The following is a 113,645-nucleotide window of genomic DNA, read 5'->3' as shown; positions in this document are numbered from 1 at the left end:
CCCTGGGCTGCCTCGTTCGCGGCGATCTCCCGCACCCCGGCGTTGACCGCGGGGACCTTGTCGCCGAGGCCGGTGGTTCCCGGGAGCAGGCCGCTCAGCACGATGGTGACGTCCGGGCGGTCGAGGATGATCCGGTTCACCAGATCGTCCAGCCGGCTCACCACGGTCTCCGCGGTGTTCGTGGTCAGGTCGTTGATCCCGGCGTGCAGCAGCACGACATCCGGGTTCTCGGCGTCCATCCAGGCGTCGATCTTCTCGCGCAGCTGCACGACGGTCCAGCCGCTGTGGCCCTCGTGGTCCATGTCGGCCATCGCGGCGTCGCTGGTCATCGAGCCGACGTAGTCGATCGTGTACTGACTCTGCTGCGCGACGAGGCTCAGCAGCCGGGGCCGGTACCCGAGTCCCCACGGGCTGCTGCCGGAGCCCCGGGTGATGGAGTCACCCAGCGGCATCACCTTCACTCGGGGACCCGCCGCCTGGGCGGACGTGGCAGGCAGAACCAGGGCAGTGGCCGACAGCGCCGCGGCGAGCAGCGCCGCGGCAGGACGGAGGGTCTTCATACGACTCCGATGCGATCAGGGGAATGACCCGGCAATCTACCGTCGGAGATCCGCAGATTTCCACCCGTGAATGGCGTCGGCCTCAGGCGCGGCGCCCGGCCAGCATCCCGCGGGGCGGGACCGAGTAGACCGGCACCTCGCGTACGCCGTGGCGGCGCAGGATCGCGTTGACGGCGGTGGCGGCCGACGCGGCCGAGCGTTCCATCAGCGCGCACGGGAACGGCATCCGGACCCAGTCGCCGGCCAGGAACAGTCCGTCGGCCCCGGTGGTCACGCCCGGCCGGGTGACGTCACTGCCCACCTCGAACGCGGGCGCGTCGTAGCCGATCCGGGTGTCACTGTCGACGGCCCGCAGACCCCTCGCCTCCGGCCAGATCCCGCCGAGCTGCGACCACATCTCACGGTCCGCGGTCGGAGCGTCGAGGCCGGCGTCCGCGGCGTAGGCGTGCAACTCCACGACCGCGCCTCCGGTGCGGCGCGCCCAGCGGGCCGAGCCCCGCTCGACGCGGTGGAACAGGCTCACCGAGTCCAGGAGCGGCTCACGGGCGACGCTGCTGAACATCGCACGGTCCGCGGCGACGTCCCGGTCGGTCCAGATCCGGCTGACGGCGTACGGCGCGGTGGTCCGTACCGTCGCGATCTGCCTGGCCAGCAAGGGTGCCAGGCCGGCCACGGCGGGGGAGGCGGCGACGAGCCGGCGGGCGCTGCCCGGATCGGTGGCCAGGACGACGTGATCGGCCCGGACCGTGGCGCCGCCGGCGAGGGTGACGGTCCAGCCCGGTTCGATCCGGTCGACGGTCGCGCCGGTGCGGATGTCCGCGCCGAGCGCCTGCAACCGTTCGCACAGCGGGGTCCAGATCGACGTCTGGTAGTCGTCGTCGGGCGCGTCGAAGTCCAGCCCCTCGGCGTTGCGCAGGAAGTAGAAGTGGAACTGCATGATCATCTCAGCGGCCGACATCTGCCCCGCCGGGTTGAAGAACGAGTGCGCGAACACGTCGAACAGCAGCGCGCGGGCCCGGTCGGGCATGGCGAGCCGGTCGAGGTACTCCGCCGCCGACATCGTGTCGAACTCCTGGTAGGTCCGCGTCCGCGAGTACCGCAGCAGGGCCGTCGCGGCCGGCCCGTCGACGTCGCGCATCTCGCGCAGCCGCAGACTGGGGGAGCGGGCGATCAGCGCGAGCAGGCTCCACGGGGGCCGGCCCGGCAGACCACCGAAGTCCTCGTCCGGCCAGGCCCGCGACACCACCGGGTACTGCCCGGCCGGGCGCAGGAAGGACAGCGACGGGTCGATCCGGCGCAGGATGTTCCGCCAGTTGTAGTACTGCCGGAAGAAGGCGTGGAAGCCGTGCCCGACCATCTCGGTGGAGCCGTCCGCCAGCCGTTTCGGCCACGCCGACAGCCGGCCGCCGAGCCGGTCGTCGCGCTCCAGCACCGTCACCGCGACGCCGCGCTCCGCCAGCAGCAGCGCCGCGGTCATGCCCGCGATCCCGCCCCCGACCACCACCGTGCGCGCCGGGTGCCCGATCGTCCGCGGCAGTGACCGGTCGACGTGCGTGACGCGGTGGGCGTGACGGCTCCGGGAGCCGTGACCGTGGGAAGGTGTCATGTCCCCGAAGGTTCCCGGACGGCCGGCACCCAACCCTGCCGTGCCCACCGGGACGGGCATGGTTCAGGGCCGGGCCGCCGATGAAGCTCTGGGGGAGCCGTTACGAACAGGTGCCCGGGCCGGCGAAGACCCAGGGCAGGTTGACCTTGCGGAAGACGATCGAGCGGTGGGACGTCGAGCTGTCGTCCGTGTTCTCGTTCACTTCGACCAGGGCGCCGATGGTGAAGTCGGCGGTCTTGGCGATGCTGGAGTAGCCACCCTCCTTGACCGCGAGGCTGCCCAGGCCCGACCAGCCCGGCGCGGTGTGTGACGGCAGCGGCGCGTCGTTGAGGGTGCGGTAGCAGGGCCAGGTCCTGGCCTCGTCGTTGCTGATCTTCACCTCCATCTTGGTCCGGGTGCCGGTGCTCGCGGAGTTGAGGAAGACGATGCGGGCGGGCGAGTTGAGGTTGTAGCGCATCGTGGAACCCTCGGACCGGGGGTCCAGCAGGCGGTTGTCCGGCGCGTACGTGTCGAAGCCGTTCTCGATCGTGCCGCGGGTGACCCAGCGGCGCTGGGTCGAGGCCACGTCGTCGTCCCAGTAGGCGGCGGCCCGATCGTTGCGGTAGAGCTGGCCGTCGGTGAGCTCCAGCACCGTGCCCTCGCTGGTGCCCTGCATCGTGTTCCCGGTGCCCTTCTCGGTGATGAGCTGGGTCTTCCACGTCGCGCCGTGGTCATCGCTGTAGATGTTGCGGCTGACGGCGGGAATCACCAACCGGCCCGCGTGCTCGCCGGTGGTGATCTGGACGCCCACGCCGGGGCCGACCGCGTCCCAGGCCCAGACAGTGCCGACCCCGCGGGTCCTGGGCTTGACCGCCTCGCTGATGTTGACCGGCGTGGCCCAGCTCACCCCGTCATCGTCACTGGAGGTCACATAGACGCGGCGCTGGTCCCACTCGGTGATCTTGGTCGTCCCGGCCGAGCCGTGCTGGCTGTAACCGGCGGGGTTCCACGACATGAACAGCCAGATCCTGTTGTTGCTCTGGTCCACCACCGCGGTCGGGTTGCCCCAGGTGCCGGAGCCCGCCCCGACGACCTCGCTCAGCGCCGACCAACTGGCACCGTCGTCGGTCGAGCGCTTGTAGACCAGGTTGATGTTGCCCCAGTCAGAGTTGTCCGACGCGCGCCCCTCGGCGAAGGCGAGGAGCGTGTGCTTGGTGGTCTGCACCAGCGAGGGAATGCGGAACGAATGGTAGGTGATGCCGTTCAGAACCTCGCTACCACCGCCGTCGAAGAGCAGTTTCTCGGAGTGGCTCGCGGCCGCGGCACCTGCCGGTGCCGGTGGAACGGTGGCGGTGACCGCAACCGCCAGCAGCGATGCGGCCACCGCTGTCGCAGTACTGCGCCGTCCCCGCTTCAGGAATCGACGAAGAGAACCTGCCGTCAGCACTGACAATGCCATCCTTCTTCCCGTTACAGCATCCGATCAGGACACTGGTCGACTTGATCGACTCGGGCAACTGTATGGATGCCGAATGGCCGGTTCAAGTGCCATCCGTGCACCCACCGGTGCGCAGCGTGTGCCCGTGTGGCCCGCTGCCTCAGCCGTGCAGAGCGGTGATCAGGGCGGCGGCGTCGGTGCTGGTGGGACGGTCGCTGACCTGGCCGTCGCCGATCTCGATGAGGCGCCAGCGGCCGTCCTCGTGGCGGGCCAGGTCGGCGGTGACGAACGGCAGGCCCAGCGACCTGATCACCGGGGTCAGGAACTCCGGGTCGAGGCCGGCCGGTGGCAACTCGCCGGGAGTGTCGGGGTGGGCGGTGACCAGCCGGCACTCGCCACCGATCCACCAGGTGCGGACCTCGGCGCCGGTGAGCGGCTCGAAGCGGCGCAGCACGAAACCGCCGGTGAACTCGTCGTCGCGCAGCTCGCGGAAGCGGCTCGCGACCTTCCACGCCGCGTCCGGATCGGCGACCGACGGGAGGTACGCGGCCTCGTGCCAGTGATGCTTCATCGACTTCGTGTAGTCGCGCAGCACCGCGGCCCCATCGCCGAGCGACGCGCACGCCGCCGCGAAGTCCGTTCGGGAGTCCCCGACGGTCCACACCGCCGGCGGCGTGTGCCCGGCCGCCGCCGCATACCACCCCGGCAGCTCGTGGGCGCGCTGGTAGTCGCCGGCGCCGGTCCGCAGCGTGACGCCGCGCCGGGACAGCGCGGCGGCCAGCGACGCGTACTGCGGGCTGCGCAGCATCCAGCCGCGGTAGACGGCGTCCGCGCCGGCGGGCACCCGGGCCACAGCCGCGTCGGCCGGCCCGCCGCGGGTCAGCGCGTCGTGGTCGACGACCGCGACCTCGATCCCCGCCTCCCGCGCCGCGGCCACCTCCCCGGCGAAGTGCTCGTCCGGCCGTCGCGGTCGCAGCACATCCCCGGGCACCAGCAGCAGCATGCCGAGAATGCTAGGGCCCGCTCACCACCCGGTTGCGCCCGGCGCGTTTGGCCGCGTAGAGCGCCTCGTCCGCGAGCTTGATCAACTCCTCGGGGGAGGACGCTCCGGCCGGGTTCGCCGAGGTCACGCCCACGCTCACGGTGACGATGGCGTCGTCGGCGACCGGGTGCGGCTCCCGCAGCCGCGACACCGCCCGGCACGCCCGTTCGGCGACCACCATCGCGTTCTCCTCGTTGGCGCCGGGCATGACGATGCAGAACTCCTCACCGCCGTACCGCGCGACCAGGTCGGTGACCCGGACGCTGTCGCGCAGCGCGTCGGCGACCAGCCGCAGGCAGTTGTCGCCGCCCTGATGGCCGAAGTGGTCGTTGTACTTCTTGAACTGGTCGATGTCGACCATGGCCACCCCGATCGGCTCCTGCGAGCGTTTCGAGCGCAGCCACTCGGCGTCGAGGAACGTGGTCAGCTTGCGCCGGTTCGGCAGCCCGGTCAGCGGGTCGGTGACGGTCAGCAGTTCGAGCCGCCGGTTGGCCTCCGCGAGGGCCTCGGTGCGTTCGGCGACCTTGCGCTCCAGCGACGCGTACACCTGCGCGTTCTCCAGGGAGACGGTGAGCTGCCCGGCGATGAGCTGCACCGCGTCGAGGCGCCCGGCCGAGAACGCGCGCCGGGTGAGCCGGTTCTCCAGGACCAGCATCGCCCGCGGCCGGCCCTGGCCGATCACCGGCACGACCAGCAGCGAGCAGTTGTCGAGGCCGGCCAGGTACGGGTCGCGTGACACCCGCCCGTCGAGGGTCACGTCGTCGACGAGCAGCGGCTCCCGGGTGCGTTCGGCGTGCCGGATCGCGGTCAGCGGCAGCCCGCCCTCGTCGTCGAACACCCACCCGTCGACGGCGGGGTCCCAGAGCACCACCCGCACGGCGGTCGCCCCGGTCATCGCCTTGAGCACGTGCTGCACCCGTGCCCGCAGGCTGTCCAGGTCGGTCTCGGAGCTGAGCACCCGGGCCGCCTCGAGCACCGCCATCAGGTCGATGACCTCGGTGGACAGGCTGTCGAGCGTCGCGGCCCGGGGCGTGGCGGGGCCGGCCAGGCGGGAGCCCAGCGACGGGTAGGCGCGTTTCAGGTCGTGGACCTTGCCGGTCGCGCCCCACCGGGCGTACCCCTGCAGCGCCTCGGCCAGCAGCCGGTCGCCGACGTGTTCCAGGCCGTTGGCCAGGTAGAACCGCGCGGCCCGTTCGGCGATCAGCGGCGCGTGCCAGGACTGTGCGGTGGCCGAGGCGTCCTGCAGCGCGGCGTCGTAGGCGACCGCGGCGGCCTGGAAGTCGCCGAGCACCGCCGCGCGGGTCGCCTCGGCGAACCGGTGCAGGTGCCGGTAGTTGCCCGGCTGGTCGAGCGCGCGGCCGGCCAGGAAGTCCCGGCTCCGGTCCAGATCGTTCAGCGCGGCCTCCCGGCCGGCGTCGCCGGACCGTTGCGCCCGGACCGCCGCGCCGAGCACTGCTAGCAGGTGCGCCGGCGCCTGCAGGTAGACGCCGGGGATCGTCGGCAGCAGCCCGACCGCGGTCGCGCTGTGCCGGGCCAGCGCGTCGTCGTCGCCGGTGATCGCGGCGGCCAGCGCCTTCGACACCACGAAGAACGCGCTGGCCGCGTCGTTGCCGGCGAGCTCGGGATGCTCGCCGAGGGACACCTCCGTGCCGCGCAGGACCCGCACCAGGCGCTGACCGACGACGAACATCGAGGTCTCGTACTCGGCGCCGATCCGCTGCCCGAACGCCTGGCCCGCCTCGGCCTCCCGGGCGAACGCCTCCAGATCCGGCGCGCTGCCCAGCATCTGCGGCACCGACGCGTAGTAGGTGTAGAAGGCGCTGCGCAGGTCCCCGCCGCGCAGCAGCCCGTCGCGCGCCTGGTGGGCCAGCCGCACGCCGTTGTCCAGCGGCTCGAACCACGGCACCCCGGCGAGCGCGTGCAGGAACCTGACCTGCGAGACCTCCGGCTCGTAGCCGTGCTTCTCGCCGGCCGCGATGATCACGCGCAGCGCGTCGTAGGCGGCCCGGTACTCGCCGCCGCTGGAGATCGTGATGATGCCGATGTTGCCGATCGTGCCGACCAGCGCCGCGCTGACCCCGTGCCCGGCCCAGATCCGCGCGGCCTGCGCCACCAGCCACGCCATCAGCCGCTGATCGGCGAAGAACGCCGCCGGGGTCATCCGATTCAGCAGATGCGCGACCGCGAGAAGCCGTTCGTCGCTCAGTTCCGGATGGTTCCCGCCGTCGTCGTGATGGGCCAGCCACGCGTAGAAGGCCGCCAATCCGGTGCCGATCTCCGGCCCCATCCGCTCCGGGTCGGGAACGTCGATGCCGAGCGCGCCGAGAAGGTCGATCCCGAGCGCGAGCGCCTCGGCGAGCAGGCGCCGATTGGTGAGCGCGCCGATCTGCTCGGCGACCGGCCCGGCGAACCAGATCGGATCGTGATCACCCTTGCTGAGCTGGCCGAACTCGCGATCGGCCGCCTCGAATCGGCCCAGGGCGCAGAGCGCCGAATGCCATTCCGCGCGCGTGTCGTCGTACGCCGGATCGTCGGGGGAGAGCAGGCGGAGCGACGCCGCGAGATAAAGCTCGGCCCCCGCATGATTGGCGACGAGCCGCGCGGCATTCGCGGCTCGCCGCATCAGGGCCGTCGCGGTCCGCTCCTCCCCTTCCACAGAGATTCCCGGTACGGCCATGGCCGCGCCCGCCGCCAGATACTGCGGTGCCGCCGCGAGGGCGTGCGCCGGATCCGCCGCGAGCCGCCGCGCCAGCGTGAGGCTCAGCCGCGCCCGCTCGTCCGCGGCCAGGCGCCCGAACGCGGCCTGGTGGATCCGGTCGTGCCGGAACCGCGCGGTCCGCGCGCCGACCGTGACCAGCTCGTCGTCGGCGGCCGGCCGCAGCGCCGCGGTGACCTCGTCGGCGTCCCGCGCGGCCGCCACCCCCAGCTGATCCAGGTCGACCTCTCCGCCGAGCCCGGCCATCATGTCGAGCATCTCGCCGGCCTCGGCCGGCAGCGCGGCGATCCGCGCGCCGAGCAGCGCCGGCACGTCGCCGTGGCCGACGAACCGCCGGACCGCGGCGTCGTCCCACCGCCAACCGGTGCCCTCGGGAACCAGGGTGCCCTCCCGGCGCAGCGCGTTGATCAGCTCGACCGTGTCGAACGGGTTGCCGCCGGTCCGCCCGGCGAGCACCGCGGCCAGCGGCGCGGCTTCGGTGACCGGCAGCCGCAGCATCTCGGCGACCAGCCGCGGCAGGTCGTCCGGCCCGAGGTTCGCCAGGCGGATCTCGCCGGCGTCGCCGCGCTCGTGACGCAGCCGGTCGAGCAGCGCGGCCAGCGGGTGGGCCCGGTCGATCTGCTCCTCCCGGCAGGCGCCGAGCACCAGCAGGCCGGGCACGTCGGGCTGGTCGAGCACGTCGTCGAGGAACTGGAACGCCGCTCCGGCCGCCCACTGCAGGTCGTCGATGAACAGCACCACCGGGCTCGCGCCGCTCGCGACGGTCCGCAGCACCGCGGAGGTGGCCAGCCGGATCCGGGCGAACAGGGCGCGCGGATCGTCGGTCAGCGGCTCCTCGCCCGGCACGCCGAGCAGCGCGCGAAACGGCGGCGACAGGGTCGCGAACAGGGCGGTGTTCGGCCCGAGTGCGTCCCGCAGCCGGGTCCGCAGCTGCGCCACCACCTCCTCGGGCTCGGACAGCAGCTGAGAACCGAGAAGATCGAAGGCCTGCCGTACGGCGTCACCGCCCACGTCGCGCCGGAACTGGTCGAACTTCCCGGCGACGAACCATCCACCGGCGGCCTCGACGGCGGGGCGCAACCGGTCCGCCAGCGACGTCTTGCCGACCCCCGCGGGCCCGGTGATCAGGGCGAGCGCGCTGTGCCCGGCGACCGTCCCGGCGAGCAGCGCGTGCAGTGCCGCGAGGGGCGCGTCCCGCCCGATCAGGGTGGCCGGCGGAGCCAGGCGCAGCGGGAAGTCGCGGCTGCCCAGCACGTCCAGGCCGCCCAGCCGCAGCAGCGTCAGGTCGTGGGCGAGTCCTTCGCCGCTCTGGTAGCGGCGGTCCGGCTCCTTCTCCAGCAGCCGCATGACGATCCGCGACAGCATCGCCGGGAACTGCGGGTTCACCTCGGCGGGCGGCACCGGCACCCGGGCCAGGTGGTCGTGGATCAGGCTCAGCGGGTCCCGATCCCCGTCCCGGCCGAACGGCGGCGCCCCGGTGGCCAGCTCGTAGAGGGTCGCGCCGAGCGCGTACAGGTCGGCGCGGTGGTCGACCGGCCGCCCGGTGCGCCCGGTCTGCTCCGGCGCCAGGTAGGGCAGGGTGCCGGCGAGACCGTCCTCGGGCACCGTGCAGTGGTGGTCCTGCACGGTCAGCGCGGCCAGCTCGAAGTCGATCAGCGTCGGCTCGCCGGTCTCGCCGACCAGGATGTTCGCCGGGCTGACGTCGCGATGGATCACCCCGTGCCGGTGGACGTCGGCGAGCACGAGGGCCAGCCGGTGCGCCAGGTCCACCAGCCGGTCCACCGGCCAGGGCCCGGGAGAATCCGCGACAGTACGGCCGGAGGTGTCCCGCAACCGCAGCACCCCGTCCCCGTCGCCGGCCAGCTGCGGCGTGCCCGGCACCCCGGTGAGGCGGCGCAGCGCGGCGACCTCGGTGCGCAGCCGCTCCGGCGCGCCCGGCCCGAGCGGCTGTTTGCTGACTGTCCCGCTGCCGTCCGCGGCGCGGATCCGGGTCACCCGGGTGCGCTCGCTGTCGTAGAGCAGCTCTTCAAGCCGGTCTGACGTCACGTACTCACCGATCGGCAGCTTCGTGCGATTCGTTACACCGAATCCGAAAACCTCAGATCGCTACCGCGTCCGCCGCGCCCGCGCCCGCCCGGGACAGCGGATCCCAGGCCCGGACCGGGCGGCCCCCGTCGCCCGGGACAGCTGCCGTCGGGCATCGTCCGGGCGGTTGCGCGCGTCCGGTACCCTTCGCCGCGCTGCTGGACGCATTGACGACGGGGGATTCGGGTGGTCGTACGCAGGAATGCCGTTCTGGGGCTGGTGGTGGTGCTCGCCGCCGGTGGCTGCTCGTCGAACGACGAGGCCGCCGCGACACCGGGACTGGCCGACCGCGGCACGGTGCTGACCACCGTGAAGCCGACCCGGCAGGACCTGAGCAACAAGATCAGCCTGACCGGCAAAGTCACGATCAACCCGGTCTTCGGGGTCGCCGCGCCGGCCGACGGTGAGCTGCGCTGGGTGAGCCGCACCCTGCCCAAGGAGCCGGACGACACCCCGGTCTGGGTGGCCAGCGTCTGGCACGACGGGATCCCGCGGCGCGTGGAGATCCCGGCCGGCTCGGTCTTCGCGGGACGGCTCATGGACGACCGCGCGACGGTCACCAAGGGGATGCCGATCGTCTCCGCCACCCGGTCGGGGTACGGCATCGTGGCGGACATCGACAGCGCCCAGGCGTACCGGATCTCCGGGGCCGTGCAGCAGGTGCAGGCGCAGATCAAGAACGGTCCCGGGCCGTTCCGGTGCACCGCCCTCGGGACGATCGCCGCGCTGCCCGCCGGGACGGTTCCCGCGCCGGTCACCACGACGACGGCGCCCGCGCCCAACGCGTCCGGCGGGCTGAACGTGCAGACCGCTCCCGACCCCGCGGTCAACGGCGGCGACACCGGGACGAGCGGCTCCGAGCCGACCGGCATGCGCCTGGTCTGCGTGCCGCCCACCAGCATCAAGCTGATCAACGGCGCCGACGTGACCATCGAACTGATCACGGACAAGGCCAGCAAGGTCCTCGTCCTGCCGGTCGAGGCGGTCGCCGGCGCGCAGGGCAAGGGCAAGGTCGACCTGGTCGTCGGCGAGGGACAGACCCGCAAGACGATCGACGTGACCCTCGGCATCTCCGACGGCAAGGTCATCGAGATCAAGAAGGGCCTGCAGGGCGACGAGACGGTCGCCGTCCCCGGCCCGAACCTGCCGGCCCCGGAAGCGACGCAGTGACCGAACTGATCCGCCTCACCGGGATCACCAAGGTCCTCAAGGGGCAGAAGGAGCCACGCACCATCCTCGACGGGGTCGACCTGACCGTCCGGGCGGGGGAGAGCGTGGCGATCGTCGGGCGCTCCGGCTCCGGCAAGAGCACCCTGCTCAGCGTGCTCGGGCTCTTCGACCGGCCGGACTCCGGGACCTACCTGCTGGACGACCGGGACATCAGCCGGCTCCCCGAGCGGCACGCGGCGAAGCTGCGCAGCTCGCACTTCGGGTTCGTGTTCCAGCGGTTCTTCCTGCTCAAGCACCTGACCGCGGCGCAGAACGTGGCGATGGCGCTGATCAACGGCCAGGGCTGGCAGCCGCGCCGCGAACGCCGGGCCCGGGTCATGCGCGCCCTCGAACAGGTCGGCATCGAGCACCTCGCCAAGAACCGGCCGACGAAGATGTCCGGCGGCGAGCAGCAGCGCGTGGCGATCGCCCGCGCGCTGGTGCGCGACCCGCGGATCCTGCTCGCCGACGAGCCGACTGGCGCCCTCGACACCGAGACCGGCTCGATCGTCATCGACGCGCTGCAGGAGGCCACCACCCGCGGGTGCGCGCTGATCCTGGTCACCCACGACCGGGATCACGCCGCGCGGATGGGCCGGATCCACGACCTGCAGGCCGGGGTGCTCTCCGAGCGTGCGCCGGCCCTGTCCCTGAGCGGGCCCACGGCCCAGCTCCCGCACGTCGGAGGTCCCGCCGCATGATGCGTCTCTCCGGGCGGCTGCGCTCGGCAATGATCATTGGCGGACAGGGCATCCGCGCCCGCAAACTGCGCACCCTGCTCTCCATGGTGAGTCTCTTCCTCGGCGTGCTCGCCGTGGTCGTCGTCCAGGCCGGCGCCGGCATCGCCGAACGCCTGCAGCTCGCCGACCTGGAACTGCAGGCCGGCAAGGACGGCACCAAGGCGCTCTACCTGCCGCCGGTCGCCGGGGCCGGCCAGGCCGTCGCCGACGTGGTCGCGGGCCGCAGCGACGCGGTCGCCATGTTCAGCACCAATGCGACCATCGGCGAGCCCGGGGTGCGCCCGGTCAACGAGGGCGGCTCGCCCTTCGACGAGAACTGGGGCGGCTCCTCGCAGATCTGCGACAACTCCGGCAAGTGCTACGACCCGAACGCCGGCAAGCCGCAGGGGCAGGCGATCGAGCTGCGGATCACCGCGCTGACCGGCGACGTGCGCGACTTCCGGCCGTACCGTCCGCGGTCGGGTCAATGGCTCGACTTCGGCACGACGCCCCTGCTCGCGCCCCGGCTCGTGCTCAACGAGGAGGCGGCGAAAGGCTTCGAGCGCTACCACGTGCCCGCCGAGATGCGCGTCAACGGTGTCACGGCCGGCCTGACGCCCCAGATCATCGGCGTGGTCAAGGACGGAAATTCCCAGCCCCAGGCTTACGTACGTCTCGACGAGCTCACCAACTGGATCCCGCTGAGCAAGCTGACCGACCCCAACGGCGGTTTCTCCGACACGCAGCTGCTGATGGCCGGGTCGACGCCGGTCGAGCAGGTGGTGATCGCCAAGCTCAAGGGCCTCGGGGCGACCGACGTGTCGGTGGAGACGATCAACTCCCGCAAGGAGATGGAGGACGAGCTGAACCTGCTCCGCCTCATCTTCCTGGCGATGGCCGGCCTGGTCCTGGTCATCGGCGCGGCCGGGGTCCTCAACGTCGGCCTGGCCACGGTCGGCGAGCGCGTGGAGGAGTTCGCGCTGCGGCGGGCGGTGGGCACTCCCCGGGCGGTGCTGGCCGGCATCGTCCTGGCCGAGACCCTGCTGACCGGCCTGTTCACGGCGGCGGCGGCGATCGGGGTGAGCGTTGCCGCGCTCAAGGCGGCGACGATCTTCCTGGGGCCGTCGCAGCCGTTCCTGCAAGGGGTGGAGTTCCCCTGGTCGGCAGGGGTCTCCGGGGTGATCGCGGGGCTGGTCGCGGGGGTGCTGGGCGGCTTCGTCCCGGCGATCCGGGCGGCCGGGATCCCGATCGCCACGGTGATGCGCGCCTGATCAGTCCGGCTCCCGAGCCGCGCCAGGTCACCGGATCGTCCGCGGGACGCGCCTGATCAGCCCGACTCCCGGACGCGCTGGATCACCGGATCGTCCGCGGGGGAACCCGTCGCCCGCGGACGATGACGGCGCGCGGCTTGCCGAGCTGGCTCAGGTCGGCCCGCGGGTCCGCGTCGAACACGACCGCGTCCGCCGGGGCGCCGTCGGCCAGGCCGGGCAGCCCCAGGCCGGACCGGGCCGTCCAGGACGCGGTGCCAACCGCCCGGTGCGGTGGGACGCCGGCCGCGACCGTGGCGCCCTCCGGAAGGGCAAGCCCACGAACCCTCAGCGCTGTCGCCAAGTCACCACCGTCGTCTGTGGGTGAGACGAAGACGTGTTGGCCAGGCCGCCCCTCACGATGTGCTCACCCGTGTTCTCCGTCGCAGTGGGTGAGACCGGTCGGTGGGTGGCCTGCGGTCCGAGAGCGGCAGCTCAACAGCCGCCGCCGGAAGTTTACTGAGCCGCTCGGCGGCCAAAAAGGCCCGAGTGATGCCGACCCGCAAGATGTCCGCGTTCGTGCCGCACTTGGTGAAGGTCAACAGGCCGATGTTGACGACCGCGACCACCGAGGCATAGGCGATGACGTCCTTGAGCACATGAAAATTGATCAGCAACGAGAAGCCTAGGCAGATCAGAACGTAGGCCAACATCGACGGCGTCCATGGCCGATACATCTCAAGGCCCACGATACGCTGCGGGATGGTCGAGATCGTGGGCCGCCCGCGCTCGTCCGGGGCCTGCCCGCGACGTACCGCCGTCGTGCAGTAGACGCGGCCGAAGAGGTTGACCAGCAGACTGTCCACAAGAGCGATGGTGGCCGCCGTTGCCCACCAAGACGGGTTGAGGATATTGAGGGGAATGGCGACCAACAGGACGAAGATGGCGTTCAACCGGACGAAGAATTCAGTCGCTCTACGGATTGCACCAAATCTTCCGGGCAAGTCGGCCGCCGAGGCGGTACTCAGGCCGGCGTAGATGTTCTGGTAGTACTTCACTGCTGCCCATGCGATGGAGAAGAGGGCGATCCGGGCCGGAAGGTTATCTTGCAGGTGGCCCGGGGGTAGGTGGTAGCCGGAGGCGCGGATGCGGGCGTGATAGTCCTCCAGCGGTCCGCCGCTGATCAGGTCCAGGTCGCGCAGCAGCAGGTAGCCGGTCACAGCGACGGTGACGTACCAGGCGGCGGTGCTGGCCCATGACCACCACAACAGCGAGGTGACCTCGGCCCGACGAGTCGGCTGATCGAGGGCCTGCGGCCGGCTGATCTCCCGCAGAAGCCGGGCGAGTCGTCGCGGTGTCCCCGAGCTCGGGGCGAAGTCGAGGACGAACCGGCGAGACCTCGATGGAGGGCCGAACAGTCCGTCGGTGCGGTCGGCCGCCCGTTCGGCCGCTACTTCGTCCACAAACGTGGTGCTCAGCTTCGACCAGTCTGTCGGCGACATCACCGGCGCGTCGCCGCGGACCGGCGCGTCGCCGGTCGGCGGATACAGCAGCAGACGCTTGGCCGGATCCTCTTGGAGCAGATCCTCGAGGAAACGAGCCAGGTGGCAAGTTCGGAGGTAGAACGCGTCCGGAACGATGCCGTCGGCGTCGCGCCCAGCGCCGCTCAGGCCGATCAGAAGTTGCCCGAGCGAATAGAGGTCGGCCCGCCAGGACGGTTCGTCATCGCTGCGGACCTCCGGCGCGATGTAGCGGGCGTCGCTTGATTGGCGGCCCAGGCCGGACTGGCCATATAGATAATTACGACCGAAATCAATCATTGTCAGCCGATATTTGGCACCGCCTCCGCCCAGTTCCTCGACGATGATGTTGGACGGGTTGAGGTCGGCGTGCACGAGTTTGTGCTTCCCGATGTCAGCGAGCGCTTCGAACAGCAACGGCGCGATGGTCAGCAGCAGGGTGGCGCGGTCGTCGACGGGCCGTCCACGGCTGGAGGAGTCACTCGGACGGGCCTGGTCGTGGCGGCGGATGAGGGTGCCGAGCGTGTCGCCCCGGACGAAATCCATCGCGATCCAGTTGGTCGAACTGCTCAGGACGGTCACGGCGGAGGTGGCCAGCTCCGCGTTCTCGTAGTCGCGCCGGTAACTGCTGGTCGCCGCCGCGATGACCGGAAGCCGGGCGTAGGGTAGGAGGACGAACTTCAACGCGATTTCGGCGCCGGTCCCCGATCCGGACAGGTGCGCGCGGCAGATGAACGATGTCGTGCCGAACTCGTGGAAGGTCAAACTCCGAAAGTCCAGGCCGTTCCAGAATTGGGCGGCGTCGGCGGCCTCCTTGATCGCGATGATCTCGGCGCGCTCGTCCGGGGTGGCTTTCTCACGCCATTGCTCGGGGCGCTTGGACCATTGATCCAGCCGAGACGCCTGCTCCTCGGTGAGGACGGGCCGGTACAGGTCCCGCAGAGCCGAGGTGACCGCGCGGCTTCGTGACAGGCGCGTCGCAACGCTGGCCTCGTGCGCAGGTCGATCGGTTGCCGGGGCGTCGTCGCCCGGACGGGGCTCCATCGGGTCGGCGATGTCCTCGAACCGGTGGCGGTCTGCGTGTTCGAGGGTGGACACGCTCAGCAGAAGAACACCGAGGCTGCCGAGCTCTGCAATCAGCTCCGGCTTGCCGTTCAGCGCGGCCGGGGAGTCGAGCAAAGAGACACACCACCGGGCGAGGCGTCCTTCGAACTCCTGGCGGGGCATCTTGTAGAGAGCGGCGAAGGTGTCCGCCTCGAACGGCAGGCCAGCCAGGATCTCGCGGCGGCGAACGATGCGTTGCTCCTGGGTGTGGTCGACCGTCTCGTCAGCGAAATGCGTCGCCACCTGCTCGAGACCGGACGTCCCGGGTGCCTCCGTGGCGCCGAGAACACGCACCACCGCCATGATCCAATCGCTGTCCTGGTTCACGTGATCCTCACTGGTACGGTAGGTCGACGGGGAACCGGAAATCCTCTCGTCCATGGCCAGGGGCGATCAACCTCGGCATGGCCCGGCGATACCGGCCCTCCACTGCGTAGTAGGCGACCTCGTAGCCGTCCCGGGCTCCCTCGATCAGCAGCCATTTGTTCATCTCGTGCCGGACGAGTTCGGGCCTGTGTGGCAATGGAGCCAGATCCAGGATGTACGGCTCGGTTCGCGGATTCATCCGCTCTGGCTCGATCGCGCGGCGCGCCGCCTTGTAGGCCGTGATCGACCGCAAATGGCTGGTGCCCAGTCCCGGTCGTACGCGATCGAGGTGCCGCCCGACATACTGGTTGAGCCAGGACACGCCGGGACGCATCGACCCCATGGGGCGGGTGCTCAACGACAGGATGTGAGTAGGAGCCTCGTCACGCAGCCCCCGGGCGACCATGAACGGGTGCGCCGTGAGGACACCGCCATCGATAGCCCGATAGCCGTGGAAACGCGGCGCGCCAGGCACCGCCAGCGGCAGCCACATGCTGGCCCGCAGTGCGTTGAGCAGGTCTTCGTCGGACGGGAAGGGATAGATTAGGCGGGTCTGCAACTGATCGACGTCGGTGACCATGATGTGCAGCGGAATCGACGAGGCGCGGACGCCGGCGAAGTCGAGGGGCTTGGTCAGGGCGACCACCTCGTCCAGGGCGAACGACAGGTCCATGATCGGCTGGCCGCGCAGTGCTCGCCGGAAGTCGAGGAAGCGTTTACTGGCCAGGTCGTCGTAGTAGATGGAGATCGGATACCAGGTGTCCCCGGTAAGGAAGTACGCTGCGTTGACCGCTCCGGACGAGCAACTGTAGACAGCGTCGAAGGCGTTGGTGAGACCGATGTCCTCGAGCGCGCTGAGCATGGCGGCCGAGATGATTCCCCGCAGCCCGCCACCCTCGACGGCGAGCACCACTCGGAAGCCGTCCGACCGGTTACCCGGCACGCTGTTCTTGTCCCGGCGACGACGCAGTACACTCAGAACCGGATGATCATCGGTCCACTCCCGTCGTGGCGCGAACCTGGCGTCAGCACCTCGAGATGCCACTGCGTCCTCCTAGGGCTGACTCAACGCGAACAGGTAGGTGCCGCCATCACCGACCGCCGTAATCCGGTGGGTGTCTTTCAGCCAGGCGCAGCCCATGAGGGCACCGTCGACCCGCACCGCTGCGATCGGTGACAGCTCGGTAGTCGTCCAGATCTTGAGGAAGCCGTCGGATCCGGTGCTGGCCAGCAACGCGCCGTCCGGGCTTACCGCGCACGCCGTGACCGGACCGGTATGGGCCTGCGCCTGGTTCGGCCAGAATCCGTCTTGAAGTCGCAGGACGGCGAGCCGGCCGAGCGTATCCCCGGTGATGAGGCGGGTGCCATCCACGTTCAGGGCCGCGCAGGACGTCTTCCGGGCATCTGTGTTCAGAGGGGCCAACTCACCGCTCGACGGCCAGCGGAGGAGGTCGCCCTGCTCGCTGACAGCGATCACTGTGGCGGTTCCCGGGAGGAATCCGCACCAGCGAATGGCGGAGTCGGCTTTGCCGGACAGTCGACCCGTGGCCGGTTCTGAGCCGACCTCATGCCACCGCAGGATCGTCCCGTCGTCGTAGCCGGCTGCGAATGGCAGTCCGTCTGCCGAGACAGCGCACGAGGTTACCGGACGACCGTCGGCACTTATCCGTGAATGCTCTCCGGACGGGCCGCGCAATTCCAGGCGTCCGTCAGCGTATCCGAGCATGATACGGCCGTCGTTGCTGGTAGCAGCGCAGGTCGGAGGCGGACCGTCGAGTGCGGTCTCGGTCGGTTCGTCGGCATCCCGCCACTGGCGAATCGGATCGGGGCCTCCGGAGATGACAGTGTCCCCCGCCACGCAGCAGAAGGCGGCCGGACGGCTGTGCCGTGGCGGCCGCCAATCGCCGGTGGGGTGATCAGCGTTCCAGAGGCGGACTGTGCCATCCGTACCGCCGGACACGACAGCCCGACCGTCGTTGGCCACCGTCAGGCAGGTCACGCCGCCGCTGTGCCCACGCAGGACCACGGTGACCTCCGATTGCGGCCATCGGAGCCTGATCGCACCGTCCGACCCGCCACTGACCAGCATTGTGGGCTCGCCATGAGGGCTGCCGACGCCCACTGCGCAGGCGCGCACCGCACCGTCGTGCTGCCCGTGCCAGAGCGCGACATGCCCCGTCGTGCGCTCGTGGTACTCCACACTGCCGTCGTCGCGTCCCAGCAACAGGAAGTCGCCGTCGAGTACGCAGCATCCGACCGAGGAGCGATTGGTTGCCGAGAAGACATGTGTGGGTCGCGAGGGATCGGGCACCGTGCCGTCGCTGGTGACGTCCCACAGCATCACGAGGCCGGCGGTGGAACCGGCCGCCGCACTGGTGCCGTCCGGATGCGCGGCGCAGCAGGTGATCGGACGGTAGTGCCCGGCCAGTGCGATGCTGTGGGGTTCCCCCGGCTGAGCGCCATCCCGTCCGTCCGCTGCGTCGAGACGCCACAGCAGCGGCCGACTGTCCATGGTGCCCGTCACGGTCCAACGTCCGTCCGGTGAGACCGCGCAGCAGCGGATGGGCCGCTCGTGCCGCAGTTGCCTCGTCGTCGTAGCCGGGCCATCCCCCAACGCGATGACGTCGGCCACGCCGTCGCGTGATCCGAGGGCCGCGAAGGACGCCTGGTGCGCAAAGGCCGCAGCCCGTAGCACCCGCCTGCCTGTGACCGTGTTTTCTCTTCTTTCCTCGCGTCCCGAGTCGTCCCGGGCCCACCGGATAAGATTGCCGTCCTCGTCGACCGCCCAGACGGTGCGATCTGCGGCCATGCCGCAGCCGCGAACCTCGGCAGTGTGTTTCCCGACAACCCGCAGCTGGTCAGGGTGGGGCAGGTCTGGGAGTGACCATGACGGCGTCAGGAGCGGCCCATCGGACAACGCCCGAAGGCTCGTCACCTGTGGACTCCAGACGTCGACATGTTCGAGCCGGCTCACCAGAGTGCTGGCCAACGCGCCGGGCCAGTGGGATGCCCATCCATTCCAAAGGTGGGCGTGGCGCGCGATGGCGTAAGCTCGCTTCTTCGCGTCGGCGGAGCCGTCGCGGAGAAGATCTTCTTCCGCTGACCTGGAGCCGCCGGTCCATCGGATGGAGGCCTCGACCCAGCGCAGGTCGTTCACCAGCCCGGCGTGTTCCGCGAGCTGTCCGGTGGCGTGGAGGTGACGCGGTACACCGGCGGCAGCCGTGCCGAAGTTGTCGGGAAGCGACCACCACGCGGTCGTGTCGGCATCGAGCAACCGCGTCCGCAGATGATCAATGAAGCCGGCGTGAGCCTCGGGCAACCCGGCCTTGATGGCGGGCGACTCGAGCAGCCGTTCGGCCAGCCCACGCGAACCGGTCACGCGTCCATGCTGGTCCAAGGTCAGATTCGGCCAACCCAGATGCCTGACGAACGCACTTGCGGCATCCTTGTGTCCGGTCTCTGCGGCCCACCATTCGTCGAGCACCGAAACCGGTGGGTCATCCGGAAGTGTCACGGCCAGTCGGCGCAGCAGCGACAGCTCGCCGTTGCCCATACCGGCGAACGGGTCGCCGTGCGGGTAACCGGCCGCCTCGAACGCGCGAGCCCGGTCGAGGGATTTCGCCCACCACCGGCCCGTCCACCGCGGTGCGGCCGAGGGAAAACGCGAAAGCACTATCTCCAGGGTATTGCCCGCCCGGTGCACGGCGTTCGCGTGACGATCGCGTACGTATGACCACACCCGCTCGACAGTGACCTCGTCGTTCTTGACGGTGCCGTCGCCTAGCAGAGCCCTTGCCACGTCGGCGGTGAACGGACTCGGTTGTCCCTTCTGGCCGTCAACGCTGGTGCGTGACCTTCGCGAGCTTGCCAGCAGGAAGGAGTAGTTGGAAAGTTTCCTGTGGAACTCGAACGTGCCGCTGTAGCAGGCGTCGATGACGACCACGATGCGCTGGGCGGGGCACCGGCGCAGCAGCCGGTTGATCGTCTCGCCGGCCACAGCGGTCATTGCCAGACGGCTGGCGTCGGTGTCGGAGCTGGCGAGATAGATGTCGTCGTCGCCCGTCATGCCGTGTCCGCTGTAGTACAACAGCACCGTGTCGTTCGCGGCTGCCGTGACGACGAAATTGTCGATCATGACCTCTATCTCGGCGCGAGTGCGCTGCGCCACTACAGTGACCTCAGTCGTGCCGAAGCAACCGCTACGCTCGTTGGTGAGCGCTTCCGACATCAGTGCGACGTCGAGCGAAGGACCGTGCAACCGGGGCAGTCCGAGGCCGTCACGATCCGCAGGGAAACTCCAGTTGGCGATCAAGAGGGCTCGGTGCAATTTACTGGTCGTTCTGCTCGTTGAGTAGTTCCCAGACGCGCGGATCATTGGCCATTGGACCGGTGATCTCCACCTCCTTACCGGTCGACTCGAAATTGATCTTTATCGACATGTTGGTGCGGGCCTTGATCCATTCCAGCGATATATCACGGAAGGCTGCGATGGCACCCGCAGATCCCAGGGCCACCACTGCCGTCTCCAGTGTTTCAGCCATCCCCTTCGAGCCGGGCTCGGCCGCGACCGGCACGGTGAGCCCCGCCGCCTCAAGCTCGTTGAAGAGCGGCTCTGCCTCAGCCAGCAGGCGTTCGTCATGCGGATCCCAGCCGGCCGCGCGGATGGAGACCGTGCCCGTGCTGCGACCTGCCGCCTCGTTACCGAATTCCACCGTTGCCCCCGCGTCATTTGCTTGCCGCACGTCAACTACGGGGAAGTCTGACCCTTCTGCGACGCCTCTGCAAGGTGACGTTACGGGGTGGATCTCTGCCCGGCCGACGAGACGGACCACCTAAGTGGACGATGAGCGTCCGCCCATCCGAATCGTTGGCCGAACCCATGCAGCGCGGTAGGAAACAGGTGTCAGGGGAATGCTCGGATGGGTGTGCGCCGTCGAATCGGGACGAACAACCTGGTGATGAGCGGAACAGTCCGGATCCGCGTCGATCATTGAGCAATCCGGAGCGATGGGCTGAACATCGCCGGTGATCCCCCGGATGATCAGGCCCTCTGCCCGGGCTACCAATGCGGCAACGGCGATTTGCCGATTTCGCATGAGGCCTGGCGGAACGCTGCGCTGCTGTAGGCCTTGTCGGCCAGCAAGGTGGCGAAGCGGGGGCGGGCGTCCGGTGTGCTGTCGGCCCGCCTTGAGGGGTTGACGGAGCGGACCCTAGGCGATGACCTTCGCCCAGCGTTGGACGGCATGGAAGCCCTCGGCCGGGGTGGCCCAGAAGTAGCCGTAGACCGGCGTGTCGCCCAGGAACGAGCCGACCTCGGTCAGCAGCGTCCGCGCGGCCTCCCGGTCCTGGTCGGACAGGTAGGCGGCCAGCGCCAGCCAGTGCCGGGCGGTCACTCCCCGGCCGGTGAGACGGTGGTCCTGACCGGCGCGCCACTTCGCCGCGCAGCAGGTGATCTCGGCCCGCACGTCCGCCCGGCTGAAGTACGCCTTGGCGGCAGTGAGAGCCGGAACCTCCCGCAGGGCGTACTCGAAGTGCGCCAGCAGCGGCAGCAGCACCGCCGGCGAACCGGGCGGCGCGCCCGCCGCCGCGGAACGGGCGGCGGCGAACATCTCGTCGTGGGTGCCGTACCACCTGGCGCACGCGAAACGCACCGCGGCCAGGTGCGCCTCGAAGTGGTGCGGGTCACGGCGCAGGGCCTCGCGCAGCGAGTCGGCGAAGTCACCGGCCCGGCGATAGCCGTCGGCGAACATGGTGTTCATGCTGATCACCAGGGGGTGGGCGTCGTCCGGGTTGAGCTCGGCCGCACGCCGGACCGCCCGGGCCGCCAGGCCGCTGTCCCGCGCCGCCTCCTGATCCAGCAGGGTGTGCGCGCGCAGGATCGCCACGGCCGGGTCCTCCGGCATTGCGGCCTCCCACGCCAGCAGCCAGCGCGGATCCCGGGCGGCCGTCGCGGCGAGCACCGACAGGCGGCGGGCACGCAGCTCACGGTCGCGGCCGGCGGCCGCGATCAGGCGGTGCACCGCGGTCCAGTCGCCGGCCAGGGCACGGTCCCGGGCGGCGCGTAGCTCCAGGTCCGCCTCGGCGGGGTCGGTGTCCGGGGCGTTCGCCTTGCGGAAGAGTCCGAGCATCGTTGCTCCCAGGTGGTCAGGAACGGGGGCGTCGCCCGGGTCCGGGGTGAGGGGCAGAGCGCTCGTGCCGGCCGGTCCGTCAGCGGCGACGGTGATCCGGTGTCCACCCGGCGGGCGGTCACCACGGCCACGGACGGACCGTGACGGTGGCGATGCGGAGCGTTCATGGCCGGGAGTATCGGCGCGGTTACCGGCGACCTGAGACCGAACGGCAACCGAAGTCGTACCGAAAATCACTGCCGGGGTGTCCCACCAGCGTCTTCAATCATCTGGATACCCCAGTCAACCGGATGATTGGCATTCGCGGGACCGCCGTGGAAGGCGTATCGGCGAGGTCCCGGGCGTATGTCGCATCCTCTACAGTGGCGGCGTGGGCCGGGGCAGACGATTGTGGATGATCACGGCGACCTCGACGGACGTGGACTGGCGGACCGCTGCCGCGGCGATCACGGCGGGCAGTGAGACGCCGGTCGCCGTCGTGATCGTGGGCACCACGACGCCGGATCCTCTGCAGGGCCGGGTCGCGGGCCTCGTGCTCGTGGACGAGCTGTCCCTCGAAGACGCCCGGGATCTCGTCGTGGCGGTGGTCAAGGCGTACCCACTGGTGCTGGTCGCGGCGCCGGCCGGGCCGCTGGTGCCGGTGGGCGGCGACGGCTGGAACCTCGCCGACCTGACCGCCGCGCTGGGCGCCGGGGCGCTGGTGGTGACCGGCCCCGGGCCGGACTCGGTCAACCACACGACGCTGATGCTCGGCGCCCTGGCCGGCCACGGCATCTCCGCGTCGGTCATCACGGTCGGCGCCACCGCCGCCCTGGCGCCCGCTGACGCCGGCGCGGGCCCCGGCGGGCTCGACGAGACGAAGTTGCCGGTCACGCCCATCGGGCGGATCCCCGCCGACCCGCCGGCCGACTTCGCCGGAGCCGCGGCATGGTTCGATCCCACCCTGTTCGCGGCACCGGACCCGCCGCCGGTCCTCGCCACGGACCGGACCGTCAGCGGCAAGAAGTTCGTCTCCCTGCTGATCGCGGTCTTCGCCGTCTTCATCGCGATGGTCATCCTGGCCTGCGGCGCGGCGTGGTGGGGCTGAACCGGCCCGCCGCCCCGGTCGGCTAGGCCATCCCGTGCGCAGTCGGCGTGATCCTGCCGTACGACGTGAGGGTGCGCAGCGCCTGCAACGTCACGATGCCGCGCCACTCCAGCAGCGACGCCTGGCTCGGCGGCTCCCACGGGATCGGCCAGCCGCCGTCCTGCTGTTGCGCGGCGGCGAGCTGGTTCAGGTGCGCGTCGAGCTGGGAGTCGTCGAAGAGTGCCCGCCACGGCGAGTCGGCGAGCGGCGCCACCGCGAGCGGTGTCAGGCCGTACTCACCGGGTTTCGGCATCGCCTGGAACAGCGGGGACGCGGTGAGCCGTGCGACGACGGCCGGGGCGGCGCGGTTCGCGCGGGCGCGGTCCGGGACGTACGCGAGGAAGGTCAGCACCTCGTTGAGCCCGTGCGTCTCGTCGGGAAGGTTCTCCGACTCGATCGTCTCCCACAGGTAGGCGGTGGCCGCGTCCCGCCACGGGTGCTCGAAGCCGAGCCGGTACAGCAGCCCCGCCAGCCCGGCCGTCGGGTTCACCCCGGGCTCGTAGGTCCAGTCGGTCCAGTGCGCCGCCCGCGGATGGTCCTCGATCACCGGGAAGGCCAGCGGCACGGCTCCGTTCTTGCTGACGCTGCTCAGGAAGTCGCAGGCCGGGCCCAGCAGCTCGGGCGAACCGATCGCGGCGAGCGCCTGGAACGCGACCTCGACGTCGACCGGCAGGCTCGCCGGGCAGCGCTTGTCCGGCTCCAGGCCGTGCCCGAAACCGCCGTCGGCGTTCCGATAGCCCCGCAGCACCTCGACCACACCCTGCGGCGCCTCGTCGCGGAACAGCACCCCGAACAGGCGGCGCTCCAGGAGACGGCCTTCGGCCTGCAGGAACTTCTCGGCGGTACGGAAATCAGCGCTCATGCCCCGACGCTATTGGCGCGGTGCCTCGTACGTCTTGTAGAAATCGGTCATGGGATACGTCGAGTGGGCACCGCCGGAGTCGTTGCGCGACGCCGTCGCGTGCCTCTGGCGCAGCACCGTCACGGAGCGGCCCGCCGACGGTGCCATGCCGATCCTGCCGGACGGCTGCGTGGACCTGATCTGGCAGAGCGAGCGAGGCGCGTTCCTGGCCGGCCCGGACACCGGTCCCGTGGCGAACGCCGGCCCGGGCGGGCGGCACGTCGTCGGGGTGCGGCTGCGGCCCGGCGCCGGTGGGACGCTGCTGGGGATGCCGCTGACACCGCTGCGGAACCTGCGCCCGGACCTCACCGACCTCGGCTTGCGGGTGAGTCTGCCGGGTGAGCTCGCGCCCGCGGAGGCGCTGCGCCGGCTCGTAGGGCTGACCGGGCGGCTCGCCGAGGAGCGGCCCGCGGACCCGGTCATGCTGGCCGCGGCCCGGCTGCTGAGAGATCCCGGGCTGCGCGTGCCGGAACTCGGCGACCGGCTCGGCGTCAGTGACCGGCAGCTCCGGCGACGGTTCGGCGCCGCTGTCGGGTACGGGCCGAAGACGCTGCAGCGGGTCTACCGGTTCCGGCGGTTCCTGCGCATGGCGGGCGAGGGGAGTCTGGGCGAGCTGGCGGTGCGCGCCGGGTACACCGATCAGGCGCACCTGACCCGGGAAACCGCAGAGTTCGCCGGGATGACCCCCGGCGAACTCGTCCGGCGCCGGAAACCGTCAGCGGGGCCGGTGCCGGAGTCGCCTCCGGCCGGCCCCGGCCACCGCTGAGCCGAGGCCATGGTCCAGCAGTAAGCCCTGGTTCAGCAGTAAGCCGTGGTTCAGCAGTAACCGGACGGGCACTCGCCGCTGGCGAGCAGTTCATACTGCTTGCAGCGGGGGCAGATCGGCTGGTCCGGCCGCGGCGCGGGCCGGGTCGAGCGGGTCGTCGCCTTGGCCGCCTTGGCCGCCTTCGGAGCGGCGGCCGTGCGGGTCGCGGCGGTGCGCGGCGTCTTCGGCGGGCCGGACTTGCGCAGCTCCACGGCCTGCACGGCGGCGGCCAGGATCGCGTCGTAGTTGGCGTCGATCAGGCTTGCGTCGACCGACACGAACGGCACCGGGTCGTCCGGGTCGATCACCGTCGCGCCGTAGATGGTGCCCGCCACCTCGTCGGCCTGGTTGCGCGCCACCGCGATGTCGACCCCGCCGGGGTGGATGTTCACGGCGATGTTGCGCGCGCCCTGCGGGCGGATCTGGATGCTGCGGCCGGCCGGCTTCACGTCGACGCTGGTGTTGGCGCGCAGCTCCAGGAGCAGCCGCGCCACCGAGGGCGCCGCTCCGACGCCGTCGTCGTCGTAACCGGTGTCGTGCACGTCCATCTGCGATGCCCCTCCGCTGTCCACGGCGACCGGGTGACCAGCACCCCGCCGCCCGTGAGCCGTCGATGCACGAGCCTACCGGGCGACGTGATCGCCCTTTGATCCTCCCGGACCGCGGCCGGAATCGCCGGTGATCGCCGAGCTGAGCTGCCCCGGGACCGTCGCGGGGCAACCAGCCCATCCTCCTAGGACGCTGTAGGCGGTGTGACCCGCTCCGGGTCCGGGGGCGTGTGCGAGGCTCGGCGCCGTGGAACGACTGATCGAGGTGGGGAACGGGTCCGTCTGGGCCGACGACACCGGTGACGACCTGCCGCCCGTCGTGCTGTTGCACCCGGGAACCGGCGACTCGCGAATCTGGGACCCGGTGCGGGAGCGGCTCGCCGGGCAGTACCGGCTGATCCGCTACGACGTCCGGGGCTTCGGCCGATCAGCGCCACCCACCGCGACGTTCTCCCCGCTCGACGACCTGCGGCGAGTGCTCGACGAGCTGGATGCGGGGCCGGCCCTGTTCGCCGGGTGCAGCATGGGCGGGGGAGCGGTGCTCGACCTCGCGCTCGCCGAGCCGGGCCGGGTTCGCGGCATGGTGCTGGCCTGCCCCGGCATCTCCGGCGCTCCCGCGGCCCGGGACCCGGATGACGAGCCGGACAGCTCCGACCCGGACGTCTTCGTCGAGCAGGGCCTCGCCCGCTGGGGCCGGGCCGGGCGTGACCCCCTGGTCGTCGAGCAGTTGCGCTCGTCGGTCCGGTTCTGGCTCAACTGGGGTGGGCTCCTCGCCGGTGACGGCAACGCGTGGGCCCGCCTGGAGGAGGTCGTCACTCCGTCGGTGCTGTTGCTCGGCGATCTCGAACGGCCGTCCTTCGTCCCGGCGTGCGTCGAAGCCGCACGGCGGATCCCCGGCTGCCGCCTGGTCCGGCTTCCCGGAGTCGATCACTTCGTCCCGCTGCGCGCGGCGGACGCCGTGGTGGAGGCGCTGCGCTCGTTGCCGCACTGACCGCAGGCGGTGGGGTGCTCCGGAACGAGCGCCGGCGCTCGGGTCCCGGCACGGAAGTATTGATGAGCATTGTTGCTGGGAGCGCTCCCATGCAACGATGTCGTTAACTGCCTTCCGTCCCCGAAGGAGCGCTCCCATGCACCTCCGTACCTGGCTGGCCGGCGCCGTGTCGCTCGTCGCCGCGGCGGCCACGGCCACCGTCCTCACCGCCCCACCCGCCAGCGCCGCCACCGGCGGCACCGGCACCGGCTATCTGCACACCAGCGGCAGCAAGATCGTCGACAGCACGGGCGCCACCGTCCGGCTGACCGGGATCAACTGGTTCGGCATGGAGACCGACAACAAGACGTTCCACGGCCTGTGGTCCAGCAACCCGTGGAAGGGTCAGCTCGACACGATGGCCTCGCTCGGCTACAACACGCTGCGGGTCCCGTTCTCCGACGACGCGCTCAAGGCCGGGGCGACCGCGTCCGGCGTCAACGACTTCGTCAACCCGGACCTCGTCGGGCTGTCGCCGCTGCAGATCCTGGACAAGGTGGTCGCGTACGCGGGAACCAAGGGCATGCGGATCATCCTCGACCGGCACCGGCCGACGTCAGCGGGTCAGACGGCCCTCTGGTACACCACCGCCGTACCGGAAAGCACCTGGATCTCCGATTGGAAGATGCTCGCGCAGCACTATGCGGGCAACAGCACGGTCATCGGCGCCGACCTGCACAACGAGCCGCACGCCGAGGGCACCAACCCGGCCGCGACCGGGGCGTGCTGGGGCTGCGGCGACACCGCCCGTGACTGGCGTCTCGCCGCGGAGCGCGCCGGCAACGCGATCCTCGCGGTCCAGCCCAACTGGCTGATCTTCGTGGAGGGCGTCAGCTGCCCGAGCGGCGGTCTGTCCAACGTGTGGGACAACGACACCAGCAACGACGAGGACTGCGGCTGGTGGGGTGGCAACCTTTCCAAGGCAGGAGATTTCCCGGTACGCCTCGACGTGGCGAACCGCCTGGTCTACTCGCCCCACGAGTACGCGACGTCGGTCTACCACCAGGCGTGGTTCGACGACCCGGCGTACCCGGCGAACATGCCGGCGATCTGGGATCACTACTGGGGTTACCTGTACAAGCAGAACATCGCGCCGATCATGATGGGCGAGTTCGGCACGACGCTCGCCAGCAACGTCGACAAGGTGTGGCTGCAGGAACTGATGAAGTACACCGGCACGGGCGTCAACGGCATGTCGTTCACCTACTGGTCGTGGAACCCGAACTCCGGTGACACCGGCGGCATCGCCAACGACGACTGGACCACTGTCAACCAGGCCAAGCAGGCGATCCTGCAGCCGTACCTGATCGCGCCGGTCGCCGGTGGCGGCACCACCGGCCCGTCACCGTCGACCTCGTCCAGCGGTCCCGCGCCGACCGGCGGGTGCAAGGTCACCTACACGCAGGACAACGCGTGGCAGGGCGGCTTCCAGGGCCAGGTCAAGGTGCAGAACACCGGCGGCGCCGCGATCAACCCGTGGCAGGTCACCTGGACCTGGCCGTCCGGCGTGACGCTCGTCAACGGCTGGAACGCGACGGTCACCCAGTCCGGCACCACGGTCACCGCGGCGGCGCCGAGTCACGCCACGACGCTGGCGGCAGGAGCCTCGGTCACGGTCGGGTTCACCGCCAACGGCACGGCGTCGACGCCGGCCACGGTGAAACTCGCCGGAGTGGCCTGCTCATGAAACTCGTACCCGTCATCTCTGTTGCCGCAGTGGCCGCCGCGGCGGTGAGCGTCGCCGGCCTGGGCACGGCCGACGCCGCGGCAGCCACGTGCGACGTCACCTGGACGGCGAACAGCTGGTCCAGCGGATTCACTGCCGACGTCAAGGTCACCAATCTCGGTACGGCCGTGACCTCCTGGACCCTGGCCTGGAACTTCTCCGGGAACCAGCAGGTCACGTCCGCCTGGAGCGCCACGGTCACCCAGACGGGCACCGCCGTGACCGCGTCGAACGCCGGCTGGAACGGCGCCCTGGCGACCGGGGCGTCGGCCAGTTTCGGCTTCCAGGGAACGTACTCGGGGACGAACCCGGCACCGACCGCGTTCCGCTTCAACGGCGTGGCCTGCGGCGGCGACGTGACGCCGTCACAGAGCCCGTCGGTCAGCCCGTCCGGCAGCGCGTCGGCAAGTCCGTCGGTCAGTCCATCCACCAGCCCATCCACCAGCCCGTCCACCCCGTCGACCGGCGCGGGCACCGACGGCTTCGAGTCGCAGACCGGCGCCGTCCCCACCGGATCGTGGGCGGTGACCAGCCCGGACTGCTCCGGCGCAGGCACCGCCGCGATCGACCGGATGGTCGCGCACAGCGGCACCACCTCCCTGCGGATCAACGGTGCGGCCGGCTACTGCAACCACGTCTTCGCCCGCAACACCACCCTGCTCAGCGGTCTCTCCTCCACCTGGTACGTCCGCTACTGGGTCCGGCATACCACCGCCCTGCCGGCCGCGCACGTGACAGCGGTCGCCATGGCCGACGCCAAGGACGGCGGAAAGGACCTGCGTTTCGGCGGCCAGAACGGCGCCCTGCAGTTCAACCGTGCCTCCGACGACGCCACCCTGCCCGAACAGAGCCCGGCGGGGGTGGCCCTGTCCCGGCCGCTGCCGGTCGGGACCTGGACCTGCGTCGAGTTCAAGGTCGACGGGTCGAACGGCACCATCGAGACCTGGCTCGACGGCACTTCGGTGCCGGGCCTCCTCGAGGACGGCACCCCGACCCACGACATCGACAGCCAGTGGCTCAACCGCACCTGGCGCCCGGCCCTGACGGACCTGCGCCTGGGCTGGGAGAGCTACGGCGACGGCGCCGACACCCTCTGGTACGACGACGTCGCGGTCAGCGCCACCCGCAACGGCTGCTGATCCCGCACGACGATGCCCGCCATGCTCTCAGCCCGGCGGGCATCGTCACTCCGGTGACCAGCCGCGAGCCTTGCTTTCCGTGCCGGTCCGCGGCGCGGCTCACGCTTACCGGGCTGGTGCTCACGGTCGTCGTTCGTGCCTCATGACGACCGTGAGCACCAGCCCGCAAGCCCGCGGCAGGCCGAGGGGCCGGGCATGAAGGCCCGGCCCCTGGACTTCTGTCAGACGGCGGTGCAGCTCACCGCCGGGACCGCGTTGGTGCCGTTCCACGAGCCGAGGAACCCGAAGGACGTGCTGGCGGCCGCGCCGAGGCTGCCGTTGTAGTTCACGTTCTTCGCGGTGACCGACGTGCCGTTCCTGGTCACGGTGGCGCCCCAGGCGTTGTTGACGACCTGGCCATTGGCGTACGTCCAGGTCACCGTCCAGCCGGAGACGGCCGCGTTGCCGGCGGTCACCTTGACCTCGCCCTGGAAGCCGCCCGGCCACTGACCCGTGATCGTGTAGGCCGCCGAGCATCCCTTGCTGCCCGTCGACGGTGACGACGACGGTGACGAGGACGGCGAGGAGGGCGAGGATGACGGCGACGACGGGGACGAGGATCCCGTACCCCCGAAGATCGTCGCCTGTTTGGCCGTGGCGGTGATGCCGTTCGGGCCGTCGAAGAGCCGGTGGTACCAGGTGGTCTTCTGATTGACGTCGTAGTTGAGCACCAGGTCCAGGATCGGGTCGGTGTTGCCCGACCAGGACCAGCCGAGGTAGCCGATGTCCCGCTTGACCGCCTCGGCGAGCACCGTCTGGTCGTCGACCTGGCTCGAGTCGAACTGCCAGCCGAACTCACCGATGATCAGCGGCCAGCCCTTGGCCTTGAACGCGTCCAGGTACGACGTGATCGTGGACGCCTGCGCGTACACGGCGTACATGTGGATCGAGAGCACGGTGTTCTTCCGGGTGTCCGCGTCGAGCACGGCCTGCCCGTTGTCGCGCATCACGTTCTGCCAGTCCTGGCCCCAGTTCGGGGCGTCGATCACGAGCAGGTGCTGGAAGCCGTTGTCGCGCATCTTCTTGACCGCCGCGACGGTGGCGGCGGTCCACTGGGCGGGGTTGGTGTTGCCGATCGGCTCGTTGCCGATGTTGATGGCGACGTAGTCCTCCTGGCCCTGCAGGACGCTCTTCAGGCTGATCCAGTAGTCGGCGGCCTGGTCCAGCGTGTACGCCGCGCTGTCCTCGCCGTACCCGGTGGTGTCGTGGTCCTCGAGGACGCAGATCAGCTTGTTGGCCTTGCAGAGGGAGATCACGTTGGCGACGTCGCTCGCGCTGTTCGCGGTCCAGCGGCCGCCGCTGAGCACGACCCGGACGGTGTTCGCGCCGGTCGCCTTGATGTTGGCGAAGGAGCTGGTCTGGCTGGTGTACCAGGTGTGCGCGTGGTTGACGCCACGCATGACGAACTTGGTGCCGTTGGCCTCGTAGATGTCGGTGCCGACGACGTGCAACCCGGTGGCGGCGTAGGCCGGGTTGCCGAGCGCGAGGACGGCGCCGGTGGCGGCGAGCAGGGCGGCACAGAGTGCGACGAGAATTCTTCGCATGGTCTGCCTCCCCTTTCTGGGGATCGATGGGGGTGATTCGGGAGCGCTCCCATCAGGGTCCAGATGTTTCTTCATTTGGTCAAGATAGTCACGGCGGCATTTCCGGCAGCGCTGGCCGGGCGCTCCTCCGACTGCCGTGACCTCGGCGCGCCGGGATCGTGAGCCGCGCAGCCGCCTGCGATCATGGGCGGTCATGTGGATCCCCTCCGACGCCGAGATCCGGCAGCTGCACGAACGCGTCGCGCCCACCCCCGAGGCCCTCGACCTGGTCTGGACACACTGCGCGATCGTCTGCCGGATCGCCGAACAGCTCCTGGCCCGGCTCGACCTGGACGTGAACGCGGACCTGGTGCGCGCCGGCTGCCTGCTGCACGACATCGGCGTGTACCGCCTCTACGGCAGCGACGGGACACCCGACTTCTCCGCCTACATCCGGCACGGGTTGCTCGGCCACGAGCTGCTGCGGGCCGAAGGCTTCCCGGAACATCTGGGCCGCTTCTGCTCCTGCCACACCGGGGTCGGCGTGACCCGCTCCGACATCGTGGAACAGGGCCTGCCGCTCCCGCCCGGCGACTACGTGGCCGAGACGGGGGAGGAGCGGCTGGTCATGTACGCCGACAAGTTCCACAGCAAGAAGACCCCGCCGGTCTTCGTCTCCGCCGCTACCTACACGAGCAGCGTGGCCCGCTTCGGGCCGGACAAGGCGGCCCGCTTCGCCGAGATGGTCGCCGAGTACGGCGAGCCCGACCTGCTCTCGCTGGCCGAGGAGTACGGGCATGCCCTGATCTGATCGGCCACTGCCACCGGTCTGGTGGTTTCCGGCCGGGTCACGGTGTCTTGTGCGCGATGGCGAGCCGGTTCCGGTACTGCTTGGTGATCTCTCCGTCGTAGACGTCGTCGATCAGGTGGGCGAGGCACGCGAACAGGCCGGTGCGTGCCCGCGGCGCCAGGGCGCGATGCCCGGAGTAGGTCATGAGCAGGTCCAGGTACTCGTGAGCGGTGTAGGTCTGCTGCCACTCGTACCGCCGGAACTCGACCGGCCCGAACCGGGCCGACCGATCGAACTCCGCTGCCTCCTCGGCGGTCTCGTCATCACTGGTCAGACGCATGCCGGGCGGTGTCGTGGGGTCGAAGCGCTCGTAGCATCGTTGTGCGTCGGCGAAGAAGGCGGTCGTCCCCCCGGCGATGTGGTGGGTCGAGACGATGCCGAGGGCTCCGCCGGGACGCAGCAGGTCAGCTGCCTTGATCATGCGCACGTCGGGATCGAGCCAGTGGAACGCGGTCGCGGAGAGCACCGCGTCGAAGCTTCCGTCCGAGGGCTGCCACTCCTCGAACGCCGCCGCGACGACGCTGACGTTCGGGAATGGTGCGAGGTTGCGCCGGGCGACGGCGGCCAGGTCCGGGCTGAGGTCCATGGCGACGACCTGGCATCCCAGTCGTGCCAGGGGCAGGGTCGCCTGGCCGGTGCCGCATCCGATCTCCAGCACCCGAGCGTGTGGACCGAGACCGGCGAGCGTCGCGAGGTCGGTGAACAGCTGGGCGGGATAGGTGGGACGGCACCGGTCGTAGAGTTCGGCGTCCTGGCCGAACGTGGTGCGCAGCATTTCCCGGTTGGTGTCGGCCATGTTGCTGATCATCCCTTCGCATCGAACGGGCTGGGCTGATCTAGCGGGGCGGAATCACACGGTAGGGCACCGGGGGCGGCACGGGGGAGTGCGGTCAGGAGACGCGGTCGGTGGCGGCGTCGGCGAGGGCGAGCAGCACGGAACGGCCCGGCTCGTCGAGGTCGGCGGTGTCCAGCGCGGACAGGGAGCGTTCCAGCAGCTCGCCGATCAGCCGCTCGACGGCGGTGAGCGCCCCGGTGCCGGCGATGACCTCGCGCAGGGTGCCGACGCCGGTGCCGTCCAGTTCCGGGTCGCCGAGCAAGGCATTCAGGATCTTCTCCTGTACGGCGTCGGCCCGCTCGTACGCCAGCGCGATCAGCACCGTGCGTTTGCCGTCGCGCAGGTCGTCGCCGGCGGGCTTGCCGGTGCGGGCGGGGTCGCCGAAGACCCCGAGCACGTCGTCGCGCAGCTGGAACGCCTCGCCGAGCGGCAGCCCGAACGCGGACAGGCAGGTCAGCAGGTCGTCGCCGGCGCCGGCGAGCAGGCCGCCGAGCAGTAGTGGGTGCTCGACGGTGTACTTGGCGCTCTTGTAGTGCACGACCCGGCGGGCCCGGCGCAGCGCGTCCCGGTGCGGCGGGCCGGCCGTGGCCTGGTCCAGCAGGTCCAGGTACTGCCCGCCCATCAGCTGGGTGCGCATGCGGTCGAAGATCGCGCGGCCGCGGGCCAGTGCGGCCGGGGGCAGGCCGCTGCCGGAGTAGAGCGCGTCGCTCCAGGTCAGGCACAGGTCGCCGGCGAGCACAGCGGCGGAGTTCCCGAAGTGCCCGGCGTCGCCGCCGCCGCGGTGCAGGGCCGCGAACCGCCGGTGCACCGCGGGGGCGCCGCGCCGCGTGTCGGAGCCGTCCATGACGTCGTCGTGGATCAGGGCGGCGGCCTGCAGGAACTCCAGGGCCGCGGCCGCTGTCACGATGCCCGGCCCGTCGGGTGCGCCGGCCGCGCGCCAGGCCCAGTAGCAGAACGCGGCGCGCAGCCGTTTGCCGCCGTCCATCAGGTCCGCGACGTAGCGCACGAGCGGCTCGCAGTCGTCGCTGACCTCGTCCAGGACCTGACGTTGGCGGTCGAGGTGCGCTTCGACGGTGGCGCGGACCCGGTCGCGCAGGTTCTCCGTGTCCAGCGGTCCCGGCCGGCTCATCGCGGGACCGCGCAGGCGCCGGCCCTGACGGCGGTGCCGTCCATGCCGATCGTCGCGACCCGGGGTCTGCCCATCGCCGGGTCCGGTCCGAGGTGCGGGCCCATTATCTCTGCCGTCATGAATCTTGTTATACAAGTAGTTAGATAATCTTGCTACCCGGAGGCCTTATGATCTCGTCGTGACCAGTCGGCGACACCACCAGCCCAGCGACCTGGCCCTGGCCGTCCGGGAGATGCTGCAGGCCAACAGCGAGGCGACGCACAGCCTCGCCGACCGGCTCGGGGTGGGCGTCACCGACGCTGTCGCGCTGGACCACCTGCTCAGCAGTGAGAACGGCCTCGGCCCGACCGAGCTGGGTCAGCGGCTGCGGATCCGCTCGGCGTCGGCGACCACCCTCGTCGACCGGCTGCACGCCTCCGGGCACGCCGAGCGGGTGCCGCACCCCTCCGATCGGCGGCGGCAGACGGTGGTGGCGACCGACAGTGCGTACGAGCAGGTGCTGGTCGCTCTGAAGCCTCTGCTCGACCGCATCGAGCAGGCCGCCGCGCGGCTCAGCCCGGACCAGGCCGAGGTCACCGGGGCCTTCCTGCGCGAGGTCACCGCCGCGATGCACGATTACGCCACCGGCCCGCAAGCAGGCGCACGTCCTGGCCCGCAAGCCTGACCGGAAGGCTCGCGGGCCCGGCCGGAAGGCTCACGTCGCGAACGGCGGGGCCGATGAGGCACGGTATGCGGGTCTCTTCACGGGTGTGGCACCGGGCGCCGGGCGCCGTGCCGCACGTCGGTCCGCGCCGGCGCGGCACGGTGTGGCTGATGGTGGCCGCCGCGCTGATGGTGCCGGCGGGCAGCGCGGCGGCCATCACGCGGCTGCAGCAGAGCGCTGCGCGCCAGGCCGAGGTGCGGGTGTCGCTGGCCGAGCTGGAGATCGCCGCCTGGCGGCAGAACTCGCTGCGCTCGCGGGCGATGCTCGCCAAGGGCATGCCGGCCGCGCTGGCGCGGTCGCGCGACGAGGTCGACCGGGCTGTCGACGCCATCGGCGCCGACTTCGAGCGGCGCGATCCCGGCGAGCGGCACACCCGCGCGGTGCAGGACGCGTTCCGCGCCTACGACACCGCTGTCGACCGTGAGTTCGACCTGCTCACCGCCGGTGACCTGCTGGCCGCCGAACGGGTCGCGGAGTACCAGGCCGATCCCACCTTCCGGGCCCTGCTGACGACGCTGGACGCCGCGTCGGGGCATTACGCGCGGCTGGAGAGGCAGAGCAGCGGGCAGGCCCGGATCGGCACCGTGCTGATCCTGTCGCTGGCGGCGTGCATCATCACCGCGCTCGTCGGGCAGGCGCACCGCATCCGCGGCCGGGCGTTGCGCCGGGCCACGCACCAGGCCACCCACGACGCGCTCACCGGGCTGCCCAACCGGGTCTGGCTGCAGGACGGCCTCGCGGCCGCGAGCGGCGACGCGACCGGCGCCGCGCTGGTGCTGATCGACCTCGACCGGTTCAAGGAGGTCAACGACACGCTCGGGCACCAGTACGGCGACCAGTTGCTGATCGAGGTCGCCCGGCGGATGCGGGACACGCTGCGAGACGGCGAGACGGTGGTCCGCCTCGGCGGCGACGAGTTCGCCGTCCTGCTGCCCGGCGTCACCTGCGCCGACGACGTCGCCGCGGTCGCGACCCGGCTGCACGAGGCGCTGCGGGAGCCGTTCGAGCTCGGCGGGCTGAGCCTGTCGGTGACCGGCAGCATCGGCGCGGCGCTCTATCCGCAGCACGGCACCACCCCGGACCAGCTGCTGCAACGCGCCGACATCGCGATGTACACCGCCAAGGCCAGGCGCACCGGCTACACGATCTTCGACCACAGCCAGGACAGCACCGACCCGCGCCGGCTCACCCTCGCCGGCGACCTGCGCCGCGGCATCGACCAGGGGCAGCTGCTGCTGTACTACCAGCCCAAGGTCGACGCCCGGACCGGTGCGGTGCTCGGCGCCGAGGCGCTGGTCCGCTGGCGCCATCCGGAGTACGGCCTGATCCCGCCCGACGACTTCATCCCGCTCGCCGAGCACACCGGCCTGATCGGCCCGCTGACCCGGTTCGTGCTCGCCGAGGCGCTGCGGCAGGCCCGTGCCTGGCGTGACGCCGGCCACGAGCTGGGCGTCGCGGTCAACGTCTCCGCGCACGGGCTGCTCGACCTGGCCCTGCCCGTCGAGATCGCCGCCCTGCTGGAGCACTGCGGGGTGCCCGCGCGGCTGCTGACCGTCGAGATCACCGAGACCGCGATCATGACCGACCCGGAGCGGGCGTTGCGGGTCGTGCGGGAACTGCACACCCTGGGCGTACGGCTGTCGATCGACGACTTCGGCACCGGGTACTCCTCACTGGCGTACCTGAAGAATCTGCCGGTCCAGGAGTTGAAGATCGATCGCTCCTTCGTCAGCGGCATGACCACGAGCGACCGGGACGCGGTGATCGTGCGATCGACCGTCGATCTGGGCCACAACCTGGGGCTGCGGGTGGTCGCCGAGGGGGTCGAGGACGACGCCACCTGGCGGCAGCTCGACGCCGCCGGCTGCGACGCCCTGCAGGGTTACCACATCTCCCGCCCGGTGGCCGCCGACGAGTTCGGCACGTGGCTCGCCGGCTGGGACCGCACGGCGGCGGCGGGTCCGGTCACCGCGGCGTGACGGCGCGCTCGGCGTCGCGGGCGAACGCCCGGATCGTGGCCCCGAACGCGGCCCGGCCCGCGAGGGCGACCACAGGCCCGGCGTGCCGGGTGATCCGGTGCGGGACGACGGTCACGTCCTCGATCCAGGCGACGCGGCAGTGCCCGCCGGGCAGCGGCGTGACCGTGAACCGGGCCCGGCCGTGCACCACCCGGCCCGACTTCTCCACCTCGCAGTGGCCCGGCGCGGCGCCCGGGTCGTTGCCGGCTGGTGGCTGCCACGCCACCACGGTCATCGGGTCGTCGAACGCCAGCGGGCCGGCACCGGTGCGGGCCACGAAGCGCGCGCCGACGCCGCCCGGGTGCGGGGTGAGGACCCGCACCGAGGTCAGCGGCACCCAGTCGCCGTGCCGTGGCCAGTCCACGAGGACGGCCCAGGCGGTGGTGGCCGGCGCGCGGACATCCCTGGCGACGGTGAAGCGGGCCATCGGTGTACCTCCGGTCAGACGGTCTCGACAGCAAGAGTAGAACGCGGAAGGAAAGTTGCGTCGATTTGCATGTCGATTCGGGTGCGAGGGAACATGAGTCCAGGTGACCCGGCCACATGATCGGCCGGACGAGAGCGGGACGGTGACGTGCTCGATGAGTACCTTGACGGCTCACTTCGATCTGCCGCTGGACGGCGCCGCGCCGGGCTGGGCACGCAGCGCGGTGACGGCGGTGCTCGGCGGCTGGGGGCTGCGCGACCGGGCGTGGCTGGACGACGCCGCGGTCGTGATCAGTGAACTGGTGACCAACGCCGTGCGGCACGGGGGCGGCGAGGTCGTCGTGAGCGTGGAGGCGTACGGCAGCCAGGTCATCATCTCGGTCGCGGACGGCTCCTCCGTGGTGCCACGGCCCCGCGAGCCCGACGGCACCGGCGGCCTCGGCCTGCGGATCATCGAGAAACTCACCGATCGGTGGTACGTCGAGCCGTACGAGGGCGGCAAACGTGTCCGCGCCGAGCTGCCGCTGTGCCCGGGCAGCCCGGTGACCGCGGAGGGGACGAGCAGGACGGAGCCGGCATGAGGATCACGACGAGTCACGACGACAGCGGCGTCACGCGCCTCGTCCTGACCGGGGATCTGGACATGGCGACCACCGGGGTCCTGGACGACTCGGTCGCGGCGGCGCTGGCCGCGACGAGCCCGCGCCGGTTGGTCGTCGACGCGGCGGGGCTCGGGTTCTGCGACTCCTCGGGCATCCACGCGCTGGTCCGCGCCCGGGACAGCGCGCAGCGGCACGGGGCGTCGTTCGTGGTGGACGAGCCGACCGGGATCGCCCGCCGGGCCCTGGAGATCACCGGCCTGCTCGGCGTGCTGACCACCGTCACCACCGTGGACGGCCAGTGACCGCGGAGCCGGACCGGCCGTCGGCGGCACGTCCGGCGCCGCATCGGTGCGGTCGGGCCGTCCCCCGTACGCGGGATGGTTTGAAATAGCCGATCTGGTTTACCTTCTTTCTGACAGGCCGCTCCCAGTGGCGTGAGGATTCTCTTGCGCCGGCCGTGAATGAGAAAAGGCATCCGCTCCGTCGTCCGGAGTGGGTGCCTTTTCGTGTCTGCCGGAAAAGAATGGTGTCGCGGATCCGACCGGTTGATCCGTTCAAGCAGCGCGAAATGGACATTGGTAACGTATCGGCCCCGCTCACTGGATCAGGGGAAAAGGCTCTGATCGACTTGAATTGCACCGGCCGGATAGCGATAAGGTCTCGCCGCAACGCTATTGCTGATGGCGATTCCTCCTTTGCCGAAAGGGCCGTGATCTTGGCTGCCGCCGTCATGATTTCCATTTCTGTCGTGCTCTCCGCGTTCGCCGCGGTGACGCTGTGGTGGACGATGCACGCCTGGCGCACCCCGGAGACCCTTGCGGCCACCCGGTTCGCCGAACCGGACGGCGACCACCGGGTCACGTTCTCCCTGCTGGTGCCGGCCCGGCACGAGCAGGCCGTGCTGGAGCACACGGTGCAGCGGCTGCTGCGCTCCACCCACCAGGGCTACGAGATCATCCTCATCGTCGGCCACGACGACCCGGAGACGGCCGCGGTGGCCCACCGGGTCGCGGCCACAGCACCGGACCGGATCCTGGTCGTCACCGACCACAACGAGGTGAAGAACAAGCCGCGCGCGCTGAACACCGCCCTGCCCTACGTGCGCGGCGACGTCGTGGGCGTCTTCGACGCCGAGGACCAGGTCCACCCCCACCTGCTCGAACACGTCGACCACGCGTTCCGGGCCACCGGCGCCGACGTCGTCCAGGGCGGCGTCCAACTGATCAACTTCCATTCCAGCTGGTTCAGCCTGCACAACTGCCTGGAATACTTCTTCTGGTTCCGCAGCCGGCTGCACCTGCACGCCGACAAGGGGTTCATCCCGCTCGGCGGCAACACCGTCTTCGTCCGCACCGACGTGCTGCGCACCGCCAACGGCTGGGACGGCACCTGCCTCGCCGAGGACTGCGACCTGGGCGTGCGCCTGTCCAGCCGGGGCGCCAAGGTGGTCGTCGCGTACGAGGCCTCGCTGGTCACCCGGGAGGAGACCCCGGACAGCATCGGCAGCCTGCTCAAGCAGCGCACCCGATGGAACCAGGGCTTCCTGCAGGTGCTGCGCAAGGGGGAGTGGCGGCGCCTGCCGTCGTTCCGCCAGCGGCTGCTCGCCCGCTACACGCTGACCGGCCCGTTCCTGCAGGCGTTCTCCGGGCTGGCCATCCCGGTCGGCATCGGCGTGGCACTGTGGGCCGACCTGCCCGTCGGCATCGCCCTGGCCACGTTCGTGCCGGTGGTGCCGATGCTCGCCAACATCGCCTTCCAGACCGTCGGGCTGCGCGACTTCGGCCTGCAGTACGGACTCAGGATCCGGCTCCGGCACTACGCGTGGCTGATCCTCGGGGCGTTCCCGTACGCGCTGATCCTCAGCGGCGCCGCGCTGCGAGCCGTCTGGCGGGAGTACACCGGCCGGCGCAACTGGGAATTGACCGCGCACGTCGGGGCCCACCTGCACACCCCGGCCCCGGCGCCCGAGGCCGGTGTCGCCGCGTGACGCTGCTGCAGCTCGTTCCCCGACGTACCGAAATCCCGGCCGAACCGGAACAACCGGCCACCGCGCGCCGCCGCCGGGGCCGCAACCCGGAGACCTGGCTCGCGCTGTCCCTGACCGCACTGGTGGTGACGGTCATGGCGATCAACGTCACCGGCTTCCCGGGCGCCAGCGACGACGAGGGCACCTACCTCGCGCAGGCCTGGGCGGTCGCGAACGGCAAGGGCCTGGCCCACTACACCTACTGGTACGACCACCCACCGCTGGCCTGGATCCAGCTCGCCGCCCTGTCCTGGCTGCCCGGCCTGTTCGGCGTCGACAGCCCGGCGGTCGCCGCCGGGCGGATCGCGATGCTGCCGGTGATCGCGGCCAGCCTGATGCTGGTCTACACGATCTGCCGCCGGATGGGCATGGCCGTCTGGTCGTCAGCGGCCGCGTTGCTGACCTTCGGCCTGTCACCGCTCGCGGTCACCATGGACCGCGAGATCTACCTGGACAGTTTCGCGGTTGCCTGGATGCTCGGCGCGCTCGCCCTCGTGCTCTCCCCGCGGCGGCACCTGTGGCACGTCACCGCGGCCGGCGCGGCCACCGCGATCGCCGTGCTCAGCAAGGAGACCATGCTGGTCACCGCCCCGGCGGTGGTGGTCGCGCTGTGGCAGAACGCGGCCCGCACCTCGACCCGGCCGTGGGCGATCGGCGGCTACGGCAGCGGGGTCGTGCTGGTCGGCGCGTTCTACCCGCTCTACGCGCTGCTGCGGGGCGAGCTGTTCCCCGGCCCCGGGCACGTGTCGCTGATCGGCGCCTGGCAGTTCCAACTCGCCAGCCGCTCCGGATCGGGCAGCATCTTCAGCCCGGGCTCCGGCGCCAACGAGCTGCTGCATTCCTGGCTGTTCTACGACCCGGTCATTCTCGTCGCCGGAATCGTCGCGACCATTGCCGTTCTTCCCGTACGGCGATTGCGCCCACCGGCCGTGGCCGCCGTGATCCTGACCCTCGTCGCCCTGCGGCCCGGCGGTTATCTGCCGGCCATGTACGTCGTGCAGATCCTCCCGTTCTTCGCGATCACCATTGCCGCCGCCCTCGACCAGGCCGCGGCGCTCGCCCGGAGATGGCGCTGGGCGCACCCCGCCACGCTCGCCGTTCTCGCCGTGCTGGCCGCGACCCTGGTCGCCCCGCGCTGGTGGGCCGGCAACCTGCGCGCCCTGACCGCCGACGACAACGCGGGATACGCCGCGGCCGCCGACTACCTGCGCACCGCCGTGATCGACCGGGCGAACACCACCGTCGTGGTCGACGACGTCCTCTGGCTCGACTGCGTCAAGGCCGGCTACCGGCAGGAGAAGGTCATCTGGTTCTACAAGCTCGACCTGGACCCGGCCGTCCAGGCGACGCTGCGGCACGGCTGGCGCGACGTCGACTACCTCGTCTCCACTCCGGCGCTGCGGCAGGACCCGGCCGCGCTGCCGACCGTGAACACCCTGCTCACGAACTCGACCGTGGTCGCCGCGTTCGGCCCCCAGCAGGGCCGCATCGAGGTCCGCCGGATCAACACATCGGAGAAGAGCTCATGACCCTGGCCCCGGACGACCGCCACACCGCCCGCGCGGTGGTGCACTCGCCGATCCGCGCCACCGTCACGCCCGGCGAGAAGACCGTCCCGCTGCAACAGCGCGGGCCCGGCCGGACCCGAGCCGTCCTGCCCGGGCAGATCGGGGTCCGCGACGCCCCCGGCACGCTGCGGCAGAGCATCATCGTGCCCACCTACAACGAACGTGACAACGTGGTCGCGCTGCTGGAGCGCCTCGCGGCCGCGCTGCCGCACACCGAGACCGAGATCGTCTTCGTCGACGACAGCACCGACGGCACCCCCGAGGTGATCGCCGAGGTCGCCCGCGACTACCCGATGGCGGTCACCGTCCACCACCGCGACGAGGGCGCCGGCGGGCTCGGCGGCGCTGTCGTCGAGGGCATGCGGATCGCCCGCGGCGAGTGGGTCGTGGTGATGGACGCCGACCTGCAGCACCCACCGGAGATCGTTCCCGGCCTGATCGCGGCCGGCCTGCGCGACGGCGCCGACCTGGTCGTCGGCTCCCGCTACGCCGGTGGCGGCAGCACCGGCGGGCTCGCCGACGGCTACCGCAAACTGGTCTCGCGCGGCTCGACGATCCTGGTCAAGACGCTGTTCCGCCATCAGCTGCTGTCGGTCAGCGACCCGATGAGCGGCCTGTTCGCGATCCGGGCCAGCTCGCTCGACGCGGGGCAGCTCCGGCCGCTCGGCTACAAGATCCTCCTCGAGCTGATCGTGCGGAACCGGCCCGGGCGCATCGTCGAGGTGCCGTACACATTCCAGCCCCGGCACGCCGGCGAGTCCAAGTCGACGGTCTCCGAGGGGCTGCGGTTCCTCAAACACGTCGGGCGGCTGCGCCTGGGCAGCGGCCGGGCGCGGATGCTCGGGTTCGGCCTGATCGGGCTCTCCGGGCTGCTGCCCAACCAGGCGATGTTGTGGGCGCTCGTCTCCCTGGCCGGGCTGCACTACGCCCCGGCCGCCATCGCCGCGAACGTCGTCGCGGTGCTGTGGAACTTCGCGCTGACCGACCAGATTCTGTACCGCAATCGCCGGGAACGACGGCTCCCCGCCCGGTTCGGGCGCTTCTTCCTCCTCGGCAACGCCGACCTGCTGCTGCGGATCCCGCTGCTGGCTGTCCTCGTCGACGGCCTGCACACCGGGGTGCTCGCCGGGAACCTGCTGACCCTGGTGGCGTCGTTCCTGCTGCGGTTCCTCATCGCCGAAAAGCTGATCTACGTGGGGCGGACATGACATGACCAGACCAGTGATGAGCCGGCGGGACCGGCTGCGCATCGCCCAGCTGACGGTGCTGGCGCTGGTGCTCTTCCTCGGCCTGCCGCAGCCGCCGGCCGGCGCCAGCGCGAACCTGGTCGGCAACCCCGGCCTGGAATCGCTCGACAGCACCGGCTTCCCGGTCTGCTGGGAGAAATCCGGCTGGGGCTCCAGCGGCTACTCGTTCGCGGTCACCAGCACCGCTCACAGCGGCACGAAGGCGATGGCGGTCACGGTCAGCTCGGCCGGCACCGGCGACCGCAAGGCGATGATGCTCGAGGACACCTCCTGCGCGCCGAACGTCACCCCGGGCCACCAGTACGACCTGTCCGCCTGGTACCGGACGACCACCACGAACACCGTGATGACCGCGTTCCGGCACGACGTCGGGCAGGGCTGGGTCTACTGGACCGACCTGGCGAACCTCGCCCCGGCCGGCGACTGGACGCAGGCGACCGTGCGGACCCCGCAGGTGCCCCCGCACACCGACCAGATCGTCTGGGGCATCACCATCTACGGCGTCGGGACCCTGACGACCGACGACTACGAGATGAACGACGCCACCCAGCCGGCGCCCGAACGGGCCTGCAGTGCCGGGGCGGCCTGCACCAAGGGCGCGTGGGCGGTCATGCCGTTCACCTCCACCGTCCGGGCGATCCACGCGGTCGTGCTCAAGAACGGCGACGTGCTGCTGGTCGCCGGCTCCGGGAACAACCCCGACGACTTCGCGGCCAAGACGTTCAAGTCGGCGATCTACCACCCCGGCACCGGCATGTTCACCACCGTGGCCACCCCGGAGGACCTGTTCTGCTCCGGGCACGTGCAACTGCCCGACGGGCGGGTGCTCGTCATGGGCGGCAACAAGGACTATCCCGCCGCCGACGGCAGCCACGGATACAAGGGGCTCAAGAACTCGTACGTCTTCGACCCGGCCACCAACGCCTACACCAGGGTCAACGACATGACCGCCGGCTCGTGGTACCCGTCGGCGACCGCGATGGGCAACGGTGACGTGATCAGCCTCGGCGGCCTCGGCGAGGACTCCAACGGCACGGTCGCCACCCAGTACTTCTCCAACGCCCAGCAGCGCTGGCTCGGCCTGAACGAGGCACACCAGACCTGGAACTTCTGGGGCCTGTACCCGTCGATGATCCTGATGCAGGACGGGCGGCTCTTCTACACCGGCAGCCACGTCTTCGGCAACGGCCTGCCCGGCACCGGCGCCAGCATCTACGACTACACCGCGAGCACCATCACCGCGGTCGACGGACTCCGCAAGAAGGACGAGCGCGACCAGTCGATGAGCGTGCTGCTGCCCCCGGCCCAGGACCAGAAGGTGCTGACCATGGGCGGCGGCAACATCGAGACCAACCCGGACGCGCACCGGCTCACCGACCTGATCGACCTCAAGCAGGCCAACCCGGCCTACACGGCCGGCCCGCCGCTGCCCGGCGGCACGCTCACCGGTGGCACGCCGCAGACCGCGGCGCAGGGCAAGATGTACGTCTCCGCGGTGCTGCTGCCCGACGGCAAGGTCTTCGAGACCGGCGGCGGCCTGCACAACCGGGCCGACCCCGTCTACGAGGCGTCCATGTACGACCCGGCGGCCAACACGTTCACGCCCGGCATGGCCACCGACCCGGTGCCGCGCACCTACCACTCGTCGGCGTTCCTGCTGCCCGACGGCCGGGTCATGGCGGTCGGCGAGAACCCGGGCAACGGCACGTTCGACATGCGCGTGTCGGTCTACTCCCCGCCGTACCTGTTTCGGGGCGCCCGCCCGCACATCACCGGCATCTCCGGCACGCAATGGGCCTACGGCTCGCAGCAGAGCGTCACCGTCGACGCGCCCGTCCTCAAGGCCGAGCTGATCCGCCCGGCCGCGGTCACCCACTCCAGTGACCCGAACCAGCGGTTCGTCGACCTGCCCCTGACGGTCGACGGCACCACGATCGGCCTGAACCTGACCAGCAACCCCAACCTGGCCCCGCCCGGCTGGTACATGCTGTTCGTGGTCGGCACCAACGGTGTTCCATCGGTAGCGAAGTGGGTGCACGTCGGATGAGCCGTCTCCGTTACACCGGGATCGCCGTCGCGGCGCTGGCCCTCGGCGGCGCGGCCGCCTGGACCGTCGTCACCACGCACGACGCGCCGGCACCGTCGTTCGTGACCGCGCCCGCCGCGGAACAGGGCGCGCTGCCGGCCGCCACGCCCTCGGGCCGGCGCTCCGATCACACCGATCGTGCCGGTCACCGTGCGGTGGCGCCGGTCCCGGCCGCGCCGGCGACCTCCCCGGGCACGGCCGCCGGACGGCCACGCACCCATGGCACTCCGGCGCCGTTCGTGCAGACCTTCGCCGCGCAGCCGGGCCGGGCCCGGATCAAGCCCGGCAAGTCGCCGAAGACGCCGGTCAGGGTGGCGCCGATGGTCGACGGCTGCGACCGCAACTACGGCACGAAGGCGCAGTGCGTCCCGATCAACTACCCGAAAGGCGTCACGGACCGGTGCGCCTGGCTGACGGCGCACGGCTTCACCCGGGTCGCCGTCGTCGGCAAGGACCGGCAGCACCTCGACCCGGACCACGACAAGATCGCCTGCGACTGATCACTTCCGGTCGCCGGAGCCGCTCCCGGCTCCGGCGACCTGCACCACCACGCCGTTCGCTCCCGGCCGCTTCCGGTCCTTCTCCGCCGATTCGCGCGTACGGCCGGAGTCAGCGCTGCGCCTCGAAATGCTCCTTCATCGACGGGTAGTAGTCGTCGAAGCTCGGCAACGCCGTCCCGTCCCGGGAAGCGACCAGCGCGTCCAGGTAGAACTCCCACCCCGGCCCGACCTCCCCGACCCCGTCCGTGCCGGTCAACTGCTGCGTGAACCGCAACTCGGTCACGCCCACCGTCTCGGTCAGCACCATCTCCACCTGCCAGCGCCCGTCGTCCTCACCCGCGGAGACCGCCAGCCTCGACGGCGGCTCACACGCGTCGACGGTCAGGTCGAACCACGGTTTGCCCTCCTCCAGGACCATCTGCACCTTGATCGTCCGCCCCGGCCCCGCATCGCCCTCCCAGGGCCCGAACCAGCGCGCCGTGCGCCCCGGCTCGGTCAGGCTCGCCCAGACGTCGTCGATCGGGGCCCGGAACGTCCGCGTCAGGACCAGGTCGTTGCCGAACAACCGGCCGGTGGGTGTCGGGCTCATGCGCTCTCCCTCTGTTCTGCCTGCGCCCGTTGCCCGGGCTCATGCGGTTTCTCGCTGCGCTCCGGCTGTGCCCGCCGTTCCCGGCGGGTGCGGTGGACCTCGGTCTCCAGCGCGTCCAGGTGGTGCTGCCACCCGGCCGGCGCGGTCAGCCGCCCCAGCCACCCGGCCAGCTCTTCGAGCGGGGCGGTGACCAGCTCGTACACCCGCCGCCGCCCGTCCGCGGTGTCCCGGACCAGCCCGGCCTCCCGCAGCACCCGCAGGTGCCGGCTCACGGCGGGCCGGCTGATCGCGAACCGCTCTGCGACCTGCCCAGCCGTCAGCCGCTCGTCCCGCAGCATCAGCAGGATCTCCCGCCGCACCGGGTCCGCGACCGCCCCCGCCACCTCGTCCACCCCGAAAGCGTAACCAGTAAGTTACGCATCAGGCGATGCCCCGGTGAACCGGCTACCCCAGGTTTCCGCAGATCCGGCGGACGTATGTGGGGTCAGGGCGCGGTGAGGTGGGCGGGCTCCTTCGCGTCGAAACACACCGCGTACCGCTTCAGGGGCATGGTCGCGCCCGATCGGTGAGGATGTCGGGGCATCGGGGGCCCAGCCAGGCCAGCAGGGCTTCGGCCTGGGCCCGCTGGAAGTCCCGGACGGCCGGTGCCGCCGGCGGCGGTGGCAGCAGGGAACGGCTGACGAAGTAGCCGGCCCCGGCGACCAGGATCGTGTCCAGGTTCTCCCGGTTGGCCTCGCGGGTCAGCGGGTGCTCGTCGAGTAGTTGCTCGACGTCGACGCCCTGCATCGCAAGACTTGGGGTCATCAGGACCAGGTCGACCCAACCGGCGCCGGTGCACGCGTTGGGCCAGTCGACGATCCGGATCCCGTCGGCCGCCAGGATCATGTTGTCCAGCCGCAGGTCACCGTGGACCAGGGCGGTTCCGTCTGCGGCGTCCGCCCAGCGTTCCTCCCGGGCGGCGAGTACGTCGATCGAGGCGCCGGCGAGTTCCGGGTAGGCGAGGGTGACCGTCTCCCACGAGGCGGCACCGGCGATGTCGCGCCAGCCGGTGAAGTCCTCGGCGAACTCGTCGACGAGCCGGGGCAGGCCGGGTGGTCCGGGCGTCCTTCCCAACGCGGCCACCGCCGTCATCACCGGGTCGAGGTCGGCGATGTCCGGGGTACGACCGTCGACGTGCTCGAACAACATGACGATCCAGGTTCCGTCGTCGTGCCACCAGAGCAAGCGGGGGCTCGGCGTCTGCGGCGGCAGCGCCTCGGCGATCCGGGCCTCACGCAGATAGGCTGCGGCAACCTCGGACGTGTGCCGGGCGATCGCCTTCGCGAAGAACCGGGTGCCCGACTCGCCGGCCACGGTCGACGCCACCCCGGGGGTGAACCCGCCGGATGCGCTGGTGACCTCGCGCAGCGGGGTGGCCACGGCCTGCTCGGCGCGGTTCCGGAGGGAATCCGGGATGTCGGACCAGCGCAGCCGTGTCAGGTTCATGCCGTGGCACGCTACCGCCGGGCTCTCCCCACGGGCACCGCATTTAGGGGGAGCAAGGGCGTACCGGCACGTCGAGTTCCTCGGTAGCGCGCTCGAGCACGAAGCGTCCGCGCGCCTGCCGGCCCGGGGTGCGGCCGGAGCGATCGGCGGGCGTGCCGCGCCGGCCGGCCACGACGAGCGAGGCCGGCGTCAGTCTTGCGGGTGAGAGCGTTCAGCCGAGGTGGTTCGCGGCGGTGCGGAGCAGTTGCCAGGACACGGCGCTCACCGTCGCGGTGACGACCATCGCGAGGAGCAGGAGGGGCCAGGCACGCCAGAGGCGCCGGTGGGTAGCCAGCCACACGAGCACGGCCAGCGGAAGGATCACCCCGACCGGTTCGGTGACACCGGTTCCGCGTACGAAGGCGGCGTCCAGGCTGCCGATCGCCCACAAGTGCCCGGTCGGTGTCGTGGCGATCTCCTGCCAGCCCTGGCCGGACAGCAACCCGCACGCTGCACCGGCGGCCAGGGCCGCGTCCGGCACCCGCGCCGTGCGCGTCGTCCGGCCCAGCAGTCCCAGAACCGGTCCCGCCACGACTGAGACCAGCAGCCAGGCCGTGGTCATGACCGCCAGCGACCGCAGTCCGTACCGATCGGCCGATGTACCGTCCACCAGCGAACCGCCGCTCCAGCGGCGGCTGACGGTGAGAACCAGTAGGTAGTAGACGAGCGTGGCGGACACCAGCAGCGCGGTCGCACCCGCCGCCGCACCCCGGTGATCCGAGGCCGTCCGCCCGGCCAGCAACGCCGCCAGACCCCAGGCAAGACCACTGCTGACCAGTGTGGTCACGATCTGCCCGGCAAAGCCCTCGACGGTGTCGGCTCCGAACGCGAGCAGGCCGAGCACCACCGCCGCCCCTACGATCATCACGGACCGGCGTGCAGACCGCTGGAAAACGACGTCGACCACGACCGGTCAGCGGGCGGGCAGGCGGACGCCGGACATGCCGCCGTCGACGGCGAGGGACATTCCTGTCGTGGCGCCCGACGCCGGGCTCGCCAGGTATTGCACCGCGGCGGCCACCTCGTCGGCGGTGACGAGGCGGCCGGTGGGCTGGCGGGCGGCGAGCCGGGCCTTCTCCGCCGCCGGGTCGTCGGTGCGGGCGAGCAGGCGGGCGACCCACGGCGTGTCGACGGTGCCGGGCGCCACGCAGCAGACGCGGATGCCCTCGGTGACCAGGTCGGCGGCCATGGCCAGGGTGAGCGCGTGGACGGCACCCTTGGACGCGCAGTAGAGAGCGCGCTCGACCAGGCCCGCGGTCGCGGCGATCGAGGACAGGTTGACGATCACCGGGGTGCGGCTGCGGCGCAGGTAGGGCAGGGCGGCGCGGCTGGCGCGGGCGACGCCGGTGACGTTGACGTCGAGGACGCGGGCCCATTCGGCGTCGTCGCCGGCCTCGACGGTGCCGACCGCGCTGATGCCGGCGCTGTTGACGAGGATGTCGATGCCGCCGTGCGTCTCGGCCAGGGTCGCGAACGCGGCCTCCAGCGACGCCTCGTCCCGCACGTCGGCCCGGAGCGGGAGTCCGGGCGCGCCGGCCGGGTCGAGGTCGAGGATGCCGACCTTCGCGCCGGCGGCGGCCAGGCGGCGGGCGCACGCGGCGCCGATGCCGGAGCCGCCGCCGGTGATCGCGGCGACCAGGCCGTCGAGGTCGTTCACTGCCATGCCGAGCCTTCCGGGTAGGCGTACCGGGTCAGCGCCCCGGCACGCATCGGGGTGGAGGAACCGGGAGTGGCCGGGGCCGGGTAACGGCCACCGGCGACGGTCGCCGGGTCGACGACGTCTTCGATGGCCCGGTCGTCGAGTGAGACCGCCGCGACCCTCACCCGCGGACCACGTTGCGCTGGCGCCCCAGCCCGTCGATCTCGGTCTCGACGACGTCGCCCGCGGCCAGGTACGGGAACCGCCCGCTCAGCGCCACCCCCTCCGGCGTCCCGGTGTTGATCAGGTCGCCCGGTTCCAGGACGGTGAACTGCGACAGGTGCCAGATCAGGTACGCGACGCCGAAGATCATGTCCGCGGTGCTGGAGTCCTGCCGCGGCGTGTCGTTGACCCAGGAGCGCAGCCGCAGCGGGAACGTCAGCTCGTCCGGGGTAACCAGCCACGGCCCGAGCGGGTTGAACGTCTCGCACGACTTGCCCTTGGACCACTGCCCGCCGGAACGGTCGAGCTGGTAATCACGTTCGGACACGTCGTTGGAGAGCACGTACCCGGCGACGTGGTTCAACGCCTCCTCGGGAGAGCTCAGGTACCGCGCCGTGCGCCCGATGACGACGCCCAGCTCGACCTCCCAGTCGGTGCGTTTCGCGCCGGGCGGGATCAGGATGTCATCCTCCGGGCCGACCACGGTGTTCGGCGCCTTGTAGAACAGGATCGGCTCGGTGGGCGGCTGAGCTCCCGATTCGGCGGCGTGCGCGGCGTAGTTCTGCCCGATGCAGAGCACCGCGCCGGGCCGGGCGATCGGCGCGCCGATCCGGTGGTGGTCCAGATCGGCGGGCGGCAGGTCGTGCGGATCGCCGGTGAAGCCGCCGCCGGCCAGGAACGTGCCGTCGATGTCCGCCGTGACCTCGGACAGGTCACGCAGCACGCCGTCGGCGTACAGAATCGGACGTTCTGCCCCCGGCGCTCCGGCGCGCAGGTATCTCATCGGTTCTCCAATCGATAAACGCGGATCGCTGTCGCGCCGAAGACATTCCCGGGACGGCCGCCAAGAATCCCACTGAGCACGGCCATGACGTCCCCGTAGCTCGCGACGACCTCGCACACCGGCCAGTCCGAGCCGAACATCAGCCGGTCTGGACCGAAGAGATCGAGGGCGACCTGCACGTACGGCCGCAGCACCGCCCGGGTCCACCCGGGACCGGCCTCGGTGACCAGCCCGGACAGTTTCGCCACCACGTTCGGGCAGGCGGCGACCGGTGCGATCAGGCGCCGCCAGCCCTCGAGGTCCCCGATCGGCGGTTTGCCGAGGTGGTCCAGCACGAACACCGACTCCGGCAGCGCGGCGACCGCGCGGGCCACCGACGGCAGTTGACCCGCCCGCACGACCAGTTCGTTGACCAGCCCGGACTCGGCGACGGTGGCCAGGCCGGCGCGCACCCCGGGCTGGTCGAGCAGGTCGTCCGGCCCGGCCTGCACCTGGTCGCGGACCCCGACGAGCCGGTCACCGCCGGGGCCGGAGCGGTGGCGGGCCAGCATCGACCGCAGATCAGGATCGGACAGATCGGCCCAGCCGACGACGCCGGCGATCTCCGGGGTGCGTGCCGCCAGGGCCAGGAAACGGCTGGTCTCCGCAGGCCGGCAGAGGCCGGCCTCGACCAGGACGGTGCGCTGCACCCCGGACGCGGCCAGGTGCGGGCGTAGGTCGGCCATCGTGTAGTCGCGGCGGATCGGGGCCAGCCCGTCGGCGGCGAGCCACGGATAGTCGGCGGTCCACAGGTGATGGTGCGCGTCGACGATCACGGGACCGGCACCGCGGCGTCCAGCAGTCCGCTCTTGATCAGGCCGTGCCACAGCGCACCGGGGATCTCGAGGGCGGCCATCGCGGCGGCGTCGGCGGCTTCCGCGGCCGAGCGCATGCCGACCACCACGGCGGCCACAGCGGGATGCGCCAGGGGAAACTGCAGAGCAACTGCCCTCAGCGGTACGTCGTGACGCGCGCACACCGCGGCCATCGCGCGCGCTCTCGCGACGATCTCCGGCGGCGCCGCCCGGTAGTCGTAGGTCGCGTTGTGGCCGGGATCGGCCAGGATCCCGGAGTTGTAGACGCCACCGCAGACGACCGAGATGCCGCGCCGGGCACATTCGGGCAGCAGGTCCCGGAGGCCCGACTGGTCCAGGAGCGTGTACCGGCCGGCCAGCAGGAAGCAGTCGAACTGGCCGGTGCGGGCGAACTCGGTGAGCATCGCGGATTGGTTCATCCCCGCGGAGACGGCCCCGATGCGGCCCTCGCGGCGCAACTCGACGAGGGCGGGCAGGGCGTCGTTCAGCGCCGCGGCGAAATGCTCGTCCGGGTCGTGCAGGTGCAGGACGTCGACCCGGTCCAGGCCCAGGCGGTCGAGGCTCTCGCGGTGCTGACGACGTACGCCGGAAGTGCTGAAATCCCAGACCGGTGACGCGCCCGACGGCTCGGACCACATGCCCGGCGCCGCGGCCGGGCCGGGCACGAGGCGGCGGCCGACCTTGGTGGCCAGCACGACGTCGGTCTTGCCGCGCAGCGCCAGGCCGGCGCGCCGCTCGGAGAGGCCGGCGCCGTAGAGCGGTGCGGTGTCGAAGAACCGCACGCCCAGTGCGTGCGCGGCCTCGATCGCGGCGACGGCGGCCCGGTCCCCGACCGGGGTGTAGAGCCCGCCGATCGGGGCCAGGCCCATGCCGAGGCGGGTGACGGTGACATCGGTGCCGCCCAGCGGCACCCTCGCGAACGGATCCATGACGCGACCCCTTCATGGATCCTATAAGATCCGCGAATCTGTTCAATGCTCATCGATGGGTTTAGTGCGCCTCGATGAGATAGTCAACGTCCGGGCCGGGACGGCCCGCCTGGTCCGGTGTCATGGGCGGGGCGACGTGGACTTGCGCGGGCGGATCGAGGCCGGCTCGCTGCGGTGGACGCTGATCCACTCCTCGATGTCCTCGGCGAGCCAGACCCGGCCCTGGGCGAGATCGGCGGCGGGCTTGGGGAAGTGCGTCTTCAGGGTCAGCTGGTTGACCCGCTGGCGGCTGATCGAGCCGAGGCGGATCCCGATCTCCTGGGTGCCCATCAGCTTGGGGCGCTTGGTGGTCATACGTGCGACTATAGGCACACAGCAACCCCTTCGGGTAGACCGCAGGGGCAACTTATTGCGGAAACTTTGTTCGGGAAAACGGGCCCGGTTCGGGGTATCGGTGCTCGTCAGGCCGCCAGATGCCCTGCGACCAGCGCACGGACTTCCCGGGCGGCAGCCATCGACCGTCACCGCTTCGTTCCGTCGTACCCGATCCGGTGATCCCGGCGCTCGTCCGAGGGTGGGAGCGTTCGGCCTATCTTCCTAGGACGCGCTACGAGAGGTGACCGTGCCGTTCCCGCCCGGGTTCACGGCGACGGCACCCGGGCTGTGGACACGCCGACGCACTCCGGCCGCCGCGCCCACAGCGGGGTCACGGCGGCCGGGATGCGTGGGTTAGCGAGCGGCGACCACGAGGATGCCGAGGCACATCTCGTCGCTGGTGCCCTCGCCCCAGACGACGTACCGCGGAGGCAGTTTCTGCAGTTGCGGCAGCAGTTTGCGCAGCTTCGCGTCGTGGGTGCAGGTGACGCGGACGGTGTCGCCCGCCTTGACCGTGATCGGCTTCGGGAGGGGGACCAGGGCCTGGTTGTCGAAGTTGTACTGCGGGACGTCCAGGATGGTCTGCGCGCCGGGCTTGCCCGGGTTCAGCTCGATCTTGATGGCGCGCCCGAGCAGGTGCATGTGACCGGCGGCCAGGTAGATCGTGGCGTTCTCCCTGACCGGCTGGTCGCAGTGCTGCGTGTCGCCGGGGGTCACCTTGCCGGCGCTGCAGCCCTCGATCAGGTGCGACTCCTGCTCGCCGGCGGCGGTGCCGAAGCGTTTGCCGACGTCGGCCACGGCGGCGTCCCGGTCGCAGAGCGGGCCGGACTCGCCGGCCGCGCAGGGCAGCTCGATCGGGGCGGGGAACAGCGCGGTGTCCAGCTGTTGGAGCGGGGTGGTGCCGGCCGCGACCCGCAGCTTGATGCCGGACTGGTCGGTCTGGCCGGCGCTGCCGGTCTCCAGCAGGTTGTAGTGCACCTGCATGACGAGTTTGCTGCCGGGCGGCATGGAGAAGCCGAAACCGCCGGGCATCAGGGTCTCGCCGGCGCCGGGCGCCCAGTGCGCGACCCACGCGGTCTGCCCCTCGACCCCGGCGTCGCCGAAGCAGGTCCAGCCCTCACCGGGGCTCTCGTCGTCGGCCTTGGTGGCCTGCAGAGCCTGTTGCGGGTCGAGCCGGTAGAAGATCGCGTGGTGCACGATCGCCGCGTTCTGCGGCAGGAACTGGCTGCCGGTCAGGTAGGACGTCGTGGTCAGGCCGGGGTCGACGAGGAAGCAGCGGTAGTCGTCGGTTCCGCCGTTGGGACCCTGCGGAGTGTACGGCTGGGGGAGCGCCAGATCGACGAACCGCTCCCCGGCCCGTAGCGAGGTCGGTGGTGGCGCCGAGGCGGCCGAGTGCCCGGTGTGCGGGCTGGACGGGGCCGGGGCTGCGGTCGGGGTTTCGGTGGATCCGCAGGCCGCGAGCAGCAACAACGCGGCCGCGGGGAGCAGGATTCGCTTCACGGGTGCCCTCCCATCTAGACCTGCGAATCGTCCCGTTTGGGGCGTGCTGATCACATCCGGGATGTCCCGTAGTTCCTCACCCCGATCTGGCTTCTACCGGCCCTGCTCGTGCTTGAGCAGCCAGAACGGCAACGGCTCGGAGGCCGAGGCGATGACCTCCCAACCGGCCCGGCGGTACATGGCGACGTTGCCCTCGGAGGCCGTCTCCAGGATCGCCGGGACGCCGTCGGCGGCGGCCCGCTGAAGGCCCTGCGCCATCAGGGTGTGCCCGAGGCGGCGGCCGAGGTGCTCCGGGTGGGTGCCGAGAACACCGAGATACCAGTACGGCTCGTCGGGCAGCAGCGCGTGGACGGTGTGGTCGTAGGCGTCGACGCGGGCCTTCACGTCGGCCGGGACGTCCAGCTCCAGCTCCGGGACCGGGGTGCCGTCGGCCGGCGGCTCCCAGATGGCGACGCTGTTGCCGCCCTCGGCGATCCAGATCGAGTCACGGCCGACGCGCTTGTCGAAGAGCCGCCCGAAGAACGCCGCGGCGTGCGCCGGGTAGGTGGCGTCGTCCGGGAACAGCCAGCGCAGAACGGGATCGCCGGTGAAGGCAGGGACGAGAGAATCGACGACCCGCGTACGGTCGGACGGGGTGGCCAAGGCGATCGTTGTCACGCGTCCGCATTCTAGATCCAGAGTGATCTCGGGCGGGACCGTCCCGGCACGGCGCTGTCACTCGCAGGTTGTTTCCGCAGCTCACCGGCCTCGGTAATGCCGTCGCGCGCGTGCCTGAGCACATATGGTGGCCGCGGCCATGCCGAGGAGGAAGAAACGACCGATGAGCCACGACGACCACGCCCACAGCCGGCTTCACCGCTTGCTCCCGCACTCCCACGCCGCCGCCGGCAGGGTCGACGACGCGCTCGAATCCTCCCGGGCCGGCATCCGCGCGCTCTGGATCTCCCTGGCCGTCCTCACCGCCACCGCCCTCGCCCAGGCCGCTGTCGCCGGATTCGCCGGCTCGGCCGCCCTGCTCGGCGACACCCTGCGCAACGTCGCCGGCGCGCTCACGGCCGTACCGCCGGGCATCGTGTTCTGGCTCGGGCGCAGGGCCGCCACCAGGGCGTACACCTATGGTTTCGGCCGTGCCGGGGATCTCGCGGGCATCGTCGTCGTGCTGGTCGTCGCGGCCTCGGCGGTCACCTGCGCGATCGTCGCCGTCCAGCGCCTGGCCGAGCCGCGCACGGTGACGCACCTCCCGTGGGTCGCCGCCGCCGGCGTGATCGGCTTCGCCGGCAACGAGCTCGTCGCCCGGTACCGCATCGCCGTCGGCCACCGCATCGGCTCGGCCGCCCTGGTCGCCGACGGTCGGCACGCCCGCACCAACGGTTTCGCGTCGCTGGCCGTCGTCCTCGCCGCCGGCGGGGCCGCGCTCGGCTGGCGGTGGGCGGATCCGGTCATCGGCCTGATCATCACGGCGGCGATCGTCGTCGTTCTCACGGACGCCGCCCGCGAGGTCTACCGCCGCCTGATGGACCGGGTCGACCCCGGGCTCGTCGACCGGGCCGAACGCGAGCTGCGCCTGATCCCCGGCGTGCGCGACGTCGCCGGCCTGCGCATGCGCTGGGTCGGCCACCACCTGCACGCCGAAGCGGCCGTCGTCGTCGACGCCGCGCTGAGTTTGATGGCCGCCCACGAGATCGCCGCGGACGCCGTGCAGCAGCTCACCCACCACGTCCCGCGCCTCACCGAGGCGACCGTGCACGTCACCCCGGCCACCCGGCCCGGTGCCGAGCTGCACCTGCGGGTCTCGCCCGCCCACCTCAGCGTCTGAGCCCGCCCGTCCAACCGCGACTGCCCGGCGCCGCCGCGTGCCGGCCGGTACGTGGGTCAGGCGACGTCGGGGCGGGTCATCAGCGGGGATCGCAGGTGTCGTTCCAGGAGCGGGCCGGTCAGCGGCACGGTGGACCACGTCGCGGTCGCCGTCGCGGTGAGGGCGTCGACGACCAGCCGGACATGGTGCGGCGTGGTGATCACGTAGAGGTCGGCGACGAACGTGTCGCCCTGCCAGGCGGCGGTGGCGACGACCGGGCGGCCGAGCGGTGCGCTCTCCCGCCAGCCGTCGTGCCCGGCCACGACCGTGAGCGACTCGCCGAGCCGCAGCCGCCAGCCGCCGCCGTCGTCGTCGGGCTCGATGGTGATCACGGTCCCGTCCGGCAGCACCTCGGAACCGGCGAGCTTCGCCGTGACGCGAGGGGACGGGTCTGCCTGCCCGGACACGGGCGCGAGCGACAGGGTGCGCAGCCGCTCGGCGAGCAGCGCGTCGTCGCGGGCGGTGTCCGGCGCGCCGAGGCCGGGCAGCAGGCACTCCCACACGGCGCCGGGCATCGTCACCTCCGGCTGCTCGGCGCCGGTCACGACGACGACCAGATCGTGCGACGGTACGACGATGAGCTGCTGACCGTACGCACCGTTACCGCGGAAGCCGTGGCGTGACATCCAGAACTGGTATCCGTACCCGCAAAGGTCGTCGGGGTTCTCGGTCCAGCCGTCGATCAGGTCGGTGTCGACGTGCTTGCTGGTCGCGAGCTCGACCCACGCCCGGGGGATCAGATCGCCGCCGCCGCGCAGCAGCAACTGCCCGACGGTGGCGACCGCCTCCGTCGTCAGGTGCAGGCCGTGGAAGCCGAACACGGCGCCGCTCGCCACCCGGTCCCACTCGGCGTGGTTAATGCCCAGCGGCGCGAACAGGCGCTCGTCGAGGAAGCCCGGCAGGTCACGGCCGGTGACCTTCTCCACCATGCGGGCCAGCACGAAGGTCGTGGCGTTGTCGTAGCTGTGCCGGGTCCCCTCCGGGCTGGTGAACGGCATCCGCAGGAAGCCTTTGACCAGGTCGTCCGGTTCGAGCAGCCAGGCGTCGGCGAGGCTGTCCCCAGGGTATCCGGCCGTCATCGACAGCAGGTGGTGGACGGTGAGCCGCCGCCCCTGCGCCGAGATGTCCGGCGGGACGTGCCCGGGCAGCACGTCGACGATCCGGTCGTCCAGCGACAGCAGGCCGTCGGCGATCGCCAGACCGGCGGCGATCGAGGTGAACGACTTGGTCAGGGAGTAGAGCAGCTGCGGGCGCTCCGCGGTGTACGGCGCCCACCAGCCCTCGGCGACGACCTGACCGCGGTGAACGATCATGATCGAGTGCGGCTCCAGGCTCTCCTCGAGCCGGTCCAGCAGGGCGCTGATCGCCCGGGACGAGACGCCCGCGGCGGCCGGAGTCGCACGTGGCAGAGGCATCCGCGCAATCTATGTGACCGGCGAGGCGGGGCGCGACCGCTTTCCGATCGCTCCCCGCGCCTGCTGCCGGAGGTGACTACGCCGCCGCTGCCCACGCGGCGCGGACGGTGCCGTGGCTCAGCCGACGGCTGTCAGGAAGTCCGAGTAGAACACGCCCAGGCCGATCGCCACGCAGACGCCGGCCACGGTCCAGAACCGGACCACGATGTTGACCTCGCTCCACCCGGCCAGCTCGAAGTGGTGGTGCAGCGGCACCATCCGGAAGACGCGTTTGCCGGTGGTCTTGTACGAGACGATCTGGATCACCCAGGTGATCGTGATGATGAAGAAGAGCCCGCCGATCAGGATCGACAGCAGCGTGGTGCGGGTCGCCACCGCGAGGCCGCCGATCAGGGCGCCGAGCCCGAGCGCGCCCACGTCACCCATGAAGATCCGCGCCGGGGACGTGTTCCACCACAGGAAGCCCACGCAGGCCGCGGCGGCCGCCGCCGCGATCATGGCAACCTCGAGGGGATCCCGGGTCTGGTAGCAGTACTCGTTCGCCCGGGCGAACGTCTCGTCGGCACACCAGTGCCGGTACTGCCAGTACCCGATCAGCGCGTACGCGCCGAGCACCAGCGTCGACGCGCCGGTGGCCAGGCCGTCGAGGCCGTCGGTGAGGTTCACGCCGTTCGACATCGCCGTGATCACGAAGACGAACACCATCACCGAGCCGACCTTGCCGACGTTCAGCCAGCTGATGTCCCGGATGAACGAGATGTGCTCGCTGGCCACGGTCTGGCCGTTCGTGCTCGCCACGTAGAGCGCGGCGATGCCGAACCCGATGCCGATGATCACCTGGCCGAGCAGTTTGCCCTTGGCGGACAGGCCGTCGGAGTTGCGCCGGCGCACCTTGAGCAGGTCGTCGACGAAGCCGACCGCGCCGCAGAAGACGAGCAGGCCGAGCAGGACGAGAGCCGTCATGGTCGGCTTCTCCTGCGCGATCTGCCGCTCGGGCAGCGTGGTCAGCGCCAGGTGCCCCGCCACGTACGCGATCAGGGTCGCCACGATGAACACCACGCCGCCCATCGGCGGGGTGCCCTTCTTGCCCTCGTTCGAGGCGAGGCCGAGCGAACGGATCGGCTGCCCGGCCTTGAGCGCGGTGAACGCGCGGATCGCCACCGGCGTGGTGAGCAGGGAGATGATGAACGCGACCGCGGCCGCGACGATGACCGCCCTCACCGGCGGGCCTCCATGAGATCTGGATCAGTCACGGGGTCCCCACCGCGCAATGCATGTCGGACAAGTCGGCATCATCGATCACGGGGCATGATCTTGCCATCCGCCGGTCACCGGACCAGCCGGACCCCACAGCTCCGCGGTTCGCGCCCCGGGAAGGCCCGGGCCTCGGGTCCTCGCGGGGCGGTCGTCTCACGGACGGGGGGAGCGTGCCGCGTTGCTCACCGCGATGCAGAGGTCAGGCCGGTCGAGGACGTCGTTGCTGTCGGTGATCTGGTCGATCGAGCCGATCGCGGGCTCGCCGCCGAGGAGCGCGGCGGCGAAACGGCCGGCGTCGATCACCGGATAGCCGCGGTCGAAGTACGGCCGGCGCCGCGTCTCCTGCGGGGCGCACAGGCCGAGGGCGTTCTGGCGGCGGGCGGCTTCCTCGTAGGCGTCGCACAGCGCCGCGGACCGCTGATCCGCATCGTCCGACGACAATGCGGCAACCAGGTGTTTCGCCGCCGGGTCGCCGGCGATCGCGGTTCCGAGCCATTTCCCGTACGGCGGCCAGCGGCGCTGTTGCAACAGGAACAACCGTGCGACGTCGCGGACGAGTCGTGCCGTCACGACGCGGGAACCCGTGTCGTCGCCGAGTTCGGCGGTGCGGCCGACGAACGACTCCTCCTGGCCGATGCGCGCCCATTGGCAGCCCAGCACGTACCGCCAGAGCTCGTCGGAATACCACGAGAACCGTTCCCGGATCGCGGTGAGCTCGCCGTCCGGGTCGTGAAACACGGCGCCTCCGGTGATCTCGGCGAGCCGCTGCCAGGGAATGGCGAGCCAGCCGGGATCGTCGCCGATTCTCGCGCGCATCCAGGCATCGAGTGGCGTCACCGTCACGTAGTGGTCGACCGGGCCGTCGGTGTCGGCCATCGAGCGGACCCGGGCGCCCGGCGGGACGAAGTTAGTCGGCCAGCCCAGGAAGCGTTTCGGCAGTTCGTGCCGCAGTCGCTCGGACAGCCCGGCGTCGTCCAGGAACAGGTCGACGCGGGGACCCCAGTCGTGGTCGGTGGAGCGTTCCGTGTCGAAACCGAGGACGTCGCTGCCGGGGCCGATCCGGGCGGCGAGGTGCGGGCGGTCACCGAGCAGCGGGCGTACCGCCTCGAGGTAGAACAGTCGGGACAGTTCCACGCCGGGCCGGAATTCGGGCATGGGATCGGTCTACCATCCGAAATCATGTGGATCATCCGAATTCTCGCGTCGTGACCGCCGTGCCGGAACAACTGACCCACGGCACGGCGAACGAGGTCACCGGCGGGGTGTGGCGGGTGCCGCGCGATCGCGGGACAGCGGTGCGCAAACTCGTCATGCGGCGCCGTGACGGGGCGGCGGCGCATCTGGCGGCCAGCGATGATCCCGGTCATTTCAACTATTGGCGGCGCGAGCCGATCCTCTATCAGAACGGGTTCGCGGCGACCGCGTTCGCCGCGGGTGGACTGTCAGTTCCGGAACTGTACGAGATCGAGGAACAGCCCGACGGCTCACTCGCGATGCTGCTCGCCGACGTGCGTGGTGCACCGATGTCGTCGTGGCGGCCCGAGGACCTCGGGGACCTCGCCTACCGGCTCGGGGTCGCGCAGGCCCGATGGCTGGGCGGTCCGCCGGAGGCGGCGTGGCTGGCACGGGACTTTCTCCGGGACTACACGCTGGCACAACCCGTACCGCAGGAATTGGATTGGCATCACCCGGTGGTGGTGGCGGCCTGGGAGCCAGAACTGCGCGCCCGGCTGCGGGAGATGTGGGCCCGGCGTCATGATCTGCTCGCGGCGGCCGACGCCCTGCCGCGGACCCTGTGCCATCACGACGTGTGGCCGATGAACGTGGTCCTCGCCGAGTCCGGGCCGGTGCTGCTGGACTGGGCGTTCGCCGGGCCCGGGGCGATCGGGGAGGATGCGGCCAATCTGGCGCTGGACACGTTCTTCGACGGTCTCGTCGACCTGTCGCTGATGGACGGGGTGCTGGCGGCGGTCACCGAGGGTTATGTGCGGGGGCTGTCCGCGGAGGTGGACCCGTCCCTGGTGCAGCGGGCGATCATGATTGCCGGGGCGGCCAAGTACTTCTGGCTGGCGCCTCGCATGATCGACGCGGTGATGCGGGACCAGCGGGCGGCAGCCTACGACTCGCGGGGGTGGGCGGAGCGGTTCGCCGGGCGGGCCCCGGTGCTGGAAGTGGTGGCCCGATGGGCGGCCGAGGCCCTGCGTTAGCACCGCCCGCGTGATGGTCCCCACCCACCTCGGGGGCTGACCGCCATCGCCATTGTCGCCCGCCACCGCAAGATCATGCGGATGCGCTGTGGACAACCCGCCAGTGTGGAAAACCTCGACGCGCCCCGCCGATCCGATAAGGACCTCCACCCTTACATCCTATTGTCCTAGGACGGCTTAGGTACAGTGCGGCAAGCCGCACCCAACATCCGAAAGGACGGCTTCGCCGACCGAACCAGATTCCTTCGCCAGCGGGTTGACTTTGCCCCTGGGGCAGACCTGAGGCTGTGGACAGCGCCCGGCAGCCCGGCTCGGCGCTGACGAGACCTGGAGGTTGCGGTGCCCGAGAGAACCGACGCCATGGCTGTTGCCGTCCGCGCGAGTGTGGACCCGGTGACGGCATGATCATCGACGATGTGGCCTTCCCGGGTGGCCGGCACTGCGAGACGACAGCGCTGGGAGCTCTGCTGGGTCATGCCGGGCTGGAGCTGTCGGAGCCGATGATGTTCGGTCTGGGCGAGGGGCTGGGCTTCGTCTACTGGGACGCGAAGAACCTGGACTTCCCATTCCTCGGTGGCCGCTCCAAACCGATGCAGATCACGCGGACGCTCGCCGACCGGCTCGGCCTGGCGCTGTGGGTGGAGCAGACCGCGTCGGCCGGCAAGGCGTGGCGCAACGTCGTCGCGGCGCTCGAGTCGGGCCGGCCGGTCGGGCTCCAGCTGGACTGCTACCACTTGGACTACTTCACGGCGAGGACGCACTTCGGCGGGCATGTCGTCGCCATGTACGGATACGACGAGGAGCGCGCTTTTCTGGTCGACACCGCTCAGCAGGGCAGCGCGGTCACGACCTCACTGAAGAGTCTGGAGCTGGCTCGGGCCGAGCGTGGGCCGATGACGGCGCGGCATCTGTCGTTCACCGTGGCGGTGCCCAGGAACCGGTGCGATCTGAGCGCGGCGATCCGGTCGGCGGTTCGTGGCAACGCGGCGACGTTCCTGAATCCGCCGATCGCGAATCTGGGATTTCGCGGGATCGGCAAGGCGTCCCGGCAGGTGCGCACGTGGTGGGAGCGTTCCGCGGACCCGGCGCGGGACCTGCGGCAGACGGCGATGCTGATGGAACGCGGCGGGACCGGTGGGGCGCTGTTCCGGGCCATGTATCGGGACTTTCTCGGTGAGGCAGCGACGATCGTCGGCGACGAGAGGTTGCGGGCCGGGCATCGGATGTTCGGGGAGATCGCACCGTTGTGGACCGAGGTCGCCGACTGTTTTGCCGCCGCCGGCGAGTCGGGTGACCCGGCGCCTTTGGGGCGTGCCTCGGATCTGCTCGCCGATCTGGCGGATCGCGAGCGCCGGGCGATGCAGACCTTGGCGGCGTTGTGAGGGCGCCGGTTGTCACGGTTCGGCTCCGGCTGCAAGCGCGGATTCGGGGGAGCGGCGGATCAAGGGGCCGCGGTGAGGGCGACGGCTCATGGTGAACCGGACGACTCACAACTGAGCGCGGCGCGTCTCACCGGCGAGTCTTACCGTCCGGGCTCGGCGAAGGTGGCGGGCCGGCGGGCGGTGTGGATGAGCAGGGCGAGGGCGGCCAGGATCAGGGCGGCCACCAAGGCGGTCACGTGCAGGCTCGTCGTGAAGGCGTGGCGGGCGTGGAGGAGCAGGTCGGTGGCCTGGGCCGGGGGCAGGTGCCGGCTTGCGGCCAGGGCGCCGGGCAGCGAGTCCGAGGTGCCGTGCATCCCGGTGCGGTAGACGACGGTGGCGAGAACGCCGAGGAGGGCGAAGCCGAGGGAGCCGCCGAAGTAGTTGCCGGTTTCGGACATCGAGGCGGCGGAGCCGGCCCGTGACGGCGGGACGGCGCTGAGGATCAGGCCGGTGCCGAGAGCGAACAGCGGGCCGGTGCCCAGGGCCTGGACGGTGATGCCGAGCAGGATCAGCGGGAGGGAACTGGTGAGCAGCAGCAGGCTGCCCAGGGCCGACACCGTCAGGCCGGCGGCGATGGCGGTGATCGGGGCGAGACGGCGGGCCAGGGCGGGCGCGGTCAGGGTGCCGGCGGCGACGCCGAGGCCCATCGGGGCGAACAGGATGGCGGAGGTGAACGGGGAGTGGCCGCGAACGCCTTGCAGGTACTGGGTGACGAGCAGTCCGGTGCCGGCCATGGCGATGCCCGCGCCGACGAGGGCGACGAGGACGGCGGTGAAGGTCCGGCTGCGGAGCAGTCGCAGGTCGAGCAGGGGTGCGGGAAGGCGTTTCTGACGGCGTACGAAGGTGACGGCGAGGGCCGTGCCGGCGGCGAGCGCCACGGCGGGAAGGAGCGGCCGGCTTCCGGTGGTGGCCTGTTTGAGGGCGTAGATGAGCAGCAGGACGGCGGTGAGGGAGAGGGCGACGCTGGCCGGGTCGAGGCGGCCGGGTTGCGGTGCGCGGGATTCCGGGAGCAGGAACGGGCCGGTGAGCAGCAGCACCAGCATCGGTGGGACGGCGAGCAGGAAGACCGAGCCCCACCAGAAGTGCTGGAGCAGCAGTCCGGCGAGGACGGGGCCGAGGGCGCCTCCGGTGAACTGGCAGGTGGCCCAGACGGCGATGGCGCGGCCGCGCCGGTGGTCGTCGCGGAACATGGTGGTGATCAGGGCGAGGGTGGCCGGGGTGAGGGTGGCGCCGGCGACGCCGAGCAGGGCGCGGGCGGCGATGAGGGTGAGTGGGCCGGTGGCGAACGCGGCGAGCAGGGACAGGGCGGCGAACGCGGCGGCGCCGATGAGGAGCAGCCGGCGGCGGCCGATGCGGTCGCCGAGGGTTCCCATGGTGATGACCAGGGCGGCGACGGTGAGGCCGTAGCTGTCGCTGATCCACAGTTGTTCGACGGCGGTCGCGCCGAGGCCAGCGCTGAGTTGAGGAAGGGCGAGCAGCAGGGCGGTCAGGTCCATGGCGACGATCAGGGTGGGCAGCATGAGCAGGGCCAGGCCGAGCCAGGTCCGGAGGTTGCCGGCGGTGGGCCGGCGCGTCGTGCTGGACGGGAGAGCTGTCATGACGGGTGGTCGGAACGGGGCCGGGATTCTTGACGCGACTCGGGTCGGGGAAGCCTGCGAAGAATTGTCGGCCGGGGATGTCAAGGTGGGCCCGGCGGCTCCGACCAAGCGGCGAGAAGACATCACTCTTGCGGAGGTATCACGATGAAGTTCCTGATCAGCATGCACATCAACCCGGCGGTGCTGGAGGCGTTGACCGAGGAGGAGCGGACGGCGATCGGTGAGGGGCACGGGCGGTTCATGGACGGGTTGAAGGAGCGCGGGGAGTTGATCACGACGCAGGCGCTGGTGGATCCGTCGCAGGCGGTCGTGGTGAAGGTGCGTGACGGGCAGCGGGTGGTGACCGACGGGCCGTTCCTGGAGTCGAAGGAGTACCTGGGCGGGTTCTACTTCGTCGACGTGGAGAGCAAGGAGCGGGCGATCGAGCTGGCGGCGCAGATTCCGGATGCGGCGATCGAGGGGCTGGGGATCGAGGTGCGTCAGGTGATGTTCGCGGACGGGGTTCTGGAGGCGTGACCGGGCTGGCCATCGAGGACCTGCTGCGGGAGGTGATGCCGCAGGTCCTCGGCGCGCTGGTGCGCCGGTACGGGCAGTTCGAGGGGTGTGAGGACGCGGTTCAGGAGGCGGGGCTGGCGGCGTCGGTGCAGTGGCCGGTCGAGGGGGTGCCGGCGAATCCGCGGGCCTGGCTGATGACGGTGGCGTCGCGGCGGCTGATCGACGAGGTGCGTAGTGAGTCGGCGCGGCGGGAGCGGGAGTCGGCGAACGCGGCCGAGGTTCCGGTGGAGGTCGCGGACACCGATGACACGCTGTTGCTGCTGTTCCTGTGCTGTCATCCGGCGCTGACGGCGGCGTCGCAGACGGCGTTGACGTTGCGTGCGGTGGGTGGGCTGACGACGGCGGAGATCGCGCGGGCGTTCCTGGTGCCGGAGGCGACGATGGCGGCGCGGATCAGCCGGGCGAAGCAGCGGATCCGGGCGGCGGGTGGCTCGTTTCCGCTGCCGGACGTGTCGCAGCGGCTGCCGGTGGTGCTGCACGTGCTGTATCTGATCTTCAACGAGGGGTACACGGCGTCGTCGGGGTCGTCGCTGGACCGGGCGGATCTGGCGGGGGAGGCGATCCGGCTGGCGCGGCTCGTGCACGCGCAGCGTCCGGCGGATGGGGAGGTGACCGGGCTGCTGGCGTTGATGCTGCTCACGCACGCGCGGCGGGTGGCGCGGACAACGGCGGGCGGGGATCTGGTGCCGTTGGACTCCCAGGACCGTACGCGGTGGGACCGGGTGTTGATCGAGGAGGGGCTCGAACTGGCGAAGGGCTCGCTGGGGGCGCCGGAGCTGGGGCCGTACCAGTTGCAGGCGGCGATCGCGGCGACGCATGCGGATGCGGCGACGGCTGCCGAGACCAACTGGCGGCAGGTGTACGCGTTGTATCTGATCCTGGAGCGGATCGCGCCGAATCCGATGGTGACGCTGAATCGGGCGGTTGCGCTTGCCGAGGTGGACGGGCCACGGGCGGGTCTGGAGCTGCTCGCCGGGTTGGACGCTGATGAGCGGATGGCGGGGCATCACCGGTTGCTGTCGGTGCGGGCGCATCTGCTGGAGAAGGCGGGTGACAGCGTGGCGGCCTACGAGTGGTACCGGCGGGCGGCGAAGGCCACGGCGAGTCTCGCGGAGCGGCGTCACCTTGAGTCGCGGGCGAACCGTCTTCGCACCTGACACCCGAGTCCAGCCATCCTAGGATGGCTTAGAGGTAGTGCGGCAAGCCGCACCCACAACCAAAAGGACGGCTTCGCCGACAGCGTCCGACAAGAACCGGGCGCCTCAGCGTCGCCGTACGCGTGTGGATCAGCCGGTGCGACGTGGGCATGGTGGCCGCTCGCAGCGCGGTGAACCCGTCGTTCTCGCCGGCGGACATCGCGGGACGGTTGGATCGGGCGGCCGGTGGGCTTGATGCGCTGGGCAGTGAGGATGCCGGTCCTGATGTGCGGACCGCGTGCTCCTGGTCGTATCAGGCGTTGACCGGGTCGGCGCAGCGGTTGTCCGGCTGCTGGGGTCGCATCCGGGGCCGGATGTGACGGAGGAGGCGGCGGCCTTGGCCGGGACGACGCCGGTGGTGGCCGGGCCGGAGCTCGGTGGGCTGGCCGAGGCGCAAGAGTCCGGCACGAACGAGAAGGGCCGCGCCCGTTGCGGGGCGCGGCCCTGGTCTCGAACTTCGGCCCCTACTTGCAGGGGTAGTTCGAGGCGGTGCAGGCGACGCCGTTGTTGTAGGCGTCGTTGAAGTGGGTGAAGTACGCGTCGTAGAGCGGGTGGGTGGTGCCCGACTCCGGCGCCATCTTGACGAAGATCTCGTCGTTGTCGGTCAGCGCGTCCGCGCTCCAGTTCTGCGAACCGGTGTAGACCCGATAGTTGTAGGTGTCGCCGAACTTCGCGTACAGCGCAAAGAACTTGTCGTGCACCATGTCCATCCGGTGGATCTTGATTCCGGCGCCGATCAGGTCGTCGTAGACGCTCTCGGTCATGTCGATGCTGCCGTCGGTCTTGGTGCCGACGACGACCCAGATCTGGCAGCCGGCCGACTTGAACTTCTTGACCAGGCTGGTGAGGCCGGGACGGCCGCCGGTGATGAAGGCCATGCCGATCCGCAGCCGGCAGTTCGCGTCCGGGGTGGCGTCGTTGAGCCGGGTGACGATGGTGTCGGTCTCACCGGCGGCTTCCGGGGAGGCGTACGCGTCGGCGGCGGAGGCCTGGTAGTAGCCACGACCCGAGGCGGCGTCGTAGTAGTTGTTGCCGGCGACGTGCTTGCCGTTCCACATGTCGGTGAAGTTGGCGTTCAGGCCGTTCATCAACGTGGTGTCGCCGTAGACCGTGATGGTGTTGTTGAACGAGTTCGGGCCGGTCGTGTACGTCATGTTCGCCGAACCGAACCAGGAGACGTTGGACCGGGCGACACCGTTCGGGTCGGTCGTGGACGTGAAGGTGAACATCTTGGTGTGCATGTCACCGTCGCCACTGGTGCTGATGCAGGCTCGGCCCCCGGTCGACGGGTACGAGCAGAACTTGCGGTTCTTCAGCGTCTTGAGCAGGTCGATGCCGGAGTCGGTGGATGCCTCGTTCTTGCCGTCGATCACGACCTTCACGATGACTTCGCGCTTCTCGGCGTTCACCAGGGCCTGCGCCACCGAGTCGATGCTCAGCGAGTGGAGGGTGCCCTGGATGGTGGACCCCTTCGGCGCGGCGTTGATCAGCCGCTGCAGCTCCAGGTGAATGGTGTTGTCCGCGCCGTTCGCGGCGGCGTGCGGGTTGTTGAAGTGCGCCCAGACCGGGTAGCCGCCGATCGTCGTCTGCACCGAGCTCGCGGCCGCGGCCGGCGTCGGGGCGGGCAGGACGACGGCGAACCCGCTCACGACCAGGGCCAGTCCCGCTCTCAACACATGACGTTTCCGCAAAGTTCCTCCCCGTTTCATGATCGATTACAGCGGGGAATACTACCTAGAAACCTACATGCGTCAATTCGACATTCATCCATGTCCAGGTGGCGTTGGCAGGTGGCCGACCCCGATCCGGTTTCGTTCCGATGTTCCTCAAGGTCCGTGACGGCGGGGCCGTGGGTACGATCTCGGGATGAGTGAGGCGGCGCCGGGCCTGAGTGCGGAGCAGTTGGGTGCGTACTTCGCTTTGGTGGAGGTCAGCAGCCTTCTTCAGTACGCGGTGGATGAGCATCTGCGGCTCGAGGGTGACCTCAGTTATGTGCAGTTCCAGCTTCTTGCCCGCCTCGTCGACGCGCCCGGGGGCACGTTGCGGATGACGGACCTGGCGGACGGTGTCGTGTACAGCCGTAGTGGGTTGACGTATCAGGCGGGTCTGCTGGACAAGCGTGGCCTGATCGTGCGGTCGTCGTCGCCGGACGACGAGCGCAGTGTGATGGTGGCGGTCACCGAGGTGGGTCGTGACCTGGTCGCGAGGGTTCTGCCGGGGCATGTCGACCGGGTGCGGCAGTTGTTGTTCGAGCCGTTGAGCGGTGCAGATGTGAGCGCCTTGCACTCTGTCCTGGGTGTGGTCCGTGACCACATGCGTGCCGCGCCGCCGCGGTCGGCGAAGCCTCGTGCCCGGCGCAAGCGGGCCGGCTGAGGCTGGGCGCGGGGATGGACCGGGCGTTGCTGGCGGACTTTCTCCGAGCTCGCCGGGAGGCGTTGCAGCCGGAGGAGGTGGGGCTGCCGCGGGGTGCCCGGCGTCGTACCGGTGGGTTGCGGCGTGAGGAGGTCGCGGTGCTGGCCGGCATGTCGGCCGACTATTACAGCCGGTTGGAGCAGAAGCGCGGTCCGATGCCGTCGGAGCAGATCTTGGCGGCGGTGGCGCGGGCGTTGCGGCTCAGTGCGGGTGAGCGGGAGCATCTGTTCGCGTTGGGCGGGCATGCGGCGCCGCGGCGTGCCCGGGCGGACGAGCGGGTCGGTCCGGCGGTCAGGACGATCGCGGAGCGGCTTGCGGACACGCCGGCGATCGTGTTCTCCCGGTTCGGTGAGGCGTTGTTGCAGACTCCGGCGGCGGTGGCGTTGTTCGGTGACTACACCCGGTTCGACGGTTTGTCGCGGTATCTGGTGTATCGCTGGTTCACCGATCCGGCGCAGCGTGCCATCTATCCGCCTGAGGATCATGAGGTACGCGGCCGGGTTTTCACTGTTGATCTACGGGCGGCGTACACGAGTGATCCGGCGGGGGTCGCGGGGGAGATTGTGGAGGCGTTGCTGGCGGTCAGCCCGGAGTTCGCCGAGGTGTGGCGGCGGCACGAGGTGGACGTGACGCATCACCACGAGCTCAAACGTTACCGGCATCCGGTGCTGGGTGAGCTGGAGTTGTTCAGCCGGCGGCTGGTGGATCCGGACGAGGGGCAGGATCTGCTGGTCTTCATGGCCGAGCCGGGGTCGGCGAGTGAGGCGAAGCTGCGGCAGCTGATCGTCCTGGCCGGCGGCGAGGCGTGAGCCGGGCCTGGCCCGGATCCGGCTCGCGCACACCCGGCGATTCGGTTCGCTGTCAAGCCGCTACCCATCGCTCCTGACGAGCGTGCCGCCAACTGGCCGGTGGCCCGTTCCCATCATTTCTCACGGCGCGTATTGGATCGTGGCCACAAGTGTTCGAAGTCCAGAAGTCGAACCTCCTTCGTATAAATTCCCTGGCACGTGTGCATCTCGGACCACACCCGAATTCCCGAAGCACTAGCATGCCCCGCAAGGAAGTTACGCCCTAGATCAACAAGGGAGATGCGGGTGCCGGATCTGAAAGCTCAGCCCACCCTTGCCGACTACCAGGAATACGTCAGCAAACTCGAAGCTGAGCGCGTCTTCGAGGGAAATACCTTGCAACAATCAGCGCTGCTCCTCGGTGAGGAGATCGGGGAGCTTTTCAAGGCTCTCCGCAAGGCGCAAAAAATGTCACTGGACAAAAAGTCCGTCGTCGGTAGCGTCGATGAGGAGCTTGCCGACGTGCTGATCTATCTCTGCTCGATCGCCAACCGGCTCGGAATTGATCTGGAGCAGGCGTTCCGCGACAAGGAAGAAGTCAACAAGAAGCGCATCTGGGAGACGACCCAGGGGGACTGAACCCCCTGCGGACCGAGGCCGCCACGGCGATAGCCGATCTCATCAAGAAGGCGTGCGACCAGTTCTCATGACGACCGACTCCCGCCTGCCCATCGAGCCGATCACGGACCCCAGGACCGCGTTCGCCTTCCTGCTCGGTGTCCTGTTCAACCAGCGGATGCGCGCTGACCAGGCGTGGCCGGCGCCGCACCGGCTGGCTGAGCGGATCAGGGGCATCGCGCCCGCCCATGTCCTGGCGCTCGGCCCTGATGCCTTTGCCGGCCGGTTCGGCGCGGCGCCCGCCATCCACCCGTTCCGCAGGACGATGGCCTCCAGGGCGTACGCCGCCGCTGAACTGGTGGCCGCGAGGTACGACGGCGACGCCCGGCGTATCTGGGCCGGAGCGAGCGCCGAGGAATTCGTGCGCCGCCTACACGAATTCGAGGGCGTCGGCGAGCGGAAAGCCCTGGTCGCTCTCTTCGTCATCACCCGCCAGCTCGGCATCCGCCTGGCCGGCACCGCCGCGGGCTACTCGATCCGCGGCTGCGGCAAGCTCGCCGAGCTCTTTCACCCCCACCACGAACCACTGCTCACCTGAGAGGCCCGTCCGTAGTTTCCAGACCAAAAACAACGCTAAGCAGTTGATCTAGGCCTGTACCTGCGGCGGCTGTCTCACGGCGGCGGGTTGTCAGAGAGCTTTTGCGGTTTTCTGTGCTCCCGGAATGTGGATGTGCGAAGAGCGCGCTACTCGGGCCTGCGGTGGGGGCCACCGCGGGCGGCGCGGTGGCGGCCGGATGCTGTCAGCGGGGCAGGCTGACGTGCAGGGTGGTTCCGCGGGGGTGGCCGGTGTTGGGGCCGGCGGTGATGGTGCCGTGGTGGCGTTCGGTGATCAGTTGGGCGATGGTGAGGCCTAGGCCGGTGCCGGGGATGGCAAGTTCGGTGGCGATGGCGCCGCGGAAGAAGCGTTCGAACACGTGCGGGAGTTCGTGGTCGGGGATGCCGTAGCCGGTGTCGTCGATGGTGAGGTCGACGGTGGTGTTGGTGCTGGTCAGCGCGACGGTGACGGTGCCGCCGTCCGGGGTGTAGACGAGCGCGTTCTCCAGCAGCAGGGCGAGGAGTTGTCGTATCCGGGCGTGGTCGGCGTGCAGCGGTGTGCGGTGCGGCACCTGGCGGGTGAGGCTGATGTTCTTGCCGGCGGCCTGTGCGGTGCCGTGGTGGACGGCGTCGGTCACCACGGCGCTGAGGTTGATGTCGCTCGGGTGCAGCGGGCTGCGGCCGGCGTCGAGGGCGGACAGGTCCAGCAGCTGTTCGACCAGCCGGCACAGGCGGTCGCTGCCGCGCCGGGTGCCGGCGATCAGCGGCTGCAGCAGTGCGGCTGGGGTGTCCGGGTCGGCGTCGCGCAGCTCGTCCAGATACAAGGCGATGATCGATATCGGGGTGCGCAGTTCGTGCCCGACGAGGTTCAGGTAGTCGTCCTTGGTGCGGTTGAGTAGTTGTTGCAGCCGGTCGGCGCGGTGGGCGGCGGTGATGTCGTGGAAGACGGCTACCGCGCCGAGGTTCTGCCCGTGGTCGCTGGTGATGGGGTGGCCGTTGATCCGGAACAGCCGGCGTTGCCCGTGCAGGTGCAGCAGGTGTTGCGCGCCTCGGGCGGGCTCGCCGTGCAGGGCCCGCAGCAGTGGCGTTTGCTCCGGGGGTACCGGGGTGCCGTCGGTGTCGGTGATCGGCAGCCGGGCGGCCCAATCGTCGGCGCTGCCGGCCACCATGTCGGTGCCGAGGCGCGCGCGCAGCGACCGGTTGACCAGGACCATGTGCCCGTCGGCGTCGCAGGCGGCCACCCCGGTGTCGAGGCTGTCGAGCAGGGTGTCCAGGAAGACCCTCTGGTGGTGTTCCCGCTCGCGGGCGAGGTGTTCGGCGACGAGCGCGGTGCAGGCTTGCGCGCCGTCGTCGACGCCGGCCAGCTGTTCCGGCGGCCAGTCGCGGCACTGGTTGTTCATGGCGGCGCACACGCCGACGATGTGCCCGTCCGGGTCGCGGATCGGGAACCCGGCGTAGCAGCGCAGGTCCGTGGAGCGCACCGGCGCGTCCATCGGCACCCGGACGTCGGTGTGCGTGTCACAGATGACCACGGGAAAGCCGCTGTGCAGCACCAGCCCGGCCAGCGTCGAACCTATCGGCGCGGACTGGCGTTGCTCGAAGCCCGGCGGCAGGCCGTACCCGCCGATCAGACGTAGGCGCTGCCCCTCGAAGAGGTGGATCAGCGCGCAGCTGGCGTGAGCGGCCCGGGCGATGACGGCTGCCATCCGGTCCGCGGAGTGCTGCGTCAGACCGCCCGGTGAAAGCTCCATCGCCGCGGTGGCCTGCCCGGAGGTCACCGCGTCCGTCGTCCGGTTCGGGTTTCCTGGTTGGCCCACTACTGCATCCTTGTCCTAGCACCGGCGGCTGCGCGCTGATTCACCCAAGCCGCATGCGGCGCGCGGGCGCTGGGGGATAGCTCTGGTCAGCCGGTGGGTGCGCTGGCGGGTAGGCGTATCACGAAGGTAGTGCCCGGGCCGGTGTGTTCGGCCAGGGTGATGCTGCCGCGGTGGCGTTCGACGATGGTGCGGATGATGACCAGGCCGAGACCGCAGCCGGGGATGCGTTTGTTCAGGGCGGTGGAGGCGCGGTAGAAGCGGCGGAACAGCCGGGGCCGTTCGGCGCGGGGGATGCCGATACCGGTGTCGGCGACCGTCCAGACGATCTTCTGACCGGTGTCGTCGAGGCCGGCGGTGACGGTGATCGTGCCACCGGCCGGGGTGTACTTGATGGCGTTGGACAGCAGGTTGTCAGCGACCTGACGCAGCCGGGACGGGTCGGCGTGCAGATCCAGGCGGTCGGGCAGATGGGCGGTCATGGTGAGCTGCTTCGCGGCGACCGGGGCGGTGTTCGTGTGTACGGCTTCGGTGATGATGGCGCACAGGTCGGTGTCGACCAGGTCGACGGCCAGGTGCCCGGACTCGAGGCTGGCCAGGTCGAGCAGATCCTCGGCCATGACCGTGCTGCCGGGAGCCAGTCGCTGAACGGATGTCATTGGCAGGCCCCCCGGAGCCGGTTCGGCTAACGGGCACACGGCCGTGGGGGAGCATCGGAACGAAAACTCGGGGTTGAGGAAGAGCGGTACAGTGGTTAGCGCCGAAAATGATCTTGTTTCGTGACAACTCCAAGGATCAGCGGCGTCGTCGGCGGTTGGTGGCGTCGTTCTCGGCGGTGATTCTGGCGGCGATGTCTTCGCCGAGGTGGACGTAGATGCCGAGGGTGGCGAGTTGCCGGTGGCGGGATTTGGCCTGTAGTTCGGCGGCGGTACGACCGCGGGCAGCGAGGTGGGTCAGTCCGGAGTGGCGTAGCTGGTGCAGTGTCCACCCGGCGTCATGCGGGTCGTGGAGTGTGCATGCCTGTTTGAACAGGTACTCGGCGCGGGGGTAGGACAGCCGGCCTCGGCCGGTGTCGGGGTCGATGTCGGCGAGGGCCTGGGCGCGGCGGCCGCCGGTGGGGGCGCGGCGGTCGGCGAGGAAGACCGGCCCGGTGATGCGGCCTTGCAGGAGCCGGGGCAGCAGGCGGGCGGTGAGGGTTTCCCAGTGCACGTAGGCGCGGTCGCCGCCTTTTTCCACGACCAGGGCGCGGCGGAACTCCATGTCGAGGTCGGGCACGTCGAGGCCGAGGATTTCGTCGGCGCGGGCGGCGGATCGTTGCGCCCGGGCGAGCAGAGCTGTCCCGTGCCGGAGCAGGAACTGGTAGAGCTCGGCATTGGTCGGCTCGGAACCCAGGACGTGCCGCGTGGCGTGTACGCCGTCGCGGTCCTGGATCTCGAGCACAGCCACCCAGAACGGGTCGTCGTAGAACACGGTCATCGTCCCCATCGTCGTCTCCTGAGTGCAGGCAGCACGTCCTGCACGGGACGACCGGTCAGCGTGGACGCGCTGAGCGGCGGGAGATGGATCACCACTGGGTGGTGACGCCCCGACTACCAACGGGGCAGTGTTTTCGCGCGGCTCCACGATACAAGGCCACCCCGTAGGTGAGGAACCCGCGATCCGGTCGCGGTGGACAGGTTCGGCTTCGTGACGCCGGCCGGGGTGGCGGATCGGTCGGCGGGGGCGGGCGGCTCACGGCGTACCTAATCGGGGGTGTGCTCGGGGGTCTGCTCGTAGAGGGCCAGGATGTGGTCGGCGACGCAGGCGGGGCGGCGCTCGCCCTCGATCTCGGCGGTGACGCGCAGGATCAGGCGGGCGCCGCCGGGCAGGCGTCGGGCTTCGCGGAGGCGGACCGTGCCGCGCAGGCGGGAGCCGCAGCGGACCGGGGTGTGGAAGCGGACCCGGTCGAAGCCGCCGTTGACGGCGAAGGTGACGGTGCCGACCTGGACGATGTCGGTCAGGAATGTCATGCACAGCGACAGGGTGAGGGCGCCGTGGGCGATCGTCGTGCCGAACGGGCCGTGGGTGCGGGCCCGTTCGGGGTCGGTGTGGATCCACTGGTGGTCGCCGGTGATTCGGGCGAACCCGTCGATGCGGTCCTGGTCGACGAGGAGCCAGTCGCCGGTGCCGAGCTCGTCGTGCCGGAGCAGGTCGTCAAGGTCGGTGAAGCGGGGCATCACCGCACCCTATGGGAAAGGCGCCACGCGATCGGGTCGCGTGGCGCCTGTGCGGTGGTGCGGTTCGGGTCAGGCCGCGGCCCGTGTCCCCGGCTCGGCGGTGGCCGGGCCGGTGCTGGTGGCCAGGCGGTGCAGCAGGGCGGCGAAGGCGAGCCCGAGGACGGTCCAGAGGACAACCTGGGTGCCGAGCGACGCGATCCGGAACTTCCACAGCAGGACGGCCGGGAACGTGCCGGGCACCTCGTCGACCGCCGGCAGCAGCAGGTAGGCGATGGCGACCACGACGACGAAGCCAAGCAGGCCGGCGGTGGCGCGCCGCCATTCGTGGGTCTGGGTGCGGGCCGCGAGGACCCCGGCCCAGACCGCGACCAGGCCAAGGACGAGCACGGCGAGGTAGCTGGTGGTGCGCTGGTCGATGGTGGCGGGGTCGCCGACGGCCGGCGGGTTCGGCGGATACTTGACGAACGGGACCAGGACGATGCCGGTCAGGGCGGCCGCGGCCAGGCCGATCGCGGCGCGGGTGTCGCTGCCGGTGCGCAGGCGTCGGCGCAGCAGGGTGTACCCGGTGGCGAGGAAGCCGCCCATGGCGATGCCGTAAAGGCTGGTCGCCAGGATCAGCCCGACGTTCTTCTGCGTGCCGCGGGAGACGAGTTCCTCGCCGCCGCCAGCTTCGCCGTGCCCGAGGGTGTTCTGTTCCTCGATGGCGATGGCCGCGTCGATGCGCGGCTCACCGGCGAAGTACGCGAACGTGCCGGCGATCAGGCCGGCGATCAGGCCGGCGAGCAGACCGGCGACGAGCAGGCGGCCGAATCTCAGTGGCACGGAACGCCCAGCAGGTGCCGGCCGTCGTGCATCAGCTCGTGCATGTACATGCCGCTGCGGGACAGGGCGCCCTGGTCGAAGGCGACCAGGTAGGCCAGGGCGAGCAGCAGGATCACGACGCCGGCGGCGGTGAGCAGCAGGCGGGTGGAGACGGCCGGGATGGCCAGCGGGCGAACGGTCTGAGCCTTGGGCATGGCAGATCAACCTCCTACGGGATGACGCGTCCCGATCAACAGGCTGCGGTCGCGTGAGCGTCCTGACTCACCGGCCCCGCTGGCGCGGGGGCAGTTCACAGTGGCGCGACCGCACCGGAATCTCACCGGTTTCCCTCACGACGCCGCAGATGGCTCCCACAAACTATCCGTCGCCGTGGCAGCGGCACAACCGGGATGGCCCGGCACCCTTAAGATTCACGTTCATCACTGGGCGGGGTGGGGGTGGGGCGTGGTGTGGTGGCTGGGGGTGCTGGCGTCGTGTGTGGCGCCGGTGGTGGTCAATCCGTACCCGGTGGAGCCCCTTGCGGCGCTGGCGACCGGGGCCGGGGTGCGGGTCGCGGTCGTCGATTCCGGGGTGGACGCGACGCTGCCACAGCTCAAGGGGCGGGTCGTCGCCGGGCGTGATCTGCTGGCCGGCCGGGCGCCGTGCGCGGGGCACGGGACGGCGGTGGCCGCGGCGATCGTCGCGGTGGCGCCCGGGGTGACGATCGTGCCGGTGCGGGTGTCCGACGGTGATCCGGGCGACGCCGACGGGATCGGGCGCCTCGCGCAGGGCATCCGGTGGGCCGCCGGGCACGCCGCAGTGATCAACATCTCGCTGGTGATCGGGGTCGACGACCCGCGGGTGCGTGCCGCGGTCACGGTCGCGCAGCGCCGCGGGGCGGTGGTGGTCGCCGCTGTCGGCAACGATTCATCGCGGCCGGTGATGTATCCGGCGGCCTATCCGTCGGTGATCGGGGTCGGCGCGATCCTGTCGTCGGGCGAGCCCGCGTCGTTCTCGCCGGCCGGGCCGCACACCGACCTGGTCGCGGCCGGGGACGCCGGGACCAGTTTCTCGGCGGCGTTCGTGTCGGGGACGGTGGCGCTGCTGCGCGAACGGTTCCCGGCGTTGCCGGCCGCGGCGGTGACCGATCGTCTGGTGGCGACCTCGGATCGGGCGCGGCGGCTCAACCCGTACCGGGCCCTGGCCGAGGGTGACTCCCGGTCCGCGGTGCCCCACGCGGTTCCCGCCGGGAGTTCCCGTCCTGCGGCGTACGGCGTGGACGACGCGCCCGGGTCGGGACGGGCGCTGCGGTTCGCCGGGTGGGTGCTGGGGTTGGGTGCGGTGGGGGCGGTGACCGCGGTCTCAGTGGTGCGGGGGCGGCGGCGGGGTTGGCGGCCGGGCGCTGACCGGTAGGTCCGTCGCCCTCCCGGAAACGTCGTACCGGTACAGCATGATCGCGGCGTGATCGAGATTTGTGAGCCCGGCGGAGAGCAGGACGTCCGGTGGGTGATGGCGGCACTGCGTGCGGCCGGCGAGCCGGAGCTGGACGCCGTTCCCTGGGCGCGCTTCACCGACGAGTGCTGGCCGCCCGACAGCGTTCCCGGCCTGTTGCGGGCGCTGTACGATCCCGGCCACGCCTGCAGAAGCCTCGCTGACCTGTGGACCAGGGTGCGCAACGAGGGCACCAGCGACGTGACCGGGGCCCTGGCGGTGCCGTTCCTGCTGCGAATCGCCGCTGACCCCGCAGCACCCCAGCGCGCCGAACTGCTGAACCTCGCCGCCGAGGTGGGACACCGCGAACACTTCGGTACGGACACGCGCGCGTCCCTGTTCCACGTGGTCGACGAACAGGACCGCATGACGATCGACGGGTACGGGCGCATCGTCGCGTGGACCTGCCAGGCAGCGCGGGAAGCGGTCACGGCCGACGCTGTGCTGCTGATCGGCCTGCTCGACGACCCGGATCCCGCGGTCCGGGCGAACGTGGCGTACGCCCTGGCGGGCGCGCTGATGCCACCGCCCGAGGTAACGGCTGCGCTCCGGGAGCGCCTCGCGGTCGAGACGTCCCTGGCCGTACGGGCCAGTCTGGTGCTGGCTCTCGCGCAACTGGCGGTGGAGCGGGCGGACTCGGACGTGGTGGCGTGGACCGCCGCGCTGTGGGTCGACCCGGGCAACCCGCCTGACGTGCGGTTCGCGGCCGCGCTGAGCTGGCTGTGCGCGACAGCTGAGCCGGTGCCGGATCGGATGCTGGACCTGTTCGCCGAGGTGGTCGACCCTCGCATGGCCGAAACGATGGACGATGTGCCGTGGCCCAACGACAGCCTGCGCCATCGCGGGCTGGCCGCGTGGCTCGTCGTCTTCCTGGGCGACGTGCCGGAGGTCCAGGCGGATCTGGTGGCACGCCTGGCGGCATCGCCCCACCCGTCTGTGCGAGCCTGCGCCCTGCGTGCGGCGTACGATCTCGCCGCCGAGTGGCGGTCGTGGACCGACGAGATGATCACTTTGCTGGCGGATCGGCTGCACGACACCGAACCAGCGGTACGGCGCACCGCCGCCCGGCACCTGGTCCGAGCCGGAGCCGCCGCCGCGCCCGCCGCCGATCGGATTGCTGCCGCACTGGACGATCCGGACCCCGAGGTGTGGGCTTGGACGGTCGTAACGCTGGCCCATCTGGGCGATGTCCGCGCGGTCGAGCCACTGGCGGACCTGCTGAGCCGGCCGGCCTATCCCTGGCCTGAGCCGCGCCGGCACCCGGATGGCAGCCCCGATCCGGGCAACGTGTTGTCGGCGATGAGGCCGTACGCCGGGCGGCTGGCACCGGTCGTTGTCGCACGTCTGGCCGACTCGAGCAACGGCTGGCGGCGCCTGCGGTGTGAACTCCTTCAAGGGCTCAGCCACTGGGGTGAGCACGCGGCCGGCGCCGTTGACCTGCTGACAGATCTGCTGTCCGCGCCGGACACCGATCGCACCAAGGTCGTGTACTGCCTCGCCCGGATCGGCCCGCCGGCCGCCGCCGCGGTGCCCGTTCTCGACCGCTTGGCCGCTGGCGCCGAACCCGGCCTGCTGGCCGCCCTGGTCTGGGCACGCTGGCGCATCACCGGGGAAGGAGCCGAAGACACCGCCGCCACGCTGGCCCGGCTGGCCACGGGAGCGGGCACCGGATCACAACCCCTGCGCCTGCTCGCCGATGTGGGCCCCGCAGCGGCGGCACACGAGCCGGTGATCCGCGCTCGGCTCAGCGCCGACAATCACACGACGACCAGAGTGGAAGCGGCGTTCGCGCTGTGGGGTGCCACCGGGAATACAGCGGACACGGTGCCGGTCCTGGCTGCCGTCCTCGACGAGCCCTGGGACTGGCATCCGTTCGGCTCCGCTCACACCACCGTCGTGGGTTACCTGGCCCGGATCGGCACCGCGGCCGCGGCTGCAGTGCCGGCGTTGACGGCCTTCCTCGAAGCCGATCGTCGACTCGGCCTGTGGGGCTCGAAGGACCCGGTCGACTGGGACCGACGCTGCCAGCAGTCGGTCACGGCTGCCCTGCGTGCCATCCGTCCCGACGTTCCTCGCGGGCCGAGGTGACCCCCGGGGAGGGTGGGTTCTGTCCGCGCTCCTCGGCTAGCTTGGCGATCATGACGACGATGGAGCTGGCTTCGTTCCGCATCCACGACGGGGCCGAGGAGGCGTTCCTCGCCGAGCGCCCGGCAATGCTCGCCGCCCTGCGCAGGGCGTACCCGGCGTGCCTGGCGGCGTATCTGGTCAAGCAGGAGGACGGGTCGTGGACCGACGTCGTGCTGTGGCGTTCGCACGCCGAGGCGTTGGAGTCGGCGCGCACGATCATGGAGGTGCCGGAGTGCGCGGCCTGGTTCCGGCACATCAGCGCGTCGTTGGGGATGCGGCACGCGCAGGTCGCGGACGCCTGGCCGGTGGTGGCGCCCCCGGCCGCGGGTCCGCCGCGGTGAGCGCCGACCCGGGCCGCCCGCCGCGAGCGGGGTCAACGGCGCGCCGCCAGCGGGGTCAAGTGTGGCCCGGCCGGTGTTACAGTGCCTGCGTGATCACGTGTGCGAAGTTCTGGTGGCGCGCCTGTTAGGCGGCCCGACCTTACGCACCAGCCCACCGGCCGCCTCGTCGAGGCGGCCGTTTTGCGTGAAGCCTCGCCGACGGCCCCTGCCCGCGAGGACACCCGAGAATGCCGCTGTCGGACGTCATCCTGCCCCGCCTGCTGCGCCGTGAGAACCTGACCCGGGACGAGGCGGCCTGGGCGATGACCCGGATCGTGAACGGCGAGGTCAGCCCGGTGCAGGTGGCCGGGTTCGCGGCCGCGTTGCGCACCAAGGGCGAGACCACCGACGAGATCAGCGGACTGGTCGCGGCGTTGCAGGCCAGTGCGCTGCCGGTCGGGGTCGCGGGGCCGGTCGTCGACATCGCCGGCACCGGCGGTGACGGTCTGGGCGCGGTCAACATCTCCACGATGGCGGCCGTGGTCGCCGCCGGGACCGGGGTGCGGGTGGTCAAGCACGGCGGGCGGGCCGCGTCGTCGGGCACGGCCGGGGCCGCCGACCTGGTCGAGCAGCTCGGGGTGCGGCTGGAGCTGGGGCCGCGGGCGGCGGCGCGGGTGGCGGACGCGGCGGGGATCACGTTCCTGTTCGGGCCGCGGTTCAACCCGGGGTTGCGGCACGCCGCGGCGGTCCGGCGTGAGCTGGGGGTGCCGACGGTGTTCAACGTTCTCGGGCCGTTGATCAACCCGGCGCGGCCGCGGCATCAGGTGGTCGGGGTCGCCGACGCGCGGATGGCGCCGCTGATCGCCGGGGTGCTGGCCGCACGGGGCGGGCATGCTCTGGTGGTTCGCGGGGACGACGGCCTGGACAAGCTGACGACGACCACCACGTCGCACGTGTGGACGGTGCGCGACGGCGTGGTCGGGGCGTCGGTGCTGGACCCGGCGACGCTGGGGCTGCCCCGCGCCCGCCCGGCCGATCTGCGCGGTGCGACCCCGGAGTGCAACGCGGCGACGTTCACGGCGCTGCTGGACGGGCAGCCCGGCCCGGTACGCGACGTGGTGCTGCTCAACGCCGCCGCGATGCTGGTGGCCGTGGACGGGCGCGGGTTCGCGGCGGCGCTGGCGTGCTGCGTCCGGGCCGTGGACAGCGGCGCGGCCCGGGCGACGCTGGACCGCTGGGTGCGCGCCAGCCGCCGGGAAGCGGCCCGCGACGGTGAGCCCGCCTGACAACTGCGCGGCGCGCCGCGCGGTTCGGGCTGGTTCTGACGGTGGTCATGAGAGACGAACAGTGACCGTGAGAGCCAGCCGGAACCCCGGCGAGGTGGTTCTCAGCCGCCGGCGATCCTCGAACGGATCCTGCACAGGGTCTCCTCTCGATGTCTTCACCGGGTACTTGGGCCGGGGGCCGTCCGGTGTTACATCGAGGTGAGCCAGTCGCGGACCGCGCGGGGCGTGCGCAGCAGCACGGTCGGCGGCATCGCCGGGTCCGTGGACCAGGCCCGCATCCGGGCCCGTTTGCGCGGGTACGACCGGAACTGCTGCGCGACGATCGAGTCGCGGGTGAGCAGCTCCCGCAGCGATTCGGTGTTGCCGTTGCAGATCGGGGTGCGGGTCAGCGCCCGGGACAGGGTGCGGCGCAGCAGCCGTGCCAGGCACCGCCACTGCGGCAGGTCCAGGCCGACGATCAGGTCGGCGCGGGCCATCGGGATGTCGATCCAGGACTGGTACGCGCTGTCGAGGATCCACGCGTCGCCGGCGCAGATCGCGGCGATCCGGTCGCGTTGCACGGCGATGGGCACCTCGACCCAGCCGGGTTCCCAGGTCAGGTCGTCGACCGGGTGGTACGGCAGGCCGGTGCGCGCGCTGAGGGCCTGCGCCAGCGTGGACTTGCCGGAGCCGGTCACGCCGTACACGACGATGCGTTTCACGCCCGCAGCGTCGCATCCGCGCGGGGTCGTGTGGGGGGAGGGACGCTTCACGGCGTACGGGGAAATCGGGGGGTCAATGGGTGTCGAGGAACCGGGTGAGCTCGCTCATGAACGCGGTCGGCTGCTCGGTGTGGACGTAGTGGCCGGCCGTGACGGTGGCCAGGACGGCGTCCGGGATGCGGTCGGCCGCGTCGGCCAGCAACTCGTGCGGGATCGCGCTTTCCGCCCCGCTGATCACCAGGGTCGGGACGGTCAGCCGCGCGAGGGCCTGCCACCAGGCCGGGTCCGGGTCGTTGAGCTGCGCGCGGATCGCGGTGACGGCGGCCCAGTCGAACGCGGTCGGCTCGGCGGGCGGCGGCAGTGGCGGCCGGGTCAGGGCGCCGGGCCGTGGCGGGACGGCGTCCTCCAGGATCAGGTGGGTGACCCGGTGCGGGGCGGCCAGGGCGAGCAGCGTGGCAACGACGGCGCCCATCGAATGCCCGACGAGCACCGCCCGGTCGATGCCGGTCGCGTCGAGAAACGCGAGGACGTCGTCGCGCATCAGCTCGAAGGAATACGTGCCCGGGTGCGAGCTGGCGCCATGCCCGCGCAGGTCGAGGGCGTACACATGGTGGGTCTCGGAGAGGTCGGGCAGGACGGTCTCCCAGTCGGCGTGGCTGTCGCCGAGCCCGTGCAGCAGCACCATCGGCGGGTTGCCGGGATCGCCGGCGGTCCGGTAGGCGACGGTCACCCCAGGAAGATCCAGTCTCGTCGTCATGGCCGGAATGTAGTCGATCGGCGCCGGGTATCCGGTTCTGCTCGGCAGAATGCGGGTAGGCATCTGCCATGAGCAGAGAGTCCGGCGTTTCCGGCGCCAGCACCGACCAGCACGTCGACGGCCCCGACGAGACCGGCACGTTCACCACCGACGAGGAGCCGGCCGCGGACACCCCGGCCAGTGGCAGCAGCAACGCCGGCATCAACCGGCTGCACGCCAATCGGCCGCCGTCCGATCCCGGCGACGACGACGAGCGTCGATGACCAAAAGCAGACCCTTCTGCGCGTACGGGCCGTCGGTGATGTGGGTTTCCGTCAGCGCGGCACCCACGACAGGAAAGCGCGGCGGTTCAGCCGTGAGATGGTCGATCGGGGCGTCCTACCACCACGGGCCGGCTGGGCCGTCAACAGGACCCTGAACCGGCTCGTCGGCCGGGCGCCACTCGTCGTCCCCGCCGGGCGGGTCATCAGCCGGCACCGGGCGGGTGGCCTCGGCCGCGTGCACGGATCCATGGCCGGCCGGCGCCGCGAGGCTCGGCGTCGCGGCCGTCACCGGTAAGCCGAACGCCGCGGATGCGACGGCAAGGACGAGAATTCTTCTCTTCATAGCAATTCCTCCGTTTAACGTCTTTGGGCGAAGAAAGCCTAGTCCCGCCTGAACCCCGGTGCGGGCCGGAAGGGCTCAACCCGGTCTGAAATCGGACCTTTCCCGCCGCTGATATTCCACGAGAGACATTCCCGTAGGAGATCCGGTCGTGGCTCCGACGATCTTGCCTGCGGCCAGCAGGAATTACCGCCGTTTCGTGATCGACTGCGGGTAAGGTTCTGGAGGTTCCCCTCATCGGAGGAACATCAAAAGCGATCCCGGCGCGCGATACGAGTTTCAGATCGCCTAACGCCGCGTACGGCCGGAATCTCTTGACATGATTCTGCCGTCTCGGCACGTCACCACCCGTCGATATTCACCGGTGGATCGAGAACGGGAGAATTCTCGTGCGCGCAGTCGCAACCGTTCTACTGGCGATAGCCGTCAGCGCCGGAGCCGGCGGTTCGCCCGCCGGTCGCGCCGAAGCGGCCCCGCGGGAATGGGCGACCGGCGGGGTCCAACCGATCGGGCAACCGATCGCGGTCGGCGGCACGGTTGTCGGCTTCGTTTTGCGGGACAAACATGTCTACGCCCGGGGAATGGACCCGGCGGACGGCAGCCTCCGCTGGGAGCGTGAGGTGACGTCCAGCAAGCAGGCCGGCGGCATCGAGCTCCTGCCGCAGCGGGTGGGTGACGCCGTCACCTTCCTGGAACCCCAGCCTCGACGCGGAGTCTGGTGGGCGCGAGCGGTGGTCGTCGACGCCGCCACCGGCCAGGTCCGGCAATCCAGCCCGGCGGCGCTGTTTCGCACGACGCCGCATACGTGTTTCGGCGACCGGGCGGTGTGCGTCATGGCGCAACTGACAGCCGGACAGAAGATGACGGCTTACCGGCTCGACCTCGTGACCGGCGACTTCTCCACGTACACCAGGAACACCGTCCCCACCACGGCCCGTTACCTCGGCGCCCACGGCCTGATCGACCTGGGTGGCCGGCCGGCGGTCGAGGAGATCGGCGTGCTCCGCGACGGTGTCGTCCGGTGGCACCGCCCGCTGGCCGACGCCTTCCCCGCGGGCTTCAGCACCGACTGGGGCTGGAACTGGACGCTCTACGAGAAGCACGGCGTCTATGCCGGTTCGGTGTTCGGTCACGGCGTCCGCGCCGGCACCACGCTCGACCGGGATCTGCACGCCGACTCGGGAAGTGCCGGTCTGGACGAGAAGACCGGTGCCGTCCTCTGGCACGAGGTCGGCACGGTCGTCGGCTGCGCCGGCCAGGTGCCACTGCGCGACGAAGCTGTCCGCTGCCGGGTCCACGGCCGGGAGCACATCGTCCGCGCGCCGCTGTCGTTCACGGTGAAGGATCTCGACGTCGTGCTGGAGGGCTTCGACCCGCGTACGGGACGGACCACCTGGTCGGTGCCGATGGGCGCGTCCGAGCAGTTGGGCGGGCTCGTGAACCGCGCCGCGGTGGCCGGCGCACACGCGATCGTGGCCCGGCACGGCGACGGCGGCCCCCGGCTGATCGACCTGACCGGTGGCACGGTCACCACGCCCACCGGCGGGAGCGCCTTCTGGTGCCTGACGCAGGCCGGTTTCGACTTCTACGAAGCCACGGACCAGCCGCTCGAAGGTCCACTCAGGTTCCGGCGGGTCGGCGACAACGTCGCCACCGCGTGTGACGCCGACGGTTCACCGGTCGCCTCCGGCTCGCCGTCTCCGGACGCGTGGCAGGCGGTGGGCGCGGTGGCCGCAGGCTACGCCGTGGTCGGGACTGCGACGGGCTACCGAGGCATGGCCGTGCCGGCCGGCGCCTACCGTGGCGGTGGCCGTAGGTAGGCGTACGCCGCAGGTCGCCGCGCCGTCCTCGCCGGCACAACCAGCTCGCTGCGCGGCACCGGATGACCCGGCACGCCCACAGAGATTGCGTGCCGCCACGGCGTCATCACAAGTGGACCAGGGTGACGATCAGGGTGGCGGTCATCGTGGTGGAGAAGACCGCCCAGCCGACCAGATCGCGGGAGCCGACCCGCAGATGGGCGATCAGCGCGCCGGCGAAGTACAGGACCAGGCCGGCCGCGGCCAGCGCGCCCAGCACCGGGACGGCGAGACCGGCGAGCAGGCCGGCCGCGCCCGCGGCCAGGACCGCGCCGAGTCGCGGCATCCACGACAGCGGCAGCCGTTTCATCCTCAGCTGCGACTTCGGGAAGTCATGGCCGATCAGGTACGTGACCGCGGCGCTCGCGGCCAGGAACGCGGCGACGACGGTGAGCGTGAGGTAGGCAGCGTGCACGGGGTCTCCTCGGGCGGGGTGTGCCGATCCGACGAGACAGCCCACCCGGATGTGAGGCGCTACCCGGAGGTGCGACCGCCCGGAGCGGATCACCCGTCGCTGCCGGCCGCCGCGGCGAGCTCGGCCTCGATCAGGTCGGCGGCCCGGTCGGCGCCGCCGGCCTCGCGGGCCTGACGCTTCAGGTCGGCGCTGCGGGCTGCCACGGCGGGGTCCGTGGTGAGAGCGAGCAGCGCCTCGCGCAGCTGCGCGACGCTGACGGTGGCAGCGTCGACGACCCGGGCGACGCCGAGGGCGGCCAGTTGCGCGGCGTTGGCGAACTGGTCGGCCGCCTGCGGAACGGCGATCATCGGTGTTGCGCAGGCGAGGCCTTCGCTGCTGCCGCCCATGCCGGCGTGGGTGACGAACGCGTCGGCCTGCTCGAGCACGGCCAGCTGCTGCGCCGCGGCCGGCCCTGGAAGGCCAGGCTGTCGGTCACCGACGAACGTTCCGCGGTCAGCCAGGCCGTGAAGCGCCGGTAGTAGTCGGCGCCGCGCGGGTCGGCCCGCATCGCGTCGATGACCGGTGCCAGCTCCTGCTCGTAGCCGTCCCAGGCCACGAACGCCGAGGACAGCTGGACGGCCGGGATCTGCCACTGCTCGGCGAGCAGCCGCGCCGGAGCGCCGGCGATGTCGTAGAGGAACAGGTCGGGCCGGTCGCCGGCGTAGGCGGCCCGTAGCTGCGGCAGCATGGCGACGGCGTCGTCGAGGAACAGGGTGAGCTGCTCGATCGGGTCGTCGACGGCGGCGCCGCCGTCGCGGGGCAGCGTCGACGCATACGGTTTCAGCTCGGCGCCGGTGCCCTCGACGACGTCGGTGAAGGCGGGATCGTTGGCGTAGGATGCCGGCGGATCTGACCCTGCCCGACACCGGTGACCTGCGGGCCGACCTGCGCCAGGTCCTGCGGGCCACGGTCGCCGACCCCCGGCTGTCCGCGACCACGCGCGCCATCACCATCGAGACCCTCGCCGACGAGGAGCTGGGCGCCCAGGTGCGCGATCGGCTGCTGCGCCCCCAGCTGAACGCGGTCCGCGCCCGGCTCGAAGCGGCCTGCGAGGCCGGCCAGGTCCGCCCGGACGTCGCCCTGGACCAGGTGGTGGAGCTGTTGTTCGGCCCCCGCTGGTTGCTGCGCAACGGCCCGCTGACCGACGACTACGCCGACGGCATCGGCGACCTGACCGTCGCCGCCATCACCCCGGCCCGCACCTGAGGCCCAGCCGTCCGCCGTTGTCGAGCGGCCGCGTGCTCACCGCCGGGCGACGAGGATCGCGCCGGGGCGGGGCTGGTCCAGGTCGAGCAGCATCTGGGTGGTGAGGGTGAACCCGGCGTCGCGCAGCCACGTCGCGACCCGGCTCGGCTGGCGGCGGTGCACGTGCACGTTCATCGGATGCCCGCCGTAGCCCTGCGTCTTCAGCGTCGACTCGCTGCCGACGTGGAACCCGACCAGCAGCGGGCCGCCCGGCCGCACCACCCGGTGGAACTGCGCGAGGACCCCGGGGATCGCCTCGTCCGGGATGTGGATCAGCGACCAGAACGCGAGCAGCCCGGTCACCGACGCCTCGCCGAGTTGCAACGCGGTCATCGAGCCGACCTCGAAACGCAGGCCCGGGTGCTCCCGCCGGGCTATGTCGATCATCGTGGGGGACAGGTCGATCCCGAACGCGTCGACGCCGAGCGTGCGCAGGTGGGCGCTGACGTGGCCGGGACCGCAGCCGATGTCGGCGACCGGGCCGCCACCGGCCGCACCGACCAGGTCGGCGAACAGCGCCAGGGCGGCGCGCAACTCCGGCTGCTGCGGCAGCGAGTCACGGACCAGGTCGGCATAGCTGCCGGCGACCGTGTCGTAGGAGGTGCGGGTGTCGGCCAACCAGCTCTGCGTCACGAGCGCGCACACTATCTCAGCGCAGCACCAGCAGGTCCAGAGTGTCCGTTTGCGGACCCGTCGCGGTGCGGGCGGCGGCGTGCAGCCGGGCCAGCCCCGCCTCGTACGCCTCATCGGTGATCAACTGCAGGAGCGTGTGCGCCTCCCGCCGCAGTGAGGCGGCGGCGTCCCGCAGCGACGGCGCGGACACCTGCGTGACCGGTTCCAGGACGGCGTCCGGCAACCCGAACGCGGTCTCGATCGTGGCGACCGACGGGTAGTGCCGCTCCAGCGCGGTGATCGTTTCCGGCCAGAACCGGCACAGGGTGATCCCATCGTGGCGGCCCGGGAACGCCGACCGGATCAGCACCGGCGCACCCGGTCGCAGGACCCGCCGGATCTCGCGGGCCGCGGCCGGCAGGTCCGGCACGTGGTGGATCACCGTGGACAGCCACACCCCGTCGAGGCTGGCGTCGGCGACCGGGAGGTCCGCGGCGTGCCCGGGCAGCACCGGGCCGGTGACCGCCCGCTCGCGCATCGCCGCCGACGGCTCGACGCTGACGACCTCGGCCCGCGGCCACCACCGGCGGAATGCGGCGGTCCAGGTCGCGGTGCCGCAGCCGAGGTCGAGCAGCCGCATCCCCGGGCGCGGCTGCAAGTGCCGGGTGATCGCCTCGCGCCACGGGTTGAGGGCGTCGCCGCCGAGGTGGCGGGTGGCGGCGAACGCGGAGGCGTCGGACCGGTCGTACGCGATGAGCGCCATGCCTGTCAGCCAACCCCGCGGCATCGCCTGCCACAAGGCGATCTCGCTCACCCGACCGGCCGGTGCGCGAGCCGACCGCAGTCAGCCGCGGCGGGCCTGCGCGGCGCCGACCGAGCCGCCGGCGGACCCGGACCCGGCGATACCCGGCCCGCACCGCACCGGGGGACCGGCTACCCCCAGGCACGAGGTCGACTCGCGCTGCGCCACCCCGTTTTGCCGCCGGCCGCCGACACGCTGGTTGATGAGTTCGATCTTCTCGACTACATGCACATGATCACCGAGCGGGTCGCCGAGCTGACCGAGGCGCCGGCGGCCGGGATGCTGCTGGCCGACGAGCACGGACGGCTGCAGTTCATCGCCGGGTCGGACGAGAACGTCACCCTGGTGGAACTGTTCGTGGTGCAGAACAAGGAAGGGCCCTGCCTGGACCCGAACCTCGGTGAGGCGGTCGGACGGTGGCCGCGTTTCGCGCCGTTGGCCGTCGCGGCGGGTTTCCAGTCGGTGCACGCTTTCCCGCTGCGGCTGCGCCGGCAGGTGATCGGCTCGCCCAACGTCTTCGGTGACAGCCCGGGCCGGGACTTCGACAGCGGCGATGTCACGATCATGCAGGCTCTGGCCGACACGGCCACCATCGGGCTGCTGCAGGAACGCGCCGTCAGCCACAGCGAAACGCTCACCGAGCAACTGCAGGCGGCGTTGAACAGCCGGATCATCATCGAGCAGGCCAAAGGCGCCGTCGCGCAGGCCTGCGGTATCAGCGTCGATGAGGCGTTCACCGTCCTTCGCGGCTACGCCCGCAGTAGCAACCGCCGGCTGACCGAGCTCGCCACGCAGGGAACTCTCGGCGGTGAACGCCGAACCGGAGAGTAGTGTATGCACTGATTTACCCGGAAAATTCCTGCTCATCAGCCCGGTCAGAAGGCAGCAATGATCACCGCTTCCCGGGACCGGCTGGCCGCAGCCTTCGTGGAGATCGCTGACACGCTGGTCGACCGGTTCGACCTGAAGGTCTACCTGCGCATGCTGGCCGACCGGGTCACCGGCCTGACCGCAGCGGCCGCCTCCGGCGTGCTGGTAGCCAACCCCCGGGGCGAGTTCGGCTTCGCCGCCGGCTCGGACGACGTCACCGTGGCCGACCTCATGCGCCTGCAGCAGCACGAAGGCCCCTGCCGGGACGCTTTCCGCACCGGCCGGCCGGCCGTCAATGTCAGCATGGAACAGGCGGCCACCCGATGGCCGCGTTTCACGGCACAAGCCGCCGCAGCAGGTTTCCGAACGATGCACGCCTTCCCCTTACGCCAGCGTGATCAGGTCATTGGGGCGTTGACCATCTTCAATACCACGAAGAACGAGCGCCTCAGCGATGCCGATAGGGCAGTAATACAGGCGCTGGCGGAGCTGGCCACCGGTGCGCTGCTGCGGCGCGACGCCGTGCGCCGCAGCGAGAAGATGGCCGGCCATTGGCAGCAGGCACTGGACAGCCGGATCGTCATCGAGCAGGCCAAGGGCATGATCGCGCAGGCTCACGAGGTCAGCATCGACGAGGCGTTCACCATCATCCGTGACCGCGCCCGGCGGCACCGCCGCCGGCTGACCGACGTCGCCCACTGCATCGTCACCGCCACCGAGCCTGATCCTGAGTCTGAGACTCTTCCGCGCCCGCCCACAGCACCGACCCCCGATTGGGTGGTTGATGACGGTGTGCTGTCGGATGCACCCCGGCTGGCGGCGGTGCAGCGCGTGGAATCGGCGTTGCCCGGCGCGGCGGGGTCGGCGGATGCGGCAGCGCATCTCGCGGCGCGGGCGGTAGGCGCCGCGATGGGCGTGGTGAGCCTGGTACGCGCTCAGGGCATTCGCTGCGCCGGCCTGTCCGGCGCACCGCACGAGTTGATGGTGTCGCGGGAGTTGCCGCTGACCGGTTCGCTGTGCCCGCTGGTCGCCAGCGCCGACCGCCCGTTGATCATCGACGACACGGCGGCGCATGCCGAGTACGCCGCCTTCGACGCGGTCGTGCGCTACCGGGTGCGGGCATATCTCGGCGTGCCGCTGCACGACCGGCGCGGCCGGCCGCTCGGGGCGGTCGCCGCCATCGACACCCACGCCCGCCGCTGGACCGACGACGACCTCAGCGCGTTGCTGCACCTGGCCGAGATGCTCGGCCCACTGCCCGAAGGCGACCTGCTGACCGATCACCACGTCAGCGCGGCGACCGTACTCGACGCGCTGGGCGAGCCCTTAATCAGCTTGGACGACGACGGCCGGGTATCGGAATGGAACTCGGCCGCGGCGCAGATGTTCGGCTGGCCTGCCGACGAAGCCATCGGCCGACCGGTGCAACAGCTGATGCTGTCGGCCGGCCAGTGGGCCCGCATCCACGCCGATGCCGGTGATACCGGTGCGGGCCCGGTCGGGTTGCCATGGCGGCAACTGATCACGGCCCGCCACCGCGCCGGTCACACGTTTCCCGTCGAAGTCCTGGTCACCGCACTGCCCACCGCTAGTGGACGGCGCTGGGCGATGGTCGTACTCGACGGCGCCGACCGCGCCGACGCCGACCGGCTCTCCGCCCGCCGCTCAGGGTTCCTGCACGCCGTCCTGGATAGCCTGCACACCGCGGTGGCCGCCTGTGACGCCGACGGGCGGATCGTGCTGTTCAACCGGGCATTGCGGCAGGTACATGGCCTGCCCGATGATGGCGCACCGGTCGATGTCGCCGCGTTGGAGCCCCCCTTGTTCCGGCCCGACGGCGCACCGCTGCCGCTCTTGCAGACACCGCTGATGCGCGCCTTACACGGGAGCTCGGTCCGCGACACCGAGGTGATCGTCAAAAGCGGCGACCGGCCGGCGCTCACCTTCACCGCCAACGCCGGACCGATACGCGACCCCGACGGCACCCTCGCCGGCGCGGTCGTCGCGCTGCACGACATCACCGCACAACGGCGCGCCGACCGCTTCCGGACCTGCGAACTGCAGGTCGCCACCGCACTGAACAGCACCGACGATGTCGCCCGGGCCGGACCCCAGATCGCCCAAGCCGTAGCCCAGACACTGCAATGGCCGTATGCCGAACTGTGGCTGCACGACCCGGTCGCCGGCACCCTGCGCGCCGCCGGATGGTGGCTCTCCCCGGACGTGGCGCACGGTGTCGGCGACCTGTTGCGCACTGAAGCGGTCAACGGCCACGGGATCACCGGCACCGTCTGGGCCACCGGACAGCCCTTGTGGGTTCCCGACATCGCCGACACCGCGAACGCTCCCCCGGGCATGCCACCAGCACTTACCGACGCCTGCGCCCAGGCAGGACTGCACACCGCCGTGGCCGTGCCCCTGTACAACGGCACGCTGATCGGCGTGCTGACCTGTATCGCCGACCACCGCGAGTACGACCAGGCCGACATCATCAGCGGCCTGAGCGCGGTGGCCGGACACATCGGCCGGTTCGTCTCCCGCCAGCACACCGACGGGCTCACCACCCAACTGGACCGCACCCGCGACGACTTCATCGCCCTGGTCGGCCACGAGATGCGCACCCCACTGACCTCGATAGCCGCCGGCATCCAGCTCCTGCTCACCGAGGACGACCTCGACCCCGACGTGCGACAGCTCCTCGCCGTGGCCGACCGCAACACCACCGCGCTGACCGGCATCGTCGACGCCCTTCTCGACCTCGCCGCCCTCGACAGCGGGCACACCACCATGCACCCGCGTCCCACCGACATCACCGCCCTGGTACGCGCCAGCCTCGACGCCATCGCACCCGCCGCTCACGCCAACCACGTCACCCTCGACGCCGACCTGCCCGACCAGGCGATCATCGACGCCGACCCGCAACGACTGCGTCAGGTCATCGACAACCTGCTGTCCAACGCCGTCAAATACAGCCCCGACGGCGGCACCACCACCATCACTCTGCACAGCGACGCCGACACCACCGTGCTCAGCGTCAGCGACACCGGCATCGGCATCCCCCCACAAGACCGCACCGCCCTGTTCCGCACCTTCTTCCGTGCCAGCAACGCCCGCCACACCGCCATCCCCGGCAACGGACTCGGCCTCGTCACCACCCGCGCCATTATCGAAGCCCACCACGGCCACGTCACCGCCACCCACAACAACCCCGGAACCACCATCACCATCCGCCTACCCACCACAGCCGTCGGCAGCAACTGAACCCTCAACGCCGCACGCCGAGCTGCAGCCGGGAGTACGCCGACTCCGGTACCGCGCCGGCGGGCACGCGTACCGCCATCGGCCTACGACCAGCGACCCTCGTACAGGTCTATACCGCGACCCACCTCGGGAACGGTGCCGGCGGGCGGCTGATGCCTCGGCTCGTCATCACCACGGAAAGAAAAGGGGCAACACCCCTTTCCCGCGACGATCTTGCGCCTGCTGCGCGAACACGACGAAGCGAGCGCCCTCCTCTGTGGCGGGCAGATCGCACATCATCTATCCCCGGTCAGCCGACTACTTCGAGGTCCGGGCCTCCGGCGCCGCGGTCACCCTCGTCGTCCACGAACACAAACGGCTGGGGCGCGGCGTGGAACTCGCTGCACTCGCCGAGCAGTTGAAGGCATCCGGCCGCTGGTCGGCGCGGTCTTCCATCCCCGGTAGTCACACACCAGCCGCAGGTGATCCGTACGGGTCTGCGGACGCTCCCCGTAACGGGCCAGCACATCGGGATCGACGCAGCCGGCCGGCCAGCCGCGTCACCGCCACCGGTGGTGCCGCACGCACCTCGTCCGGCACGAACCCCAGCCATTGGCAGCGTGCACAACGATACGACAGTCTTCGACACCCCAAGTTTCCACAGGTCAGCCAAAACCATTGGATTTCCACGATTGCTATATCCGTAGGTCAGAAGCCCCAGCGGACCCGCAGGCCCCCGTCCAGCGTGATCCCGCCGTCCACTGGTGCGCCTCGCCGGGTCGTGTACTCGATTGTTCGATCGCAGCGCTGCTTCGATCGGAATAACATGGGCGCGGTTCGGATCCGTGTTCACGAGCCGAACCGAGCCCGTGAGGGACTTCGATGGACCCGTTCGAAGGTCTTGAACTCGAAGCCGTCGAACGGCTGGACGGGCTTGGCGACGCGCGAAGTACAGAGGCTTGGGGCACGGCCACCGAGAGGCCTCCCCGGTTGAGTTCGACGCGTAACACTGCGGCGAAATCTCAGGAGAATCGTTCTGACAGAACTGCCTCCGCTCACGATCAACCTGGCTCGGCGTCGCCGAAGCGGCCGGCGAGCAGATAGGCGCCGTGGTTGTCGAGTTGGTCGCGGCGGCGGTCGTAGCGGCGGGTGGTGCGCGGGTCGGCGTGGCCGGCGAAGTCCTGGGCCCGGCGCAGGTCACCGCCGGTGGCGTCGAGGATCTCGGTGATCGCGGTGTGCCGCAGCGAGTGCGGGCTCAACGCGGTGGCCGACGCGAGCCCGGCGCGCCGGGCGAGCCGGCGAATCAGGCGGTGCACGTACAGCTCGTAGATCGGTAGGCCGGACGGCGTCAGGAACAGCGATCCCTCGGCCGGGGTGCCGCGCTCGGCCAGCATCAGATCGATGGCGTGGGACAGCACCGGTGGCAGCGGGACCCGGCGCCGACGGCCGCCCTTGACGGTCAGGTTCAGCACCCGATGGCCGCGGTCGTAGCCGAGGTCCTCGATCCGGGCGCCGATCGCCGAACCGACCCGCAGGCCGGCGACCAACAGCAGCAGGATCAAGGCGTGGCTGGTCAGGCCGTCGGCGCGCGCTTCGCCGAGCAGCCGGTCGGCTTCCGGGCGGTCCAGTCCGACAGTGCTGCTGTCGTCGGGGTCGATGCGCGGCCGGGCGGCGGCCTGCGCCGGGTTGTACCTGATCAGCGGTTCCGGGTCGGCGGCGGTGTTGACGACGAGGTAGTCGTACCAGGACGCGACCGCGGACAGCCGGCGGGCGATCGTGGACTCGGCGGCGGGTTTGCCGCGGGCACCGGTCGCACGCTGCTCGACGATCCACGCGTCCAAGTCGGCGGCCCGGGCGGTCAGCGGGTTACGGCCGGTGGCCGCGCACCAGTCACCCCACTGCCACAGGTCCCGCCGGTACGCGGTGCGGGTGTGCACGGACCGCTGCCGGCTCAGCCACATCGTGGTCAGTTCCGCGAGCCGGTTCGGCGCGGGGATGGCGATCGCAGGCACCGAGGTTAGGTCGGCCGCGACGAGTTCACTGCCGACCGTGGTTTGTGGTTGGTCCGTCACACCGAAATCCTACCTGACGGATAACGGTCATTATTTTACGCCCTCGGCGGGGCCTCTCAGGCGGGCATTATCTGATTAGCATTATCAGTAATACGGTAATGCGGGCATGGAAGGCCGTGGTGACTGGCCCGCAGAACCGGGGTTGAGGAAGATCGGTACAGCGAGGTAGCGATGATCTTGTTCGATAGGGGACCCTCAACGAATGCCTGCTCCCGCGGCGTCACCCCCATGACCGTCTACCGCAACATCCGCACCGATCCCGCGACCCGGCTCACCACCACGGCGGCGGCCATCGCGCCGGGAGGCGAGGCGCAGTGAGCCGGCCGGTCTGGCTGCTCGACGTCGACGGCGTCCTCAACGCCACCCGACCCGGCTGGAGCGCCGCACCCCCGCACGGCTCTGGATCAGGGCCACCGCCTGATCTGGACCGACGACGACGCCGAACCCGCCACCGGACCGGTGCACGACGAACTCGTCGCGACCGGCCGAGCACTGCTGATCGCGCCTCTACCCAACCGGGGCCTGCCACTCGAGCACCTCGACGCGATCGAGGCATTCGTCTCGGACACGACCGCGCCGGACATCGGAGGCGCCGACCCGGATGCTTCAGAGACCGCCCGACGACTGCTCGGCGACAGTGCATGAGCCCAGTCCCGTCGTCCGGCCGGCGTCGACGTGCTCTCGTGCTGCAGGGGAGCTCGGTCGCTGGTGCAGACAAGCTCGAACTCCGACAATGAGCAAGATGTTCTTCACCATTCTGGCCACTCTCGCCGAGTTCGAAGTCGATCTTCTACGCATGCGCACCCGTGAAGGCATGACGGTGGCGCGGGCCAAGGGCAAGAACGCGGCCACGCCGTCGACTTCCGGTGGGCAGTGACGTGCTGCCCTACGTCTATCAGGTCACCAAGTACGACCCCGCCGACCGCGACCAGCACGGCCACTACGCCGGCTCTGAGGACACGACCAGTGATCACGGGCCGGTCGAGACCGCCTACCTGCAGGCCGTCGCCGCCTTCGCCGAAGACAGCGGCGTCGACCAGCTGGCGATCCGTGAGCCGCAGCTCGGAGGCTTCGCCCACTTCGGCCTGGAACCGCCAGTCGACGGCTACGGCCTGGCCGGCCTCTTCCCTGCCGGTCCCGCCGGGTTCCACGACGGGGCACTGGTGCCGATCGGTGTCGGCTTGGAACTCGTCCGAGCGATGCTCCGTGACAACGGCGCCTGGTGCCGCCTGGAAGCGGAGGGAGAGTTCGCGGTGCACGTCGGCTGGGACCAGTACCTCTACGTCAGCAGCGGCCGGCCATGCGAAGCCGCGCTGACCTGCACCCGAGCACTCGGCCTGTTCACGCAACGCCTGGACGCATCGCCGTACGACTTCGTCCCCGACGATCCCGCATACGTGCAGCGCCCTGCCGACGCCGACTTCTGGGCCCGGCTCGGCGGGACCGTCAGCGCCCGCCGCGCCACGTTCCTGCAGGAGACCTTCGCCCTCAACGCCTCCCGATGGCACCGCCTGAGCCGCGACAACATCGAGACCGTGCGCTCCCAGCTGACCCCACGCGCACAGTTGGCCGTCTGGCCGGACCTGCTCACCGACGTCGACACGGCCGTGGCCGCGCTGCCCGACGAAGGGCTGGTGGAGATCATCTGGGAGAAGGAGGACGGGCAGATCACCAGCACAGTCGTGGACGAGACTCAGTTCGAGGACGTGCTCTCCCAGCTTGCCGGCGCGAGTGCCGCCGGCGTCATATCCATGTACGCCGGTGAAGATCTCCCACTGTTCACCGCAGTACTGCCCGACAGCGACGGGGTACTGCGTGCGCGCTGGCAGACCGAGCCGACACCCGACGACCGGAACTGGGCGTTCCTGAAGACCCTGCGGCGGGGCCAAATCGTCACCGGCACGGTAACGTCCATCGCCAGTTTCGGCGTCACCTTCGTGGACATCGGCGGCTTCACCGCGATGATCAACATTCCGGAGTTGTCCTGGCGTCCGATCAACCACCCGTCCGACGTCGTCAGCGTCGGCCAGCAGGTGACAGCTGAGGTCCTCGACGTCGACATGGTCCGCGAGCGAGTGCCGCTGTCGCTTCGAGCAGTGCAGGACGATCCGTGGCCGCAGGTAGCGCAAAGGACCGGCCAGGTGGTCACAGGACCGGTCACCACGATCGTGCCGTTCGGTGTCTTCGTCCGCATCGAAGACCGAGAGGACGGCTTTGAGGGGCTCGTCCACACCGACGAACTGGATCAATCACCACAGGACGTCATCGAGGTCGGCGACGCTCTCACCGTGAAGATCATGGATGTCGATCTCGTACGGCGCCGCATTTCCCTGTCACAGAGGCAGGCCGGCCGGTGAGGACATTACCCGCGCCCCCAGGCAGGGGAATGAACGCGTGGATAGCCCGGTGGGTCTGGGACGCTGACGCGGGTGACCTATCCCTTGTATGACATCTCGTACGACGTCGAAGCGGTTCCTCTGCCGCACCTGATGAAGCTGTTCGCTTCGGCGTGGTGGACGGCTGAACGCACGCAGGCCGAAGCCCACGGAATACTTGCCGGCTCCGATGTCGTGGTGACGGTCCTCGACCGCCGGACCGGGCAACTCGCCGGGTTCGCCCGAGTCCTGACCGACAGAACGTATCTCGCTGTCGTGCTCGACGTGATCGTGGCGCCTGAGCTTCGCGGTGAAGGTATCGGCGCGATGGTGATGGAAGCCGTGCTGGCGCATCAGTGGGTGGCGGGCGTCCGAAGTGTCGAGCTGGTGTGCCAGCCGGACGTGGTCGCCTTCTACGAGCGGTGGGGTTTCACCCAGCAAGTCGGGCAATCGCGCCTCCTGAGGAGAACTGCGGACTCAGCACTCACCGGTCAGTAGCAAACCGGCGTGAATGCGATGATCGGAAACCCATGAGCGGCTGGTCGAACCTGTACGGAGGCGTTCGCCATCAGTCAGGGTCGCCGGACGGGCCGAGGTCCTGGCACAGTGGCGGCATGGCTGTTGACGCTGCCGGGGTTTCGCGGCGAAATGTGGGAGCCAGGTCCCTGCGACGTGGCGAATGACGGCGCCCGGCTCGGCGGGTGCGCCGATCGTGCGCCGGGGCGGGGCAGCCGATGTGGCGGCGCTCGCCGGGCTGCGCGGCATCGAGGCGAAGGACCTTCCCGCGTACGCCGATTGGGTCGCCGCCCACACGGCAACCCACCTCCCGTTCGTCGCCGAACTGGACGGTGTGGTCGTCGGCGCCGCCTGGCTGCACGTGGCGGAACGGGTGCCCGGCAACGGCCGGCTGGACCGCTGGTACGGCGACGTCCAGTCCGTCGAGGTCAGCCAGGAGCACCGCGACCGCGGCATCGGCAGTGCCCTGATCGCCACGGTCCTGGCCGAGGCCACCGAGCGTGGCCTGCTGCACGTGACCGTGCACTCCAGCCGCCGCGCGGTCGAGTTCTACCTGCGGGCCGGGTTCGTTCACCACCGGCAGGCGCTGTTGTGGGAACCCCCGGATGGTCGGTGAGCTGTTCCAGGCTTTCAGGGGATGCCGGGGCGGCACCGCGCGGCGCTACGGTCAGCACGTCGCCAGTAGACCCCGGAGGGTGGTTGCGTCGTGACCGAGATTCCGTTGGCCCGGGCGATCGCCGAGCTGCGTGCCGAGCTGCAGCAGGCGATCCTCGACGGCGCCGGTGAGCCGTTGCGGTTCGAGCTGGACACCGTCGACCTGGAGCTGCAGGTGACCATGACGGCGCGCGGCGCGGCCGAGGCCAAGGTCGGCCTGTGGAGTGTGCTGACGGCCGGCACGTCCGCCGACTACAGCCGCGGGTCGGTGCACAAGCTCACCCTCAAGCTGTCGCCGCGACACAACGGTGACAAGCCGCTGATCGGTGACCGCTCCGTGCCGGGGTTGCCACCGCCGGCCACACCGGACGACTGACCCTCGGGGGAGACCGGTGATGGAGCGTCAGGATCAGCGCACCGGCCGGCACCGCGTGGTCGAGGTTTTCGGGGCGGCCTACGGTTCGGGGTACGCGATCGGCGACCAGCTCGTGCTGACCGCCCGCCACCTGCTGTCCCCGGCCGGCGACCGGCCGCAGCGGGTCCAGGTCCGGGTTGCCGGCGAGCCGGACTTCCGCGGGGCGACGGTCGTCTGGGCCAGGCGCGGCGCCGGGGACGCCGCGCTGCTCGCCGTCGACGACGCACCCTGGGCCGGCACCCCCGACTCCGGCGCCGTCCGCTGGGGCCGCATCCTGGAATTCGACGCTGCGGTGCCGGTGCGGGCGCGGGGTTTTCCCGCCGTGCAGGCCGCCCGCCGCGGTGAGCAGGAGGTCCGGGAACTGGCGACCGTGCGGGGCGCGGTCGAGACGATGAGTCCTGACACGAAGCGGTACGAGATCACCGTCGAGTCGGGGGTGCCGCTGCTGCCCGGTGACGGCGGTTCGCCGTGGAGCGGCCTGTCCGGTGCGGCCGTCATGGATGCCCGCAAGCGCATCGTCGGTGTCGTCGTCGCCCACCGGATGCGCTACGGCGGGGCGGTGCTGCAGGCCACGCCGGTGGAGCGACTGTTCACCGATCCGGAGTTCCTGCGCCACGCCGGCACGGACGAGAGCCGGCTGGAGGACGTCACGGCGCAACGGTCCGTGCCACTCGACGCCCGCGGCGACGGCAGCATCCTGAAGACCGTTGCCGCGCCGCCGTCCCTGATCGGCCTGGAGGACTACGAGCTGCTGCAGGCCGGGAACGAGGCGGTCGGCTTCCTCGGCCGTGACGACCAGCGCCGTGACCTTCTCGCCTGGTGCGCCGCCGATGAACACGTCAGCCTCGGCCTGGTCGCCGGGGCCGGCGGTGCGGGCAAGACCCGGCTCGGCATCCAACTGTGCCGCGACCTCACCGAGCGGGGCTGGTCAGCCGGCTTCGCCGACGAGAACATTCTGGACGAGGTTCTCCGCAGCCACGTCGTCGACGTGGTCTGGCCGACCCTGCTGGTGCTGGACTATCCGGACCGGCTGAGCCGCCGGGTCATCACCTGGATCACCGGGCTGGGCGCGCGCCGGTACGGCCCGAAGCTGCGATTCCTGCTGCTCGACCGGGTGCCCGGCGACGAGGCCGCCCGCGCCGACCTCACCTGGTGGGCCGGCGTGAAGCGGATCCCGTTCATCTCCCGGCCCAGCATCACCGTGCGGCTGCGCTCCGGCGGGCTCAGTCACGAGGAACGGCTGCGGCACCGGGACGCGGCCCGGCGGGCGTTCAGTGGGGGCACGGCCGACCTGTCGCGGCTGGACCTGCGCGACGACGCGTACGGCAACCCGCTGAAGGTGCACGTCGCGGTGCTGCTGGCGGTGCACGGCGACCGCTACCCGACCGCCGGGGACCTGATGGCCTCCTTCCTGGACCGGGAGATGGAGCACTGGCAGGAACGCCTGGCCGCGCACCGGATCCACGACATCGGCTTCACCCAGGCACGCCAGGTCCTCGCCCTGGCCACGCTGACCAGACCCGAGATCGACGTCGTACCGGAGCTGCTGCCGGCGATCAGGCAGCTGAGCGACGCCGACGGGGTGCGCCGGGGCAACCTCGGGAACTGGCTGGCCGAGCTGTTCGGGACCGGGTCGCGGATCGCAGCCCTGGAACCGGACCTGCTCGCCGAGGAACTGCTCGCCAGCACCCCCGAGCTGCCGGACCTGGTGGTCGCGATCCACGGGCTTGCGGCGTGCACCACCGAGCACACCGCCACCATGCTCGACGCGCTGAACCTGGCGGCCGGCAACCGGGACGAGGTCCGTACCGCCCTCGGCAATCTTCTTGTCTCCTGCCTCGGCCCCCTCGTGACCCGGGCCGCGGCCGAGCCCGCCGGCCGTCTGCCCGGCCTGATCGGGGCCGCCCTGGACCGGGTCGGCGCCGACGCCGGCGCCGCGCTGGCCGCCGGGGCTGCCGTCATCCGCCGGGTACCGCGCCGCGAGGAGAGTTACCGGCTGATGACGACCCGGCTCGCGCGGCTCGCGATCGCCTGGTGCGACGCCCAGCCGCCGCACGCGCCGACCGGGCCGGTGCGGGCCGACGCGCTGACCGACCTGGCCGCCGCGTCCGGCGCCGCCGCTGACGCCGCCGAAGCCCTGGCGGTCGCCCGGACGCTCGGCCCTGAGCAGACCCGCCGCCTGGCGCGCGCCTGGTACAACGTCGGCACCGGGCCGGCCGGCGGCGACCGGCGGGCCGCGCGCGACGCCCTGACCAGGGCGGCGGACCTGGCCCGCCAGGACGGCGGCACGGACACCGCCGCGCTGATCGAACGCTGCGACATCCTGATCAACCTCGGCCACTGCCTGGCCGGCCTCGGCGACCAGGCAGCCGCCCTCGACGTGTGCGTCGAGGCGATCACGCTGCGGGCCGGCCAGGACTTCGCCGGTCACCTGCTGCGGCCCCTCGCCGGGCCGCTGACCCGGCTGGCGTCGAACCTGCGGGACGACCCCGGCCCCGGCGGCGCGCTCGGCACGGACCCGGCCCCGCGGCCGCTCGCCGGCAGCGAACCGGAGCACACCCGGTGGACGGCCGGGCACAGCACCGCGTTGATCACCCTGGCGGCACGCCTGAGCAGCGGCCTCGCCGACCGGTACGACAGCGCCGGCGCCGCGGACCTGATCGCGGTGTCCGACGCGCTGCGCGCTCTCGAACCGCACCTGTCCGGCCAGGTCCTGCTCGCCACGCTCGCCGAGAGTGCCGGGCTGCGCCGCCGGTCGGTCACCGACGACCCGTCGCGGGCCGCGTTCGCCACTTTCCTCAGCACGATCGCCGGGGAACTCGCCGATGACGACGACGAAGCGGCGGCCGGGGCAGCGCTGACCTATGCGACGGAGGCGATCACCGAGTTCCAGCGGCTCGGCCCCGAGAGCTTTGCGCGGTACGAGGCGGATTTCGCGGAAGCCGTGCTGGTCCGGGTCGCCGCGCTGGCCAGCAGAGGGGAAGACCCGCTGCGCCTGACACCGGCCCAGCGGCAGTGGGCCCTGGCCGAGGTCGACGAGGCCGCGGCTCTGCTGCGTGTCCTGCCCACGACGCCCGAGAGCGCCGCGGCGCTTGCCGAGGTCAGCACGATCCAGGGACTGCTACAGCTCGGCAGCGGTGAGGTCGGGGCCGCGGCGCGGATTCTCACCGAAGCTCGCGACCTGATCGGGGCGCGGGTCAGCGACGACAACCTCGACGAGTTCGGGATGCTGCACGTCCTGGTGGAACTGTTGGAGGGCCGGCAACCCTACGACTGGCTGACGTCGATGAGCGCCACCGACCTGGCGTCTCTGGACCCGGACGCGCTCCCGGTGCCGCAACAGGCCATGCTGGCGGTTGCCGACGACATCGACGAGGGGCTCGGCTGGATGTCCGGCATGCTCGCTGCCTCCGGCCGGGCCGAGGTCGCTCTGCGGTTCGCGCATCAGCTGGTCGCGCTGGCGAGGTTCGGGCTGCGGGTGGACGACGACACCGATCCCGAGGTGGTGCTGGCGCTCGTCAGCGGGCTGGCGCACCTGTCCACGTTGCAGCTGGGCACCCCCGAGCAGGCTCTGCTCAGCGCCCGGGAGGCTGTGGACGTGCTCGCCTCCAGTGCTGCTTCGGTCTCCGGTGCTGTCGACGAGCCGATGGCCCGCGCCCTGGCCGAGCTGGCCCTGGCCCGAGCATCGCTCGCCGTCGACCAGCGCGCCGACGTGGTCGACCTCGCGGAAAGTGCGACAACCGGTCTGGCCGCGGCGCTGACCTTCGACGGCGAGGACGGTGCCGGCGGCTTGTTCGCTCGCTGGCCGAGTCTGACGGCGATGCGGGCCGACGCGCAGACCGTGCTGGCGAATGCGTACCTCGCCGTCGACCGTCCGGCCGACGCCGTCGCCCAGGCCGTGCTGGCACGGGCGGGCCTGGAGGGGTTGCCGCCGTCGAACCCGGTGGTCGCCACGATGCTGACCGCCGTGCTCGTCGAGGCTCAGGGCGAGTTCACCCGAGGCCGGTACGACGTGGCCCTGACCGCTTTCGATCACGTCATCGAGGGTTTCGAGGCCTCGGAGCTGACCGTCGCCGAGCTGCCGGGGCTGGCCGACGCCATGTTCATGTCCGCGGTCTGCCTGCAGGAACTGGGCCGGCCCGCGGAGGCGCTGCCCCGGTCCCGGCAGGCCGCCGACCTGTGGCAGGACGCCCCGGCTGCCCACCCCCGGGTCGCGGGCAACCTGATCGTGCAAGCGATGGCGCTGTCCGTGCTCGGGGAGGCTGACGAGGCGTACCGGATGAGCCGGAAGGCTCTCACGGCCGCCCGCGCGACGCAGGTCGCCGCGAGCCTGGTCACCGCTCTGCGGGTGCACGCGCACTGCGTGAGCGTGCTGGGCCGGGCCGAGGAGGCGGTGGCCCTGTTCGACGAGGCCCTGGCCGCCAGTGACGGGGTGCCCGGGGTGCCGCCGGTCGAGCGTGGACTGATCCACCTCGGGCGCGGCAACTGCCGGGCCGCGCTCGGCCAGGTCGACGCCGCGCGGGACGCGTTCCTGACCGCCGCCACGATCCTGCGCGAGCTTCCCGATCAGATCATGCCGCTGGCCGGGGTGCTGATCTCCGCGGCCCGCTGCCACCGGGAGCTGGGCGACAACCGGGCTGGGCTGCCCCTGGCGGCCGAGGCCGCCGGCCGGTGCCGCGCGCTGATCGTGGACGAGGGCAGTGCGGCCGCGCTCGCCGAGGTGTTCGTCGCCGCCCTGTGGGAGGTGGTCGTCGGCCAGGACACCGAAGGCGACGGCGCTGCCGCCGACACCGCGGCCGTCGAAGGGATCGAGTTCTTCCGGGCCTGGGGGTTCGCCGGCCGTGCGGAGATCACCGAGTCGACCCTGCACTACGCCGACCTGCTCACCTATCACGCGGCGGTACTCGGCGACGGCGGCCGGGACCTCGACGCGCTGCCGTTCGGCGCCGAGGCAATCCGGATCCTGGAAGCGCTGGTGGCCCTGGACCGGGACGCCTTCCTGCCGGCCTACCTCAACGCGCTCGCCGGTCAGCTGGTGCTGCTGCACAATCTGGGGCGGACCGCCGAGGCCGGCGCCGTCGAGCGGGAGTACGCCCGCTGGGCGCCGGCCTGACCGGCGGTCAGGGGGCCGTGGCGGTCGCGAACACGCGGCGCAGCGCGTCGAACGCCGCCAGGGAGCTGCGGCCCTCCTCCTGCAGGGACCGGACTGCCGCGTCGGTGCCGTCCGCGGCGAGAGCCTGCTCCCACATGGTGCGTTCGGCGGCCCGCCAGTCCGGCATGTCGTGGACCTGGACGTCGGCGAAACCGGCCAATGGCAGGTCCCGCCGCAGGTCCACCTCGCGGATCCGGGCCGGCGCCCGGTCGTCGACCGCCTCCCAGCAGGTCAGGGCCAGCCGGCCGCCGGGGGCCAGGAGCCGGCGGAACTCGGTCAGCGCGGCGAGGGGCGGCTCGGCGAACTGGACCGCGTCCACACACATCAACGCGTCCGCCTCACCGGCAGGCAGTCCGGTGGCGGTCAGCGTGCCGAGCCGGAACTCGGTGCGGCCCCCGGGCAGCAGGCGCGCGCTCATCGCGGTGGCCGCCCGCACGGCGACCGCGGAGAAGTCGACGCCGATCAGGTGCGCGCCGGTGCGGCGGGCGATCTCGATGCCGTACCCGCCGCGCCCGCACGCGAGGTCGAGCAGCAGCCCGTGGGGAGGCAGCCGCAGCGCCTCGATCATCGCGGCGATCCCCTGCCAGGGCAGGGTGCCGGCGAACTCGAGCTCCGGGGGCAGGCCGAGCGTCCGGGCGATGATCGCGTCGCGGGCCGGAGAAACTGCCATGTCGGCGTACCACGTGTCGAAGTATGCTGCCGTCGGCCTGTTCGCTGTCATGGCCGTCATTGTCCCGGTGGGCCCGAGGAGAGAAATGCCCGGTCGTTCGAGCACGCGCTGACCCGAGCTCCTGTCATCGCGTGCTGCCCCGCAACCACGGCGCAGCCCCATCCGAGGGATCACTGTGCCGACATTGTGGAACGACCCTGATTTCCGTCGCCTCTGGGCGGGCCAGACCGCCTCGCAGTGGGGTGAGCAGACCGGCCTGATCGTGCTGCCGCTGCTGGCCGTGCTGACGCTGGGCATCGGCGCTGACGACCTGGGTGTGCTGCGCGCGGCCGGTCAGCTGCCGCTGCTGCTGTTCGCGCTGGCCGCCGGGGCGTGGGTGGACCGGCACCGGACCCGTACCGTGATGATCCTGACCGACCTGGGCCGGGCGGTGACCCTCGGGGCGACCGCGGTCGTCGCCCTGCTGGGCGGGCTCGGCCTGCCGATGCTGCTGGCGGTGGCGTTCACGGTCGGGACGCTGTCGGTCTACTTCGACGTGGCGTACCAGGCGTCGATGGTCCGGCTGGTGCGCCGCGACGACCTGCTACGGGCGACCGGCGCGGTCGAGGGCAGCCGGTCCGCGGCGCAGATCGGCGGTCCGGCGCTGGGCGGCGCGCTGGTGTCGCTGCTGGCCGCGCCCCTGGCGATCGTGGCGGCGGCGCTGATGTTCGCCGGGTCGTCCGGGTTCCTGGCCCGGATCCGGCGCCGGGAGCAGGTCGTCGCCGGCGGCCCGCGGCGCATCCGCGACGGGGTGCGTTTCGTGGCGGGGGACCGGTCGCTGCGGGCGGTGTGCCTGGCCTCGGCCGCGTTCCAGTTCTTCTTCGCCGCCACGATGACCGTCTACCTGCTGTTCCTGCCGCGCGAGCTGCACCTGTCCGCCGCGGCGATCGGGCTGGCGCTCGCCGCGACCGGGCCGGGCGCGCTGCTCGGGTCGCTGCTGGCCGGGCGGTTGCCGGGCCGGTTCGGTCACGGCCGGGTCCTGCTCGTCGCGGCGGTTCTCGGCGACGGGGTGATGCTGGCGACGGCGCTGGTGCCCCGCGGTGCGGTGCTGCCCCTCGTCGTGATCAACTTCGTTTTCGGGGTCGGCGGGCAGCTGGTCAACGTGCTGGTCATGGCGGTCCGGCAGACCGTCACGCCGGCGGCGTTGCAGGGCCGGGTCGCCGCCACGATCACGTTCGCCGGGATGGGCCTGACCCCGCTCGGTTCGCTGCTCGGCGGTTTCCTGGCCGGGCACGCACCGTTGCGGACGGCGCTGCTGTGCACGGCCGCCGGCCTGCTGCTGTCACCGGTGGTGATGGCGTTGTCGCCGCTGGCCCGTCTGGGCAAGAGCCTTTAGCCGGCGTACGGCGGGTCAGCCGCGAGCACCCGCGTCAACTGGTCCAGTCCGAGCGAGCCGGCCCGCAGCGCCCGCCGGTGAAACGCGCGCCGGCGGCCAGGTCCGCGCGCGCCTGGTGGCCCTGCGGGCTGTAGTCGGTGAGCTCGTCGGTGTCCTGCTCGCCGATGTCGACGACGGCCGCGCACGGGTCGAGGCGAGCAACGTCGCGCAGCAGCCGATCGGCGAAGTCCTCGATCACGGGGCGATCTTGTCAGCTCATCCCGGCGATCATGTGTGTCGCGGGTCACAGCGCTGTCGCCAACCTTTTCTGGGCTCGGGCGTCCTACCGGGCGACAGTGCACCGACAGACAACATGCTGGAGTTCGAGATGCGTAGATCCACCCGGGCTTTCGCGGTCGCCGCCGGCGCCGTGGCCGTCGTCGCGATCGGCGGTCTGTCCGCCGCGGCGGCCTTCGCCGACGACACGACTCCCGCGCCGGCCAGTTCCCCGGTCCCGACGGCGGGGACGGTCTCCCCGGTGCCGCCGGGGCCCGCTTCCCCCGTCCCGACCGCCGGGACGGTCTCTCCGGTCCCGGCCCGGCCGGCCCCGACGGCCGGAACGGTTTCTCCGGCGCCGGCTGTCGCGACGACGCCGTCCGCCTCCCGGGGGAAGCCTACGGGCGAGCCTGCTCCGACCGCCTCGCCGCGCCGGCCGACCGCCGCGCCGGCGCCCCGCGTCTCGCCCGCATCCTGAGGTTGCGCGCGCCGGCCGGCGCGCGCGTCCTTCACCCCGAACCCCTACCGCGAGGCCCTTTGTGATCTTTGTGTTGCCGATGCCCTGGTCGCTGCTGCGCTGGAGGCGGGGCGGTGTCCCCGGCCCGGCCGTGGCGGGGTCGGCGCCCTCGAACGGGCCGGTCGCCGCACCGGGCGTGACAGGGCCGGCGCGCTCGCACCCGCCGGTCGCCGCACCGGCCGGGCCACCGGTGATCGACGAGCTGTACCGCGACCGCCGCCTGCCGCTGGTCCGGCTGGCCGTGCTCATGGTCGACGATCTGCCCACCGCGGAGGACATCGTCCAGGACGTCTTCACCCGGCTCTACCGCGGTCACGGCACCGGGTTGGACGCGGTCGCCGACCCGGCCGCCTACCTGGTGTCGGCCGTCATGAACGCGGCCAGGTCGGCGCTGCGCCGCCGCCGGATCGCCCGGGCCTACCTGCCGCCGCGCCCCGAGCCGGCCCCGGCCGCCGAGGACGAGGCGCTGCTCGGGACCGGCGACCGGGAGGTGATCCGGGCGCTGGGCCGGCTTACCACCCGGCAGCGGCAGGTCATCGTCCTGCGCTACTGGTCGGGGCTGTCCGAGCGGGAGATCGCCGGCACGCTGCGGATCACCACCGGAACCGTCAAGTCGACCGCGCATCGCGCCCTGACCCTGCTGCGTGCCGAGCTGGGGGAGAAATGACCGAAACTGATCTCGAGCAGCGCCTGCGCGGGGCACTCCACGCCCGGGCGGCCGCCGTTACCAGCCGCGACTTGCGCCACGAGCAGGCCCCGTCGCGGCTCGTCCGCCCGGCCGCGCCAGCCCGGTGGTGGCTGCCGATGACTGCCGGGCTCGCCGCCGCGGCCGTCTCGATCACGGCGTTCGCCCTGCTCCGGCCGGCGGATTCGACTCCGGTCCCGCCGGCCGCACCGCCTTCGCCGACCCGCACGGCGGACCCGTCCCCGCCGGTTGCGCCGAGCAGCTCGCCGGTCGGCGCCCAGCCGGGCTCGATGCCGCCGGCTGTCACCCCGTCGCGGTCCTCGGCGCCCGCAGTCACAGCCCCCGTGTCGCCGCGCTCGGTGTCACCGCGCTCGGTGTCGACAGCCGGGCCGATCCCGACCGCGTCGGCGCCGCGGCCGGCCGTCGAACCCGGCGCGGGCTAAGAGACCCGGCATGCGCGCGCTTGCGGGCTGGTGCTCATGGTCGTTATGAGGGACGAATAACGACCATGAGCACCAGCCGGGGCCGTGACCGCGGCAGGACCGGAAGCAGCGCGAAGCCCGCGTGACCACTGCACGCCACGGTCGTGATGACCGCCCGGACCGCCAGCACGGCGACGTCGCGGTCAGGGCCGCGCGAAGCGAGGCGGTCTCTCGGTGACCGGGGTGGCTTGGGTTTGCGCTTGGCGTCGATCGCGGCCGGGTTGGCCCGCTCGGTGTGGTCGTCGGAGATGAGCCACTTGTAGAAGGCGCTGACCGCGGCCAGACGGCGGCCGCGGGTGGCCGCCGGCTTCCGCCGCCGCGAAGCGATGCGCCGGTCAGGCGCGGTTGCGGGGGTGGGCTGGTCAGGGGTGGGGGCGGAACGGGGCGAGGGTGGTGCGGATCGTGTCGACGGCGCCCCAGTCGTCGTCGAACTGGGCCACGACCGCCAGGTGCTGTCGCAGTTGGATGATCGGCATGCGGGCCCGCCAGTCGCGGTCGAGGCCGGTCAGCTCGGCGTAGACGTCGAAGAAGCGGCGTGACTCCGGCGGCGGCGCCGTGGTCCAGAGGTGGGCCAGGTCCACCTCGGCCCACGTGTACGACACGGCCGGGTCGATCAGCGCCGCCTGCCCGTCGGTGGTGGCCAGGACGTTCTGGGTCCACAGGTCGCCGTGGGTGAGGCAGGCCGGCCGGTCCGGCAGCAGCTCGGGGAGCCGGTCGCACAGCCGTTGCAGGGCGGCCCGGCCGGTGGGGCCGAGCGCTGCCTCGACGCGTGGTTCGGTGAGCCAGCGCAGCAGGCGTTGCTCGGCGAAGAAAGCGAAGCCGTCGGCGGTCCACGTGTTGGACTGCCGGCGGCGGCCCAGCCAGTTGTCGCGGTGCCAGCCGAAGCGGGGGTGGACGGTGCTGGTGTGCAGGTGGGCCAGGGCGTGGGCGAACCGTTCCCAGAACGCTGCGCCGGCCGGCCGGGGCTGCAGCAGGGACAGGACGAGCACGTCCTGACCGGCCACGATCACGTCGGGGGTGGCCTGCCCGCCGAGCTCTCGCAGGGCCGTGAGTCCTTCGGCTTCGGCTCGGAAGGCGTCCCCCGCGGGCGTCTCGGCGAAGGCTTTGACGAAGACCGGCGGGGCGTTGTCGCGGTGGGCGATCCCGGCGATCGCGGCGAGTCCACCGCTGACCGGCTCGACGGTGACGACGTCGCGGATGCCGGCCTGTGACAATCGCTGCGCCAGGAGGTCGGTCGGCACGGGTCTCCTCCGGTGGGGGTGGGCGGGTGACCATCCCAGCACATCGGGCGGGGTTTTGGGGGTGAGCGTGCCCACCATGGAGGCCGCCCTGGAGGGCCTCGCGTTCTGGCCGCGCCAGCGGCCTGCGAGGCCCGCAAGGGTCCCCGCGGGAGCAGCGGACCGGGACCACGGACCAGGTCGGAAATGATGAATCTGATTCTGCGAGCGCAGCGACGCTGACCGTGACTGTTCTTGCCGTGCATCGACACCGGTGGTAGCTGTTGGCGATGGGCTGGTTCGGTGTGCGGGCGGTTTTCGCGTTCGATCTCGGGGAGCGCGGCGTGCTGACCTATGAGGAGCGGCTGACGCTGTGGCGTGCCGAGTCGGCGCCGGCGGCGCTGGAGCTGGCCGGACAGGATGCCGCGGACTATGCGCGCTGCCTCGACGGGTGCGTGTTCACCGGGCTGCTGCAGGCGTGTGACCTGCCGGAGGAGCCGGGGCACGGCGGGGAGGTGTTCTCGCTGATGCGCGACAGCGCGTTGCTGCCGGACAAGTATGTGGCGGCGTTCTTCGACACCGGCTGGGAGCGGCGCAGCATCAGCGACGGTGAGTGACCTCGGCTCGGTCGTCGAGCCACGCCCGGACCACCGAGGCGATCGCGGTCAGCGCGAGGGTGCCGGCGATGACCGACAGTGAGAAGCCGATGCCGATGTGCGGGGCCCAGCCGATCGGGCGGCCGCCGTTGAGGAACGGCAGGTTGTTCTCGGCCAGGGCCTGCAGGATCAGTTTGACGCCGATGAAGCCGAGCACGACGCCGAGGCCGATCGACAGGTAGACGAGCCGGTCGAGCAGACCGCCGAGCAGGAAGTACAGCTGGCGCAGGCCCATCATCGCGAAGACCGTCGCCGTGAAGATCAGGTACGGGTGGTCGGTGAGGCCGAAGATGGCCGGCAGCGAGTCCAGCGCGAAGATCACGTCGGTGGTGCCGATCGCGATGAAGACCACGATCAGCGGCGTGAACCGGCGGCGGCCGCGGGCGTCGCGGGTGAGCAGGCGGCCGGCGTCGTACTGCCCGGTCATCGGCAGGACCCGGCGCGCCCAGCGGACCAGCAGGTTCTCGGAGTACTCCGGCTCCTGCTCGTAGCCGAACACCTTCACGGCGGTGTAGACCAGGAACCCGCCGAAGATGTAGAACACCCAGGTGAACCGGCTGATCGCGGCCGTGCCGAGAGCGATGAACGCGCCGCGCAGCAGCAGCGACAGGATGATCCCGACGAGCAGCACCTTCTGCTGGTGGCGGCGCTCGATCCGGAACCGCGACATGATGATCACGAAGACGAAGAGGTTGTCGACCGACAGGCTGTACTCGGTGAGCCAGCCGGCCACGTACTGTCCCGCCGCGGCGCCGTCGAAATGCCACCACAGGAACAGCGCGAAGAGCATCGCCAGGACGACGTAGCCGGTCACCCACAGTGTGCACTCCCGCAGGGACGGCTCGTGCGGGCGGCGGCTGACCAGCACGAGGTCGAGCAGCACGAGCGCGCCGAGACCGACGAGGGTGACGGTCCACAGCCAGCCGGTTACCTCCACGGGCGACAACCTCCCAGCAGTGCCACGGCGACGGGGGACCACGAGCAGCGTCCCAGAGTTGCGCCGGGCGATAAAGGGCCTTCGGACATTGACGCAGATGTACCCGGCATCCGGCCTGTCTCGCGGCCCGGTCGGATTTCCGACGCTGCCCGCCGAGCTGAGAGCGCGGTCGTCGCTGCTCTACAGTGCACCGCGTGCGGTACGCCAATCTGCGGCGCGTCCAGTCCCTCGACCCGGACGCCGACTACGAGGACATCTACCGGCAGATGGTGCGGGTCGAGTTCCCGTTCGACCTGAAGCTCGGGCTGAACCTGGGTTTCACCCGCTCGTTCTCGACGCCGGCGGTGGCCGCTGTCCTGGCCGGGACCGGTGAGCTGACCGAACGGACCCAGAAGCGCCGCGACGACACCGGCCTGCTGATGTACGAGCTGATCCTCAACGGCCTCGATCATCCGCGCAGCCGGGCGGCGATCAGCCGGATCAACCAGATCCACCGGCCGTACCGGAAGGTGCCCGCGCAGGAGTATCTGTACGTCCTCGCCTGCTGCGTCGTCGTCCCGTTGCGGTGGCTGGACCGGTACGCCTGGCGCCGCCCCTGCTGTCACGAGCGCCGTGCGACGTTCCGGTTCTACGCCGAGCTGGGGCGGCGGATGAACGTGGCCGGCATCCCCGGCACCCTGGAGGAGCTGGAGTCCTGGTTCGACGGGTACGACGCCGCCCACCTGGTGCCGAACGAGCCGGCCGCCGCGATCGAACGGGCCGGCCGCGCGCTGCTGGTCAAGCGGGGCCGGCTCCGCAACGCCGTGCTCAGCGCCCTCTACGACGACCGGTTGCGGGCCGCGACCGGGGTGCCGGCGCCGCCGTGGCCGGTGCGGGCCGGGTTGCACCTGGTGCTGCGGGCCAGGGCTGTCGGGCTACGCCGGTTCGGGCGCCCGCGGGCGGTTCCGCGCTTCGCCGGTGGCCTGACCGCGAAAAGCTACCCGGACGGCTACGAGATCAGCGAGCTGGGGCCGAAGCCCTGACCTCAGCGGACCAGCTCGGTGACCCACTCGATCGCGACGGGCGCCTGGGCGGGGTCACCGTGCAGGCCGCCGATCAGCAGCCAGATCCGGTCGGCGTCACGCGCCGGCTTGCCGAGCTCGGCGACGAGCCGGTCGACCTGCGCGCGGGTGTCCCGCAGGTAGGACCGGGCGACCCGGGCCGGTTCGTCGTCCTCGCCGGGGAACTCGGTGAGATGGTTGCGGAAGGCGCACCCCCGGTATTCCGGGCTGCGGACCAGGTCGGCGACCTCGGTGACCAGGGCGATCAGCTGCCCGGCCGGGTCGTCGGCGGTGGTCAGCGCGGCCTCGATCGCCGTGTCGCGGCGGGCGCGGACCAGGGTCAGGTAGGCCGCGGCGAGGTGCGCCTTGCTGGGGAAGTGCCGGTAGAGCAGATTCTTCCCGCAGCCGGCGGCCTCGATCACCTGCGCCATCCCGACAGCGCGGACGCCGTGCCGGTAGAACAGGTCGCTGGCGGCGCTGAGGATGTTGTCGCGGGTACCGGGGATCGGGGTGCGAGCCATGGTGACCAGTTTAACGGACCGAGCGGTCCGCGACACGGGTAGTATCGGACCGATCGGTCCGCCACCCTGTTCGGAGGTTCCGTCATGCGAGACGCCGTCATCGTCGACGCGGTACGCACGCCGCTGGCCAAGGGCAAACCATCCGGCGCCTACGCCGGCGTGCACCCCGTCGAGCTGCACGCCCACGTCCTGCGCGCCCTCACCGAGCGCGTCCCCGGCTTCGACCCGGCACAGCTCGACGACATCATCGGCGGCGCCGTCGGCCAGGTCGGCGAGCAGTCCGGGAACACCACCCGCCTCGCCGCGCTCGCCGCCGGCTTCCCCGAGTCGGTGCCCGGCGTGACCGTCGACCGGCAGTGCGGCAGCAGCCAGCAGGCACTCAGCTTCGCCGCCCAGGGCGTGCTCGCGGGAGCATACGACCTGGTCATCGCGTCCGGTGTGGAATCCATGTCACGCGTGCCGATCGGCAGCCAGACCCTCGGCCGCGACGTCGCCGGCCCGTCGATCGCGCGACGCTACGACGGCGGCCTCATCCCGCAAGGCGTGGCGGCCGAGCTGATCGCCCGCAAATGGGCCCTGTCCCGCACCCAACTCGACGAGTTCGCGCTGCTCAGCCACCAGAACGCGACGGCCGCCTGGCGAGAGGGCAGATTCACGAGCCAGATCACGACCATTCCCGGGTACGAGCACACGGGCGCGACCGGGCCCGCCGGAAGAGTCCCGTCCGGCACGCCGCCCCACCGCGACCCGCAGGCCCTCCTCGACACCGACGAGACCGTGCGAGCCACCACCGGCCTCGACGCCCTGGCCGCGCTGCGACCCGCCTTCGCCGACCCCCGCTGGGAGCGGCGTTTCGGTGCGATCGACTGGAAGGTGACCGCCGGCAACTCCAGCCCGGTCAACGACGGCGCCGCCGCCCTGCTCGTCACCACCAGCGAGAACGCGGCCCGCAACGGCTGGCGCCCGCGCGCCCGCATCCACACCGCCGTCGCGGTCGGCGACGACCCGATCCACATGCTGACCGGCATCATCCCGGCCACCGCCAAGGTGCTGCGGCGTGCCGGGCTGACACTGTCCGACATCGGCGCGTTCGAGGTCAACGAGGCGTTCTCGTCGGTCGTGCTGGCCTGGCTGGCCGAGACCGGCGCCGACCCGGCCAAGGTCAACGTCGACGGCGGGGCGATCGCCATCGGACACCCGCTCGGCGCGAGCGGCGCCCGCCTGGCCACCACCCTGCTCAACGTCCTCGAACGCACCGGCGGCCGCTACGGCCTGCAGACCATGTGCGAGGCCGGCGGCACCGCCAACGCCACCATCATCGAACGCCTCTGACCCCTCCACCGACCCGGCCGTGAGAAGACTGGTGAGATCGCCTGTTCAGTTGTCGCCAGTTCCCGCCTCAACGAGCTTCGTCGCCGGGGCGGAGGAAGACCTGCCCGGACTGCTGCTGGCCCGACGCGCTGGGGGCAAGTCGGTCGGCCGAGCGCGTCGGGTTGAATATGGCTGTGACCGCTCATGATGTTGCTCGAAGCCTGCCGGACATCGCGACTCTGCGGGAGCGCTGTCGCGCGTTGGCGGTGCTGGAGGCGATCCTGAGTCCGGAGGAGGAGTCTCGGTACTACTCGTTCACGTCGGCCTGGTCCGAGGACGAGGAACTGGCGTCGATGGACAACGGCTCGGGGGACGCCTGGTCGATCGTGTTCTCGCCCGCGGGCGCTTTCCTTCGGGGGTTCGATCATGAGTCTTCGATGAGCCCAGCCGTGAACGACGAGGAGTTGTGGCCGGGACTGGTCGACACGGTGCCGGACGTGTTCTCTGCCGCGGTGAACGAACCTGCGTTCAGTTACGAAGGCACGCTGGAAGCGACGGTCTGTCTGTGGCGGCGAACCGACGACGACCGGTGGCATGCCGGCGACATCGACTTTCCCGACCGTCCCGATCCTGATGGCGCCGAGCGGCTGTTTTCTGTGCTGCTCGATCCGACAGGCCTGGCCTACCACGGCTTCGCCGAGGACTACTACGGCAAGACAGTAGATCTTGACGCCGTCCGTGAGGTCTTCGCGTTGACCCCGCTGACCCCGAGCTTGGTGCGGTGCCTGAACGCTGACCGATCGACAGCCGCACTCCTCGCCGACCTGTCTCATATCGGCTATCCCTCGCCGCTGGCGTAGCGCTCCACCTTCGCGCGAGTGGCCACCTCTCCGGTGTGGCGCACCTACTGGTCTCGGTTGCCAATGACGTAGTTGGACCAGGTGGCGCCTGCTTCGGCCGCGAGGCGGACGGAGGTGACCGCGAGGGTCCGACCGCGTTGCGCGCGACACCGGCGGCACGGGCCAGGTCGCGTTCCTGCTTCGCGGAACGCGCCGCGCACGCCCGCGCCGTCACGTCGGCCGGCCGGTCGCGGACCCGCGGGAGAAGGTGGAGCACGCCCGGCTGCTCAGAACCCAGCGCGGCAGCCTTGCCACCGCCTGCCCCCGGACCCCGCGCTGACGCGGCCCGGTCGACGCACTCGACGACGACCAGCGCACGGCCTGGCCCGGAGGACACGGGAAACAGCCCCCGCCGGACGGCGGGGGCTGTTCAGGAACAGGGCTGGTCAGACGTGCGTCCACGCATTCCACACCCCGGTGGTGCCGTTCCGGTGGCGGTAGTAGCGGTCGCCGTCCGAACCCGTCACTTCGATGAGGATGTGGTTCGTGTCGTTGTGGTGGACTTGCACCGGGCTCCAGACGTTGCCGTCCAGGCTGTACCAGGAATCGTTCCAGGTGCCGCCGCCGAGCTGCCAGCGGGAATAGACGGCGTGGTTGGGGCCCACCACGAAGACCTGCTTGCGGCCGTCGGCCAGGGTGGCCGTGGCCACGCCGTAGTCACAGATGTAGGTGCCGCCGAGCGTGGCGTGGTGGCAGGTGTCCACGGCTGCGGCAGCCGCCGGCGCCGCGGTGGCCGGACCGGTGGTCAGCACCACGGCCGCCAGCGCCATCGCGGATGCCGCGACCGTTGTCGCTACCAGATTGACGAAACGCTTCACGCGTCTCCCTTCATCGATGATCTTCACGAGTGCGAACAATGTGGAGGCCCGTCAGTCGCTGTCGCGCTGACCTTCACCTGTTCGCCGCGAAACCATCGCGGGGAACCCCCGACGGTTCGGCTGTGGAATCCCTGAGGCGCAGGTCAACCACCCCGGCAGGACCGAGGTGCGTCCCGAGCGGACCGACGCGAACGGTCAGAGCCAGTCAGCGTTGCTCAGCAGCCGGGCCCGTAACTCGCGGGCGGGCTTGCCGCGATAGGACTCCAGCACGTCGTAGAGCACCTCACGTACGTCCGGGTCGGGGTGGCCGGCGAGGAACCCGAGCTCTTCGGCGCCGCCCCGGCTGCGCGCGCCGAGCCCCCACAGTGCGTCGAGGACGTCCTCCACCGTCGCCGCGCCGCGCAGCTGCGCCATCAGCTCCGGCTTGGTCTTGCGGGCCCGGAAGTCCTCGTCCGGCAGCCGGCGACGCAGCCGGGCCACCTTGGGGGTGCCGGGTTGAATGCAGGCCGGACAGGTACACGGCCGGACCCCGTGCGCGTCCGGCTTGTGCCGCCAGCCGATGCCCTGCGCCACGCTCCGGATGCGACGCACTTCGCCGGCCGAGATCGCACGGGGCACGAAGATCTCGAAGCCACGCGGATCGGCTGCCTCGCGCACCAGGGCAACGGCCCGCGCGGCCGGGCAGCGCTCCGGCTCCCGGTTGTACCGGCCGACCAGGACCGGCTCGTCGTCGGAAACGCGGACGTCCACGGCGGCGAGCACACCCGGGTGCCAGCGCCGCAGCTCGCGTACCCACTGGTGGGTGAGCGTGTAGGAGGTGAGCACCGGCATGCAGTAGACGCCCCGTTCACCGGCCCCGCCGGAACTGCGTGCGGCAACGCCGGAGCGAACGATCCGCCGCGCCCGGTCTGCGGGAGTGAGATGCACCAGGTTCACCATCGCGGCGCAGCTTGACATCCTCTCCGCCCTGAAGGACGGAGATTCCCTCCACGCTGCGCGTGT

The 113,645-nt window shown here is 71.1% G+C and carries 107 protein-coding genes and 1 riboswitch (1 of these 108 running past the window's edge); of the genes, 51 read left to right on the top strand and 56 right to left on the bottom strand.

The features are described 5' to 3' along the window. The 5 genes from Acy02nite_RS24580 to Acy02nite_RS24560 all read right to left on the bottom strand — a co-directional run. Positions 1-560: the beginning of a GDSL-type esterase/lipase family protein gene (locus tag Acy02nite_RS24580; protein ID WP_203744444.1), read on the bottom strand. The gene continues 1,000 nt to the left of window position 1, outside the view; only the first 560 of its 1,560 coding nucleotides appear in the window; the start codon lies at positions 558-560; its stop codon lies beyond the left edge, outside the window. Between the two features lie 82 nt (positions 561-642). After that, positions 643-2,166, bottom strand: a complete 1,524-nt coding sequence (locus Acy02nite_RS24575) for an FAD-dependent oxidoreductase (RefSeq protein ID WP_203744442.1) — start codon at positions 2,164-2,166, stop codon at positions 643-645. A 100-nt stretch (positions 2,167-2,266) separates the two neighbouring features. Further along, a complete protein-coding gene (locus tag Acy02nite_RS24570) occupies positions 2,267-3,529 on the bottom strand; it encodes a sialidase family protein (RefSeq protein ID WP_203744440.1) in 1,263 nt (420 codons plus the stop codon). 214 nt (positions 3,530-3,743) lie between these two features. Then, on the bottom strand, positions 3,744-4,586 hold the full coding sequence (locus Acy02nite_RS24565) for an ATP-grasp domain-containing protein (RefSeq protein ID WP_203744438.1): 843 nt from the start codon (positions 4,584-4,586) through the stop codon (positions 3,744-3,746). 10 nt (positions 4,587-4,596) lie between these two features. Continuing rightward, on the bottom strand, positions 4,597-9,387 hold the full coding sequence (locus Acy02nite_RS24560) for a diguanylate cyclase (RefSeq protein ID WP_203744436.1): 4,791 nt from the start codon (positions 9,385-9,387) through the stop codon (positions 4,597-4,599). Positions 9,388-9,612: 225 nt separating this feature from the next. On the opposite strand from Acy02nite_RS24560, the gene Acy02nite_RS24555 reads away from it, so the two are divergent. From Acy02nite_RS24555 to Acy02nite_RS24545, 3 genes are read left to right on the top strand one after another with little or no spacing between them, the layout of a single operon-like run. Then, positions 9,613-10,596, top strand: coding sequence for an efflux RND transporter periplasmic adaptor subunit (locus Acy02nite_RS24555; RefSeq protein WP_239175157.1), 984 nt, complete (start codon positions 9,613-9,615; stop codon positions 10,594-10,596). Then, positions 10,593-11,336, top strand: a complete 744-nt coding sequence (locus tag Acy02nite_RS24550) for an ABC transporter ATP-binding protein (RefSeq protein ID WP_203744434.1) — start codon at positions 10,593-10,595, stop codon at positions 11,334-11,336. Before Acy02nite_RS24555 ends, Acy02nite_RS24550 begins: the two co-directional genes overlap by 4 nt. Further along, on the top strand, positions 11,333-12,625 hold the full coding sequence (locus Acy02nite_RS24545) for an ABC transporter permease (RefSeq protein WP_203744432.1): 1,293 nt from the start codon (positions 11,333-11,335) through the stop codon (positions 12,623-12,625). The genes Acy02nite_RS24550 and Acy02nite_RS24545 overlap by 4 nt, the downstream gene beginning before the upstream one ends. 82 nt (positions 12,626-12,707) lie before the next feature. On the opposite strand, the gene Acy02nite_RS24540 is transcribed toward Acy02nite_RS24545, so the two are convergent. From Acy02nite_RS24540 to Acy02nite_RS24515, 6 genes are all read right to left on the bottom strand, one after another. Continuing rightward, positions 12,708-12,965 (bottom strand): hypothetical protein, encoded by a 258-nt coding sequence (locus Acy02nite_RS24540; RefSeq protein ID WP_203744430.1) that lies wholly within the window; start codon positions 12,963-12,965, stop codon positions 12,708-12,710. Positions 12,966-13,017: 52 nt separating this feature from the next. Continuing rightward, positions 13,018-15,606 carry a protein kinase domain-containing protein gene (locus Acy02nite_RS24535; protein WP_203744428.1) on the bottom strand — a complete coding sequence of 863 codons (2,589 nt, stop codon included), beginning with the start codon at positions 15,604-15,606 and terminating at the stop codon, positions 13,018-13,020. After that, the gene (locus Acy02nite_RS24530; protein WP_203744426.1) at positions 15,560-16,636 is read right to left on the bottom strand and encodes a patatin-like phospholipase family protein; all 1,077 of its coding nucleotides are present in this window, start codon (positions 16,634-16,636) and stop codon (positions 15,560-15,562) included. The genes Acy02nite_RS24535 and Acy02nite_RS24530 overlap by 47 nt, the downstream gene beginning before the upstream one ends. A gap of 9 nt (positions 16,637-16,645) precedes the next feature. Further along, the gene (locus Acy02nite_RS24525) at positions 16,646-19,903 is read right to left on the bottom strand and encodes a caspase family protein (RefSeq protein WP_203744424.1); all 3,258 of its coding nucleotides are present in this window, start codon (positions 19,901-19,903) and stop codon (positions 16,646-16,648) included. Between the two features lie 16 nt (positions 19,904-19,919). Continuing rightward, positions 19,920-20,303 carry an effector-associated constant component EACC1 gene (locus tag Acy02nite_RS24520; RefSeq protein WP_203744422.1) on the bottom strand — a complete coding sequence of 128 codons (384 nt, stop codon included), beginning with the start codon at positions 20,301-20,303 and terminating at the stop codon, positions 19,920-19,922. Between the two features lie 498 nt (positions 20,304-20,801). After that, positions 20,802-21,719, bottom strand: coding sequence for a hypothetical protein (locus Acy02nite_RS24515; RefSeq protein ID WP_203744420.1), 918 nt, complete (start codon positions 21,717-21,719; stop codon positions 20,802-20,804). Positions 21,720-22,113: 394 nt separating this feature from the next. Here Acy02nite_RS24515 and Acy02nite_RS24510 point away from each other — a divergent pair, with 394 nt between their 5' ends. Continuing rightward, a complete protein-coding gene (locus Acy02nite_RS24510) occupies positions 22,114-22,806 on the top strand; it encodes a P-loop NTPase family protein (protein WP_203744418.1) in 693 nt (230 codons plus the stop codon). 22 nt (positions 22,807-22,828) lie between these two features. Here the strand turns inward: Acy02nite_RS24510 and Acy02nite_RS24505 are convergent, their stop codons facing one another. Further along, positions 22,829-23,707: a hypothetical protein gene (locus Acy02nite_RS24505; RefSeq protein WP_203744415.1), complete on the bottom strand. Its 879-nt coding sequence runs from the start codon at positions 23,705-23,707 to the stop codon at positions 22,829-22,831. Positions 23,708-23,756: 49 nt separating this feature from the next. Between Acy02nite_RS24505 and Acy02nite_RS24500 the strand changes: the two genes are divergently transcribed. Next, on the top strand, positions 23,757-24,512 hold the full coding sequence (locus tag Acy02nite_RS24500) for a helix-turn-helix domain-containing protein (protein WP_203744413.1): 756 nt from the start codon (positions 23,757-23,759) through the stop codon (positions 24,510-24,512). Between the two features lie 50 nt (positions 24,513-24,562). Here the strand turns inward: Acy02nite_RS24500 and Acy02nite_RS24495 are convergent, their stop codons facing one another. After that, a complete protein-coding gene (locus Acy02nite_RS24495) occupies positions 24,563-25,099 on the bottom strand; it encodes a hypothetical protein (protein ID WP_203744412.1) in 537 nt (178 codons plus the stop codon). A gap of 247 nt (positions 25,100-25,346) precedes the next feature. On the opposite strand from Acy02nite_RS24495, the gene Acy02nite_RS24490 reads away from it, so the two are divergent. The 3 genes from Acy02nite_RS24490 to Acy02nite_RS24480 all read left to right on the top strand — a co-directional run bounded on the left by Acy02nite_RS24490 (position 25,347) and on the right by Acy02nite_RS24480 (position 28,994). Next, positions 25,347-26,090 carry an alpha/beta fold hydrolase gene (locus tag Acy02nite_RS24490; RefSeq protein WP_203744410.1) on the top strand — a complete coding sequence of 248 codons (744 nt, stop codon included), beginning with the start codon at positions 25,347-25,349 and terminating at the stop codon, positions 26,088-26,090. Between the two features lie 136 nt (positions 26,091-26,226). Beyond that, positions 26,227-27,816, top strand: coding sequence for a cellulase family glycosylhydrolase (locus Acy02nite_RS24485; RefSeq protein ID WP_203744408.1), 1,590 nt, complete (start codon positions 26,227-26,229; stop codon positions 27,814-27,816). Continuing rightward, entirely contained in the window at positions 27,813-28,994 is a 1,182-nt protein-coding gene (locus tag Acy02nite_RS24480; protein WP_203744406.1) for a cellulose-binding domain-containing protein, read from the top strand. The genes Acy02nite_RS24485 and Acy02nite_RS24480 overlap by 4 nt, the downstream gene beginning before the upstream one ends. 221 nt (positions 28,995-29,215) lie before the next feature. On the opposite strand, the gene Acy02nite_RS24475 is transcribed toward Acy02nite_RS24480, so the two are convergent. Continuing rightward, on the bottom strand, positions 29,216-30,577 hold the full coding sequence (locus Acy02nite_RS24475; protein ID WP_203744404.1) for a cellulase family glycosylhydrolase: 1,362 nt from the start codon (positions 30,575-30,577) through the stop codon (positions 29,216-29,218). 193 nt (positions 30,578-30,770) lie between these two features. On the opposite strand from Acy02nite_RS24475, the gene Acy02nite_RS24470 reads away from it, so the two are divergent. Beyond that, positions 30,771-31,367 (top strand): HDIG domain-containing metalloprotein, encoded by a 597-nt coding sequence (locus Acy02nite_RS24470; RefSeq protein ID WP_203744402.1) that lies wholly within the window; start codon positions 30,771-30,773, stop codon positions 31,365-31,367. A 37-nt stretch (positions 31,368-31,404) separates the two neighbouring features. Here Acy02nite_RS24470 and Acy02nite_RS24465 read toward each other — a convergent pair whose 3' ends face one another. From Acy02nite_RS24465 to Acy02nite_RS47255, 3 genes are all read right to left on the bottom strand, one after another. Continuing rightward, positions 31,405-32,202 carry a class I SAM-dependent methyltransferase gene (locus Acy02nite_RS24465; RefSeq protein ID WP_203744400.1) on the bottom strand — a complete coding sequence of 266 codons (798 nt, stop codon included), beginning with the start codon at positions 32,200-32,202 and terminating at the stop codon, positions 31,405-31,407. A 94-nt stretch (positions 32,203-32,296) separates the two neighbouring features. Further along, complete coding sequence (locus Acy02nite_RS24460; RefSeq protein WP_203744398.1) at positions 32,297-33,370, bottom strand: polyprenyl synthetase family protein; 1,074 nt, start codon at positions 33,368-33,370, stop codon at positions 32,297-32,299. After that, on the bottom strand, positions 33,367-33,489 hold the full coding sequence (locus Acy02nite_RS47255; RefSeq protein WP_264653331.1) for a hypothetical protein: 123 nt from the start codon (positions 33,487-33,489) through the stop codon (positions 33,367-33,369). The genes Acy02nite_RS24460 and Acy02nite_RS47255 overlap by 4 nt, the downstream gene beginning before the upstream one ends. Before the next feature lie 59 nt (positions 33,490-33,548). Here Acy02nite_RS47255 and Acy02nite_RS24455 point away from each other — a divergent pair, with 59 nt between their 5' ends. Next, positions 33,549-34,034 carry a MarR family winged helix-turn-helix transcriptional regulator gene (locus Acy02nite_RS24455; RefSeq protein ID WP_239175156.1) on the top strand — a complete coding sequence of 162 codons (486 nt, stop codon included), beginning with the start codon at positions 33,549-33,551 and terminating at the stop codon, positions 34,032-34,034. A 65-nt stretch (positions 34,035-34,099) separates the two neighbouring features. Next, positions 34,100-36,052 carry a putative bifunctional diguanylate cyclase/phosphodiesterase gene (locus Acy02nite_RS24450; protein WP_203744396.1) on the top strand — a complete coding sequence of 651 codons (1,953 nt, stop codon included), beginning with the start codon at positions 34,100-34,102 and terminating at the stop codon, positions 36,050-36,052. On the opposite strand, the gene Acy02nite_RS24445 is transcribed toward Acy02nite_RS24450, so the two are convergent. Further along, the gene (locus Acy02nite_RS24445) at positions 36,039-36,518 is read right to left on the bottom strand and encodes an SRPBCC family protein (RefSeq protein ID WP_203744394.1); all 480 of its coding nucleotides are present in this window, start codon (positions 36,516-36,518) and stop codon (positions 36,039-36,041) included. The genes Acy02nite_RS24450 and Acy02nite_RS24445 overlap by 14 nt on opposite strands. Before the next feature lie 154 nt (positions 36,519-36,672). Between Acy02nite_RS24445 and Acy02nite_RS24440 the strand changes: the two genes are divergently transcribed. From Acy02nite_RS24440 to Acy02nite_RS24410, 7 genes are all read left to right on the top strand, one after another. Next, positions 36,673-37,098, top strand: coding sequence for an ATP-binding protein (locus tag Acy02nite_RS24440; protein WP_203744392.1), 426 nt, complete (start codon positions 36,673-36,675; stop codon positions 37,096-37,098). After that, the gene (locus Acy02nite_RS24435; protein WP_203744390.1) at positions 37,095-37,421 is read left to right on the top strand and encodes an STAS domain-containing protein; all 327 of its coding nucleotides are present in this window, start codon (positions 37,095-37,097) and stop codon (positions 37,419-37,421) included. The genes Acy02nite_RS24440 and Acy02nite_RS24435 overlap by 4 nt, the downstream gene beginning before the upstream one ends. A 428-nt stretch (positions 37,422-37,849) precedes the next feature. Continuing rightward, positions 37,850-39,106 (top strand): glycosyltransferase, encoded by a 1,257-nt coding sequence (locus Acy02nite_RS24430; RefSeq protein ID WP_203744388.1) that lies wholly within the window; start codon positions 37,850-37,852, stop codon positions 39,104-39,106. After that, positions 39,103-40,674, top strand: coding sequence for an ArnT family glycosyltransferase (locus Acy02nite_RS24425; protein ID WP_203744386.1), 1,572 nt, complete (start codon positions 39,103-39,105; stop codon positions 40,672-40,674). The genes Acy02nite_RS24430 and Acy02nite_RS24425 overlap by 4 nt, the downstream gene beginning before the upstream one ends. Continuing rightward, a complete protein-coding gene (locus tag Acy02nite_RS24420) occupies positions 40,671-41,921 on the top strand; it encodes a glycosyltransferase (RefSeq protein WP_203744384.1) in 1,251 nt (416 codons plus the stop codon). Before Acy02nite_RS24425 ends, Acy02nite_RS24420 begins: the two co-directional genes overlap by 4 nt. A 1-nt stretch (position 41,922) precedes the next feature. Further along, a complete protein-coding gene (locus tag Acy02nite_RS24415; RefSeq protein ID WP_203744382.1) occupies positions 41,923-44,007 on the top strand; it encodes a galactose oxidase early set domain-containing protein in 2,085 nt (694 codons plus the stop codon). Continuing rightward, the gene (locus tag Acy02nite_RS24410; RefSeq protein ID WP_203744380.1) at positions 44,004-44,546 is read left to right on the top strand and encodes a hypothetical protein; all 543 of its coding nucleotides are present in this window, start codon (positions 44,004-44,006) and stop codon (positions 44,544-44,546) included. The genes Acy02nite_RS24415 and Acy02nite_RS24410 overlap by 4 nt, the downstream gene beginning before the upstream one ends. A 109-nt stretch (positions 44,547-44,655) precedes the next feature. Here the strand turns inward: Acy02nite_RS24410 and Acy02nite_RS24405 are convergent, their stop codons facing one another. The 12 genes from Acy02nite_RS24405 to Acy02nite_RS24350 form a co-directional block, all read right to left on the bottom strand. Next, entirely contained in the window at positions 44,656-45,135 is a 480-nt protein-coding gene (locus tag Acy02nite_RS24405; RefSeq protein ID WP_203744378.1) for an SRPBCC family protein, read from the bottom strand. After that, complete coding sequence (locus Acy02nite_RS24400; protein ID WP_203744376.1) at positions 45,132-45,527, bottom strand: metalloregulator ArsR/SmtB family transcription factor; 396 nt, start codon at positions 45,525-45,527, stop codon at positions 45,132-45,134. The genes Acy02nite_RS24405 and Acy02nite_RS24400 overlap by 4 nt, the downstream gene beginning before the upstream one ends. A 148-nt stretch (positions 45,528-45,675) precedes the next feature. Next, entirely contained in the window at positions 45,676-46,620 is a 945-nt protein-coding gene (locus tag Acy02nite_RS24395; protein WP_203744374.1) for a phosphotransferase family protein, read from the bottom strand. A gap of 211 nt (positions 46,621-46,831) precedes the next feature. Further along, on the bottom strand, positions 46,832-47,527 hold the full coding sequence (locus tag Acy02nite_RS24390; RefSeq protein ID WP_203744372.1) for a hypothetical protein: 696 nt from the start codon (positions 47,525-47,527) through the stop codon (positions 46,832-46,834). 45 nt (positions 47,528-47,572) lie between these two features. Then, entirely contained in the window at positions 47,573-48,322 is a 750-nt protein-coding gene (locus Acy02nite_RS24385) for an SDR family NAD(P)-dependent oxidoreductase (protein WP_203744370.1), read from the bottom strand. Further along, a complete protein-coding gene (locus Acy02nite_RS24380) occupies positions 48,313-48,483 on the bottom strand; it encodes a hypothetical protein (RefSeq protein ID WP_203744368.1) in 171 nt (56 codons plus the stop codon). The genes Acy02nite_RS24385 and Acy02nite_RS24380 overlap by 10 nt, the downstream gene beginning before the upstream one ends. Then, positions 48,480-49,304: a fumarylacetoacetate hydrolase family protein gene (locus Acy02nite_RS24375; protein ID WP_203744366.1), complete on the bottom strand. Its 825-nt coding sequence runs from the start codon at positions 49,302-49,304 to the stop codon at positions 48,480-48,482. Before Acy02nite_RS24375 ends, Acy02nite_RS24380 begins: the two co-directional genes overlap by 4 nt. Continuing rightward, positions 49,301-50,119 (bottom strand): amidohydrolase family protein, encoded by an 819-nt coding sequence (locus Acy02nite_RS24370; RefSeq protein ID WP_203744364.1) that lies wholly within the window; start codon positions 50,117-50,119, stop codon positions 49,301-49,303. Before Acy02nite_RS24370 ends, Acy02nite_RS24375 begins: the two co-directional genes overlap by 4 nt. Next, the gene (locus Acy02nite_RS24365; protein ID WP_203744362.1) at positions 50,116-51,087 is read right to left on the bottom strand and encodes an aldo/keto reductase; all 972 of its coding nucleotides are present in this window, start codon (positions 51,085-51,087) and stop codon (positions 50,116-50,118) included. The genes Acy02nite_RS24370 and Acy02nite_RS24365 overlap by 4 nt, the downstream gene beginning before the upstream one ends. A gap of 120 nt (positions 51,088-51,207) precedes the next feature. Further along, positions 51,208-51,441, bottom strand: a complete 234-nt coding sequence (locus Acy02nite_RS24360) for a DNA-binding protein (RefSeq protein WP_239175155.1) — start codon at positions 51,439-51,441, stop codon at positions 51,208-51,210. Positions 51,442-51,816: 375 nt separating this feature from the next. After that, positions 51,817-52,962, bottom strand: a complete 1,146-nt coding sequence (locus Acy02nite_RS24355; protein WP_203744360.1) for a monooxygenase — start codon at positions 52,960-52,962, stop codon at positions 51,817-51,819. Between the two features lie 93 nt (positions 52,963-53,055). Continuing rightward, positions 53,056-53,619 carry a GNAT family N-acetyltransferase gene (locus tag Acy02nite_RS24350; protein WP_203744358.1) on the bottom strand — a complete coding sequence of 188 codons (564 nt, stop codon included), beginning with the start codon at positions 53,617-53,619 and terminating at the stop codon, positions 53,056-53,058. Between the two features lie 163 nt (positions 53,620-53,782). Between Acy02nite_RS24350 and Acy02nite_RS24345 the strand changes: the two genes are divergently transcribed. Continuing rightward, positions 53,783-54,778, top strand: a complete 996-nt coding sequence (locus tag Acy02nite_RS24345) for a cation diffusion facilitator family transporter (protein WP_239175154.1) — start codon at positions 53,783-53,785, stop codon at positions 54,776-54,778. Between the two features lie 56 nt (positions 54,779-54,834). On the opposite strand, the gene Acy02nite_RS24340 is transcribed toward Acy02nite_RS24345, so the two are convergent. The 3 genes from Acy02nite_RS24340 to Acy02nite_RS24330 all read right to left on the bottom strand — a co-directional run bounded on the left by Acy02nite_RS24340 (position 54,835) and on the right by Acy02nite_RS24330 (position 58,644). Then, positions 54,835-56,232, bottom strand: coding sequence for a serine hydrolase domain-containing protein (locus Acy02nite_RS24340; protein ID WP_203744354.1), 1,398 nt, complete (start codon positions 56,230-56,232; stop codon positions 54,835-54,837). A gap of 117 nt (positions 56,233-56,349) precedes the next feature. Then, on the bottom strand, positions 56,350-57,453 hold the full coding sequence (gene mraY / locus Acy02nite_RS24335; protein WP_203744352.1) for a phospho-N-acetylmuramoyl-pentapeptide-transferase: 1,104 nt from the start codon (positions 57,451-57,453) through the stop codon (positions 56,350-56,352). A gap of 189 nt (positions 57,454-57,642) precedes the next feature. After that, on the bottom strand, positions 57,643-58,644 hold the full coding sequence (locus Acy02nite_RS24330) for a DUF4037 domain-containing protein (RefSeq protein ID WP_203744350.1): 1,002 nt from the start codon (positions 58,642-58,644) through the stop codon (positions 57,643-57,645). A gap of 50 nt (positions 58,645-58,694) precedes the next feature. Here Acy02nite_RS24330 and Acy02nite_RS24325 point away from each other — a divergent pair, with 50 nt between their 5' ends. Both Acy02nite_RS24325 and Acy02nite_RS24320 read left to right on the top strand, forming a co-directional pair. Continuing rightward, positions 58,695-59,696, top strand: coding sequence for a phosphotransferase (locus Acy02nite_RS24325; protein ID WP_203744348.1), 1,002 nt, complete (start codon positions 58,695-58,697; stop codon positions 59,694-59,696). A gap of 401 nt (positions 59,697-60,097) precedes the next feature. Then, positions 60,098-61,078: a BtrH N-terminal domain-containing protein gene (locus Acy02nite_RS24320; RefSeq protein WP_203744346.1), complete on the top strand. Its 981-nt coding sequence runs from the start codon at positions 60,098-60,100 to the stop codon at positions 61,076-61,078. A 140-nt stretch (positions 61,079-61,218) separates the two neighbouring features. Here Acy02nite_RS24320 and Acy02nite_RS24315 read toward each other — a convergent pair whose 3' ends face one another. Continuing rightward, entirely contained in the window at positions 61,219-62,715 is a 1,497-nt protein-coding gene (locus Acy02nite_RS24315; protein ID WP_203744344.1) for an MFS transporter, read from the bottom strand. A gap of 144 nt (positions 62,716-62,859) precedes the next feature. On the opposite strand from Acy02nite_RS24315, the gene Acy02nite_RS24310 reads away from it, so the two are divergent. Continuing rightward, entirely contained in the window at positions 62,860-63,231 is a 372-nt protein-coding gene (locus Acy02nite_RS24310; RefSeq protein ID WP_203744342.1) for a YciI family protein, read from the top strand. After that, the gene (locus Acy02nite_RS24305; protein WP_264653330.1) at positions 63,228-64,427 is read left to right on the top strand and encodes an RNA polymerase sigma factor; all 1,200 of its coding nucleotides are present in this window, start codon (positions 63,228-63,230) and stop codon (positions 64,425-64,427) included. Before Acy02nite_RS24310 ends, Acy02nite_RS24305 begins: the two co-directional genes overlap by 4 nt. Before the next feature lie 503 nt (positions 64,428-64,930). On the opposite strand, the gene Acy02nite_RS24300 is transcribed toward Acy02nite_RS24305, so the two are convergent. Then, complete coding sequence (locus tag Acy02nite_RS24300) at positions 64,931-66,139, bottom strand: phospholipase D-like domain-containing protein (RefSeq protein ID WP_203744340.1); 1,209 nt, start codon at positions 66,137-66,139, stop codon at positions 64,931-64,933. Between the two features lie 193 nt (positions 66,140-66,332). Here Acy02nite_RS24300 and Acy02nite_RS24295 point away from each other — a divergent pair, with 193 nt between their 5' ends. The 4 genes from Acy02nite_RS24295 (at position 66,333) to Acy02nite_RS24280 (ending at position 68,882) form a co-directional block, all read left to right on the top strand. Further along, a complete protein-coding gene (locus Acy02nite_RS24295; RefSeq protein WP_203744338.1) occupies positions 66,333-66,839 on the top strand; it encodes a MarR family winged helix-turn-helix transcriptional regulator in 507 nt (168 codons plus the stop codon). Between the two features lie 14 nt (positions 66,840-66,853). Beyond that, positions 66,854-67,687 (top strand): helix-turn-helix transcriptional regulator, encoded by an 834-nt coding sequence (locus Acy02nite_RS24290; protein WP_203744336.1) that lies wholly within the window; start codon positions 66,854-66,856, stop codon positions 67,685-67,687. Between the two features lie 285 nt (positions 67,688-67,972). After that, entirely contained in the window at positions 67,973-68,305 is a 333-nt protein-coding gene (locus Acy02nite_RS24285; RefSeq protein WP_203744334.1) for a MazG nucleotide pyrophosphohydrolase domain-containing protein, read from the top strand. 67 nt (positions 68,306-68,372) lie between these two features. Next, positions 68,373-68,882 carry an HhH-GDP family DNA glycosylase gene (locus Acy02nite_RS24280; RefSeq protein ID WP_203744332.1) on the top strand — a complete coding sequence of 170 codons (510 nt, stop codon included), beginning with the start codon at positions 68,373-68,375 and terminating at the stop codon, positions 68,880-68,882. Between the two features lie 202 nt (positions 68,883-69,084). Here the strand turns inward: Acy02nite_RS24280 and Acy02nite_RS24275 are convergent, their stop codons facing one another. The 6 genes from Acy02nite_RS24275 to Acy02nite_RS24250 all read right to left on the bottom strand — a co-directional run bounded on the left by Acy02nite_RS24275 (position 69,085) and on the right by Acy02nite_RS24250 (position 73,924). Beyond that, entirely contained in the window at positions 69,085-70,695 is a 1,611-nt protein-coding gene (locus Acy02nite_RS24275) for an ATP-binding protein (RefSeq protein ID WP_239175152.1), read from the bottom strand. Between the two features lie 86 nt (positions 70,696-70,781). Beyond that, positions 70,782-71,351: a sensor histidine kinase gene (locus Acy02nite_RS24270; protein ID WP_203744330.1), complete on the bottom strand. Its 570-nt coding sequence runs from the start codon at positions 71,349-71,351 to the stop codon at positions 70,782-70,784. A gap of 136 nt (positions 71,352-71,487) precedes the next feature. Further along, on the bottom strand, positions 71,488-72,177 hold the full coding sequence (locus Acy02nite_RS24265) for a DUF2992 family protein (protein WP_203744328.1): 690 nt from the start codon (positions 72,175-72,177) through the stop codon (positions 71,488-71,490). Positions 72,178-72,434: 257 nt separating this feature from the next. Continuing rightward, positions 72,435-72,908: a MaoC family dehydratase gene (locus Acy02nite_RS24260; RefSeq protein ID WP_203744326.1), complete on the bottom strand. Its 474-nt coding sequence runs from the start codon at positions 72,906-72,908 to the stop codon at positions 72,435-72,437. Positions 72,909-72,977: 69 nt separating this feature from the next. After that, a complete protein-coding gene (locus Acy02nite_RS24255; protein WP_203744324.1) occupies positions 72,978-73,730 on the bottom strand; it encodes a CbtA family protein in 753 nt (250 codons plus the stop codon). Next, on the bottom strand, positions 73,721-73,924 hold the full coding sequence (locus Acy02nite_RS24250; protein WP_203744322.1) for a CbtB domain-containing protein: 204 nt from the start codon (positions 73,922-73,924) through the stop codon (positions 73,721-73,723). Before Acy02nite_RS24250 ends, Acy02nite_RS24255 begins: the two co-directional genes overlap by 10 nt. Positions 73,925-73,981: 57 nt before the next feature. Further along, a riboswitch (cobalamin riboswitch) is annotated at positions 73,982-74,058 on the bottom strand. A gap of 116 nt (positions 74,059-74,174) precedes the next feature. Between Acy02nite_RS24250 and Acy02nite_RS24245 the strand changes: the two genes are divergently transcribed. The 4 genes from Acy02nite_RS24245 to trpD all read left to right on the top strand — a co-directional run bounded on the left by Acy02nite_RS24245 (position 74,175) and on the right by trpD (position 78,933). Continuing rightward, the gene (locus tag Acy02nite_RS24245; RefSeq protein WP_203744320.1) at positions 74,175-75,122 is read left to right on the top strand and encodes a S8 family serine peptidase; all 948 of its coding nucleotides are present in this window, start codon (positions 74,175-74,177) and stop codon (positions 75,120-75,122) included. A gap of 48 nt (positions 75,123-75,170) precedes the next feature. Continuing rightward, complete coding sequence (locus Acy02nite_RS24240) at positions 75,171-77,288, top strand: HEAT repeat domain-containing protein (protein WP_203744318.1); 2,118 nt, start codon at positions 75,171-75,173, stop codon at positions 77,286-77,288. A 50-nt stretch (positions 77,289-77,338) separates the two neighbouring features. Then, entirely contained in the window at positions 77,339-77,668 is a 330-nt protein-coding gene (locus Acy02nite_RS24235) for an antibiotic biosynthesis monooxygenase (RefSeq protein WP_203744316.1), read from the top strand. A 227-nt stretch (positions 77,669-77,895) separates the two neighbouring features. Further along, positions 77,896-78,933, top strand: coding sequence for an anthranilate phosphoribosyltransferase (trpD, locus tag Acy02nite_RS24230; RefSeq protein WP_203744313.1), 1,038 nt, complete (start codon positions 77,896-77,898; stop codon positions 78,931-78,933). 188 nt (positions 78,934-79,121) lie between these two features. Here trpD and Acy02nite_RS24225 read toward each other — a convergent pair whose 3' ends face one another. Further along, positions 79,122-79,634 carry a P-loop NTPase family protein gene (locus Acy02nite_RS24225; protein ID WP_203744310.1) on the bottom strand — a complete coding sequence of 171 codons (513 nt, stop codon included), beginning with the start codon at positions 79,632-79,634 and terminating at the stop codon, positions 79,122-79,124. A gap of 73 nt (positions 79,635-79,707) precedes the next feature. Next, entirely contained in the window at positions 79,708-80,391 is a 684-nt protein-coding gene (locus Acy02nite_RS24220; RefSeq protein ID WP_203744307.1) for an alpha/beta fold hydrolase, read from the bottom strand. A gap of 68 nt (positions 80,392-80,459) precedes the next feature. Between Acy02nite_RS24220 and Acy02nite_RS24215 the strand changes: the two genes are divergently transcribed. Further along, complete coding sequence (locus tag Acy02nite_RS24215; protein WP_203744304.1) at positions 80,460-80,654, top strand: hypothetical protein; 195 nt, start codon at positions 80,460-80,462, stop codon at positions 80,652-80,654. Positions 80,655-81,383: 729 nt separating this feature from the next. Next, complete coding sequence (locus tag Acy02nite_RS24210; RefSeq protein WP_203744301.1) at positions 81,384-82,814, top strand: hypothetical protein; 1,431 nt, start codon at positions 81,384-81,386, stop codon at positions 82,812-82,814. Between the two features lie 106 nt (positions 82,815-82,920). On the opposite strand, the gene Acy02nite_RS24205 is transcribed toward Acy02nite_RS24210, so the two are convergent. The 3 genes from Acy02nite_RS24205 to Acy02nite_RS46660 form a co-directional block, all read right to left on the bottom strand. Continuing rightward, on the bottom strand, positions 82,921-83,268 hold the full coding sequence (locus Acy02nite_RS24205; protein WP_203744298.1) for a DoxX family protein: 348 nt from the start codon (positions 83,266-83,268) through the stop codon (positions 82,921-82,923). A gap of 89 nt (positions 83,269-83,357) precedes the next feature. Further along, a complete protein-coding gene (locus Acy02nite_RS46665; RefSeq protein ID WP_239175151.1) occupies positions 83,358-83,654 on the bottom strand; it encodes a glycosyltransferase in 297 nt (98 codons plus the stop codon). After that, on the bottom strand, positions 83,612-83,995 hold the full coding sequence (locus Acy02nite_RS46660; protein WP_239175150.1) for a glycosyltransferase: 384 nt from the start codon (positions 83,993-83,995) through the stop codon (positions 83,612-83,614). The genes Acy02nite_RS46665 and Acy02nite_RS46660 overlap by 43 nt, the downstream gene beginning before the upstream one ends. Before the next feature lie 149 nt (positions 83,996-84,144). Here Acy02nite_RS46660 and Acy02nite_RS24195 point away from each other — a divergent pair, with 149 nt between their 5' ends. After that, the gene (locus Acy02nite_RS24195; protein WP_203744295.1) at positions 84,145-84,513 is read left to right on the top strand and encodes a TetR-like C-terminal domain-containing protein; all 369 of its coding nucleotides are present in this window, start codon (positions 84,145-84,147) and stop codon (positions 84,511-84,513) included. Positions 84,514-84,549: 36 nt separating this feature from the next. Here Acy02nite_RS24195 and Acy02nite_RS24190 read toward each other — a convergent pair whose 3' ends face one another. Further along, a complete protein-coding gene (locus Acy02nite_RS24190; protein WP_239175149.1) occupies positions 84,550-85,185 on the bottom strand; it encodes a class I SAM-dependent DNA methyltransferase in 636 nt (211 codons plus the stop codon). Positions 85,186-85,201: 16 nt separating this feature from the next. Then, positions 85,202-85,927: a class I SAM-dependent methyltransferase gene (locus tag Acy02nite_RS24185; RefSeq protein WP_203744289.1), complete on the bottom strand. Its 726-nt coding sequence runs from the start codon at positions 85,925-85,927 to the stop codon at positions 85,202-85,204. Between Acy02nite_RS24185 and Acy02nite_RS24180 the strand changes: the two genes are divergently transcribed. Together Acy02nite_RS24180 and Acy02nite_RS24175 are read left to right on the top strand one after the other, a co-directional pair. Then, entirely contained in the window at positions 85,871-86,797 is a 927-nt protein-coding gene (locus Acy02nite_RS24180) for a GAF and ANTAR domain-containing protein (RefSeq protein ID WP_239175148.1), read from the top strand. The two genes, Acy02nite_RS24185 and Acy02nite_RS24180, sit on opposite strands and share 57 nt — an antisense overlap. Before the next feature lie 57 nt (positions 86,798-86,854). Next, a complete protein-coding gene (locus Acy02nite_RS24175; RefSeq protein ID WP_203744286.1) occupies positions 86,855-90,097 on the top strand; it encodes a GAF domain-containing protein in 3,243 nt (1,080 codons plus the stop codon). A 1,040-nt stretch (positions 90,098-91,137) separates the two neighbouring features. Here Acy02nite_RS24175 and Acy02nite_RS24170 read toward each other — a convergent pair. Next, positions 91,138-92,148, bottom strand: coding sequence for a tyrosine-type recombinase/integrase (locus Acy02nite_RS24170; protein ID WP_203744283.1), 1,011 nt, complete (start codon positions 92,146-92,148; stop codon positions 91,138-91,140). Between the two features lie 459 nt (positions 92,149-92,607). On the opposite strand from Acy02nite_RS24170, the gene Acy02nite_RS46655 reads away from it, so the two are divergent. From Acy02nite_RS46655 to Acy02nite_RS24135, 7 genes are all read left to right on the top strand, one after another. Beyond that, on the top strand, positions 92,608-92,793 hold the full coding sequence (locus Acy02nite_RS46655) for a hypothetical protein (protein ID WP_239175147.1): 186 nt from the start codon (positions 92,608-92,610) through the stop codon (positions 92,791-92,793). After that, complete coding sequence (locus Acy02nite_RS47510) at positions 92,750-93,025, top strand: recombinase family protein (protein ID WP_307872291.1); 276 nt, start codon at positions 92,750-92,752, stop codon at positions 93,023-93,025. The genes Acy02nite_RS46655 and Acy02nite_RS47510 overlap by 44 nt, the downstream gene beginning before the upstream one ends. Then, the gene (locus tag Acy02nite_RS24155; protein ID WP_239175145.1) at positions 93,015-94,505 is read left to right on the top strand and encodes a S1 RNA-binding domain-containing protein; all 1,491 of its coding nucleotides are present in this window, start codon (positions 93,015-93,017) and stop codon (positions 94,503-94,505) included. The genes Acy02nite_RS47510 and Acy02nite_RS24155 overlap by 11 nt, the downstream gene beginning before the upstream one ends. 72 nt (positions 94,506-94,577) lie before the next feature. Beyond that, complete coding sequence (locus tag Acy02nite_RS24150; protein WP_203744277.1) at positions 94,578-95,021, top strand: GNAT family N-acetyltransferase; 444 nt, start codon at positions 94,578-94,580, stop codon at positions 95,019-95,021. Between the two features lie 181 nt (positions 95,022-95,202). Further along, positions 95,203-95,655, top strand: coding sequence for a GNAT family N-acetyltransferase (locus Acy02nite_RS24145; protein WP_203744274.1), 453 nt, complete (start codon positions 95,203-95,205; stop codon positions 95,653-95,655). 90 nt (positions 95,656-95,745) lie between these two features. Further along, positions 95,746-96,069, top strand: coding sequence for a trypco2 family protein (locus tag Acy02nite_RS24140; RefSeq protein WP_203744271.1), 324 nt, complete (start codon positions 95,746-95,748; stop codon positions 96,067-96,069). A gap of 19 nt (positions 96,070-96,088) precedes the next feature. After that, entirely contained in the window at positions 96,089-101,221 is a 5,133-nt protein-coding gene (locus Acy02nite_RS24135; protein WP_203744267.1) for a tetratricopeptide repeat-containing S1 family peptidase, read from the top strand. A 7-nt stretch (positions 101,222-101,228) separates the two neighbouring features. Here Acy02nite_RS24135 and Acy02nite_RS24130 read toward each other — a convergent pair whose 3' ends face one another. Continuing rightward, positions 101,229-101,981, bottom strand: coding sequence for a class I SAM-dependent methyltransferase (locus Acy02nite_RS24130; protein WP_203744264.1), 753 nt, complete (start codon positions 101,979-101,981; stop codon positions 101,229-101,231). A 124-nt stretch (positions 101,982-102,105) separates the two neighbouring features. On the opposite strand from Acy02nite_RS24130, the gene Acy02nite_RS24125 reads away from it, so the two are divergent. Continuing rightward, the gene (locus tag Acy02nite_RS24125; protein ID WP_239175144.1) at positions 102,106-103,305 is read left to right on the top strand and encodes an MFS transporter; all 1,200 of its coding nucleotides are present in this window, start codon (positions 102,106-102,108) and stop codon (positions 103,303-103,305) included. Between the two features lie 34 nt (positions 103,306-103,339). Here Acy02nite_RS24125 and Acy02nite_RS24120 read toward each other — a convergent pair whose 3' ends face one another. Then, the gene (locus Acy02nite_RS24120; RefSeq protein WP_203744669.1) at positions 103,340-103,543 is read right to left on the bottom strand and encodes a hypothetical protein; all 204 of its coding nucleotides are present in this window, start codon (positions 103,541-103,543) and stop codon (positions 103,340-103,342) included. Between the two features lie 129 nt (positions 103,544-103,672). On the opposite strand from Acy02nite_RS24120, the gene Acy02nite_RS24115 reads away from it, so the two are divergent. From Acy02nite_RS24115 to Acy02nite_RS24105, 3 genes are all read left to right on the top strand, one after another. Then, entirely contained in the window at positions 103,673-104,038 is a 366-nt protein-coding gene (locus Acy02nite_RS24115) for a hypothetical protein (RefSeq protein ID WP_203744261.1), read from the top strand. Positions 104,039-104,099: 61 nt separating this feature from the next. Beyond that, the gene (locus Acy02nite_RS24110; RefSeq protein WP_203744258.1) at positions 104,100-104,744 is read left to right on the top strand and encodes an RNA polymerase sigma factor; all 645 of its coding nucleotides are present in this window, start codon (positions 104,100-104,102) and stop codon (positions 104,742-104,744) included. Further along, complete coding sequence (locus tag Acy02nite_RS24105) at positions 104,741-105,205, top strand: hypothetical protein (RefSeq protein ID WP_203744255.1); 465 nt, start codon at positions 104,741-104,743, stop codon at positions 105,203-105,205. Before Acy02nite_RS24110 ends, Acy02nite_RS24105 begins: the two co-directional genes overlap by 4 nt. Positions 105,206-105,606: 401 nt before the next feature. On the opposite strand, the gene Acy02nite_RS24100 is transcribed toward Acy02nite_RS24105, so the two are convergent. Continuing rightward, entirely contained in the window at positions 105,607-106,485 is an 879-nt protein-coding gene (locus Acy02nite_RS24100; RefSeq protein WP_239175143.1) for a fructosamine kinase family protein, read from the bottom strand. Between the two features lie 266 nt (positions 106,486-106,751). Between Acy02nite_RS24100 and Acy02nite_RS24095 the strand changes: the two genes are divergently transcribed. Continuing rightward, positions 106,752-107,078, top strand: a complete 327-nt coding sequence (locus Acy02nite_RS24095; protein ID WP_203744249.1) for a hypothetical protein — start codon at positions 106,752-106,754, stop codon at positions 107,076-107,078. Here the strand turns inward: Acy02nite_RS24095 and Acy02nite_RS24090 are convergent. Next, positions 107,062-108,054, bottom strand: a complete 993-nt coding sequence (locus tag Acy02nite_RS24090; protein WP_203744246.1) for a TerC/Alx family metal homeostasis membrane protein — start codon at positions 108,052-108,054, stop codon at positions 107,062-107,064. The genes Acy02nite_RS24095 and Acy02nite_RS24090 overlap by 17 nt on opposite strands. A gap of 185 nt (positions 108,055-108,239) precedes the next feature. Between Acy02nite_RS24090 and Acy02nite_RS24085 the strand changes: the two genes are divergently transcribed. Then, positions 108,240-109,076, top strand: coding sequence for an oxygenase MpaB family protein (locus Acy02nite_RS24085; protein WP_425548245.1), 837 nt, complete (start codon positions 108,240-108,242; stop codon positions 109,074-109,076). Positions 109,077-109,078: 2 nt separating this feature from the next. On the opposite strand, the gene Acy02nite_RS24080 is transcribed toward Acy02nite_RS24085, so the two are convergent. Then, complete coding sequence (locus Acy02nite_RS24080) at positions 109,079-109,615, bottom strand: TetR/AcrR family transcriptional regulator (RefSeq protein WP_203744231.1); 537 nt, start codon at positions 109,613-109,615, stop codon at positions 109,079-109,081. Positions 109,616-109,699: 84 nt separating this feature from the next. Between Acy02nite_RS24080 and Acy02nite_RS24075 the strand changes: the two genes are divergently transcribed. Together Acy02nite_RS24075 and Acy02nite_RS24070 are read left to right on the top strand one after the other, a co-directional pair. Continuing rightward, complete coding sequence (locus Acy02nite_RS24075) at positions 109,700-110,947, top strand: thiolase family protein (protein WP_203744228.1); 1,248 nt, start codon at positions 109,700-109,702, stop codon at positions 110,945-110,947. A gap of 167 nt (positions 110,948-111,114) precedes the next feature. Further along, the gene (locus Acy02nite_RS24070; RefSeq protein ID WP_203744225.1) at positions 111,115-111,786 is read left to right on the top strand and encodes a hypothetical protein; all 672 of its coding nucleotides are present in this window, start codon (positions 111,115-111,117) and stop codon (positions 111,784-111,786) included. Between the two features lie 425 nt (positions 111,787-112,211). Here the strand turns inward: Acy02nite_RS24070 and Acy02nite_RS24065 are convergent, their stop codons facing one another. Together Acy02nite_RS24065 and Acy02nite_RS24060 are read right to left on the bottom strand one after the other, a co-directional pair. Beyond that, positions 112,212-112,643 carry a DUF8189 domain-containing protein gene (locus Acy02nite_RS24065; RefSeq protein WP_203744222.1) on the bottom strand — a complete coding sequence of 144 codons (432 nt, stop codon included), beginning with the start codon at positions 112,641-112,643 and terminating at the stop codon, positions 112,212-112,214. Positions 112,644-112,838: 195 nt separating this feature from the next. Next, positions 112,839-113,582, bottom strand: a complete 744-nt coding sequence (locus Acy02nite_RS24060) for a HEAT repeat domain-containing protein (RefSeq protein ID WP_203744220.1) — start codon at positions 113,580-113,582, stop codon at positions 112,839-112,841. Positions 113,583-113,645: the final 63 nt, after the last annotated feature.

Source organism: Actinoplanes cyaneus (assembly GCF_016862095.1).
Taxonomy (GTDB): domain Bacteria; phylum Actinomycetota; class Actinomycetes; order Mycobacteriales; family Micromonosporaceae; genus Actinoplanes; species Actinoplanes cyaneus.
This window is presented reverse-complemented; position numbering and strand designations above follow the sequence as displayed.

Coding starts and splice junctions, on each gene's coding strand:
- Acy02nite_RS24105 (WP_203744255.1), top strand. CDS start 104,741: ATGACCGAAACTGATCTCGAGCAGCGCCTGCGCGGGGCACTCCACGCC.
- Acy02nite_RS24420 (WP_203744384.1), top strand. CDS start 40,671: ATGACCCTGGCCCCGGACGACCGCCACACCGCCCGCGCGGTGGTGCAC.
- Acy02nite_RS24270 (WP_203744330.1), bottom strand. CDS start 71,351: ATGACATCCGTTCAGCGACTGGCTCCCGGCAGCACGGTCATGGCCGAG.
- Acy02nite_RS46665 (WP_239175151.1), bottom strand. CDS start 83,654: ATGGGCGGCAGCAGCGAAGGCCTCGCCTGCGCAACACCGATGATCGCC.
- trpD (WP_203744313.1), top strand. CDS start 77,896: ATGCCGCTGTCGGACGTCATCCTGCCCCGCCTGCTGCGCCGTGAGAAC.
- Acy02nite_RS24060 (WP_203744220.1), bottom strand. CDS start 113,582: ATGGTGAACCTGGTGCATCTCACTCCCGCAGACCGGGCGCGGCGGATC.
- Acy02nite_RS24175 (WP_203744286.1), top strand. CDS start 86,855: ATGATCACCGCTTCCCGGGACCGGCTGGCCGCAGCCTTCGTGGAGATC.
- Acy02nite_RS24440 (WP_203744392.1), top strand. CDS start 36,673: ATGAGTACCTTGACGGCTCACTTCGATCTGCCGCTGGACGGCGCCGCG.
- Acy02nite_RS24500 (WP_203744413.1), top strand. CDS start 23,757: ATGGGATACGTCGAGTGGGCACCGCCGGAGTCGTTGCGCGACGCCGTC.
- Acy02nite_RS24075 (WP_203744228.1), top strand. CDS start 109,700: ATGCGAGACGCCGTCATCGTCGACGCGGTACGCACGCCGCTGGCCAAG.
- Acy02nite_RS24460 (WP_203744398.1), bottom strand. CDS start 33,370: ATGAGCCGGCCGGGACCGCTGGACACGGAGAACCTGCGCGACCGGGTC.
- Acy02nite_RS24235 (WP_203744316.1), top strand. CDS start 77,339: ATGACGACGATGGAGCTGGCTTCGTTCCGCATCCACGACGGGGCCGAG.
- Acy02nite_RS24365 (WP_203744362.1), bottom strand. CDS start 51,087: ATGGATCCGTTCGCGAGGGTGCCGCTGGGCGGCACCGATGTCACCGTC.
- Acy02nite_RS24505 (WP_203744415.1), bottom strand. CDS start 23,707: ATGAGCGCTGATTTCCGTACCGCCGAGAAGTTCCTGCAGGCCGAAGGC.
- Acy02nite_RS24315 (WP_203744344.1), bottom strand. CDS start 62,715: ATGACAGCTCTCCCGTCCAGCACGACGCGCCGGCCCACCGCCGGCAAC.
- Acy02nite_RS24130 (WP_203744264.1), bottom strand. CDS start 101,981: ATGACAGCGAACAGGCCGACGGCAGCATACTTCGACACGTGGTACGCC.
- Acy02nite_RS24445 (WP_203744394.1), bottom strand. CDS start 36,518: ATGGCCCGCTTCACCGTCGCCAGGGATGTCCGCGCGCCGGCCACCACC.
- Acy02nite_RS24095 (WP_203744249.1), top strand. CDS start 106,752: ATGGGCTGGTTCGGTGTGCGGGCGGTTTTCGCGTTCGATCTCGGGGAG.
- Acy02nite_RS24080 (WP_203744231.1), bottom strand. CDS start 109,615: ATGGCTCGCACCCCGATCCCCGGTACCCGCGACAACATCCTCAGCGCC.
- Acy02nite_RS24450 (WP_203744396.1), top strand. CDS start 34,100: ATGCGGGTCTCTTCACGGGTGTGGCACCGGGCGCCGGGCGCCGTGCCG.
- Acy02nite_RS24265 (WP_203744328.1), bottom strand. CDS start 72,177: ATGGGGACGATGACCGTGTTCTACGACGACCCGTTCTGGGTGGCTGTG.
- Acy02nite_RS24545 (WP_203744432.1), top strand. CDS start 11,333: ATGATGCGTCTCTCCGGGCGGCTGCGCTCGGCAATGATCATTGGCGGA.
- Acy02nite_RS24575 (WP_203744442.1), bottom strand. CDS start 2,166: ATGACACCTTCCCACGGTCACGGCTCCCGGAGCCGTCACGCCCACCGC.
- Acy02nite_RS24295 (WP_203744338.1), top strand. CDS start 66,333: ATGAGTGAGGCGGCGCCGGGCCTGAGTGCGGAGCAGTTGGGTGCGTAC.
- Acy02nite_RS46660 (WP_239175150.1), bottom strand. CDS start 83,995: ATGCTGCCGCAGCTACGGGCCGCCTACGCCGGCGACCGGCCCGACCTG.
- Acy02nite_RS24465 (WP_203744400.1), bottom strand. CDS start 32,202: ATGGCCGACACCAACCGGGAAATGCTGCGCACCACGTTCGGCCAGGAC.
- Acy02nite_RS24435 (WP_203744390.1), top strand. CDS start 37,095: ATGAGGATCACGACGAGTCACGACGACAGCGGCGTCACGCGCCTCGTC.
- Acy02nite_RS24220 (WP_203744307.1), bottom strand. CDS start 80,391: ATGACGACGAGACTGGATCTTCCTGGGGTGACCGTCGCCTACCGGACC.
- Acy02nite_RS24345 (WP_239175154.1), top strand. CDS start 53,783: ATGAGCCACGACGACCACGCCCACAGCCGGCTTCACCGCTTGCTCCCG.
- Acy02nite_RS24535 (WP_203744428.1), bottom strand. CDS start 15,606: ATGGACGAGAGGATTTCCGGTTCCCCGTCGACCTACCGTACCAGTGAG.
- Acy02nite_RS24135 (WP_203744267.1), top strand. CDS start 96,089: ATGGAGCGTCAGGATCAGCGCACCGGCCGGCACCGCGTGGTCGAGGTT.
- Acy02nite_RS24310 (WP_203744342.1), top strand. CDS start 62,860: ATGAAGTTCCTGATCAGCATGCACATCAACCCGGCGGTGCTGGAGGCG.
- Acy02nite_RS24405 (WP_203744378.1), bottom strand. CDS start 45,135: ATGAGCCCGACACCCACCGGCCGGTTGTTCGGCAACGACCTGGTCCTG.
- Acy02nite_RS24475 (WP_203744404.1), bottom strand. CDS start 30,577: ATGCGAAGAATTCTCGTCGCACTCTGTGCCGCCCTGCTCGCCGCCACC.
- Acy02nite_RS24495 (WP_203744412.1), bottom strand. CDS start 25,099: ATGGACGTGCACGACACCGGTTACGACGACGACGGCGTCGGAGCGGCG.
- Acy02nite_RS24340 (WP_203744354.1), bottom strand. CDS start 56,232: ATGCCTCTGCCACGTGCGACTCCGGCCGCCGCGGGCGTCTCGTCCCGG.
- Acy02nite_RS24250 (WP_203744322.1), bottom strand. CDS start 73,924: ATGCCCAAGGCTCAGACCGTTCGCCCGCTGGCCATCCCGGCCGTCTCC.
- Acy02nite_RS24375 (WP_203744366.1), bottom strand. CDS start 49,304: ATGAGATACCTGCGCGCCGGAGCGCCGGGGGCAGAACGTCCGATTCTG.
- Acy02nite_RS24410 (WP_203744380.1), top strand. CDS start 44,004: ATGAGCCGTCTCCGTTACACCGGGATCGCCGTCGCGGCGCTGGCCCTC.
- Acy02nite_RS24485 (WP_203744408.1), top strand. CDS start 26,227: ATGCACCTCCGTACCTGGCTGGCCGGCGCCGTGTCGCTCGTCGCCGCG.
- Acy02nite_RS24470 (WP_203744402.1), top strand. CDS start 30,771: ATGTGGATCCCCTCCGACGCCGAGATCCGGCAGCTGCACGAACGCGTC.
- Acy02nite_RS24195 (WP_203744295.1), top strand. CDS start 84,145: ATGCCGGCGGATCTGACCCTGCCCGACACCGGTGACCTGCGGGCCGAC.
- Acy02nite_RS47255 (WP_264653331.1), bottom strand. CDS start 33,489: ATGACGGCAGAGATAATGGGCCCGCACCTCGGACCGGACCCGGCGATG.
- Acy02nite_RS24415 (WP_203744382.1), top strand. CDS start 41,923: ATGACCAGACCAGTGATGAGCCGGCGGGACCGGCTGCGCATCGCCCAG.
- Acy02nite_RS24510 (WP_203744418.1), top strand. CDS start 22,114: ATGATCACGGCGACCTCGACGGACGTGGACTGGCGGACCGCTGCCGCG.
- Acy02nite_RS24260 (WP_203744326.1), bottom strand. CDS start 72,908: ATGCCCCGCTTCACCGACCTTGACGACCTGCTCCGGCACGACGAGCTC.
- Acy02nite_RS24070 (WP_203744225.1), top strand. CDS start 111,115: ATGGCTGTGACCGCTCATGATGTTGCTCGAAGCCTGCCGGACATCGCG.
- Acy02nite_RS24385 (WP_203744370.1), bottom strand. CDS start 48,322: ATGGCAGTGAACGACCTCGACGGCCTGGTCGCCGCGATCACCGGCGGC.
- Acy02nite_RS24515 (WP_203744420.1), bottom strand. CDS start 21,719: ATGCTCGGACTCTTCCGCAAGGCGAACGCCCCGGACACCGACCCCGCC.
- Acy02nite_RS24330 (WP_203744350.1), bottom strand. CDS start 58,644: ATGCCCGAATTCCGGCCCGGCGTGGAACTGTCCCGACTGTTCTACCTC.
- Acy02nite_RS24290 (WP_203744336.1), top strand. CDS start 66,854: ATGGACCGGGCGTTGCTGGCGGACTTTCTCCGAGCTCGCCGGGAGGCG.
- Acy02nite_RS24320 (WP_203744346.1), top strand. CDS start 60,098: ATGATCATCGACGATGTGGCCTTCCCGGGTGGCCGGCACTGCGAGACG.
- Acy02nite_RS24430 (WP_203744388.1), top strand. CDS start 37,850: ATGATTTCCATTTCTGTCGTGCTCTCCGCGTTCGCCGCGGTGACGCTG.
- Acy02nite_RS24145 (WP_203744274.1), top strand. CDS start 95,203: ATGACGGCGCCCGGCTCGGCGGGTGCGCCGATCGTGCGCCGGGGCGGG.
- Acy02nite_RS24215 (WP_203744304.1), top strand. CDS start 80,460: ATGAGCAGAGAGTCCGGCGTTTCCGGCGCCAGCACCGACCAGCACGTC.
- Acy02nite_RS24185 (WP_203744289.1), bottom strand. CDS start 85,927: ATGGCGCTCATCGCGTACGACCGGTCCGACGCCTCCGCGTTCGCCGCC.
- Acy02nite_RS24115 (WP_203744261.1), top strand. CDS start 103,673: ATGCGTAGATCCACCCGGGCTTTCGCGGTCGCCGCCGGCGCCGTGGCC.
- Acy02nite_RS24480 (WP_203744406.1), top strand. CDS start 27,813: ATGAAACTCGTACCCGTCATCTCTGTTGCCGCAGTGGCCGCCGCGGCG.
- Acy02nite_RS24565 (WP_203744438.1), bottom strand. CDS start 4,586: ATGCTGCTGCTGGTGCCCGGGGATGTGCTGCGACCGCGACGGCCGGAC.
- Acy02nite_RS24280 (WP_203744332.1), top strand. CDS start 68,373: ATGACGACCGACTCCCGCCTGCCCATCGAGCCGATCACGGACCCCAGG.
- Acy02nite_RS47510 (WP_307872291.1), top strand. CDS start 92,750: ATGCTTCAGAGACCGCCCGACGACTGCTCGGCGACAGTGCATGAGCCC.
- Acy02nite_RS24360 (WP_239175155.1), bottom strand. CDS start 51,441: ATGACCACCAAGCGCCCCAAGCTGATGGGCACCCAGGAGATCGGGATC.
- Acy02nite_RS24395 (WP_203744374.1), bottom strand. CDS start 46,620: ATGAACCTGACACGGCTGCGCTGGTCCGACATCCCGGATTCCCTCCGG.